The following is a 114,571-nucleotide window of genomic DNA, read 5'->3' as shown; positions in this document are numbered from 1 at the left end:
GCCAGCGCGAGGCCGGCGTCGATGGAACGATAGTTCAGGTACTCCTGCATCCACTGCGGCAGCAGCACCAGGTTGCCGAAGAACACCGCGTAGGCCACCGAGATCGCGATCGTGCCGCCGCTGAAATTGCGCTGCGCGAACAGGCGCAGGTCCACGACGGGATTCGGCTCGGTCAGTTCCCATATGAGGAAAAAGCAGAAACTGACGACGGCCGTCACACCCAGCGCCACGATGACGGAAGAATCGAACCAGTCCAGGTCGCGGCCCTTGTCCAGCATGATCTGCAGGGCCGCCACCCAGGTCACCAGCAGGATCAACCCGACCAGGTCGATCGGCGCCTTGCGGATCGGCGTCTCGCGGCTGCGGTAGATGGCCCAGGTCACCGACGCCGCGAACAGGCCCACCGGGATATTGATATAGAAAATCCACGACCAGCTGAAACTGTCGGTGATCCAGCCACCCAGGGCCGGACCGGCGATGGGGCCGACCGTGGCGGTCATCGCCCACAGCGCCAGCGCCATCGAACTTCTCTCCTTGGGGTAGGAGCCCAGCAGGATGGCCTGCGACATCGGGATCAGCGGCCCCGCCACGGCCCCTTGCAGCACGCGCGCGAAAAGCAGGATCGGCAGGCTGGGCGCAATGCCGCACAGCCACGATGCCAGGGTGAACAGCACGATGGCGCCGACGAACAGGCGTATCTGGCCCAGCCGCTGGGTCAGCCACCCCGTCAACGGAATGGACACCGCATTGGACGCGGCGAATACCGTGATGACCCAGGTCCCCTCGTCCACCGATACGCCGAGATTGCCGGAAATCGTGGGAATCGCCACGTTGGCGATGGAGGTATCCAGGACATTCATGAAGGTGGCAAGCGCCACCGCCACGGTTGCCAGCACAAGCTGGCCGCCTTTCAGGGGCGGATGAGGGACAGGTTCGGTGGCCATGATGGGCAGTGCGATACGGTGAGCCGGGCGCGCCATGCCGCCCGGTGGGACACACCCGATCTTAGGGAAAAGTGTTGTCCCGCACCTGAACGCCGCGACCCTGCCGACGCCCGAGACAACCAATGGCCGCTCTTCAATCCGTGACGGGGACCGCCGAGACGACGCGGTTGCGGCCCATGGCCTTGGCCAGATAGAGCGCCGCGTCCGCCCGGGCCATCAGGCTGGCCAGGGTCTCGCCGCTCCGATACTGCTCCACGCCGGCACTGAAGGTGCACGCGATTTCGCCGCGCGCCAGCGGCAGGACGGAGCCGGCCACGCGCAGGCGCAAGCGGTTCACCAGCCTGACGGCCTCGGCCTTGGATGTCGCGGGCAACAGCACGGCGAATTCCTCGCCCCCCAGGCGGCCATAGGTATCACCCTGCCGGATTTCCCCCGACACGATGGAGGAAAAGTAGTGAAGAGCATGGTCTCCAGCGGCATGTCCGTGCATGTCGTTGATCGCCTTGAAGTTGTCGATGTCCAGGATCGCCATCGACAAGGGAGCGTTGGCGCCGTCCGCCCGCGCCAGCTGTGCCTGCGCCCGCGCCATGAACTCGCGGCGCACCAGCGCGCCGGTCAGCTCATCGATGGTCGCCAGGCGCTCCATGCGTTCGGCCATGCGGTCATAGGCCAGCATGACCGCACCTATCGACAGGCAGGGCAGCGTGATGATGCCCATCCCCAGGAAGGCGACGTTCATGGTCGTCGGCTCCAGGAAACGCGTGTGATGCTCCCACCCCAGGACGACGGCCAGCCCGCGTGCGACATGCACCATCCCGCCCAGCGCAGCCACGACGGCCACGAACTGATAGCTGTAGCGGGGCCGATGGGGCGGCCGCATCGTGTAGACGGTCCAGCCCACTTGCAAGCGGACGTAGGCCAGGAATGCCGACATCAGGACGATCCGGGCGTTTACATTGGGCGCCAGATACGTCCAGTAGACCAGCCCCGCCACGACGGCCCCGTAGGCCGCGACCTCATACAGCCGCGAGGGCGCCAGGCCGAAAAACAGCCGGCAACCCTGCACCACCGCGAAGCCCGCGCCCGCCGACAGGCAGCTCGCAGCCACGATGCTCGCGGCACCCGGCGCATCGCCGCTCACGGCCAATATCAGCATCGCCACCACGATGATGATGTTGGCCGCGATCCAGCGATACAGGCCCGCCACCTCCGAGCGCAACAACGAGCCGAGCACGACCACGCTCACCACGCCAGACATGATGCCGACTACGTAGAGCGCGACGGGACTGAACATGGGTTCTCAGGGGCGGGCGCACGGTGCAGGCATCTTGGTCACCGCCGGTTCCCACCGGTCCAGGGGCAAAGTGGTATTTTACGACTGGAAATATCTGAAACATATCTATTTCAGTATTATCCCGCGCCGCCTCGCAATGAACCCCCTGCCCGGCCCCTGTCCGAGGCCTGCGCCGGTGACAGGCGAGGGACCGCCCGCGATGCGGCCTGACTGGCGCCTAGCGCCGGTACAAGCCCTTCAGGATGGCGACGACGCCTGCGGTCAGGCGCGTGGCCGGCCTGGCCTTCGGCACGGCCAGCACCAGCCTGTTGCGGATGACGGGGGCGCCGATGGGTGCCCATTGCAGGCGGTCGGCGTGCTCCCACAGGGCCAGCGCGCCCTCGGGCAGGATGGTGTACCCCACGCCGCTGGCCACCAGCCCGAACACCGTATGCACATAGCCGGCCTCGGCCACGATCTGCAGCGCGATGCCGCGCGGCTTGAGCACCGATTCGACGCGGTCGCGCACGGCGTTCAGCGCGCTGGTCACCACCATGGGATAGGCGGCCAGCGCGACGAGATCGATCTGGCGCGGCAGCCTTGCGGCGCTGGCGGGCGCAACCAGCACCATCTTTTCGCTCGCGATGGGCAGGTAGGTCAGTTGCGGCGAAGGCAGCGGGTTGTGCACCAGGGCCAGATCCAGCCGGCCATCGATGGCCCATTCCGTCAGTTGGGGGCTGACGCCTTCCGACATGGACAGCACGGCGCGCGGGAACCGCTCTCGGAATTGCTGCACCAGCGCCACGCCGATGCGCAAGGCCACGACGGAGGGCAGGCCCAGCGTGATGCGGCCCGACGGACTGGCGTGCATATCGCGCAGTTCCTCGCCGGCCACCCGCGCCACGTGCAGCATGGTGCGCGCATGAGGCAGCAGGGCCGCGCCGGCCGCCGTGGGCACGGCGCCCCGGCCCGTGCGTACCAGCAAACGCTGGCCGGTCTGGTTTTCCAGCAGCGCGATCTGCCGGCTCAGCGTGGACTGGGCGACGTTGAGCGCCAGCGCCGCCCGGCTGAAGCTGGCGGTATCGACCACATGGACGAAGTATTCGAGTTGCTTGAGCTCCATCGAGAAACAGCATATCTGATATCCGCTCTATCCGTATTCAGAATGCCTGCGGCACACCCATAATCGAGCCGAACCTGCCATGGGACGCCCCGCCGCCCCGCCGACAAGACGCAGGACCAGGAGACAGGAATGCTTCATCGATGGATGCCGTTGCGCCAGGTGCTGGGCGCGGTGCTGGCCTGCGCGGTCGCGCTGTTGGCCGCCACGGCGCAGGCCCAGGCTTTTCCGGACAAGCCGATCCGCGTCATCGTGGGTTTTCCGCCGGGCGGCCCGACCGATGCGGTGGCGCGCATCGTCGGCGAGCACGTATCCCAGGCATTGGGCCAGCCCGTCATCGTCGAGAACCGGCCCGGCGCGTCCGGCAACATCGCCGCCGCCTACGTGGCCCGCTCCGCCGCGGACGGCTATACGCTTTTCTTCAGCACGGCCGGCGTGCTGTCGATGAATCCCTTCCTGTACGCCGACCCTGGCTTCGATGTGAAGCGCGACTTCGCGCCAATTACCCATGCGGTCAGCGTGCCCGCCCTGCTGGTGGTGCAGCCGGCCTTTCCCGCCAACGATGTGAACACCCTGGTGCAGATGGCGCGCCGCGAACCGGGGCGCATCTCCTTTGCCTCGGCGGGATTCGGCGGGCCGCCGCACATGGCGGTGGAACTGCTGAAAAGCGTCGCGCATATCGACTTGCTGCATGTGCCGTACAAGGGCGCCGCGCCCGCGATGACGGACCTGATCAGCGGACAGGTGCAAATGGGTATCCTGGACCTTCCCGTGCTGCTGCCCCAGGTCAGGGCCGGCAAGCTGAAGGCGCTGGCCATTACCAGCAAGGCCCGCTCGCCCCTGCTGCCCGATCTGCAGACCATGACCGAAGCCGGCTATCCGGGCGCGACCTTCGACAACTGGTATGGCGTGGTCGCGCCGGCGGCCACGCCGGCGCCGGTGCGCGACCGATTGGCCAAGGCCTTCATCGCGGCGCTCGACGACCCCGGCGTCAAGCGCAAGCTGACCGACATGGGCGCCATCGTCGTCGCCAGCACGCCGGCCGAATTCGGCGCCATGATCCAGGCCGAAACGCAGCGCTGGGGAGAAGTCATCCGGCACGCCGGCATCAAGCCCGAGTAATCGGGACGCGCGCGCCCATCCCGTTCCCCGGCGGCCATCCGCGCGGCCGCAGATGCAGACGCAGACCCAGACGCATGAAAATCACTTCGATCAAGTCCTATTCCATCGATCCGGGATTCCGCAACCGGACCTGGCTGTTCGTGAAGGTGGAGACCGACGCCGGCCTGCACGGCTGGGGCGAGGCCTATACCCTGCGCGGCCGCGACCTGGCCATCGAAGGCGCGGTCGCGGAACTGGGCGCCGCCACGGTGGGCCGCAGTCCCTTCGACATCAAGCATTTCACGCAGGGCGTCAATGACGATTTCGCGCAGCGCCGCCATTCCTTCGAGCTGTATTGCGCGCAAAGCGCCATCGAGCACGCGATGTGGGACATCGTGGGCAAGGCCTGCGGGCAACCGGTCTATAACCTGCTGGGCGGCGCCTACCGCCGCCGCATACGCGTCTACGCCAATGGCTGGAGCGACGATTGCAAGACGCCGGCCGACTATGCGGACGCGGCGCGACGCGTGGTGGACCGGGGCTATGCGGCGATCAAGCTGTCGCCCATTCCCGGCCCCTGGCGCACGCACGTCCCGCGCGCGCACGAAGATCACGTCATCGCGGTGGTGGCCGCCGTGCGCGAGGCGGTCGGGCCCAATGTGGAGATCCTGTTCGATGCCTTGCGCCGCCTGGCGCCTTATAGCGCCATCCGCATGGGGAAAGCGATGGAGCCGTTCCGCTTGTACTGGTACGAGGAACCCTGCCCCGCGGACCACATCGGCGCGCTGGCCGAGGTTCGCGACGCGGTGGCCATCCCCATCGTTTCGGGTGAAACGCTGTATGGCAAGCCGGCGTTCCGCGAACTGTTCGAGCGCCGCGCCGTGGATATCATCAACCCGGATGTGTGCAACGTCGGCGGCATCCTCGAAATGAAGGAAATCGCGGCCATGGCGGAAGCGCACGCGGTCGGCGTGTCGCCGCACAACTTCAATTCCACCACCCTGGCGCTGGCCGCCACGGTGCACGCCTCGGCCACGATGCCGAATTTCCTGTTGACCGAGTACTACCTGCCCTTCGTCGAATTCGGCGACCGCATCTGCCCGGCGCAATTGCGGCCCGTGGACGGCTATATCGAACTGCCCGATACGCCCGGACTGGGCCTGGACCTCGACGAGCAGGCGCTGGCGCGCTACGCCGGACGTGCCGCGGGTGCACCCGCGCTTCGGCAGCCCATACATGAATCGTGAACCGCGGCATGACTGCCGGCCCTGCGCGCTGCCCGGCTCGCCCGCTACGCCTGCCTGCATCAATGAAAAGAGGGCGGCTTCATCCGCCGACCAACAAGGAGAATTCCATGCGGTTCTGGCCCACCATACTTGCCCTGCTTTGCGCACTGCCCACCGCCGGCGCCCGCGCCCAGTCTGACTACCCGACGCGGCCCGTCACCATCGTCGTGCCCTATACCGCCGGCGGCGGCGTGGATACCGTCACCCGAATCATCGCGCCCCTGCTGGCCAAGCGCCTGGGCCAGGCGGTGCTGATCGACAATCGCCCGGGTGTTTCCGGCATGGTGGGATCGCAACTGGTGGCGCGCGCCAAGCCGGACGGCTACACGCTGCTGGCCGGCAACACGACGACCAATGTGTCGAATCTGTTCGTCTACAAGACCCTGCCTTACGATCCGCGCAAGGATTTCGAGCCGATCACCATGGTGGACAGCGGTCCCTGCGTGCTGGTGGTGGCGGCGGACAGCCGATTCAACTCGGTGCAGGACATCATCGATGAACTGAAGGCGCACCCGGATGCGCTGACCTACGGCACCAGCGGCAATGGCAGTTTCCACCATATGTCCGCTTCGCTTTTCCAGAGCATGACGCATACGAAGATGCGGCAGATCGCCTACAAGGGCAGTCCGAACGTCATGACGGATCTCATGGGCGGGCGCATCGATATGGCCTTCGAGGTGATTCCGGTGGCCGAGCCGCTGATCAAGGCCGGCCGGCTGAAGGCGCTGGCGGTCACCAGCAAGCACGAAATGGCGGCGCTGCCGGGCGTACGGCCGGTAGCCGATCTCGGCATTCCCGGCTTCGAAATGGTGGCGTGGAAGGGCATCTTCGCGCCGGCCGGCACGCCGGACCCCATTGCACAGAAATTGGGCAAGGACATATCGGAGATCGTCAGGATGCCGGAGGTGCGCAAGCGCCTGGAGGCGCTGGGCGTGAATGCGGACGGCCGGCATAACGCGGACTTCGGCAAGGTCGTGCAGTCCGACATCGCCTATTGGGGGCCCATCCTGCACGGCGCCGGCGTCGTGCCCGAATGACCGCCCGCATTCTTTCGAGATCCACACCATGAAAATCACCAGGCTGACTTTGAAGGTCGTGAGCGTTCCGCTGCCCACGCCGATCCCCAGCGCGCGCATCGTCATCAAGAGCGCCGACTGCATACTGGCCATGCTGGAGACCGACGAAGGGCCGGTCGGCGAAGGCATGGTGTTCACCCTGAACGGCCATCGCCTGTCCGTGCTGCACGAAACCCTGCGCAGCCTGGAACCGCTGGTGGTCGGCCTGGAGCCGGGCATGAGCGGCGCCTTCTGGTCGCGCGCCTGGGCCGATATCGCGTTCCTCGGCCATCGCGGCGCCACGGTGGTGGGCTTGTCCGCCATCGACATGGCCCTGTGGGACCTGCGCGGCAAGCAGGCCGGCCTGAATGTAAGCCGGCTTATCGGGGCATGCCGCGACAGGGTGCCGATCTACCGCAGCGGCAGCCTGCGCCTGTCCTCCTCCATCGACCAGTTGCAAAAGGAAGCTGCCGGCTTCGTCAAGGACGGCTACCGCGCCATGAAGATGTCCCTGGGCAAGCCGTCCGCGCGCGAAGACGTGGCGCGGGTGCGCGCGGTGCGCGAGGCGCTGGGCCCGGACGTCCGGCTGATGGCCGATTGCAACCAGCAGTTCACCGCCGACCGTGCGATCCGGCTGGGACGGCAACTGGAGGAATTCGACCTGGCCTGGATCGAAGAGCCGGTGCCGTATCACGACCACGCGGCGGAAGCCGTCGTCGCCGCGGCCCTGGATACTCCCATCGCCAGCGGTGAAAGCGAGTATGCGCGTTTCGGCATGCTGGACATGCTGCGGCACCGATCCGCCGACATACTGATGCCGGACCTGCAACGCATGGGCGGCCCAACGGAATTCCTGAAGGTGGCGCATCTGGCCGAGGTGCACAACACGCCGATCTCGCCGCACCTGTTCACCGAAATGAGCCTGTCCCTGGCCGCGGCGCTGCCCAATGCCATCTATGCGGAGCACATGCCCTGGTTCGCGCCGCTGTACGGCGCGCCCATCGAACTGGACGCCGATGGCAACGCGGTCGTGCCCACCGCGCCGGGATGGGGGTACGCCTTCGATCCGCAGGCGGTGGCGCGGTTCGCCGTTCAGGGCTGAAGCAGGGCATAAGCCAGACCGAAGCAACGCAGCGAAAGCGTCTGACCTTTTGCCACCGTATTGACCTTGCCCCGGCGACGACACATAATCTGCGGCTTGGCACACAGCCATCCGTTTCTTTCCAACTTCATCCCAGGGAGGCGCATGATGATCAAGACCACGCCCATCGCCATCCCGCGCGTACCTCGACGACCGCATTAGGTCGTCTTCCGCGTGGGCCTGTCGCCTGACTACTGTCCGGCGACCGGCCCGCCACGCCCCTTCCCGCGTACCGATAAACCGATAACGTCATTCGACGGCATCGCCCTGCGCCTTCGCGCGGGCGCTGCCGCTTCCGGTTCTTCCTATCGAGAATGCCGGCGCTCCACCATGCGCCGGCGAACACCATGGCCATGACACAAACCCATCATGAACAACGTCAAGGGACGGCCCAACGGACGTTCCCCAAGGTATTGAGTTTCGCGGCGCGGTATTGGCGGCAGCAGCCCTGGCGCATGCTCGCCATCATGCTGTTCGCGCTGCTGTCCGCACTGGCCGACGTGCTGACCCCGCTCTTCGCCGGCCGGCTGATCGACGCGGTGGCCGCCGACGCATCGGACACCGAGGGCCGCTGGCGCACGGCGCTCGCGGCGTTCTGGCAACTGGTGGCGCTGGGCGTCTCCGGCATCCTGTTCCGCCAGGCCGCCTATCACGCCATCATCCCATTCACGCTGGGCATGATGCGCGGCATGGTTACGCAGGCGTTTTCCCACGTCCAGCGCCTTTCCTCGGAATGGCATGCCAACAGCTTCGCCGGCTCCACGGTACGCAGGATCACGCGCGGCATATGGGCCGCCGACGACCTGAACGACACGCTGCTGGGCGCGCTGCTGCCTTCCTGCGTCATGCTGGTGGGCGCGACCGCGCTGCTGGCGTTCTATTGGCCGGTCATGGGCCTGGTCGTGGGAGTGGGCTCGGCGCTCTACATCGCGGTAACGGTGCTGATGACGCTGAACTATGTAGCGCCGGCCGCCACGCTCAGCAACGCCTGGGATACCCGCATGGGCGGCGCCATGGCCGACGCCGTCAGCTGCAATGCGGTGGTCAAGGCATTCGGCGCGGAAAAACGCGAGGAGGCGCGGCTGGGCCAGGTGGTGGAGAAGTGGCGCAGGCGTACCCGGCGCACGTGGATACGCTCCACGTTCAGCAATGGCGCGCAGGGCGCGATGCTGACCGCCATGCAGGCCGCGATGCTGGGCACGTCGCTGTATCTGTGGGTGCGCGGGCAAGCGACGGTCGGCGACATCACCTTCGCGTTGACCATGTTCTTCATGCTGCAGGGCTATCTGCGCGAAGTCGGCATGGACCTGCGCGACCTGCAGCGCGCCGTCAATGACATGGAAGAACTCGCCACCCTGCATGACCAGCCGCTGGGCGTACGGGACGCGCCACGGCCGGCGGAGTTCACGGTCAGCGCCGGACGCATCCGCTTCGATAACGTGTCGTTCGGCTATGGCCGCCATGCCGCCCCGCTGTTCCAGGGCTTCACGCTGGACATCGCGCCCGGGGAACGCCTGGGCCTGGTCGGCCCTTCGGGATCCGGCAAGACCACCTTGGTCAAGCTGATCCAGCGCCTTTACGACGTGGATGGCGGACGCATCACCATCGACGGCCAGGACATCGCCCAGGTCGGCCAGGCCTCGCTGCGCCGGCGGATCGCCATCGTGCAACAGGAGCCGTTGCTGTTCCACCGCACGCTGGCGGAAAACATCGCCTATGCGCGGCCCGGCGCCACGCGCGCGGAGATCGAGCAGGCGGCGCGGCTGGCCAGCGCCCACGACTTCATCATGGCGCTGCCCAAAGGCTACGACACGCCGGTGGGCGAACGCGGCGTGAAGCTGTCCGGCGGCGAACGGCAACGGGTGGCCATCGCGCGGGCTTTCCTGGCCGATGCGCCCATCCTGATCCTGGACGAGGCCACATCCAGCCTGGACAGCGAAAGCGAAGCGCTGATACAGCAGGCGATGGGCCGCCTGATGGAAGGCCGCACCACGCTGGTCGTGGCGCACCGCCTGTCCACGGTGCGGGCGCTGGACCGGCTGCTGGTGATGGACCGCGGCCGCATCGTCGAGGAAGGCAGCCACGACGCGCTGGCCCGGCTCGATGGTGGACGCTACCGCCGCCTGCTGGAACACCAGACCCCTGGGGCGGCCGTGCTGGCGTGATTGCACGCCGCGAAGACTCGTCCCGCGCCATCGTTCCGCACCCGCGGGCGGCGCGCCCCCCCGCGGAACCGGATGTCCACGGCGCGCGCCATAGCCGATGGCGTGCGCCGCCTCCGTCAGCGATGGCGCGCGCCGCAATCCGTCAGAAGTGGTACGCGAACCGCGCGCTTGCCGTCTGGCTCAGGAAGGAATGGCCGAAGTCGGCGGTGTAGCCTGCCTTCAGCTCGAAACCGCCGGCCCGGAAGACCTGTACGCCCAGGTCGACCTTGCCCAGGACCTCCGGCGACTTGATGTAGTCGGTGAAGGTGCCATTGGCCGACGATGCGCCAACGAAGCTGGAATTCAGCGTCCAGGTGCTGTCGGGGCGATAGCTGAAGCCCAGCGCGGCGTAGGTGCGCAGCGTCGTCTTCGCATCGACGTCGAAGCGATGGCCCACCTCCACCATCGGCGACAGCACCACATTGAACTGGTCGCTGCCGCGCACCTTCAGCGCATAGCCCGGCGCGCCCGATTCCTCGAAGCCGGGCAGGTGCGTATAGATGAAGTCCAGGTCGCCGTACGGGCGCACATACCAGTCGTCGTAGGCGAACTCGTAGCCTGCTCGCAGCCGGGTTCCCGCCAGGAAAATACTGGGCTCGCTGGTCAGCGTCTGGGTGCCACCGAAGGCATTGACCTTGCGGTTGCTGTCGAAGGAGCCGCTGGCCATGGCCAGGGACCCCGCGAAATACCACGGCCCCATGGTGTGCTTCAGCGTGATGGAGCCATCATAGGTATCGCCGTCGCCGTTGGAGCCGCCGCTCATGCGCGCCCAGGTCTGGCCGGCCGCGACGGACGCCCCCAGGTACCAGTCCGGAGCGATCCGGTGCTGGCCACCGAAGCGGTAGGTGGTGCCCGACACGTGATAACCCTGCGTATCGCCGTTGCTGGATTGATCGCTCCACCGGCCGTTCACCTGGCCCCACACGCAATTGTCCTCGTCCAGCATCACACCCTTGCCCTCGAAGACCGGGCAGCTCATCGAGGACCCCAGGATCGTGCCGGCCGAATTGGCCAGCGCGATCGACTGCGCCTGCGTGGCCTTGCTGGAGAACCGGTCCAGCGTACCCTTGTATTCGCCGGCGTCATTGATCTGCGACAGTCCCGCGAACACGTACGCGAAGGTCGGGTCCGCGTTGTTCCACGCACGGGTGTAGTAGTTGGCCAGCGAGGAGCGGCTGGAAGTCAGCGGTACGCCGGCGGGGGTGAAGTTGGAGTTCGGCGTCAGCGTAATGGTGTTGCCCGCCGTCCTGGCATCCCAGTCGAACACCAGCGTATCCTGCGCCTGCGCCGTCGTGCCCAGGTTGGACGCGCTGAGGACGGAGAAGGTGCCTGGCAGCAGCGTGACGGCATTGGGAACGATGGTGCCGTCCACGGAGGCATTGCCGTCGACCTGGAAGCGGCTCGATGTCCTGTTCAGCGCGTCGATCATGATGCTCATGCTGCCACTGCGGTTCTGCACGAAATTGCCCGTGACCCGCGTGACCATCGTGGGATTGTCGAACGCGATGATGCCGTTGTTGGTTGTAAGGACGGCATCGGCCAGCGGGCCGGGTGTCCAGCTCCCTTCGAGCAGCATCGAGCCGCCGTTCAGCTTGTAGCCGCCGGTCAGATGGCCCATGCCGTACACGTTCAGCGGCCCACCCGTGCCCAGTATGGCGATCGCCTGCGAGCCGCCGGCCGTCGCCACGCTGCCGCCGCTGTTGATGTTCAACACGCCCGCCTGGTTCGGTACCGTGTCGACCCAGATGCCGGTGCCCTGCGCGCCCGTACCGCCCATCACCGGCCCGTTGACATTCAGCGTGGGACCGCCCGCCGGGCTGAAGCCGTAACCAGCGCTCTGGGCGAACACGCCGATCGCGTTCTGTCCGGTGGCCGCCACCGCGCCGTTCACGGTTACCGATACAGCGCCCGGCACACCGCCGCAGGCCTTGTCGGTGCAATTCTTCTCGTACTGCAACGGCGCGCCGGCGTAGACCGACGTTCCGTTCACAATCAATCCGCCGCCACCGCCGACGCTTTGCGCGAAGATACCGATCGCCCCCGCCCCGGTGAGCGTGATGTTGCCGTCCGAGACGACCGTGATGGCGCCCCCATCGCCGCCCGCCGGGTTCTTGCCGTTCGAGATCCCCGACACATAGCCCGTATTGAGGGTCGGCACATCGGACGTCGTGCCGGTGACGCGGATGATGCCCCCGCCGCCGCCCACCGACTGCGCGACCACGCCGTGCGCACCGACGCCGGACGTCGCGATAGTGGTCTGGCTGCCCAGATACACATTGACCGGGCCGCCCGTGGCGCTGCCGCTGCCGGTCCAGCCTTCGATATAGGTGCCGGGCGTGCTGCTGCCGGTGGGCCGGGCGACGATGGCGCCGCCACCGCCGCCGATACTTTGCGCCACGATGCCGTAGGCGCTATAGCCCGAAGTCGTGATCGACAGCGGATTATCGTTCTGGCCGGGATTGAAGTTGACGGTGCCGCCGCTGCCGCCCGAAGACGTACCGCCGCCGGCCGTCAGCTTGAGCGAGCCGGTGGTTTGCGACCACACCGTGGCGCCGGCACCGCCCAGGCCGCCCCCGCCGCCTATCGATTGCAGCATCACGCCGTCGGCGACATCGCCGGTGGTGGTGATGGGCGCCGTGCCGCCGTTGGCCGGATAGAAATTGACGGTGCCCCCGTTGCCGCCGCTGCCGCCCTTGCCGTCGACGCCGGCGCCGACCGAAATATTGCCGTTGGCGCCGTCCGAGCCGTCCGCGCCTATGCCGCCGCCGCCGCCGATGCTCTGGGCGAGCACCGCGGAAGCGGCAAAGCCGGCCGTGGTGATGGAGGGACTGCCGTTCGGTTCCAGGTAGACGTCGACCGTATTGCCGTCGCCGCCGGGGCCGCCGCCACCGCCTATGGCGAAGTCCAGGTTGATCTGGACTTCGGCCGGCAGGCCGCCACCGCCCGTTGCGATGGCCGTACCGCCCTTGCCGCCGCCACCGCCGATGGATTGGGCGACGATGCCATGCGCCCAGTCGCCCGAAGTCGCGATGGGCGCTTCCAGATACGTCGTCACCGTACCGGCGTTGCCGGCGGTGCCCCCGGTTGCCCCTATGCTCATGGTGAACATCGGGTCATAGGTGGTGCTGCCGTTCTTGATGTTGCCGTATGCGTTGCTCAACCATTCGCGGCCGGCCAGCGCCGATACGATGGGATTGTCCTGCGAAGCATCGGAACCCGATCCGCCCGCCAGCCCGCCGCCGCCGCCGATGGACTGCGCCAGGATCGCCGTCGCATCGCCGCCGTGCGTGATGATCGGCGCCTGCGCGAGGACCGTCACGGCGCCCGCCGTGCCGCCCGGGGCGCCGGTCGTACCGAGCTGCAAGGTCACGCCCGGCTGGTCGGTTTCCTTGGTGTCGCTGTTCGTGAAGGAGCCCTGCAGGCTGAACGAGGAAGCCTGCGACGTGCCCCCGCCACCCGCGATGGATTGCGCGACGATGCCGAGCGCGCCCGAACCCCAGGTGGTAATGCCGTTGCCGCTGTACATGGCGACGTAGACATTGCCGCCATTGCCCCCGTTGCCGCCTGTCGCGCCCAGGGTCATCTTGAAACTCTGGTTGTTCCCCGTCCCGAAGCCCTGCGTGTTGCCGCTGCCCAGGCCGGCATCGCCGCCACCGCCGCCTATCGATTGCGCCTTTACGCCGTTGGCGAAGTCGCCCCAGGTCGTGATCGAGGTGGGCGCGCTTCCCCCAGGGTCCGCCGATGGCGCACTCTGGCTGTCGGTGGGCACCGTTCCGCCGATGGCGATCTGCACCGGCCCGCCGTAGCCACCGCCGCCGCCCTTGCCGCCGCCCAGCGAAACCGAAACGGTCGCGGACTTGGCCGTACCGCTCTCGGGCACCGAGGCGCCGGTATAGCCGATCGCCGCCGCGGACGCGGAAGAATCGCCGCCCTTGCCGCCGCCGCCGCCGATACTCTGCACCAGCACGCCGTTGGCGCCCTGGCCCGAGGTGGTGATGGAAGCGCCATTCGAAAGCGAGAACTGCGCCGGGCCGCCATTGCCGCCCTGGCCGCCTTTGCCGCCATGCGTAATGGAAACCGCCAGCGACGCCTGGCTGCCCGCCTCGGATACCGGCACGGACACCGCGATCGCCTGGGCCATGGCGGAGCCGCCGTAGCCGCCGCCACCGCCTATGCTCTGGACGACCACGCCATCGCTGTCCACGGGCAGCGTGTTGCAGGGGCCGCCGGCCGGCGCCGTGGGCGAGCAGGGAATCGAACTGGAGCCCAGCCCCTGCGTCAGGCGCACATCCTGGCCGGTCATGATGGAACCGCCTACCAGGGTCACGGCGGCCTGCTGGCCGTTGCCGCCGCCGCTGCCCGCGCCGCCGAGCGCCACGCTGGCGTCGAAGCCGGCGCCGATGCTGCCGGACAGCGCATTGCCGCCCGAGCCCCCGCCGCCGCCGATCGATTGCGCCAGGATCCCGGGCGACTTGGTGCCGGCGGTGGAAATATTGGTGCCGTTCGTGGTCACCGTGACCGTTCCGCCATCGCTTCCGCCGCCGCCGTTGCCGCCGATGGACACGGATGCGAACAACCCTTCGGTGCTCGCGCTGCCGCCATTGCCGCCGCCCCCGCCTATCGACTGCATGACCAGGCCGGCGGAATTTTCGGCGTTCGTATTGATGCTGCCGCCCACCAGCGTTCCGGTGACGGCGCCGCCCGGCGCGCTGGTGCCGGAATTGCCCCCGATGGTGACCAATAGGCCGGCGGCGTTGCCGCCATCGCCGCCGCCGCCGCCGATCGACTGGGCAAGCATGCCGATCGAGCTCACGCCATTGGTCGTGATGGAGCCATTGGTCGAATTGAACGTGACCGTATTGCCGGCCTGCCCGGCGCCGCCTGGACCGCCGACGCTGTAGGCGGTGCCGGATTGCGATCCGCCTACCCCGCCGCCGCCGCCGATGGACTGCGCCACGATGCCGTCGGCGCTCGCGCCGCTGGTGATGACGTTGCCGTTATTGGTCACGGTCACCGTGCCGGTGGTACCGCCCGAGCCGCCCGAGCTGGGATTGCCGTGGAATAGGTCCCAGCCGGCGCCGCCCGTGCCGCCGGAGCCGGCGATCGACTGGGCCAGTATGCCTTGCGCGGTAGCGCTGATCGTGCCGTTGTTGGTCACCGTGACCGATTGCGCGCTGCCGGCCGAACCCGCGCTGCCCGCCGTCCCGGTAAACCGCCCGTTGTCGCCGGAATTGTCGCCGCCGGCGCCGCCCAGGCTCTGCGCCAGGATGCCGATGGAATTGGACCCTTGCGCGTTGATGCCGGAAGCGCTGTCCAGGGAAATCGTCACATTGCCCGAGTTCCCGCCATTGCCGCCGTTCCCGCCGGTGGCCGAAGTCGCATTGGCATACCCGCTCCAGCCGCCTGTCGCGCCTTCGCTGCGCGCGACGATGCCGGGCGAGTTCTGCCCGTTGGTCGAGATACCGGTACCGGCCAGCCAGATGTTGACGTCATTGCCCGACCCGCCGATGCCGCCATCGCCACCGTCGGCGCTGCCGGCGATGCCCGTATCCGCGTAACCGCCATTGCCGCCCACCGCGCCCAGGCTGGCCGCGTAGATACCTGGCGATGTCTGCCCTGTGGTGCCCACGGTGATGGGCAGCGACGAGCTGCCGGACAGCGTGATCCCGATCGCGCCATTGACGCTGCCGCCATTCCCGCCCTGGCCGCCATGCGAGGTCGAAGCGCCGGTATCGTGGCTCCATCCTCCGTCGCCGCCCGCGCCCCCTAGAAGCACCGCCGCGATGGCGGGTGAATTGCCCACGTTCGGCGCCGCGGTGGAGATCGCGATGGGCGCGGTCTGGGCCGTCACGTTGATCGTGGCCGCATTCTGCCCGGCGGCGCCGACGCTACCGCCGGCGCCGCCGTTTTCAGAGGGATCGTTGCCGACGTCCGGAAAGCCCCCCACGCCGCCGGCGCCGCCCTGGCCAAAGGCCAGGATGCCCGATACCGCGTCACCCGTCGCGGCCACGCTGGCATCGGTCACATAGATCGATGCCGCGCCGCTGACCGCCCCGCCATTGGCGCCGCTGGCGCCGTTCTGGCCCTGCCCGTAGCCGCCCGCCCCGCCCGTTACCTGCGCCGCGACGGCGGCATTCGGTACGGACGGCGCATTGGCCGGCGGGGTTCCGCTGATCTGCAGGCTGACATTCGCCCCCGCAGTCAGCGTTACCGTGGCCGAGCCGCCATTGCCGCCCACGCCGCCGTTGCCGTTGCCGTTGTTCGCGCCCACACCGCCCGCGGAATAGGCCTGGACGCCCCACATGCCATTGCTGCTGCTGCCGGCGTTCTGCCAAGTCCAGTCGACATCGACCGCCGCGGAACTCGACACGCTGGCACTGCCGGCGGCGCCTCCGGCCGCCGTGCCATTGTTGCCGTTGCCGCCGAAGGAAAAGCCCTGGATGCCGGCGAAGCCCCCCCAGCCGGACAGGGTTGCGTCGATCGCGCCGCTATTGTTGATCGCGACACCGGCAGAACTGCCCGCGGTGTAGCCGGATGACGCGCTGCCGCCCTGGTCGTCCGCCCATATGCCGGCCCCGCCGATCGCGGCGACGCCGGACAGGCTCAGGGAAATCGGACTGCTGTTGTTGATCGTCAGGGCCGCGGTCGACGATCCGCCATTGCCGTTGCTGCTGGTCCCCGCCCACTGCTGCGCCCAGATGCCGAAGACATAGCCGTTGATGGTCTGCTGTCCCCCGGTCACCGTGATGGGGCCGGAACTCGTGATGGTCAGCCCCTGCGTATTGGTTCCCGCGCCACTGCCGGCATTCTGGCCATAGGACGAAAACTGCAGCGCGCCGTTTGCCGTGGAGGGCGCGACATAGCTCACGCCGCCGGGCGAAGTCACCGACATGGGCAAGGCATTGCCGCCGGTGTCCCCGCCGGTATTGCTCAGTGTGATGGAAGACCCGCTGGGTGAAGACGGCAGGTTGCAGGTGTAGACGCCGTTTTGCGTGGAGCAGTATTGGCTTTGCGCCACCGCCACCGACGGCAGGGCGAATACGGCGCCCGCGCCGAGCACGGCGGCCACAATCGCCGGGTGCTTGAACAAGGCCAGGTGAGGTCGGGGCCGGCGGCCCGGTTCAGACTGCAAATCGTTGCTGGAACGGTTGGCGTAGCACAGCCTTGCCTTCATCGCGAGTCCCCTGAACCCCTGCGCCCGACCCCCATGGCATGGCTTGCAGGGCTACTGTCCCCCCCGGGACCTTGGCAACCCGCTATGCGGGGAGCGGTAATACGCTTTGCAACTGTTTGAGGTGCGGCATGTCTGAATCGGCAGCGAGATTATCAAACTATGTCTGCGCCAGCGAAATATTTTCACAAATTGTCGTATTTGCGCCAGTGAGCGCAACGAGAAGCTTCTACGGTCGCCGTGCCGGTAGTACGCACACGGGGATTCCCTGGAGCAGCGTCGCACCGAGCTGACAGAAAGCTGTCGCATTTCGGGCGCAATATCCGGTGCATTCATACCTTCCACCAAGGAAAAGCCGTGTCCCGTTCCACCGACGATGCAAAAGCCCGTTCCGCGACGATGGTCAGCCCGGTGTCCCCGCGACCCGGCCAGACGCTGGCCGAAGTGCTGGCCGTCAATCCCGCGCGCCGCACACTGCTGAAGTCCGGCTTCGGCATGGCGGCGCTCTCCGTATTCGGTGGCGAAACCATCGCCGCCACGCTGGCCCAGGCCGGCGTGCCGGGCGATGGCGGTACGCGCGGCGGCTCGGGCGCGGCCGCATCGCGCCCGGCCAACGGCCTCGATCCCGAGAAGGACTATTCCATCAGGTTCCAGCCCGTGGCCCGTTCCACGGCCGACCAGGTCGTGGTGCCGCCGGGCTATGAGGTGCAAGTGCTGTTTTCCGCCGGGGATCCGGTCGAAGCCGGCGCGCCCGCGTGGACCCAGGGCAGCTTTCCCGCCTGGGATATCGCCGGCAAGCGCGCGGGCGGCGACCACGACGGAATGCATTACTTTCCCCTTGCGGGGGTGGACCCGCAGAAAGGCGGGCTACTGGCGATCAACCACGAGCAGCTCGACATGCAGGTGCTTTTTCCGGAAGGCACCTTCCCGAAGAACACCTTCGACGAGAAGACCGCCACGCCGGACCAGAAGCGTCTCGCCCTGTCGGCCGTCGGCGTCTCCGTGATCGAGGTCGAATACGCCGGCGGCGCGTGGCGCGTGAAGCAGGACTCGCCCTACAACCGCCGCTATACCGGCAACACCGTCTATGCCGTCAGCGGACCGGCGCGCGAGAAGATCGGCGACAAGGTGGTTGGCACGCTGAACAACTGTTCCAGCGGCGCCACGCCTTGGGGCACTTACCTGACCTGCGAAGAAGTCACGCACAACTACTTCGACGGCAGCCAGCCCAAGGCCGGCTACGGCTGGGTGGTGGAACTCGACCCCCAGCGGCAGATCCTGGAGACCGGCGTCAAGCGCACCGCGCTGGGCCGCTTCAACCACGAGAACGTGGCGTGGCTGGCCGACGACGCCCGCCGCGTGGCCTTCTACATGGGCGACGACAGCACGCCGGGCTGCATCTACAAATTCGTTCCCGATCGCCCCTTCGACGCAAGCGCCCGCTCGGCCAACCTGGGCCTGCTGGACCAGGGCACGCTGTACGTGGCGCAGTTCAACCCTTCGGGCGAAGGCAAGTGGATCGCCCTGTCGCACGGCAGCAAGGGGCTGACCGCGGCGGAGGGCTTCCACTCCCAGGCCGACATACTGGTGGAGTGCCAGCAAGCCGCCGTCTCGGCGGGCGGCACCGTCATGGACCGCCCGGAATGGATCACCGTCGGCCCGGCCAAGGACATTTACGTCACGCTGACCAACTACACCGGCCGCGGCGGCAAGGCGCCCGTGGACGAGGCCAATCCGCGCGCCGAGAACCACCACGGCCATATCATCCGCTGGAAGGAGACGGACGACTCGCCCCTGGCCACCACCTTCAAGTGGAACATCTTCCTGCTCGCGGGCGACCCCGAACAGGCGGCCGCGCAGGACAAGCCGGCGCTGGCCGGCAATATCGACGGCGATGACTTCAGCAGCCCGGACGGCCTGCGCCAGGATGCGGCGGGCAGGCTGTGGGTGCAGACCGACATGAACCTCGGGGCCGTGGCCACGCCCAAGGTGTTCGGCAACAACGGCATGTACTGCATCGATCCGGCGACCGGCGTGTCCAAGCGCTTCCTGGTGGGGCCGGTAGGCTGCGAGCTGACCGGCATCGCGTACACACCGGACCTGACCACCTTCTTCGTCAATATCCAGCACCCCACCCAGGCCTGGCCGGTGCCGGGGCAGGTCGCGCGGTCCTCCACGCTCGCCATACGCCGCAAGGACGGCGCGCCGATCGGCAGTTGAAGGGCGGCAGCCATCGCGCCGTTCGCCCGCTAGCGGGCAAAGGGCGCGAAATCCACGGCCGGGCTGTCGAACAGCGCGTGGACGTGCGCCAGCAAGCCTTGCGTATCGTCCTTCGCCAGTCCGCCATACGCGCAGTTCGCCTGGAACTTGCGCGTCAGGTCCTCGTCGCTGAGCGGGTGGTCGACCCCGCCCTTGAAGTAGCCCTGGCGGAATTCGTGCACCTTGCCGTCGACCAGCCGCACGCGCACATGCCCCGTGAATTGGCGGGGATAAGGATTGTGCGGATCGACGACGTACGAGACCTTCGACGCCACCGCCAGGATCGTCGGGTCCTCGACGATAACGTCGTCGTATTCGCGCAGCCCCGCATCCCCGCGCACGATCGCCACCGCGATCGCATACGGGACGCTGAACTTGGCCGCGTAGCCGTTCGGCGGCGAACGTTTCTGGTCGAGCGGTTCCCACAGGCGATGCAGCACGCCTTCGGCGGCCTCGCATTCGATGCCGGCGATGGCGGCCGGATCGATGCCCAGCTTGCCAAACTCGCGCGCGCAGTCGATGTAGGGATGGCACATGGTGCCGCAGGCATAGGGCTTGAACGCGATGGTGGGCCAGATCCAGGTTGCGCCGAAGCCCGCCATCATGGCGTCGAAGTCGCCCGCCGCGGTATTGGCGAAGCCGTGGAACAGGCCATGCGATCCTTCGAACACGGTGCGCGGGCCCTTGAACCCTTCCCGGGCCAGGCGCACCGCGCGGTAGCCGGATTGCGCCGCCCAGCCCGGATGCATGCGTTTGGTCCAGGATCCGTCGGCCAGGTATTCGATGATGCCGGAGGCCATGCTGCCGGCGATGCCGAAGGCGTCCACCAGTTGCCCTTCCGTCAGGCGCAGGGCCGCGCCTACGCCCGCGACGGCGCCCATCACGCCGAACACCGCCGTCGGATGAAAGCCCGCCTTGTGCACCTTGGTGGGCGCCACGCTGCACAACCGGCACATGACTTCCGTGCCGATCGCCAGTCCGCGCAGGAAATCCTCGCCGGAAAAGCCATGCCGCTCCGCCGCGGCCAGCAGCGCCGGCACGATGACGACGCCGGCGTGCACCGGCCCCCCTTCGTAGGTATCGTCAAAGTCCTCGCCATGGGCGGCGATGCCGTTGATGAAGGCGGCGCCCTCGACGCCAAGCTTGCGCGCGTGGCCGAGCACCGTGCAGGGACCGTCCGGGTCTATCGCGGCGAGCGCCGCGTGCACATACGGTTGCGCGCGGGCCGCGATGCAGATGCCTGCGATATCCAGCACCATGCGCAGGCCGGCGGCGCGCGCCCCCGCTTCATGCTGCGGGTTGGCCGCGACGATGCCGCGGGCCAGGCGCTGCGATACGGAAGCTTCGTTGTTGTTGCGATCTTGGGACATGGTTGATCCTGTGTAGTGTCCGTGCCTCAGTCCAGTTGGATATGGCCGATGCGTGCCACGTCGGTCCAGGTCTGGACCTCCCTGGCGATGTAGTCGCCGAACTGCGGCGGGGCCATGGGCATGGGCTCGATGCCCAGTTGCCGGAGCTTGTCCGCGAAGTCCGGCGTCGCCAGGATGGCGTTGACGGTCGTATTGAGTTTTTCGGTGATGGCGGGCGGCAGCCTGGCGGGGCCGACGACGCCGTACCAGGTCAGCGCCTGCATGGCGGGAAAGCCCAGTTCCTTGAAGGTGGGCACCTCGGGCAGCACCGCCTGCCGCTGCTCGCCGGTGACGGCCAGCGGGATCACCCTGCCCGCGCGCACCATGGGCAAGCCGGCCGCGACGCCGGGAAAGACCGTCTCCACGCGTCCACCCAGCACATCGGTCAGGGCTTCGCTCATGCTCTTGTACGGCACGGGGAGGTCCTCGAATCCGGCTTCATGCTTGAACTGCTCCATCGCCAGGTGATTCAGGGTGCCGTTGCCCGAAGTGCCATAACTCATCTTGTCGGCATTCCGGTTGGCGTATGCGATGAAATCCTTGAGCGTCTTCACGCCCAGCGTGGGGCTGACCAGCAGCATGTTGGCGGTACCGCCGATCATGGCGATCGGCGTAAAGCTCTTCACCGGGTCGTAGGGCGTCTTGCGCACCGCCGGGTTGGTGCCGTGTGTGCCCACATAGGCAATCATCAGCGTGTAGCCGTCGGGCGCGGCGCGGGCGGTGTCCGCGGCGCCGATGATGCCGCCCGCCCCGCCCTGGTTCTCGATATAGAACGATTGCCCCAGGCGCTTGGACAGCGCCTCGGCCAGCAGGCGGCCCACCACATCGACGCCGCCGCCCGCGCCCTGCGGCGCGATCACGCGCACCTTGTGGTCGGGGTAGTCGCCCTGCGCAAGCACGGCACGCACGCCCATGCATAAGGACAGCGCGAGCGCCGCATGCGCCAGCCTGCGCGCGGATGTACCCATTGTCTTCATGTCCACTCCTGGAGAATTCCGCCCGGGCTAGCCGAGATAAGCCCCGCCATTGGCGTGCAGCGTCTGTCCGGTCAGGTACCGGGCCTTGGGCCCGCACAGGAAAACCACCAGGTCGGCGACTTCCTCCGACGCGCCCCGGCGTCCCAGCAGGGTGCGATGGCTGGCGTGATGCGCCGGCGTCCCCTGCGCGGAACGTCCGCGGGCCGTGTCGATCAGGCCCGGCACCACGCAGTTGACGGTGACGCCGCTGTCGCTCAGGTCGTGGGCCAGCGCGCGCGTCAGGCCGACCAGGCCCATCTTCGCGGCGATCACATGCGCGCGGCCCGCGGAGCCCCCATGGGCCGACATGCCGCCCATATTGACGATCGCGCCAGCCGGCGAGCGCCGCAACCAGGGCGTGGCCGCATGCGCGCACAGATAGGCGCCGTCCAGGATGACTCCCGTGACTTCGCGCCACTGCCGCCAGTCCAGGTCGTCGAAGCGCGACTCGCGGCGCACGGCGGCATTGTTCACCAGGATATCGATGCGGCCGAAGCGCGCCACGGCCGCATCGACCAGCCCTTGCGCGCCGGCGGGGTTCGACACGTCGGCAAGATGCACCAGGGCCTGTCCGCCGGACCGTGCGACCAAGGCGGCCGTCTGGGCCGCCTCATCGGCGGCGCTGTGCGCGTTCACCACCACGTTCGCCCCCTCGCGGGCGAGCCCGATCGCGATCGCCCGGCCGATGTTGCGGGCGGCGCCCGTCACGATCGCGACACGTCCGGCCATGGCCGGGCTTCCTGCTTCACTCATGCGCACTGCTCCTTAATTCCATGATGGGCGGTCCGGATGCGGCGACCTTGTCCGGCCTGCGCGTCGTGGCTTGCAGCGGCTTGTCGGGCCTCATCCAGAAGGACATCACGATGCCCACCAGCAACACGGCGATCGACACGGCGAAAGGCGAGGTATAGCTGCCGGTCACATCGACGATGTAGCCGAAGGTAATGGGCGAGACGACCGCGGCCAGCCCCGCCGCCGTACTGACGAAACCGGTGGCCACGCCCGCATGGGCCGGCGCCACATCCATGGGCGTGGCGAATACCGGTCCGGCGCTCAGTTCCAGGAAGAACAGCGCGGCCGCCAGGCACACCGTCACCACGGTGTCGCCATGCACGGACAGGACGCCCGCCATGCACAGGATGGAGCCGGCGAAGCCCAGGATGACCACATTGCGGCGCGAGGCGTTCAGCTTGCCGCTGCGCGTGTACAGCCAGTCGGTCAGCATGCCTCCGGCGGTATTGCCGACCACGGCGGCCAGGAAGACGGCGGCGGTATAGAAGGCCGAATGCTTCAGGTCGATGTGGAAGTGCGACACGAAGAAGCTGGGCAACCAGCTCAGGTACATCCACAGCACCCATGCGTGGGCGAAGAAGACGATCGTCACCGGCAGGATGCGCAGCAGCAGCGCCAGCCAGGGCACGGGCTCGCGCCGCCCGTCGCGGTCGCGCGCGGCATCCGCATAGGGCGGCAGCGCGGCCAGTTCTTCCAGCGTCATGCCGCGATGGTCGCGCGGGTCGTCGCGAAAATAGCTGTACCACAGCGCCACCCACAGCAGGCTCACGACGCCCATCACCACGAAGGAGCCGCGCCATCCCACGAAAGGAATCATGAAGACGACGAGCGGCGGCGTCAGCGCCGCCGCCGCGCGCGAGGCGGAGTGGGTGAACCCCTGCGCGAAGCCGCGCCGCTCGCGCGGAATCCAGTTGCTCATGGCACGGGTGGCGACCGGGATGGTCCCGCCTTCGCCTGTACCGACCAGCAGCCGTGCCAGGATCAGGCCGCCGAGGCCCGTGGCGAGGCCGGTCACCAGGGTCCCCAGCGCCCAGAGGATCCCGGACACAGCCAGCATCCGGCGCGGGCCGTAACGATCGCCCAGGTAACCGCAGACGATCTGGAAAACGGCATAGCAATAGCCGAAAGCGGCCAGCGCCACACCCAGCCGGGTATTGCTCAAACCGAATTCCTGTTTGATCAGCGGGGCTGCGACCGACAGGTTCACGCGGTCCACATACTCGATGAAATACATGGCGCACAACAGGATGAACACCCTGCCCGCCGTGCCGCGGAACATCCTTGCCTTGATCGCCGCCATTGTCTCGACTCCACGTGTAGCGATGCGCCGGGCCGCGCCACGCCTTTCTTGTTCATCGCCTTGTCGTGGAGGTCCCCAGGCTGGCGCGGACATGCGGCGATCCGCGCGGAGGGCATGAGAAGATTGTCGACGATCAGACGATATGCCATTACTTTAGTTTTGTTATCCTTACCCTCCGCTGAAGTCGGCGCCCCCTGCGGGGTGCCCGCCGCGAACCGTTTTGAGCCGTATCCGTCATGCCTTCCGCTTCCGCCACGCCATTCGATCTGTTGCGCTCCATGACCCTGTCCGGCCTGGTGCAGGAGGAGATCCTGCGCGGCATCAAGTCCGGCGAATTGACGGTGGGCGCCCGGCTGAACGAAAGCGAGCTGTCGCAGCGGCTCGGCGTCAGCCGCAGCCCCTTGCGCGAGGCGTTCCGCGCGCTGGAAGAAGCCGGGCTGGTGCGCCTGGAAAAGAATCGCGGCGTCTTTATCCGCGACCTGTCGGATGACGAGGCGGCGGAGCTCTATGACGTCCGCGCCGGCCTGGACGAAATGGTCGGCCGCCGCCTGGCGCCCCGCATTACCGACGACCAGTTGGCGGAGCTTGGCGAGATGCTGACGGAACTGGAAACCTCGTCGGCACGCGATGGCTTCAACCGCCATTTCGAACTGAATGTGGCGTTCCACGACCGGATCGTCGAAATGGTCGGCAACGCCACGCTGCTCGGGATATATCGCCAGGTGGTGAACCGCATGCACCTGCTGCGGCGGCGCGGTTTTTCCCTGGTGGGCAGTTCATCGGCCTCGCATGCGGAGCACCGCGCCATCCTGCAGGCCCTCGCCACCCGGGACGCCGACGTGGCCGCCCGCGCGATGCGGCAACATGTGCAGAATGGCCTGCAGCGCGCCGTGGCGGCGCATCACCTCGAGGAAGATCCGGCGCCCGCGCCGTAATACCGGAACCCCATGGGTGCCCGCGGCACTCACCGCTCCGTTTGGACCGCCGCATCGCGGCGGTTATCCCGCCACAAACGGATCGAGAGACGCATGGACTTCCGCAAGCGCGAGTGGGCCGCCGTCATGCTCATGGCAACCCTGGCCTGCACGAGCGCGTCTGCCGCCGAATCGGAATCGCCCTATCCAGCACGTCCCATTACCATCGTCGCGGCTATCCCCCTGGAGCGGGCCTGGATACCCTGGCCCGGTTGATAGCCACGCACATGTCCGGGCACATCGGACAGCAGGTGCTCATCGAGTACCGTCCGGGCGCCGCGAGCAATATCGCGGCGCAGTCCGTGGCCCGCGCGAAGCCCGACGGATACACCGTCTTCATCGGCGGACGGCCGAACACCATCCATAAGGTCATGTACGAGCGTCTGGACTACGACTTCGCGCGTGACCTGGTTCCCATGGGCCTGTTGGCGACCGTACCGTACGTGGTCCTGGTCGCGGCGTATTCGCCCATCGCGGATCTCGAAGACATCATGACCCTCGCGGGTGCGACCCGTCGCGGCCCTCTCGGGACGCAGGCTCGCCATCGTCAAGGACGTCCCGACCATAGAGGAAGCGGGCCTGCCCGGCCTGGACCTGGATTCCTGGTACGGCCTGATGGTACCTGCCGGCACACCCGCGCATGTCGTCGCAAAGTTGGGGGGATGCCCTCAATGCGGTGCTCATGAATCCCGTCTTGCAGCAAGCCTACATGGAGCTCGCCTATGTGCCGCCGCTGCATCCGAACACGCCCCAGGCGCTGCGGGAGCTCATTTCGCAGGAAACCGAAAGGTGGACGACGATCATCGGGCAGCGGGGACTGAAGCCGGCGCGCTAAAGGCGGCGCGGCTCAGGGCGTATCAGCAACAGGCGCCAAGGTCGCCGACACGCTGTTATTCCGCCTTGATCTGGTTCTCTTCGATCACCTGCTTCCATTTGGCGCTATCGCGAGCGGCCAGGGCCTGCATTTCGGCGGGTGTAGTGGCCTGGGGATCGACGCCCAGCTCGACCAGCTTCTTCCGCACCTCGGGGTCGGCCAGCGTTTGATGGATCGCACGGTTCAGCTTGTCGATTAGCGCCGGTGGGGTCTTCGCGGAAACATACAGGCCGCTCCAGTTGTTCAGCTCCACGCCCTGTATGCCTTGCTCCGCGAAGGTCGGCACGTTGGGAAACAGCTCGCTGCGCTTGGGCGCCGCGATCGCCAGCGGCTTGAGCCCGCCCGACTTGACCTGGCCGACCAGCCCGGGGATGTCGCCGATGAAGGCCTCGACGTGGCCGCCCAGCAGATCGCTGATGGCCGGCGCGGCGCCTTTTTCGGGCACGTGCAGGAATGCAACCCCGGTGGCCTTGGACAGCAGCGCAATGCCCATATGCGGCATGCTGCCGATCCCCGACGACGCGAAGTTGACCTGCTTGGCCTTGGACGCATTCGCGACGAAGGACTTGGCGTCGGTGGCCGGGTTCTTCGGATTCACGACCAGCATTTCGGGCGTGTTAACCACCAGCGACACGGGTGCGAAATCCTTCACCGAGTACGACAGCCTGGGATAGAGAAAGGGATTCACCGTAATGGCGCCGGCCGTCGTCAGCCACAGCGTCTTGCCGTCGGCAGGCTCGTGCAGGATGTACTGCGCCGCCACCGCGCCGTTGCCGCCGGGGCGGTTCTCCACCACCACATTCTGTTCGAGCGCCTTGCCCAGCGTATCGCTGATGACGCGGGCCATAAGGTCCGATGGCCCGCCGGGCGGGAACGCGACGACCAGGCGGGTATAGGCCTGGGCCTGCGCAGGGCCCGAAGGCGCGAGGGCGCCGGCCAGGACCGCACCGGCGAACAGCGCGGCGGACACGAGTGCGCGGGCATGAGCGCCACGCCGGATGGAAGGTTTCATGGGTGTCTCCAGGTCATTGTTATGGACTGATGGCTTGCCGGGGAAAGCTATGCGATGCGGCTGCGCTCGATCAAGGCCGGATCGGGATCGCGGCCCAGGCCCGGCCCTGTCGGCACATCGACAAAACCGCCGGATGCCACGACCGAATCGCCCAAGGGGTTGCCATCCAGCTCGCAATAGCAATATTCGAGGGGAATGTCTTCTTCCAGCGCGGCCAGTATGTGCACGGTGGCCAGCAAGCCCGGGCCCACATACGGAGAATGCGGCGCCAGCGCCACGTTCCATGTGCGCGCCAGCTGCGCGATGCGCATCATCTCGCCGATGCCACCGATCTTGGTCACGCTGGGCTGCGCATAATCCACCGCGCCGGCGGCGAACATGGATTGGAAATCCAGGTAGCCCGAGGCGTTTTCGCCGGCCGCCGTCGCCACGGGGCTTTCGCGCCGCACGCGGGCCAGGCCGGCATAGTCTTCCGGCGGCCAGATCGGCTCCTCCAGCCAGAAAAGCTGCTCCGGCTCCAGGGCGCGCGCCATGGACATCGCCTGCTCCACTGACCAGGGGCAATTGGCATCCACCGTCAGCTTCACATCGGGGCCAATGGCGGCACGGGCGCTCCTGACCGGTTCCTCCGTGATCTCGTGCAGCTTGATCATCCCGAAGCCCTCGCTGACGGCCTTCGCCGAATTGCGCCCTGCCAGTTCCGCGTTGCCGTAGCGCATCAGGCTGGCATAGGCGCGGACCTTGTCGCGTCGCCGGCCGCCCAGCAGTTCGGCCACCGGCTTGCCGGCGGTCTTGCCGGCCAGGTCCCACAGGGCGATATCCAGACCGGACAGGGCATAGACCACCGGTCCGGACCGGCCCAGCAGATGGAACTTGCGCGCCAGGTCCGACATGATGCCGTCGATGTCCGCTTCATCCCGGCCCACCGTCATCGGTTCTATCAAGGCTTCGATGGCCGAACGCGTCGCCGGCCATACCGCGAAACCGAATGCCTCGCCCCAGCCAACCATGCCCTGGTCCGTCTCGACCCGGACAAGCAACATTTCCATCTGGCGCGGCTTGCCCGCCAGCATGGGCGGCGGACCCCAGATATTGAAAGGCAGGGTCAGCGGGATGGCGGAGACAGAGCGGATGGTCATGCTGGCGGCACCGGTTCAACGCGAAGGCACCAGTCTAAAGGTGTGGCGGCCAGAAGCAAGCCGGCGGTGGCGTACCCGGAGGCGGCACGCGGAACTCCCCCGCCACGTCACCCACTAAGTCCGCCGTTCCATAGATACCCGTGTTGCTTCCCCTGGACCAGGCGGGGGCATCCCGGTCCGGCGCCGATGCCAGCGCCAGCGCATACGCGCATCGCCAGGAGAATCCCCATGTCCATCAATTTTCCTGCCGGCAGCTACAACTGGCCGACGTCGGAGCCGACGCTTGCGCTGGAACCAGCGACGCGGGACGACGTGGTCCTTATCGCGGACATCGCCGCTGGCGAGTCCCTCACCTACCACGAAGCCAGCAACTCGGCGACGTTGCGCTTCCCGTGGGAGAGCGGCGACCCGGAGAACGGCGGACGAGTCCTCACGGGCCGCTTGCTGTCGACGGGATACGCCGTGGCCGTGGCGGCAGGAGGACCGGTTCTTTCGACGCTGCTGAGCATCCAGGCGGGTGCGGGCTACTCCTACGCGATCGACCCTCCCCGCCAGGACGGCGATCGCTGAATCCGCGCGCCGCGGGCGCCAGGGCCGCGGGCCTAACCGCCGTCGCGCAGCCGCAGTACGCCGTCCAGCGCGGTCTTGACCATGCGGTGCAGCAAGGGTTGCACGCGCGCGGCGGTTGCCGGCAGATAGTCGAACGGCAGCGCCTCCTGCATGTAGCTCGACTGCGTCATCTCCAACTGGATGGCGTGGATGCCCTGCTCCGGCTTGCCATAGTGGCGGGTGATGTAGCCGCCCGTGAAGCGGCCGTTCAGCACACTGGTGTAGCCCATGGCCTCGCCCTCGCGCGCGGCGGCGTAGACCGCTTCCGCGACCGCCGGGTCGCAGCTGATGCCCTTGCCCGTGCCCAGGTTCAGGTCCGGAAGCTTGCCCTCGAAAAAACGCGGCAGCACGGAGCGGATCGAATGGGCGTCCCACAGCAGCACCACGCCGTGCTCGGCGCGCAGGCGCGCCAGCTCGCGGGCCAGTTGATCGTGATACGGCTGCCAGACCTGGGCGCGGCGCGCGGCGACCTCGGCATCGCCCGGCACATCGGCCGCATCGCGATAGACGGGCGTGTCGTCGAATGTGTCGACGGGGCACAGCCCCGTTACGCTCTGCCCCGGGTACAGGCTGCTGCCGTCGGGCGGACGGTTCAGGTCGGCAACATAGCGCGAATGCGTGGCGACCAGCACCGACGCGCCCATGCCCACCACGAAATCGTACAGGCGCTCCAGGTGCCAGTCGGTGTCGGGCACATGGCGGGCGTCGTCGGTCCAGCGCGCGGCGATCGCCGGCGGCGCATACGTGCCGACATGCGGCATGGACACCAGCAGCGGCGCGGTGCCTTGCCGAAAGGTGAAGGCGGGGCGGTCGGTCAGGGGTTGGGACATGTCAATATCTCCGGCTGATGATGAATCCTAGAACGGCGCGGCCTCAGGCCTCGGCCACGAGGGTGCGGCGGACCTCGGCGAAAGCCGCCGCGGCGGCGTCGTGCAGGGGATGCCGTCCCGCCTGCACCCGCGCCTGGCCACCCGCCCACACCGTGCGTATCGCCGAGGTGCGATGGCTGCCGAATACGTGGGCCGAAAGCATATCGCGTGCGCCAAGGCCCGCCAGCGCGACATGCCCGGGATCCAGCTCCAGGAAATCGGCCTGCTGGCCCGGCGCCAGCCCGGCCACCGCGCGGCCGCTCGCCTGCGCGCCGCCCGCCACGGCGGACAGCGTCATGGCGGTCGCGACGTGCGGCTGGCCGGGTTCGGCCATCACATTGCGCTGCCGTGTGCTCAGGCGCAGGCCGTACTCCAGCCATTGCAATTCTTCGGCGGCGTTGACGGTGGAATGGCTATCCGAACCGATGCCCCAGCGGCCGGCGCCCTCACGCCAGTGCGCCATGTCGAACAGGCCGTCGCCCAGATTGGCTTCCGTGGTCGGGCACAAGCCGGCCACCGCACCGGTGCCGGCGGCGTCGCGCGCTTCGTCCGGCGTCATGTGGGTGGCGTGGACCAGGCACCAGCGCGGTCCCAGGGGCGCATGCTCCAACAGCCAGCGCACGGGCGGCAGGCCGCTCCAGGCGATGCAGTCTTCCACCTCCTTCACCTGTTCGGCGACGTGGATGTGGATGGGCGCGGTCGGGTCCAGCGCGTCCAGGCCGGCCAGCACCTCGGCCAGCGCCGCGGGTCCTACGGCGCGCAGCGAATGGGGCGCCAGTCCCAGGCGCGCGGCCTGTGCGTCGCAAGCGGGCTTGAGCGTCTCCAGCAAGCGCAGCATCGCGGCGGTGTCGTGCAGGAACCGGCGCTGGCCCGCGTGCGGCGCCGCGCCGCCGAAGCCGCCGGCCTGGTACAGCACCGGCAGGAGCGTCATGCCGATACCGGCCCTGGCCGCGCCGCGCATCACGGCCAAGGCCATCTCCGGCGCGGGCGCATAGGGCTGTCCCTCGCGATCGTGGTGCAAATAATGGAATTCGCACACGCTGGTGTAGCCGGCTTCCAGCATCTCGATATACAGCCATGTGGCGATGGCCTCGGCCTGCGCCGGCTCGAGGCGCGCGGCACAGCGGTACATCAGCTCGCGCCAGCTCCAGAAGCTGTCCGCGGCCTGGCCGCGATATTCCGTCAGGCCGCAGAACCCGCGCTGGAAGGCATGCGAGTGCAGATTGGGCATTCCGGGCACCAGCGGGCCCGTGGCGCGCGCCTGGCCCGGCTCGGGCGACGTGCCGGCGGCCACCTGCGTCAACCGGCCCTGCGCATCCCAGGCCAGCGTTACATCGCGCGCCCAGCCCTCCGGAAGCAGGGCGTCCGCCGCCCACAGACTGCTTGCTTGTGTCATGTCGCATCCCGCATGTGTGCGCCGTCGCTTGACGGCAGTATCTCGATGGCCACGGCGACGAGACCTGCGCCGTCGGCGACGGGCCCCGTCCCTTCGGGCCGCACATCCCACCCTCGCGGCGCCTGCGCCCACCATAGCCCCGCCGACGGCGACAACACGTGGTCCCCGCCCTCGTCCGACGCCACCCGCCATGTGCTCTCGACCGCGAGCAACATCCCGCAGGACGCCGTGGGCAAGGCCGCGCCGTCACGCAGCACGGTCAGGCTGGCGCGCGTACGGCGGCGCCGGCTCATCACATTGAGATCCTGCGACATGCCGCCTTGCAAGATGCAGTCGATGCCTACGTCGCCGGGGAAGGCATACGGTGCGAGCGGTTGCGTCAATGCATGCATGCCGGTCGCGATGTCGCCGCGCAGCACCACGCCGGGACCGTCCAGCAGCATGATGACGCGGTCCACGTCCGGGAAGCGCGAGAACGGACCGCCCGCGTCGATGCGCGCCACGCTGATGCGCCACAGGAAGTCGTCCAGGCCGGCCCCGGGAGGCCAGCAGGCGATCTCGCGGGTGACGCCGCCGCCGTTCTTCCATGGCTGCGGCGGCACATCGGCAAGCCGGAAACCGCGCGGCGCCACGCCGCCCAACGGCCGGCCGTTCTGCGATTCATCAGCCACGTTTCAGCACCGCCTGCAGGAATTCCCGGGTACGGGGTTGCGTAGGCGCGGAGAAGATCCGCGCGGGCGGCCCCGCTTCGATGATGCCGCCGCCGTCCATCACGACCACGACGTCGCCGACTTCCTCGGCGAAACCCATCTCGTGCGTGACCACCATCATGGTCATGCCTTCGGCGGCCAGCACCTTCATCACCTTCAGGACTTCGCCCACGAGTTCGGGATCCAGCGCCGAAGTCGGTTCATCGAACAGCATGACGCGCGGCCGCATGGCCAGCGCGCGGGCGATCGCCACGCGCTGCTTCTGCCCGCCCGACAAGCTTGCCGGCATGGCGTCCGCCTTGTGCGCCAGCCCGACCTTGTCGAGCAGCGCGCGCGCCTCTTCCTTGGCCTGCCGCCGCGGCAGGCCGCGCAGCTTGCGCGGGCCGAGGGCGATGTTGTCCAGCACGCTCAGGTGCGCGAACAGGTTGAAGGACTGGAACACCATGCCCACCTCTTCCCGCAGCTTGTTCAGCCGGGCATCGGGCAGCATGCGGCCGTCCGCAAGCAGCGGCTGTCCGCAGACCTCGATGTCGCCGCCCTGCGCAAGCTCCAGGCCATTGCAGCAGCGCAGCAGCGTGCTCTTGCCGGATCCGCTGGGTCCGATCACCACCACGACCTGCGATGGCATGACGTCCAGGTCCACGGCGCGCAGCACGACGTTGTCGCCGTAGGCCTTGGTCAGGCCACGGATACGGACCATGGGGCGCTGATCGATTGCGTTCATTGCACCATCCCTCCCGCGCGCAGGCGCAGCTCGATACGCCGCAGCAGGAATGTCGTCGCGCCGGTCAATATGAAATAGATGACGGCGATGGCCAGATACACCTCCAGCGAACGGTACGACACCGAAATAATCTTCTGGCCCTCGTGCATCACGTCGTGGATGGTCAGCAGCGACACCAGCGCGGAGTTCTTGATGAGGGCGATGAACTCATTGCCCAGCGGCGGAATCATGCGCACAAAGGCCTGCGGCAGCACCACGCTGGTCATGGCCATGTGCGCCGGCATGCCCAGCGAACGCGCGGCTTCCACCTGGCCGCGGTCGATGGACTGGATCGCACCCCGCACGATTTCCGACACATAGGCGCCCGAATAGACGGACAGCCCGATCGTGCCGCATACGAAGGCCGGCAACATAATCCCGAACTGCGGCAGGCCGAAGAACAGGATGAACAGTTGCACCAGCAGCGGCGTGCCGCGTATGGCCGCCACATAGGCAGAGCACACGCTGTAGACCACGCGCCGGCGGGGGTTCAACCGGCCGATGCCCACCATCAGCCCGATCAGGCAGCCGCACAGCAGGGACACCGAGACGATCTCCACCGTCACCAGTGCGCCGCGGACGAGGTCGGGCCAATTTGCCCAGACCGGCGAGAAATCCAGATCCATTCAGGGCCTCAGTTGCTGAACCACTTCTTGACGATGGCGTCGTAGGTGCCGTCGGCCTTGAGCTGGGCCAGCGCCTTGTTCAGGCTGGCGGTCACCTCCGGCAGGTCCTTGCGCACGGCCATGCCGTAGGCCTCGGTCGTGAGCTGCTCCGGCAGCACGCGCAGGCCGCCCCGGGTACGCACGTACTGGTAGGCGGCGGGCAGGCCCGTGACGGCTGCGTCGGCCCGGCCGATCGCCACCAGGTTGAACATCTGGTCGTTTTTCTCCACCTCGACCAGCTTCACATCGGGAAAGTGCTCCTTCAGGAAACTCACCGACTTGGTCCCGACCTGCACGGTCACCTGCTTGCCGTTCAAATCCTTGGGCGTCTTGATGGCGGTGTTGTCGGCCTTCACCATGGCGACCAGGCCGCCGGCGTAGTACGAGTCGCCGAAGTCGACGACCTTGCGGCGTTCGTCGGTGATGTAGATCGCCGAGACCGCCATGTCATAGCGTCGCGCCACCAGCCCCGGGATCAGGCCCTTGAAGTCGATCTGGGTCCATTCGACCTTCTTGCCCATGGCCTTGGCCAGCGCCTCGACCAGTTCGATGTCGAAGCCGGTGAGCTTGCCGTTCTCCACGTACTCCATGGGCGGGAAGGTAGCGTCGGTGACCACGCGCAGCACGTCCTGCTGGGCATGGGCGGGCAAGGGGGCGGCGGCCCACAGCACGGGACAGAGGGCGAGTGCGGCCTGAAGGACGCGGCGACGGAGGGCTTTCATGTACAGCTCCTTGGAATTCAGGACACGTCGGTCCGGGATGATGGGTTCAACTCAGGCTCAGTAAACGGGACACCCGCGCGGCGGCCACGACGACCAGCTGGATCAATTCGGCTTCACGCGGCAGCGCGCGCGAAATCGGCGCCATCAAGGTCATGCAAGCCGCCAACCGCTGGCCGGGACCGAAAAGCGGTGCGCTCGTCCCCCACACGCCCTCGTCCACTTCATTCTGGCTGCTGGCGTACCCCGCCTTGCGGATGGCCGCCAGCGCGGCCCGGTCCGGACGCTGCGGGTCGGGATCCTCGCCTTTCCAGGCATCGAGCACGGCATCGCGCCGTGCAGGGGGCAGGTGCGCCAGCAGGCACTTGGCCGTGGCTCCCTTGCGCAGCGGCACGCTGCGGCCTTTTTCGAAGGAGCAGCGCAAGGCCTGCGGGCTCTCCAGCATGTCCAGGCAAATGGCCCGGTCGTTCACCGCGACAATCAAGCCCACGCTTTCGTGCGACTGCGCCACCAGGCGTTGCATGTCCGTACGGGCCATGTTGACCAGTTGCGAACTGGCGTCGAAACCTTGCGCGAGTTGCAATCCCATGGGACCGGGCGCGTAGCTGCCTTCTTCTTCCTGCACAAACCCCCAGTGCTTCAGGCGCGCCAATTGGCGATACAGGGAGCTGCGCGGCAAGCCCGTCAGGCGTGCGAGCTCCTGCGCCGTCACGGGCCCACCGCACTGAGCCAGCGTTGCGAGGACGAGCAGGACGCGGTCTTGGGAGACGGGATACGACGTGGGGGATGACATTGCGATGGAGTATCCGGGCAGACGCGGCGGCAAGCAAAGGCCATATTCCCACGGAGTGGGACAAGGCGCACGTTTTTGAGGCGCGACGGTGGGAGCCACGGCACGCGTAAGCCCTTGCTGGCCAAGGACAATACGCGAAATACGGGAAAACCCCATACGGTCCGGCATTGCCCCCGTCCCGGCATATGGGAAACGCAGGCACCCGCAGCTGTGCGGCGGGGGCGCGTCGCGACGGTTCGAGCGGACAGGGCCGGCGCAGAAATATCCGGTTATGTAATGGCCGTCCCAGACATTGACGCCCAGGGTGCCGCCCCTTATTTTTACCAAGCCCCCAGGCGTCGTGCGCCCACGGCCAGGGCCCCGCACCGTCAAAAGGAAAAGCCCCATGCAACACCGTCCCACTCCCTCGACCGAGCGCTGACCATGGGCAGCCTCGTCTTGTTGCTGCTGGGTGTCGGTTATCTGCGCGAGCGCGCCCGGGCCCTCCTCATCACCGGGTCGTTGTTCCTGCTGGCCGGCATCGTGGTATTCATCGATGCGCTGGACAACGCGCTGTATTTCCCCCTCAATCTGTTCGCTCTCCTGTTTGTCGTCGACGGGCTGGCGACGCTGGTGATCGCGCAGTCCGGTGTGGGCGGGCAGCGCGTGCTTCGCTATGCCAAGGGGGTATTCGTACTGCTGGCGGGCGCCTTGATACTGGCCGGCCATCATCACGGCCATTTCGCGCTATCGATGATTTTCGGCAGCCTGTTCCTGGTCGACGGACTGATCCAGTGCATCGCCGCCTATGTCGTCCGCTATGAGCGCTGGCGCTACGTCTTCGCTTCCGGCGTGGCCGAGGTATTGCTGGCCATCTTTTTTTTCCAGCCCTATCCCACGCACTATGTGGGCACCGTGCCGTATTGCCTGGGGCTGTTCCTGGCGATTTCGGGGCTCAAGCTGCTGTGGCTGGCGCGACGCGTCCGCAACCTGGACACCAATCCTGCCCTCGCCGCGAATCCGTCGCCAGGGTTCATGCCGACGCGCGCAGAAGGCCCCGTGCAGACGGTGTTCGACGGCCCGCCCCTGGAATCGGAACGTGCCCTGACAGTGCATGTCTGGACACCATCCGGCTCGGCCAAGGCCCAGACGCGCCACTACCCGGTGGTGGACCGCTACATCGCGGCAGTCGACGTCAACGGCGTGGTATCGACGGGCCATGCCGCACTGGAATCGCCCGAAGGCGTGTACGTCAGCCTGTATCCGGCCCAGGAGATCGACCACTCCCCGGACCAGTTCGGCGCGCTGCTGCGCGCCACCGCGGATAACAATGTGCCGGGGGTATTCCAGCCGGACTATCCGACGGAGTCCAAGGCCTGGTGCCCATCTACGGTGCAGGTGCGCATTCGCAATTACGACGCGGCCAGGCTGCAGGCATTCTGGGATGAGTATCGCCGCGACACGACCTACAACCTGACCCACCGCAACTGCTCCAGCTCGGTATCCCGCGCGCTGGAAGCGGCGCTCGACGGCGTGGTGGGTCGCTTGCACGGAGATGCCGCCGGCTGGCGCGTCCTGCTGCGCCTGCTGCTCACGCCCGAGCTGTGGGTGGCGGCGCAGATCCGCAAGCGCGCCCTGACCATGGCGTGGACTCCCGGCCTGACGCTGGACTACGCCCGCGCGCTGAGCATGCTGGCCGATCCCCGCCCCTTCGGCTGGTGGAAGATGACACAAGCCGCCCTGCGGCAGATCACCGCGCGACGCGCCGGTTGGCGCAGCGAGGACCGCGAAGCCAGCGCGCGCAACGCGCGTGGGCAGTCCTCCAACGGAGTCCGATAATGCGTATTGCTTTTTCCTGCCTGCTCTTCCTTGCCGTGGCGTCCGCGGCGCATGCCGCGTCTTCATGCGAGCAGGCGGCGAACCAGGCCGCCCTGAACCAGTGCGTCGGCCAGGCCTACAAGGACTCGGATGCGGAACTCAACAAGGTCTACACGACGGTCATGGGACGCCTGAAGGACGACAAGGCGCTGTCGCGCAGGCTGGTGGCGGCGCAGCGTGCCTGGGTCGCCTTTCGGGATGCCGAATGCGGCTTCCAGACCGCCGGTACGGAAGGCGGCAGCGCGCATTCGATGGCGGTCGCCATGTGCCTGGACGGCCAGACCCGCGCGCGCACGGACACGCTGCGTACCTACCTGGAGTGCGAAGAGGGTTCGCTCAATTGTCCCGTGCCGGCGCAGTAGTCCTCCCCGGGGCCGCAGGGCTATCGCGGCTCCAGCGCATGCCTGCCACGCCATGATCCTGCAGACGGCGATCATCCTCGCCATACTGGCCGGCGCCGCCTGGGGAGCGTTCGCCCTTTGGTTTCGTCCGCCCTGGGCAGGCCGACCGCGCGCCATCCTGCCGGCGGCGTGGCTTGCGCTCGCCATGGCCGCGCTGTCGGGCCTGGCCTACGGCCATTCACTGCCTGCGTGGCTGTCCGCCGCTGCGCTGTTGGTCCTTCTGGCATGGTGGTGGCTGGGTGTGCGCCCTTCCAACGAGCGCCCATGGATGCCCGAGGTCGCCCGCCAGACGCATGGCTCGGTGCACGGCGACCTGGTCAGCTTGCACAACGTCCGCAACTTCGAATGGCGCTCGGCGACCGATTACGACGCCCGCTGGGAAACTAGGGTCTACGACCTCTCCCAGCTCCACTCCGTGGACCTTGCGCTCTCATACTGGGGCCGGCCCGCTATCGCCCACGCCATGGTGTCGTTCGGCTTCGGGGATGGGCAGTACGTCGTATTCTCGGTCGAAATCCGCCGCAAGCGGGGCGACAAGTTCTCCGAGATCGGCGGCTTTTTTCGCCAGTATGAGTTGGCGGTACTGGCCTCCACCGAAGAGGACAGCCTGAGGGTACGCACCAATGTGCGCGCCGAAGACGGCTACCTGTACCGGGTGCAAATGCCGGAGGACGCCGCGCGGGCGTTGTTTCTGTCGTATGTGCAGACGGCCAGCCAACTCGTCCGCGAGCCGCGTTTCTACAACACCCTGACCGCCAATTGCACGACCATCGTCTATCAGTTGGCCAGGCAGATCGTGCCCGGCCTGCCCATGGACTACCGGCTGCTGCTGTCGGGCTACCTGCCTGAATATCTTTACCGCCTGGGCGCACTCGAAGGCGCGAACAGCCCGGCGGCATACCGGCGCGCCGGCCGTTACACAGACCGGGCGCGTGCCACCTTGCGGGCGGAGGAGTATTCGCGCAACATCCGCCGTGGCGTTCCGGGCGTGACGGCGACATAGCTGAATGCCGTGCCACTACGCGCCCGCCATGCGGGCAGGCGGGCATGCTGACATGCGGGTCCGGTTCGCTATCCCTGGCAGCGCTTCAAATCCACTGGTCGTTCAAAACGGTGCGTTCAGTCGCCGCGCCGTCGCCGGTATTCACCACGCCGCGCGGCTCGATCAGCAGGAGCCTGACTTCCGTCTGCGCGACGGGCTTGTGGTCGACGCCCTTGGGCACGACCGCCATCTGACCGGCGCGCAGCACCATCGAGCCGTCGCCGGCAGGCCCTCCCCGAAAGTCGATACGCAAGTCGCCGTCCAGCACGATGAAGGTTTCGTCGGTATCGGCATGGCTATGCCAGACGAACTCGCCCGCGAGCTTCACCACCTTGAACTGGTAGTCGTTCATTTCCGCGACCACGCGGGGCTGCCAGTGGTCCTCGATCAGCGCGATCTTGCCGACCAGGTCGATGACCTGGCATTGCCCGCGCGCGGCGGGTCCAGTGTGGGGATTCGTAAGCCTGGGCATCGTTCTCTCCGTTTGGTCTGCGATGCGCGCAGCATACGTCGCCAACCCGAAGCGGTATTGAACGATCGTGGGTGCGGTCTCAATCCCGCGAAACGTTACCCGCAATCCGCAGCCAGCGCCCGGGCGTAAGCCCGAACGTCTTCAGGAAGTGACGGGTCATATGGCTTTGATCGGCGAAGCCGGCGTCCACGGCGGCATCCGCCAGCGAAGTACCCGCGAGCAGCATACGGCGCACCGCGTCGAGGCGACGCATCGTCAGATAGCGATACGGGCTCGTGCCGTAAAAGGTGCGGAAATCGTGCGCAAGACTCCACCGGTCGCGACCCGTGGCGGCCTCCACTTCCTGCAGCGTGACCCCATGCGCGCAGTTTGCGTGGAGAAAATCGCGCGCCCGGCACGCCGCCAGATAATCGCCTTTGCCCCGCGCGCGCGGCACGCCGGCCGCCGCGGCAAGCGCGTGCGCCAGCTCGGCCAGCGCATCGCCTTGTTCGAGCGGCTCCAGGGTATGGCCGACATGCTGCAGCAGGGTCTCGGTCGCCTCCGCCAGGCGGGGATCGGTCGTCACGCCGCCTTCGAGAAAGGGCAGCGGACAACCGCCCAGGACCTCCTGGAACAGCGCGGGCTGCACGTAGACCATGCGATAGCGGAAGCCCTCGGCCGTACCGGCCTGGCCGTCATGCGCCTCGTCCGGATGCAACACCATCGTGTTGCCCGGCAGGCTGTCGCGCCGGCCGCGCCGATAATTGAAGCTCTGCACGCCCGCCAGCGTACGTCCGATGGCATACGTATCGTGGCGATGCATGGCATACGCCTTGTCCTGGAACCAGGCTTCGATGCGCTCGACGCCCTCCATCGGGTAGGCGCGCATTACCCAGTCCGAAGACGCGGATGCGGGTTTCCGGGACATGATCAGTCGCAATGGCAAACGGAAAGAAGGTGGGGTTCGCGCAGGCGCGACCAGGAATGCGATTGTCGCATCCCTGGCCCCGCATCATGGGACCGCCCGGGCATCCTTGCGCGGGCCGCCAGCCACGATCCGAGTCAAGCCGCGCCATCCGCCGTACCCGCCTTCCCTTGCAACCGCGTCCGGCCCTCACGCCGTGCGACTGAACAGCGCGCGGATCTTGTTCCAGAAATCTCCGCCCAGCACGAAGAAGCTGGCTACAAGCATGAGATCGGCCAGGAGCTGGAGCTGCCACAGGTTGGGCCGGAGCCCCGGCCAGATATTGTCCACGTAAGGCTCGAGCATCGCGGATATGAGGGGCAGGCAGAACATCACCATGCCGATGGCGTGCCGGGTCGGCCCCACCTTTTGCACCGGCGCCAATCGTCTTGCATGGCCGGACAGGATCGCCTTGAGTTGCTGGAACCCGTCCTTGCCCATGACCGCGATGCAGGTGAGCAGCAGGACCTTGTTGGCGACGAACAGGGCGCCCGTCAGCGCCGCCAGGCGCGGCCCCGACATTCCGGCGGCGGCGGCCAGCGGGATGGCGAGCCACAAGGCGAATGCGAATATGAAAATGCCTATCCCGGCCTTGAAACGCCACGTGGTCTCCTTGCGAACCGCCGGGTCGATGTTCGACGTTGTCATGGCCTTACTCCTCTAGGGCGAATTGAAAGCCGCGGACCGCGGCTCCCGACGTCGTTGCTCCAGCAGGACCAACATCAGCCAGGCATATAGCGAAACAGCGATGAAAAGGCCCATGCGCACCGCGAACGCGGTGTACACGTCCTTGCCTGCAAGGCTGTCCTGAACGGATTGACCCAGCAGGATGATCATGGTCACGAGGGTGTTCAACCAGAAGCTTGGGGGCTGTCGCGTCGGGCTCGATCCATAGAGCTTGCGCCCGATCGACAAACCGAATAGCAGCGTCCATACGAAAAACATCCACAGGTTCACGACCAGCCCGAGCACGCCCCAGAACAGGATGGCCAGCAGGCCGGCGAGCAGGGTCGAGCCCAGCAATTCGCGCACGGCGCCGCGAACGGTGGTGGTGCAGCTTTGGCGTCCCAGGCTTACCGACTTCATGATGACCGGCAGGTAAGCCATGGGATCGCTCAAGGCGAGCAGGTAGGCGGGCAGCACGACCAGGACCGCGCGCCAGGCCATCCACCCGGTCTCGCGGTCGGTCGGGACAGGCGGCGCAGGCAAGGCCGGCGCCCCCGGCGGCTCTGGAAACAGCCAATGGCAGAAGGCGAACGCCAGCAGGGCGACGGATAAGCCCTTTACCAGCGCGCCGACAACCAGAAGCGCAAGCTCGAAAGCCACGGTGCCCGCCGCGGAAATCATGGTCAGCCCGATCACGAGGAACAGGGAAACCAGGTTGTTGCCGCCGCGCAGGCCATAGCGGAACGCCAGGAAGAGGCACAAGGCGATCACCAGCACGCCACTGAAGGCGTAATGGCGCAACAGCGGTATCAGCAGCAGGCCGCTACCCGTAGTGAACAGGACCATGAGCAAGAGACCCAGCGTCGCCTTGAACGACAGGGGTCGGTTCAACATGGCAAGCACGAACGCGGCGAGTACGGGGGCGATCATCGGCACCGGCAGGTCCAGGCCGAAGCTGACGGCCATGGACAGCGCGGTGCCGGTGCCCAGGCGCAACGCGCGCTGGCCGCGCCGCCGCTCTTCCAGGCCAAGTCCGCTGTCAGTAGACATAGGAGAACCAGCTCATCACCCGCAGGTAGAGCCGTCCAAGGAAATTGAGCGGATTACCCGAGATGGGAAAGGCCATGACCTCGGCCTGCCCGCCCGCGCGAACGCCCCGGAACGTCGCCAGTTCGCCCGGCTTGATCTCCACGATGACAGGAAAGCGTTGCGCGGGGCGCAGCCAATCGCGGCTGTTCTGCACCATGGGCAGGTTGCCGGGCGCGGTGTTCAGGCCGACGCTGACGCCATAACCGACGCTGCGCACGTGGCCCGCGAGTATCCGTCCGGGCAAGGCGTCCAGGACAATGCCCACCGGCGTGCCGGGCTCGACATATCCGAGGTTGTTCTCGGTCATGTCCGCATTGATCCACACGTCATGGATGGCGATCAGCGTCATGACGGGGGCACCGGCCGCGGCGAACTGGCCCGTATCGGTACGTAGATCGGTGATCAGGCCGGCGGAACGCGCACGTACCTGCGTGTTCGCCAGGTCCAGTTCGGCCTTCTCCAGGGCCGCGGCGGCGCTGCGGAGCTTGGCGTTGTCCTCGTCGCGGCCTCCTTCCTGCTCGCGGGCGCGCTGCACCTCGGCACGCGCCGCGGAGACCTGGCTCGTGGCCTGTTCCAGGCCGGCACGCGCCATTTCCAGGCGACGCAGGGAAACCGTTCCCCGGTCGTCGCGGTACAGGCGCTCCAGCCGCCCGCTATCCTGGCGGGCCCGCGTTTCATTCGCCAGGGCGGCTCGCAGCGAGGCCTGCGCGGCGTCCACGCCGGCGGTGCCCGCGCCGATCTGACGGCGCGTGGACTCCAGCTCGGCGCGGGCACGGTCGACTGCGATCCTGTAGTGCTCCGGGTCGACATCGAACAGCGGCGCGCCGGCCTGGACGTCCTGGTTATTGCGCACATACACCCGGGTCACCCGACCCGAGACTTCCGCGGCCACGGGGATGACGAAAGCCTGCACGCGCGCCTGCTGCGTGTAGGGGGTGAAGCGGTCGGCCAACAGGTACCAGGCCAGGCTGAGAAGGATGAGCAGTACGACCCACCGGACTGCCTTCCTGGCCGGATCGGCGGATACCGCGGGCGCGGCCGCCTGAGCGGGGGCTGGCGACGCCGCGGGGCCGGCAGTGGATTGACCGGAGGGATCATTCATTGGAAACCGCCCTGCCGGCGGGCATCGCGGCGCTGCCGGGTGAACGTCCCGTCTCGTTCAACAATTCACCCCAATCGGTGCGCTGCTCCATCTGCCGGCGCATTGCCTGGCTCACCACCGGTTGGCCGCTATACCAGCCGCCGCCGAGCGCCTTGTACAAGGCGATCACATCGCTCACGGCATTGCCGCGGTTCACCACATAGGCGTCCTGCTGGTTGGCCAGGGCGCGCTGCGCGTCCAGTACGCGCTGGAAATCCGAGTAGCCTTCCCGGTAAAGCGCATTCGCCAGCGTCAGCGAGCGCTGGGCCGCCACCGACGCATCGCGCAGGATGCCATCGCGCTCCAGTGCGTGGATCAGTCCACTGGCCGCGTCGTCCGCTTCGCGCGCCGCCGCAAGCACGTCGTTCTGGTAAGCCACGATCAACTGCTGCAGCCGGGCGTCCTGCACTCGCACATTGTTCGTCAGGCGTCCGTGGTCGAACACGTTCCAGCTCAGGCTGGGGCCGCCGACCAGCGCCACGACATTGCTGCTTCCCGGCAGCGAGGTGGCCGACCAGGCGATGCTGCCGAGCAGGCTGAGCGATGGGTAGAGATCGGCTTCGGCCACACCGACCAGCGCCGACTGGGCGGCGATCTGCATTTCCGCGGCGCGTATATCGGGACGGCGCAGCAGCAGTTTCGCGGGCACGTCCTGCAGGATGGCGCGATCGACCAGGGGGATCACCCCTTCTTTGTGGGCCAGCTCCGGCATGGGCCCGGGCGGCCGGCCGATCAATACCGCGAGGGCGTTGCGGGTCCGCGCGATCTGGCTTTCGAACTGCGGGATGCTGCCCAGGGTGCCCAGGTACTGGGTCTTCGCTTGCTGCAGGTCGAGTTCGTCGGTCTCTCCGCTCTTGAACAGCCGATCGGTAATCTCATAACTGCGGTGCTGGAGCACGGCGTTGTCGCGCGCGATGCGCAGGCGCGCCTCCGCGGTGCGCAGCGCGAAGTAGGTCTCCGCCACTTGCGCATGCACCAGAACCAGCACATCCTCGCGGTTGGCTTCGGACGCGAAGAAAGAGGCATCGGCCGATTCGATGGCGCGGCTGAAACGTCCCCAGAAGTCCAGTTCCCAGCCGATGTCGAAGCCGGCGCTGTAATCCCAGAAACTGCGCGGCAGGGGGTTCGCCTGGTTGGATTGCCGGCGCGCCTGGTACAGCGCGTCGGCCCTGGCGACCTGCACCTGAGGGTAGCGACCGCTCCTGGCGATGCCCAGCTGCGCACGCGCTTCCATGATTTGCAGGCCGGCAATCTGCACGCTGCCATTGTAGGCGTCGGCCTCGGCCATCATGCGGTCGAGGACCGGGTCGCCCAGGACCTTCCACCATTGTCCGGCGTCGGGTTGCGCGCCCTGCTCGCTGGCCCGCTCAAGCGCCGGCGTCGCCCAGTGTCCGGCCCAGGGTGGGCGTTGTTGCTGGAAATCGGGCCCCACGCGCATGCAACCGCTGATGCAGAGGATGCCGGCAAGCAGTAACCCGATCCGCGGCTGTTCCATACGCAGCGCTCATGCGTCAAGGTCGTTGTGTCGCGCGTATCGCACGCGTAATGTCCGCGCTGACAACGCCGAGTGCGCGGCTGTGCGCATCCACCAGGGCGTCATAGCCCGGCCCGCCCGTCGGCTCGCGCGCGACCGTGCGCCCGCTTACCGGATGACCTCGATCGGACGGTTGCACCGTCCACACCGCCACGATTGCCGCCGTGTCGCCCAGCGCCGACTCGAAGCTCTGCACATCCACCGACACGCGATAAGCCTTCGTCTCCCCCGACCATGTCGGATACCCTGACACCAGCGCACCGGGAAACGCCCGGGACAGGTCGGAAGCCAGCACACGGGTCACTTGCGACTTCAGCGGCTCTGCCCAGCGCGCGAACTCGTTGATGTCGACTTGCGCCGCGTCGACGCGCACCACGATCTGCGGGCGGTCCACCAGGTCGGGCACGGTGACCGACTCGATTGCGATCCTGAGGGACCCCGTGGCCTGTACAGGATCCTGCGGCGCCTGCACGCCGAGGGTATAGAACTTCGCCTGCGGCGAATCCGCACATCCGCCCGCCAGGAGGGCAAGGACAATTGTCACGAACAGGGATCGCATCACTATCTATACTCCGGCTTGCCACGAAGCAGCGCCTCGGGGTGGCGTTCGAGATAATCGGCCAGTGCGCGGAACGACGCCGCGGTGCGCGATAGTTCCCGCATGGTGTCGCTGGTGCTCTGGGCGACGGACGACATGGGCTGCAGCGCCTTGTTGGCCGACTCCAATGCCGTGCGCGCCGCCGCCAGCGCTCCACGCGCCTCGGGCGCCACGCTGGTGCGCAGCGTCGTCATCAGTGCATTGGCATCCTGCAGCGTCTTGCGCAAGTCCTTGCCGATCCCTTCGATGGGAACCTTATTCAGCTTGTCTACCACGCTAGTGATCGAATCCTGGAGCGATTGCAGTCCCCCCGGCACGGTCGGCAGTTCGGGCGGGGTCTTGTCCCAATCCATCGTCGCCTTTGCGGCATTCGGAAAGAAGTCCATCGCGATATAAAGCTGGCCCGTCAGCAGGTTGCCGGTCTTGAGCTGACCCCGCAGCCCGTTCGCCACCAGCCACTGCGCCATCTGGTGAGGCTGGTCGCTAAGCCGCCCTCCCTTCGCCGTTGCAGAGTAGCGGGAGGTGAAGCGCTCCGGATAGATGCGCACCTCGACCGGAATGCTGAATTCCTTTTTGTCCGGGTCGTAGCGCGTATAGATGCCCGTCACCTCGCCAATCACGATGCCGCGGAAATCGACCGGTGCGCCCACCGCGAGCCCACGGACCGATTCCTTGAAATTGAACACATAGGTGTCGGCGATGCGATCCCGCCGTTTCATCGCCTCGGCGCGATCGCTGTAGACACGGAACTCGGCGCCGGACTTCGCTTCGGTGGTATCGGTGGAATCCGGTGGATGCTGGAATGCAAGCCCGCCCGTCAGGATGGCCACCAGCGACTCCGTGTTGATTTTCACGCCGCCGGCATCGAACGATATATCGACGCCGCTCGCCTGCCAGAAACGCGTGTCCACCGTCACGTACCGGTCGTACGGCGCATTGATGAAGACGCGCAGGGTCACGCCCGATCCGTCCGGGTCCAGCGCGTAGGACGCCACCTGTCCCACCTGCAGCCGCCGGAAGAACACAGGGGCGCCTACATCGATCGACCCCATCGTGTCGCTCTTCAGGACGAACTCCCGACCTGGCACCCCGCTCGCAAACACGGGCGGCGTCTCCAGCCCGACAAAATCACGCCGCGTCCCGGCCTGGACACCCGCATCCATGCCGATATACGAGCCGGACAGCAGCGTACCCAGCCCGGATACCGTACCGCCCGAGATGCGCGGGCTTACCACCCAGAACCGGGTGTCCTCCACCAGCAGATTGGTCGCGCTCTTCGCCAACTCGGCCGTGGCGATCACGTTCTTGTAGTCGGGCGCCAGGTCGACGGTGTGGATCACGCCGATGTCGACATTCTTGAATTTGATCTTGGTCTTGCCGGCCTCCAGGCCCTCGCCCGTCGCAAAGGCGATGGTGATCGTGGGGCCTTTCTCCAAGGCCGATCTCACCATGAGCCAGCCGCCGATCAGCACCGCGACGAGGGGAACCAGCCAGACGAGCTGCATGCTCCAACGAGAGCGCGTCGTGGCGACCGCCTCGGGGAAAACTGCGCTGCCGGCCGCGTCGCGGTTCTCCGGTGGGCTAACCATGACGCTTCTCCGTGGAATCCCAGATCAGCCGGGGGTCGAACGACTTCGCGGCGGCCATCGTCAAGACCACCACCGCGCCGAATGCGATCGCCGCCGGTCCGGCCTTGATTGTCGCCAGCGCGCTGAATTGCACCAGCGCGACCAGCACCGTGATCACGTAGATATCCAGCATGGACCAGCGCCCGACGAGTTCGACGATTCGATAGATGCGTGCCCGGTGTGCGGGAATCCGTCGCGAGCGGCGTTGGGCCGCGGCAACCAGGAACACGAGGGCGAGTATCTTCAGCAGCGGCACCGCGATACTCGCGATGAAGACCAGGACCGCGAGCGGCCACGAGCCCGAGGTCCAGAGGTAAACCACGCCGCTCATGATGGTGTCCTCCTGGGCGCCGAAGAGCGAGCTCGTATCCATCACGGGCAATACGTTGGCGGGGACATAGAGAACGATCGCGGCCACCAGTAACGCCCAGGTTCGACCCACGCTGTTGGGCTTGCGGAAGTGCAGACGTGTTCCGCAACGCGGGCAATTTCCCTCGTGGGCGTGCGGCGCCGGCTTCGACAGCAGGCCGCAGGCGTGGCACACGAACAGGCCGGCGCCGGCGGCCGTCGTCGCCGAGGACAAGGCGGCGCCCCGCCCGCCGCCATGACCGTGAGCGGCGCCTTCGCGCGCGCCAATGCGTGCCCAGAGCTCCCGTGGATCGAATGCGGCGGCCATGGCGGCGATGGCGACCATCGCGGCGCCGAACGCCCACAGCGCGACACCCGGCACCACGGTGGCGATATGCACCAGCTTGACCAGCGCGACGAGTATGCCGAGGATGAGCACTTCGGTCATGCCCCAGGGCCGCGCAAGGTGCAGGACGCGGAATGCCACATCGGGCCTGCGTGGCGCGCCGCCCATACGCAACGGCAACAACAGGTAGACGACCGCGTAGATTTCGAGCAGCGGCGTCAGTATGGTCGTGAAGAAGACCAGCGCCGCGATCGGCCACATGCCATCGCGGTACAGGATGCGTACGGCGCCGAACAAGGTGGTCTGGACGAGATTGCCGTTCACGCTGAGCCCGAGTATCGGGAAGGTGTTGGCTATCGCCAGCAGCACGATGGCCGTGAGCGCGAACGAAAGCGCCCGGTTGATGCCGTCCGGGCGGTGCCGGTACAGCTCCGCATTGCAACGCCGGCAGCGCGCAATGCCCCCATCCCGCAGCACCGTCTCGTACTGCAGCAGGTCGCATTCATGGCAGGCGATCAACTCCGCGCGCGTCATCGCGCCCTCCCCCGCATTGGTGTCCCGCCAGCGCCGCATCGTGGGCGGGCCAACCTTGGATACGCAGGTCCGGCCGGATCATGCGTGCGGCTTTCCCGGCACGGGATCATGCGCATACGCTAGTCGAGCTTGACTATCCTCTGGCCTTGCACGCCCAGGCCGGCCATCAGGCCTTCCTGCCCGAAGATAAAGGCGTAGACATCCGATTTCAGTGTGGTGGTGGTCATCGACTTGGCCATGCCCTCATCGACCACCACGACGCTGGGCCCGACGCCCACGGACAATCCGGCGTCACTCGTAAGCTCGGTGATCGCGGCGTCGGTCATCAGGAACATCGCTTCGGAGAAAGTCTGCGCGCCTGCCTGCAGGCCGTAGGATAGGCCGCGCGCCCGGTAATGCCCGATCACCTTTCCATCGGGGGAAAACATCACCCCCTTTCCACCTTGGGCACCCACGATCAAGCCAGCCTTGACGATGCTGGGAAACACCAGCACCGCCTTGGCCTGGGACCGCAGGTCCATCGCCTTCGGCGTACTGTCGAACAACTGCTGTAGCGCCTGGCGCGCTTCCGCGTCGAGTTGGGGGTCGCCCCGATCCGCAACCGTCGAGTTCGTGGAACAGGCCATCGCGGCCAGCAACAGCGGAATAGCGAAACCAAGCCGTAGGTACTTGATCATGATGTGTCTCCATCCTGGAAATGACGTCACATGCAAAACGCTGCGCCACCGGCAGTTCGTCCGGGCCGCCTCAATATTCGAATATGGGGCTCGTCGACACTATTGGACTTTGGTCCCATCATCCCTTCATAGCGATCCGCGCTATCACGTCGCCGCGTCTCCAGCCCTTGGCGCCGGATCGATCGCGCTGCGCACCGCCTCGATGAGGACCTCATCATTGAACGGTTTACGCAGAAAGGCCGCCGCACCGGCTGCGAGGGCCCGCTCGCGTACCTCCGTCTCGTCATGCGCAGTTATGAAGATCACCGGGATACCGCTCCCCGCAAGCCTTCCCTGGACCTCCAGTCCGTTCAGTCCGGGCATCTGCACGTCGAGCACCACGCAGGCGGGGCGATATGACGGCGTCGATGCACACCTTGCAAGGAAGTCATTTCCGGTTTCGTAGATATCCGCCGCCAGCCCGGCGGAACGCAACAGGCGTTTTATGGCCCGACCCACGGATTCGTCGTCGTCGATCACTGCGACCAGCGGGCTGGCTTTATCCATGGCGCATGTTCCCCACACGGGCACCGCAGCCCGAAACGTGAATCGACGCTCGGAGGAAACTATGACGGCTGTGCCGGAGCGTAGATATAGGACCTTGGTCCTATGCCGGCACGCCGAGGCGGGGGTTCAGCGCCGCGGCACGCGCCTCAGCGTCCGGGCCGGCTGGGCGAATATGGAAGACCTGCCTTGTCGGCGGCACGCGCCAGCTCGACCAGGGACTGCGCCTCCATCTTTTCCATCACCCGGGCCCGGTGCACTTTTATGGTTTTTTCCGCGATGCCCAGTTCGTACGCCGCTTGCTTGTTCAGGCGGCCTCCCAGGAGCAGCCCCAGTACTTCGCGCTCACGCGGCGTGAGGCGGGCAAGCCGCTTCCTGATCGAATCGAGTTCGGCGCGCGCCGCCTCCGCGCGCGCAGCCTGTCGCACCGCCGTCTCCACGGCTTGCAACAGGTCCACGTCGTCCACCGGCTTCGCGAGGAAGTCGATGGCCCCGGCCTTCATGGCGCGGACCGTCATGGCGATGTCGCCATGTCCCGTCAGGAAAATGATCGGCAGCGACGCGTTTGCCGCGCTCAGTTCCCGCTGCAACTCCAGGCCGCCGAGTTCCGGCATCTGCACATCCAGAACCAGGCAGGCCGCGCCGTCCAGGGAAGGACGATCGCGGAGAAACTCTGCCGCCGATCCGAACGCCTGGACACGGTAGCCGGCTGCGCCGATAAGACGGCACAGCGCCCGGCGCACGGCGTCCTCATCGTCGACAACGAAGACAACCGGACCTGGCGCGCTCATGACCCACCCCGGGATTGCACGCACCGTTCGTCCGCCACGGCCGGCAGGGTGAAATAGAACGTCGCGCCCTGTTCCTCGTTGTTTTCCGCCCAGATACGCCCGCCGTGCATCTGCACGATGGAGCGGCTGATCGACAACCCCAGGCCGAGTCCGTCGCGCTTGGACGTGAAGTACGGCGAAAACAGTTTTCCGAGTTTCTCCGCCGTCAGGCCCGGCCCATGGTCGCGCACCGCGATACGGATCTCCCTGGACCCATCGAGCGCCGCGCCGATCATGACCACCCGATCCTGGGCGGGACAGCCGTCCAAGGCCTGGAAAGAATTGAGCAGTACATTCAAAAGCACCTGCTGGAGCTGCACCCTGTCGCCAAGGACACAGGGCAAGTCGGCGGGGATGTCGAGGGTCATCCTGATGCCGCGCCGGATCGCATCGCTTTGCACCAATAGCGCCACGTCGGCCACGACGCTGTCCATTCGGAGCAGTGCGGCCTCCGATTCCCCTTTCTTCACCAGCAGCCGGATTTTTCGGAGAACCTCGCTGGCGCGGCGATTGTCCTTGACGAGGTCCTCCAGTATCTCCCGCACTTCGTCAAGGTTGCTCGGGCGCGCTGCCATGAAGCGTTGCGCCGCCTGTGCGTTGCTCAGGATCGCGGTGAGAGGCTGGTTCAATTCATGCGCGAGGGAGCCCGCGAGCTCGCCCAGCGTGGAGACACGCGACAGGTGCACGAGCTCTTGCCGGTTGCGCAGGAGTTCATATCGATCCGTCCGGTCCATGACGATGGTCAAGGTATCGGAGCCCCCGGCAGCGCAGAAGGGGACCACTGTGATCTCGGCCGGAAATTCTCCGCCGTCCTTGCACCGGGCGAAACGGTCGCATGAATGATCCGCCGGATACGGCGGCCACCCCGTCGTGACATTGCCGGACAGGGATGGATGGGAGTCGCCGCGGGACGCCGAAACCAGCATGCCTACTGGAGCGCCGATAAGCTCGTGGCGGGAATAGCCGAATAATTTCACCGCGGCGGCATTGGCAACAATGATCCGGCCATGCCGATCCGCCACGAGGGCGGCGACCGGAAACAGCTCCAATACCCCATGGAACAGCGCGTCGCTTTCGAGTTTCCGCACAGGCGCAAGCGAGGCCCGAACCCTGCCAGCCCCGGCCTGCTTGCCGCCGCGCCGGACCCTGCGCCGCCACGGGGCGTCCCCCTGGGCCCCAGGCACGGGCGCCGGCATGGGAGCGTGCCCGGGATCCAGCGCATGCGGCAACGAAAGCAACAGCGGAGGCATCCGGCCCGCGCGCCCCCGCCTGAAGTACCGGGAAATGGCAAGAAAGGTGATCAGGGCAGCTGCGACAACGACATCGTCCACAAGGATCATCACGCCACCCCACTCAGGAGCCCGCCCGTCCGCGGAAAAATCGGTGCTGCCGGATCAGAAAAGCCGCGGAGGCCGGGCGCCAGCCCGACATCGATCGGACAGGCGCGGCTGGCTACCGGGTGACGCAATATGACGACCTGATCACGTTAGCTGAACGCGAGCTTATACCTGGGCACGGGCCGGGGTAAAGCAAAAAACGGCGCGGCGGCGGCGCATCGATCCGAGCCCGCCACCGAGGCCCTCATTAGCTGCACTAATGAGGGCATGAAATATCGTCGCTATAAAAAGCCGAGGGGCGTCGCTACCATAAGCGCATGCCTCACGGGAGCACGGCGGCAATGGCGGGTCCAAGCCGGACCGACATGAGAAATCCCAATAATCACCATGCCGCAGGACGGGAGTCCCTGCGCTCCCTGCCTCGCTTGCGTCAACACAATGGTAGGAGACAACCATGCTATTCCTCGTCATCAGCACGCCCCGCCCGGAGCGCCCCACCTCCCTGATCGACTCCCGCAGCCGTTACTGGGATTGGATGCGCCCCTTGCTGGATTCCGGCCTGGCGCGTTCGGTGCACGCCCGCGTCGGCCGCGGCGCCGTTGCCCTGTTCGATGTCGATTCCAATGCCACCCTGCATCGCCTGATGAACGAATGGTCGGACATCATCCCGGCGCATTTCGAGGTCTTCCCCCTGCTTGACGAGGACACGGCCAAGGCCTACCTGGCGACCCAGACACCGAGCGGCGGGGACGCGCGATGAGACCGGCCCGGCGACGTTGCCTCGACGTATTCCGCCGGGCGGCGCTGGTGCTGGCCGCGGTCGCCTGTTCCGTGGGCGTCGCGCAGGCCGAGACCTTTCCCGACAAGCCCGTGCGTATGGTGGTGGCCTTTCCTGCAGGCGGGGGCACGGATATCGTGGCGCGTCTGATCGCCGAGCGCTTGACGGCCCGCTGGGGCCAGCAGGTCATCGTCGATAACCGGGGCGGCGCGGGCGGCGTGATCGGCACCGAAATCGCGGCGCGCTCGGCGCCGGATGGCTACACCATCTTCATGGCGACGCTGGGCAATCTATCGATCAACCCGCACCTGTACAAAATGAATGTCGATCCGATCAAGGACCTGGCACCCATCTCCAACGTGGTGGATGTGAACTTTGTGCTGGTGGCCAACCCGTCGTTTCCGGCGAAAACCGTGAAGGACCTGATCGAATCGGCCAGGAAGCAGCCGGGCCAGATCAACTTTTCGTCCTCCGGCGTGGGCGGCGCGCCGCACCTGGCCGGCGAGCTGTTCAACGAGATGGCCGGCGTCAAGCTGACCCACGTCCCGTACAAGGGAAGCGCGCCCAGCTTCACGGACCTGATCGGCGGCCAGGTCGCCGTCACCTTCGACAGCCTGGTGCAGGCGCTGCCGTACATCCAGGCCGGCAAGCTGCGGCCGTTGGCGGTGCTGGCATCCAGGCGCTCGGCGCTGCTGCCGGACGTACCCACCCTCGCCGAAGCGGGCGTCCCGGGCTACGACTTCGCGAACTGGTTCGGACTGGTGGCGCCGGCCGGCGTGCCCGCCGATCGCATCAGGAAACTCAATACCGATGTCCGCGCGGTGCTGTCCCAGCCGGCCGTGCAGGAACAATTGGCCAGGATGGGCGCCGTCCCGGCGGGCGACACGCCGGAGCAGTTCGGCAAGCTGATCCGCGACGAAAGCGCCAAGTGGGCGCGCATCATCCGGGAACAGGATATCCGCGCCCAGTAGGCCGCGGCGCGGCATGGGGGGCAGCCATGGGAATGCGGCAGGGCCGGCAAGCTCGCTGCATCCCCGCGGCGCGGCGCCACGGCATTGATGGGGCAAGACGACCCCCGCAAAGGAGTATGCAGATGAATATGCGCTACAGCACGGATTTCCCCAGCCTCGAAGGCGATGTGGATCCGGCCGAATGGCAGGCCCGCAAGGACCTGGCCGCGTGCTACCGGCTGATGGATCGCTACGGCATGACGGACATGATCTACAACCACATCACCGCGCAGATTCCCGGCAAGCCCGGTCGGCTGCTGATCAACCTGTACGGGCTGCTGTACAAGGAGATCACCGCCTCCAACCTGGTGGAGATCGACCTGGACGGCAATGTGCTGCGCAAGCAGGACACCGACTACGGCATCAACAAATCCGGCTATGTCATCCACGGCTGCATCCACCGTGCGCGGCCGGACGTGCATTGCGTGATCCACACGCACACGCGCGCCGGCATGGCAGTGTCGGCCATGCGTTGCGGACTGCTGCCGATCACGCAGACGGCCTCGCGATTCCATGGCCACATCGGCTATCACGATTTCGAGGGCCCCGCGGTGGACATCGCCGAGCAGGAGCGGCTGGTGCGCGACCTGGGTCCGCACAACGCGATGATCCTGCGCAATCACGGGCTGCTGGTATGCGGCGCCTCGGTGCCGCAGGCCTTCAACCTGATGTACCAGCTGGAAATGGCCTGCCGCGCCCAGGTGGATGCGATGGCCGGCGGACTGGAAAACGTCGCCGTGCCGGACGCGCAGACCCTGGAGCGTTCGGCGCACCTGTACCAGCCCGGTACGCGGCGGCCCTACGGGGAGCTGGAATGGCACGCCATGCTGCGACTGCTCGATGCCGTGCCGGACGGCTACCGGCATTACGCCAGCTGACCAGCGCTCGCTTCCAACCCACGAAGGCCGCCTCCGGGACGGCCCGATCCTCCTTGGAGAACCAGCCATGACCGCTGCCATCGCCAGGCCGCCCGCGGGCGCGTGCGATTGCCATGTGCACGTGTTCGGCCCTGCGTCGGACTTTCCCTTCGACCCGGCGCGCAGCTATACGCCCGGCGACGCCACGCTGGCGGACCTGGTCCGGATGCATCGCGGCGTGGGCATCGCGCGCACCGTCATCGTGCAGCCCAGCCCATACGGCACGGACAACACCTGCCTGCTGCATGCGCTGGAGCAACTCGCCGGCGCAGGCCGGGGCGTCGCGGTCATCGATGACGCGACCTCCGATGTCCAGTTCCAGGCGATGCACCGCGCCGGCGTGCGCGGGGTGCGCGTGAACCTGGAAACCGCCGGCCAGCACGACCCCGAGGTAGCGTGGCGCAATCTGGCGCGGGCGGCCGAACGGGTCGCGCCGCTGGGTTGGCATGTTCAGACCTACACCAACCTGGCGACGATCGCCGCGCTGGCAGGCGCATTGGAACAGATCCCCGTCACCCTGGTGGTCGACCACTTCGGCCGCGCGCAGGCGGCCGCGGGCGTGTCGCAGCCCGGCTTCGATGCGCTGCTTGCGGCGGTGGCCTCCGGCCGCGCCTATGTGAAGCTGTCCGCGGCGTATCGCATCTCGACGGCGCCCGACTACCGCGACGCGGAACCGATTGCGCGGGCTCTCATCGACGCCAACCCGGACCGCGTCCTGTGGGGCAGCGATTGGCCCCACCCCGGCTCGGCCGCCGGCGCGCCGCGGCCGGTCGGTGATATCACGCCGTTCCGGCAGGAGGACAATGCACGCGCGCTGCAGCGCGCGATGCAATGGGCCGGCACGGCCGAGCGCATCGACAAGCTGCTGGTCGAGAATCCGGCGCGACTCTACGACTTCTGATCCGCGACGGCGCGTTGGCCGTCAAGCTGGAACGCCGGCCGGCGGCGCGACCCCGCCGCGACGCGGACTGCTTCGCGCATCGCGCAGCAGGTCGCGCGGCGGGCGGCCCAGCGTGCGGAGGAAGGCGCGGCGCATGCGTTCCTCCTCGCCGAAGCCCGTCAAGCTAGCCACTCTTGCGATGGAGCTTTCGCCTTCGTCGATCAGGGCGCGCGCCGCTTCGAGCCGCAGTTTCTCCACGGCCTTGGCCGGCGACAGGCCGGTCTGCGCCTGGAAGGCACGGCTGAAATGCCGCGGGCTCCAATGTACTTGCGCAGCCAATTGCTCGACGCTCAGCGGTTCGCGCAGGTTTTCGCGGGCGTAGTCCAGCGCGGCGCGGATGCGGTCGGAGTCCGGTTCCAGTTCCGCCAGCGTGGAGAACTGCGATTGACCGCCGGTGCGGCGGTAATGGATGACCATCTTGCGCGATACGGTGCGCGCGACGTCCGGCCCCAGGTCTTCGGCAAGCAAGGCCAGTGCGAGGTCGATGCAGGCCGTCATGCCGGCCGACGTCCAGAACACGCCATCGCAGACGAAGATCTTGTCTTCATCCAGGCATACGCCGGGATGACGCCGCTGCAGTTCGTGGGCCAGCGCCCAGTGCGTGGTGGCGCGCCGCCCCTCCAGCAGCCCGGCTTCGGCCAGCAGGAAGGCGCCGGTGCAGATGCTGGCGACGCGGCGCGCGCGAGGTGCGACGCGCCGCAGCGTGGATAACAGCGCCGGCGTGCTGGCCGGGATCTCCACGGCGCCGGCGATCATCAGCGTGTCGTAACGCCTGGCACCGATGGCCTGAGTCTGGATGGCGATGCCGGATGAAGACAGCACCAGACCGCCCTCCTGCGACACGACCTCGATGGCGTAGAAGGCATCATGGCCTTGGCGGCGACGGGCGGAGGCGCCGCGCCGGCCCGTCGCACCGACCGACGAAGCGACAGCGCCGGGCGCGACGCCCGGGGAGCCGTCCGCCGCGGGGCCACCCTGCCCGCGCACGGCAAGATTTGCCAGCTCGAATACGGTGAGGGCGCTCAGGTCCAGCATCTGGAAGCCGGGAAATACCATCAGGGCAATGCGCGCGGGCATGATGTGCGGTCCATGCGGGAGTCGGAGGCCGATTGTACGGTCGTAAGGGCCGCCGAGCGCCGTTTCCGGCTTGTCCTGAAAAGTGGGAATTATGTCATTTGTGCCTCCGCCGCCGCGCCCCACAATGGCGGCATCGCAACGCTTACAGGACCGACACCCATGAACACCCCCGCATCCAAAGGCACCGCCCTGGTCACCGGCGCGTCATCCGGCATTGGCGCCGTCTACGCCGACCGCCTGGCGCGCCGTGGCCACGACCTGATTCTCGTTGCCCGCAACGAGGAACGGCTGCGTGCGCTGGCCGCGCACCTCGAAGCCGCCCATGGCCGCAAGGCCACGGTGGTGGTGGCCGACCTGGGCCAACGCGCCGGCCGGCAACGCGTCGAAGCGCTCCTGCGGGACGATGCCGCCATCGACACGCTCGTGAACAACGCCGGGTTCGGGCTGGCGGCGCGCTTCCTGCAATCCGACCTCGACCGCATGGAGGCGATGATCGATATCAACGTCACGGCCCTGACCCGGCTGACCCATGCCGCCGCCTCCGCCTTCGTGGCGCGTGGCAAGGGCACCATCATCAATATCTCCTCCATCTCCGCGATCAATATAGACGTGTTGAACGGCGTGTACAGCGGCACCAAGGCCTATGTACTGGCGCTGACGCAGTCCATGCAGCAAGAGCTGGCCGGCAAGGGCGTGCGCGTGCAGGCGGTGCTGCCCGGGCCGACCGCAACGGGCTTCTGGAGCGTCGCGGGCGTGGAGCACAAGGATCTTCCACAAGGCTGGGTGATGAGCGCCGAAGACATGGTGGCGGCTTCCCTGGCGGGACTGGACCAGGGCGAGTCCGTGACCATACCGTCGCTGCAGGATGGCGAGCAATGGCTTCGCTTCGACGCACAGCGCCGCGCACTCACGCAATTGCTGGCCAACGAGAAGCCGAGCCCGCGCTACGGTCTCGACCGCGCCTGAGCCGCACGGCGTGCGGTCCGTCCAGGCGAGGCGTATCGCGCGGCGCCTGCATTCCGGCGGCGTGACCGAGCGGTTCCGTGGCCCCCAGGCCGGCGGCCGCATCGGGCGCATGCCGAACCTGGATGACGCACGTGCCGGCGGCGTCACCCTGCGCCGAACGGCCCCCCCGTTTTGGCAGGAATTGAAGGTTTGTTGTCCTACGCACGGCGGAGCGGCCGGATAATCTTCCCGCGTGTGGGCGCCATACCGGCGCCCGGCATGAAAGGGACGGCTCCACGATGTCCACCACCTCGGTCCAGGGCAGGCGCAACGCGCGGGTCCTGGCGCTTTGCCAGGGGCTCTATACCTGCGCGATATCCATCGACCTGACCCTGACCGGCCTGACCGGCTATCAATTGGCGCCCGACAAGGCGCTGGCGACCCTGCCCTTCGCCCTGATCACGGTGGCCGGCGCGGTGACGACGTGGTTCGCCTCGTTCCTGTTGCAGCGATGGGGGCGGCGCGCGGGCTTCGTGCTGGGCGCACTGACCGGGGCAGCCGGCGGCCTGGTGTCCGTCTGGGCGGTGTTCCATGCCGACTTCTGGGCCTTCTGCGCGGGCACCGCGGCGGTCGGCGTGTTCCAGGCGTTCGCGCAGTATTACCGGCTGGCGGCCGCCGATGCCGTCGGCGACGCCGCCAAAAGCCGTGCCATTTCCATGGTGCTGGCGGGCGGCGTGTTGGCGGCGGTACTGGGCCCCGCGCTGGCGGCCTGGGCCAAGGACCTGTTTCCCGCGGTACTGTTCGCGGGCGCGTACCTGATGGTGGCGCTGCTGGGCGTGGCAACGGCCGTGATCCTGCTGCTGGGATATCGCGACGCGCCGGCCGCGGATGCCGCGGGCGACGCCGATGCGCAAGCCGCGGCGCTGCCTGCGCGCCCACTCGCGGAAATCGCGCGGCAGCCGGTGTTCGTGGCGGCCGTCGCCAACAACGTGGTGGGCTCGGTCTCCATGATGGCCATCATGACGGCGGCGCCGCTGGCGGCCGTGGCCTGTTCTCATACGATGGACCAGGGGGCGGGCATCATCCAGTGGCACCTGGTCGGCATGTACGCGCCCTCTTTTTTCGCGGGCGCGCTGATCGCGCGCGCCGGATTGGCGCCGGTGCTTTACGCGGGCATGGCGCTGAACATCATCAGCGCGCTGGCGGCCATGGCCTCGACCAGTTTGACCGCGTTCCATGTCTCGCTTTTCACCCTGGGGGTGGGCTGGAATTTCATGTTCGTCGGCGGGACCACGCTGCTGGCACGCTGTTATCGTCCGAGCGAGCGCGCCGCCACGCAGGGTTGTGCCGAGCTGCTGCGCTATGTCGCGACGGCGCTCGCCACGCTGGCCGCGGGGCCGGCCCTGGAGTACTTCGGTTGGTTCACGCTGAACGCCGCTATGCTGCCGGTGGTTGCGCTGGCCGCCGGCATGACCCTATGGTGGCATCTGGCGACGCGGCGAAGCCGTGTGGCCGGCGCGGCGGCGTGATCCGGTGCGTACGAGGGGCATGACGGCCGGATGGCGCGATTGACTCCGCCCCGCATGGCAAGCTGCGCGACCCGCGCCGGAAGGATGCGCAGGCCGGCCCACTCGCCATGGATTTGAATGGAAGCGACGACCCGATGACAAGCGACAGGCAGGCCCCAGGTGGGGATACATGGCCGGTGGGGCGCCGGCCTGTGGTGATGCTGAGCTACCGCGGCGCGAACCTGCTGGACATCACCGGCCCGGTGCAGGCCTTCGAGACGGCCAACCGCCAGGCGGTGGCGTCCGGCGAATGGGCCGCCCCGCCTTACGAGACGATCATCGCCTCGGAAGCCGGCGGCCCGGTCGTGACTGGCGCCGGGGTGGCGATCGCCACCGTACCGTTGGCGGCCCTGGACGGGCTCGCCATCGATACGCTGATCGCGCCGGGCGGCAGCCCGGATGGCGAGCCGCCCGTGGCGCAGCCGGCGCTGGTCGACTGGATCGCCACGCGCGCCGGGCAGGCGCGGCGGGTGTGTTCGGTGTGCACCGGCGCGTTCCTGCTGGCCGAGGCCGGACTGCTGCGCGGGCTGCGCGTGACCACGCACTGGCGCTGGGCGCAGCGCCTGCAGGCGATGTATCCGACCCTGCGCGTCGATGCCGAACCCATATTCATCCGGCAAGGCGACATCTGGACCTCGGCGGGCGTGACATCGGGCATCGACCTGGCGCTGGCCCTGGCCGAGGCCGACCTGGGGCATCGCATCGCGCTCGCCGCCGCCCGCGACATGGTCATGTTCATCAAGCGGCCGGGAGGTCAATCGCAGTTCAGCGTGCCGCTGCTTGCGCAGCGGGGTTCGGAGCAGGCCCAGTTCGCCGAGCTGCACGCCTGGATGGCCGCGCACCTGCACGAAGACCTGCGGGTGGAACGCCTGGCCGAACAGGTGGGCATGACGCCCCGCACATTCGCCCGGGCGTATGCGGCGGCGGTGGGCCGGACGCCGGCCAAGACAGTGGAATGCATGCGTTTCGAGGCGGCCTGCAGGGCGCTGGAAGCCAGTCCGGCGCCCTTGAAGCGGATCGCCGCCGATACCGGGCACGGCACCGAACAAAACTTGCGGCGTCTCTTCCTGCGCCGGCTGCGTGTCACGCCGCAGCAGTACCGCACGCGCTTCGCGCCCAATCACCCCATGCACGCATGAAGACGTGGCCCGGGCGGGGCCGGGCAGCCGGCATTGCCGGCGCCCTGGCAAGGGGCAAGGCGTCGTTCACCGGCCCACGCTCACGGGATAAGAAGGATCTTTCCCGGCTTGTGCTCGAGGCCCTCCAGCATCTCGTGCGCCAGCCGGGCTTCCCTCAGGGGCAGAATGTCGCCCAGATGCGGCCGCAAATGACCCTGCACCATGAGCGCGGCGAGCTTTTCCAGTATCCCGGTCCTGACAGCGACCAGCAGGAAGTCGGAACGTACGTCCTGCGCAGCCAGCCTGGCCGCATCGGGCTTCTCGACCGCGGAGACGACCACGCCACCCTTGCGTACCAGCGGATAGGCGTGCTCCAGGGGCTTGCCGCCCACGGTGTCGACGATCACATCGAAGCTGCCGTGCCGGGATTCCAGGCCGCTCATGCCGCGGTCGATGATCTCCCCAGCGCCCAGCGCGGCAACGAAACCAGCCTGTGCAGCGGACGCCGTGGCGGCCACGTGCGCGCCGGCCAGACTGGCCAGTCGTACCGCATGGCTGCCCACATTGCCGGCACCGCCCAGCACCAGCACCCGCTGTCCGGCTCGAACCGCCGCGAAATCGTGCAACATCTGCCACGCAGTGACGGCGATCACCGGCATCGACGCCGCCTCCTGGAAGGACACGCCGTCGGGCTTGGCGGCGATCATGTCCAACTGTGCACGCGCGTACTCGGCATAACCGTCGGTAAAGCGGCGGTTCGTTACCCCGAATACGGCGTCGCCGGGCCGGAATGCGTGCACCCCGGCGCCGGCCTGAACCACGACGCCCGCTATATCGGAACCCGGGGTCAATGGCAGGGGCTGCGGCAGGACGCTTTTGCCCGCGCGTATCCAGGCGTCCCATGGGCCCACCCCGGCCGCCGCGACCTTGACGACCACTTCGCCCTCTGCCGGCTCCGGCCTGGGCAGCCGGCGAAGTTGCAGAACCTCTGGGCCCCCATACTGATCGATTTGTATCGCATGCATCGAATCGGCCATTTTCCACTCCTGGTGATTGAGGCTGATGTGTCCGGCGGGAGGCCCGCATTGTTCAAGTGGCCCGGGCGCTGCCCGCGATGGGACCGCCATCCGCCGGCCCTGGCCCCACGATGCGTCGATGCGCGGCGACGGCCAGGATGAAAGCGATGGCGATCAACGCCGCGCCGAACATGCTCAAGTAGTGCGGATCGATGAACAGTAGCGCCAAACCCCCGAGGACGCCCGCGCAGGCGAGTCCGGTGTAGGTTGCGGTGTTGTTCAGCGCCAGCAGAAGCGGCGCCACGTGCGGCGCGATTTTGACCAGCCGGTGCTGCTGCGGCACCAGCAGCCCCCAACCGCATACGCCCCAGATTGTCAGGGCAATGGCCGTGGTCGCGATATGGGCGGAAGTCCAGGGCAGCAGGCAGAAGTTGACCACGGCCACGGACAGCATCACATTGATAATCCGGTGGCTTTCGAAGCGATCGACCAGGCGACCGGCGATGACGTTGCCGACCGTGCCCGATACCCCCCAGAAGAGAAACAAGCCGGCCAGCATGCCTTCGTCGCCGCCTGTCACGCGATCCAGCACGATGCCGGCGTAGGTATAGACCATCAGGAAACCGCCGAAGGCGAACAGCGAGGTCAGCAGCGTCAGTGCGATGCGGACATCGCGCATGGGGGCCAGCCGGTCGCGCAGCGAGACGGGCGCGGGCTGCGGTACGGCTCGCAGCATGGCCCACACACCCAGCATGGCGGCCAGTCCCAGCAGCGCGACAAACCATAGGGAAGTCCGCCAGCTTCCGAACCCGCCGACAAACGTACCAACAGGCGAGCCGAGCGCCGTGGCGGCCGTCAGTCCCGCGGTGACCGTGGCGAGCGCGCGGCCCCTGCGCGCCGGTTCGGCCAGCGCGGAAGCGACGCCGAGCGCCGTCGGCGAAAACAACGCCGCCCCAAAGCCGGCCAGCGCGCGGCTCCACAGCACTGTATTCAGGTCGGTCGCCAGCGCAGTGACGACATTGCCGGCGACGAATATCCCCAGCGCCACGACCAGCAGCAACTTGCGCGGCCAGCCGCCGGCCACGGCCGCCATTACGGGCGCCATGACCGCGTAGGTAAGGGCGTAAACGGTCACCATCTGCCCGGCCAGGCTTACGGATGTATTCAGCGACCGGGCGACACTCGGAAGGATGCCGGCAACCACGAAGTTGTCCGTTCCCATCGCGAACATCCCCAGCGCAAGCATGAGCAGTCGACGGTCCATATCGAGTCCTGTGCGGTTGGGTAAGGCGGCCTCTCCGTGGACCGGATGTCCACGAGGCACGGCATGCCCCTACGTTCGAGCCGGCGAAGCCTGTGGCACGACGGCATGGCTGCAAGGATATGGTTTGTTGACGGCGTCTCAAATGTCATATACACCATCGTTTTCGGACATGACGGCGCCAGGAGTCTTCCATGCACAGAATCGGCTTTGTCGTATTTCCCGACTTCTATCTCATGGGCTTCGCCGCCGTCACTGCCTTCGAGCTGGCCAATGTCGCGCTCGGTGAACCGGCCTACGAAGTGACGGTCCTGTCCGAAACCGGCGGACTGGTGCGGGCCTCCGCGGGCATGCGGATCGAAACGCAGCCCTTCGGCACGGACGCCTTCGATACCGTCATCTTCGCCTCGGGTCTCGAAACCCATATGGCCTCGCCTGCGTTGGGCGCCTTCGTCCAGCGTTCGCTGGCATCTTCCAGGCGTATCGCCGCGCCATGTACCGGCGCATTCGTCCTGGCCGAAGCCGGTGTGCTGGACGGACGACGCGCGACCACCCATTGGCGTTTTGCGCGCGACCTGCAGCGCCGTTTTCCCAAGGTGTCCGTGGAGGAAGACCAGATCTTTATCGTTGATGGATCGGTCTGGACGTCGGCGGGCATGACGGCCACGGTCGATATGGCGCTGGCGATGATCGAGAAGGACCACGGCGAGGACGTGGCCCGTACCGTGGCCCGCAAGCTGGTCGTCTACCACCGGCGCGCCGGCGGCCAGTCGCAGTTCTCCGCCGTGCTGGAGCTCGAACCGAAATCCGACCGAATCCAGAAAGCCATCGAATATGCCAGCGCCCATCTGCGCAACGCCTTGTCCGTCGAGGAACTCGCCGAGGTGGCCAGCCTGAGTCCCCGCCAGTTCAGCCGGGCCTTCAACATGGAGACCGGCCAATCGCCCGCCAAGGCCGTGGAGCGGCTGCGCGTGGAGGCAGCGCGCCTGATGCTGGAACAAGGCCGTCTTTCCCTGGACGTGATATCGGCTGAAGCAGGCTTCGGGGACCGTGAAAGGATGCGGCGCGCCTTCTTGCGCGTTCTGGGCCAACCGCCGCAGCTCATACGCCGGCTCGGCAGGGAAAACCGCGCGCACCGTAACGATGACATGGATCCGGAAACAAACGCGGCGCGATACGACCACGCGGCGCAACCCGAGGCCTCCGGTGCCGCGCCGATATCGCGGTCTACGGCCGGCGTCGCCGCTTCACCTCCCGCGACGGCCACTTGAAAAGGGGGTGGCGAATATGGTCTGGTTGCGGCCGGGATCGTCCCTCCGAGCCCCGACCGCCGCGCACTGCTCTGCCGTTGGCGCTGCCTTGCGAGCCCTGCTGCCTTGCGTACAATGCTGTATATCCATACAGTTTTCGGATGGCAATGGAACTGCTCAAAAAGCTCGAGGTCCTGGCGGACGCGGCCAAGTACGACGCGTCGTGCGCCAGCAGCGGCGCGCCCAGGAGAGACTCGCAGGCGCGTCCCGGGCTGGGCGCCAGTACCGGCGCCGGCATCTGCCACAGTTTCACGCCCGATGGCCGCTGCGTCTCCCTGCTGAAAATCCTGCTGACCAACTTCTGCCAGTACGACTGCCAGTACTGCGTGAATCGGCGTTCCAGCAATGTCCCGCGTGCGCGGTTCCTGCCGCGCGAAGTGGTCGACCTGACCCTGGATTTCTATCGCCGCAACTATATCGACGGGCTATTCCTCAGCTCCGGAATCATACGAAGCGCGGACTACACGATGGAGCAACTGGTGCACGTGGCGCGGTCGCTGCGCGAGGACCATCAGTTTCGCGGCTATATCCACCTGAAGACCATCCCGGACGCCGATCCCCGGCTTATCACGGAGGCCGGGCTTTATGCGGATCGCCTCAGCGTAAACATCGAACTGCCTACCGACGGCGCCCTGCAACGGCTGGCGCCGGAGAAAAACGCCCACACCATCAAACGGGCCATGGGTTCGATCCGGCTGGCCCAGGAAGAAGCGGAGAGCGATAAACGCGCGCCGCGCAGCTCGCCGGCCGGCCAGAGCACGCAGATGATCGTGGGCGCCGACGATGCGGATGACCGTACCATCCTGCAGACAGCGCAGACGCTGTACGGCTCGTACAAGCTGAAGCGCGTCTATTACTCCGCCTTCAGCCCGATTCCGGACAGCCCTTCCAGCCTGCCCTCCCAGGCCCCCCCACTGCTGCGCGAGCACCGCCTGTACCAGGCCGACTTTCTCTTGCGCGGCTATGGTTTTCGCGCCGAGGAGTTGTTCCAAGGGGCTGGCGACCTGCCGCTGGACATCGACCCCAAGCTGGCGTGGGCGCTGGCGCACCGCGAATCCTTTCCGGTCGACATCAACCGCGCGCCCGAACGACTGATCGCCCGCGTGCCCGGCATAGGCGTGCGCAACGCGAAGCGGCTGGTGGAACTGCGCCGCGTGCGTGCCGTCCGCTATCAGGATCTGATACGCCTGCGCTGTCCCATGGACACCGTGCGCCCTTTTATCGTGGTGCGCGACTACCGGCCGGCGCTGGCGGAGCCGCCGTCGGAACAATTGCGGCGCGCGCTGTCGCCGCGGCCCCGGCAATTGGCGCTGCTATGAGCCGTGCCGGGCGGCCCACACTCATGGTCGTCAGGCTGCGCGCGGGCTGACGCGTGCCCGCCCAGGTGCCATGGGGACTGGCGAACATACCGCGCTGATTACGATCCCGTCCGCGCGACGTCCGCACGACTCGTGTCGGCCTTTAACCAGCGTTCGTTGCCCGCGGACGGGTTCCAGGCAGGCGGGCGGTTCGGCATCGGAAAACGCGTGGACAGATACTCGTCCTCTGCGTCGACGTATCGATGCAGCCTTTCTATCTCGTTCTTCATGAGGGTGATGGGTATGCCATCTTCATCGACGGTGTTCATATACATCAGTCGACGCGGTTCCGCGATGCCGGCTTCCTTGAGAACGCGCTGCGTCAAATATTCGATTGCCCCGCGGGCCGGGGTGTCATGCGGATCATCCTTGAGCGCAAGGAAATGCATGAACTCATGAGTGATCGTGGTGGCGGAGGAAAAATGTTGGTATTTTCCACCGTCGACGAGCACCCCCGTCATAACGGTTATCTCGTCGCAGGAGCTACGGCACATGATCGGCGGCGACTTGATATCCGGCACGACGATTTTCTTCACGTCGGCGATTCTCGTTCCGGGAATCAGGGAACCGGCCGTCCTGGGAACGCCTGCAAGGGTCGCTTTTCCGCCCTTCAGCGTATCGGGCAAGAGAATCTGGATCACCCATGCCCGGTCTTTCCTGAGGGTGCCTTTGGCCCTCGCATTGTTCACCAGGCCGCGGAATGTTTCGGAGCGGGCATAAAGCTCCGTCAGGAAGGTACGCATGTCATTCTCTATCGTCCTCCTGACGCGCGCCTCATTCGCGGGATCGATCAGGCTCGGATCGAGCTTTACGTAAGCGGAGGTCTCCAGGTCCAGCACCACGAGGTCGAAGAAATCGTCGAACTCTTCTTTCCACCATGGGTAGTGGGTGAGATCCGTCGCCGCCGCGAGAACCTCTTCCGATACCTTGACGGTCTCGGTGTTCTTCAGGCGTATCGGCGTTACCAACCCGCTCTGCGGCTGCATCACGATTCTCTCGGCCATCTCCTTCGTGGCATCGACATTGATGACCCGGGTGATCCTGGGCGTGGTGTCCACCGGCACCGGCGTGCTGTGGCGTCCGCCCCCTCCCTTGACCGTGGGAATGGCCTCCGGTTCGCGCCATGCGCCCAGGCTCCTGTCCCAGGCGAGCCGTGGCGCGCCATCCCGTGTTCCCGGCAACGACGCGCCGGCAATCCGCCATATCGGCTTCTCCGATGTGCTGGCCGCATGGTCCGCCACCAGTTCCAGATAGTCGCCGTTCACCCGGGCGTACCGCTTGGCGCCGAGCATGATGGTGCCATCCCCGGAAACCTGCGCATCTTCCAGCGTCTTGCGCAGGCCCGCGTCCACGATCCGGTAGCGTTCCACGACCTCGGCGGGCACGCCGGGCCTGCCGCCTGCAAGTCCGACGGCGTTATGGATTTCCCAGCCACCGCCGCGGCGCCGCACCGGCATGCCGGGTTGGGCGGCCTGGCCGGGATGGAGCATACGCCAGGTGTCGTTGTCCGGGTCCCAACGCACCTGGAACCAATCGTTCCCCTGGCGGATGAAGAACCGGCCTGTGCGTTTTTCGAGGAACAGGGGCAGGTCACCGGCCAACGCCACGACGTTCGTCGGCCGCGCGACGCGGTACCTCGACGCCGCGGCCCGGTCCAAGCCGGCAAGCGGCGCGGCCGATGTCGGCCGCGCCGCGCCCGGGTTTGGAAACAGATGGCGGGCCATGTCGTCGGCTTCGATGCCGTACTTGCCTGCCAGGCCTGCGAACGACTGTCCGTTCACGGACATCACCCTGTTCTCCAACAGCGCCCGATACAACAGGCGGGCATCTTCGGCATTCGCCGGGCGAAGCTTGCGCAGCGTTTCATCCAGGCGTGCCAGCACCGTCGTCCGCGCAATATCCAGTTGCTCGCGGATCTGGCTTTCCGCCAGCGCGTCGACCTGCGCTACGGCATTGTCGAACGCCGTGTCGGCCTGCTGCAGCGCCGTGGACATTTCGTCCAGCGTGGCCTGCGGGATGGGCCGGGGCGCGAGGCCCAGGTTTTCCAGGACAAGATATTCGTTCGTTGTGAGCGGCGCCGCGGACGGCCCCGGCAGGAGACTGGCCGCGCCGTCCAGGACGCCGCTCCCCCCGGGTTCCAACCGGGCAACGACGGCCTGGCGCAGAATGTCGACCATTTCGGCGATTTCATCCGCGCGGCGCTGCTGCGCGGCGTTGCCGGTCCGGGCATGCCGCAGCAGGGCGGTGGCGCGGTCGCCATGGGCGGCTAGCACCTCGCGCAGTTGCCGCAGTTCGCCAGCGCCGAGATCCTTGAGGGCGCCGTCGAAATAGCCTGCGATCCTCGACCGTACCTGGGACATCGACGCGAGTCCGCCGCGCCCCGCCATCGGATATTGCCTGAGCCTGTCGAGCACGAGGACGACACGCTCGGCCGGTACGGCGTCAAGCGCCAGCATGGCATGCAGAAAACGGCCATGGCCGAGCAAGGCGACAGCCGCGTCCACGGGCGTATCCGCGGCGGCCAGATCGTCCTGCAGGTTCACACCCCTGGCACGCAGGAAACCGGCGTAGTCGTCTCCATAGCGCTTCAGCGCCTGTTCGCGGATAAGCGCGATCGCATCGGCCTTGGGCGGCGGCGCGGATCGACCCGCGATGGCCCACCGATCGAGTGTCGCAACCAGCGCGTCGTCGCCATCCGATGGCCGGACCAGGCTGATCCAGCCTCCCTCACCTGGCTTGTAGGTCAGCAGCGTCGGCATATCGCCGGTGGCGGCCGGCGTATGCCAGGCGATGGGTTCCCCGGCCACCCCCGGCGCGCGCGGCACGATTTCGACATAGGATCCGGCGATCGCTGCGAAAGTCTTGCCGTTCACCGCGATGGTGCCGTCGGCGGATACCGGCGTGCGCCGCAGTATGGCGAGCACGGTGGAATCCACGACGGCATGGCGGGAGAACTCTGCGACCTGCAACGAGGGCGCAAGGGCGCCGTCGCTACCCCGGACGAATATGGGGCCGACAGGCGCGAGCCGATGCGTGTCGAACATCGTATAGCCGTTGCCGAAGCGGCGCAGCCATCGTGTGCCGCCGTCGTCAGCCACCGTCCTGACGAACGGCGCTTGCATGCTTCCGATCGTGGGCACATCTGGCGCGATGGCGGGCCGCGTCCCGGACCTCGGAGAAAGCTTGAACTTCATGCCGGACGCCTTGGGCCGGGCAATATGCATCCGAAGCCGGGCGGCCAGGCGCGGAAACTTGTCACGCAGGGTCGCGGCGGTTTTGCTTAGCGCGGACGGCTGCAGGTATTTATAAGATTGGGCGAACAACTCGCCGAATGAGCGGGTGCCGATCGGCACGGGCACCACGGCATCGAGCAGGGTCCCCGCGGTGTGCAGCGCATGGCCCCCTATCGATGGCAGATGGGCGCCGGCGTGCCTGATGCCCAGCATCGTTCCTTTAACGACACCACGCCGCGTGATCGAGGCGATGGTCATCTGGATACTCATCATGAGGGCGCGCTTGCTGACCGCCGCCAGCTTGCTGGCGGCAATGGCGGTCGGGACGAGTACCAGCATCCCGGTCAGGAAGGACAGGTACGCTGAAACATAGTCGCCTCTTTTTATGCCGGTATAAGTGCCGTAAAACGGCACCACCATCTCCAGGACACGATCGACCTTGGTGACGCCGTCCTGGACCGGCTCGCTCTGTTTCTTGACTTGCAGCAGCCTGGGCCGGAAATACTCGTCGATGACCTCGCCGATTCGAGCGGCCGCACCGGACAGCGTCGACTCCAGGGAACAGGTAAAGCTCGTGTCAGACCCGGAAGCGGCCTGGATCTTCTTGAGGCTGTCCTGCGTCAGCGCCGCATGGCGGTTCTGTACCAGCCATTCCTGCCACCCCATGCCGGAAGGTACTTTCTCGATGATCCCGGCCGGCGAGAAAAAGTATCGATGCAATCCCTGCCGGTCCTTGCAGCAGACAAAGAAACCATGCGCCTGGACATCCCGATGCGAGGTGACCTGGATGCGTTCGATACTGACGGATGACCCGTTGCCGCTTTCGAGGAAGCCATCTTTCGCGGCCATATCGACCACCAACCTGACGATCCGCTTATGGGCGTCTATATAGTCGGAGATATAGGTGTCGAACACGCGGTTGTAGACGTCCCTGTACCGCGGAGCGTTCTTGTCCCGCTTCGCGATCAGATCGCCATTGAACTGATTGGACTCTATCTCGGACAAGTCATTGAACTTGACGTAGAAGTCATGCAGCTTATAGCCCAGCCGCTTTCCCTTGGATGTAACCGGCTCTTCAATGACGACAGCCATGGGATCGAGGCCCTGGGCTTTCAGCGCGTCCTCGGCGATGCGGCGCGCGGTGGGCGGTTCGCTGAGCGCGAGCACGCGCTCGATCGCTTCGGACAGCGCGATCTCGGCCTTGAATTCCTCGGCGGCGAAGGCCTGGATTTTCCGTGTGAATTCCGCCTGGTTATTTTCCCGCAACTGCGTCAGGTCCACCTTCCCGCCGGCATGCGCCATGAGAAGGAGGCCGTTTTCAGGAGGCAGCCGGCCGGTCATGTCGATTGCCTGGCCGAACGCCATGACCTCCGCGATCGACAGCGTCGCGGCATCCAGGCCGGCGGCGATGCAGCTGTGAATGCCGGTCCAGAGCTTCATCCAATCGCGGCTGCCATAGCGCACGGTGTGCGGCAGCGGCTCGAAAGAGAGCGTTGGATCGCCGACGAGGGCGGCCCTTAGCTGCGGGATGAGGCCGGCGAGCCCCTGGGTGGCTGCGGAGGCTGCCAGCACGCGGCCGATGCGGGCATCGATCGCGGCGGCCGCCTCCTTGATCGTCAGGTGGGCGGCATTGCGCAGGGTGATGCCGTCGTAGCACACCGCGCTGCGATCGGCCGTATCGGCATTCAGCGCCGTATTCCAGTCGATAGGATGGGTCAGCGCAAGCGCAAGTGCGTTGGCCAGTAGACGGCGATGGCCGGGACCAAGGTCGGCCTGGCCAGGTTCGCCCGCAAAAAGCCCGGACGCCCTGGCCAGGCGCAGCATCAGGCGCGTGTCTTTTTCGAGCCACCGGTCGGCGGTGTCCGCGCCTGCGTATGGGCGCGATGCGAAGAACGCCGCGACGACGCGGTCCGGATCGGTGCCGGCCAGCCCAAGGTCCGCGCGCGCGTGCTCCACGAAAGCCGCGACCAGTCGCTGCGCCGTTTCCGTGTGCTCTGCCACGCCGGTGCGCGCGGCGTCTTGCGTGTCGCCGGCCTTGAGCTCCCCAACCTTCGCGATACGCGCCGCGATATCTTCTGCAGGGATGTGTTCCGCCCCCGACGGATGTTTCGCCGAGTTTGCGCGGCCGGGCGCCGGTGCCAGGGGGGATATTTCGGATGATCGTGCGCGGGCGGAATGGGGCAAAAAACCGTCTTTGGCGACGGGCACGGCAGCGACAGTAGACACGGCAGGACTCCAAATACACGGTCCGTGCATGGGGCACGGACAGAGCTTGTGTCTGAAACAGCTGTTGCATGCCGGTTCCTGCGGCAAGTCCGAAACGGCTGGGTGAAAACGGTACTATTCCAGGGTCACAGACCGGCATTTCCTGCTCGCGCATGCTCGATTCCACAACCTCTCCGCTGCCCGGCCATGCTCCGTTGCGGATTTCGCATACGGAAGCGTTGCGGCGGACGCGGCCTTCCTGTTTCCTCCACGTGGCGCCGCGATGAACGGCCACGGCGCCGGCTCGCCAACGCTTGTGGTCGACGGCGGCTACGCGGGCTGGCGGCAGCAGGCCTTGCGCGCGCTTGCGGCGGGATGGCCGCCGGAATCGGTGACGTGGACCGAGCGTGTCGCGGCGCCGACGGCCGCCGCGGAGCAAATGGCGCTCGACTATGCGCAACCCGCGGCGCCGCCGGACCACCAGGGCTCCCCGGCAGGGGGCGACGCGAACGTCCGCGTTTCTAAGGCCCTGGCATCCCTGCTGCAGGACGCCGCGCTGTACCGCTCCCCGCAACGTTGGGCCTTTATGTACCGGGTCCTGTGGCGATGGCACCGCGGCGATCGCGCGGTCGCCTCACCGGCGGACGAGGATGGCGGCCGCCTGAACGCCATGGCGAAGGCGGTACGGCGCGCCAAGCATGACATGATCGCCTACGTGCGTTTCCATCGCCGCGACGCGCCCGGCATACCGGAATACCTGGCGTGGTACGAGCCCGAGCACGACGTCCTGGCGTACGCCGCCGAACACTTCGCGCGCCGCATGGGCGCCACGTCGTGGTGGATCGGGACACCGCAAGGCGCCGCGCTATGGGACGGCCATGCCGTGCAACTATCCGAGGCACCCGCCGATGCCTCGGCGATACGGGCGGACGCCCCGGCCGACGAGATAGAGCCGCTGTGGCTGGCGTATTACAAAAGTACGTTCAATCCGGCGCGCCTGAACGAAGCCGCGCTGCATCAGCACATGCCGGTGCGCTTCTGGAAAGGCCTGCCGGAAGCGCCGTTGATACCCGGCATGATCGCCGAAGCCCGCAACGGCGCGCGCCGCGTGGCGCAGGCCAACGCGGTCGGCACCATGGCCGGCAAGCAGGTCGCCGTCGACGCGCAGCGCGCGCAACCGCAACGTGAGGCGCCGTCTTCGCTGGACGAATGCCGGCGCTGCGATCTGTGGCGCCACGCCACGCAGGCCGTGCCGGGTTGCGGCCCGGATACGGCGCGCATCATGCTGGTCGGCGAGCAGCCGGGCGACCAGGAAGACCTGGCCGGGCGCGCATTCGTCGGCCCAGCCGGCCAGGTACTGGACGACGCGCTGCGGCGCGCAGGCGTGGCGCGCGACCATGTGTTCCTGACCAATGCCGTCAAGCACTTCAAATGGATTCCGCGCGGCAAGCGGCGCTTGCACAAGACGCCCGCGCAGCAGGAGGTCGATGCCTGCCTGCACTGGCTGGAACAGGAGCTGGCGCGAGTGCGTCCCGCGGTGATCGTCACCCTGGGCGCCACCGCGCTGGGCGCCATCCTGCGTCGCAAGGCCCGCATGCGCGATTACATGGAAGCGCCCGTGCGCCTGGGTGATACCTGGCTGGTGGCCACATGGCACCCCTCCTATGCCTTGCGCGTGGATAACGAGACCCGGCGCGAAGAAATCGTGGACGCCATTGCCCAAGCCATCGAGCAGGGCCAGGAACTGGCGCGCCGCTCCGCTTGATATCACAGCCCCAGGCAGACCGCGCCGGCCGCGACGGTCACACATGCGAACCACCGTCCCGGCGTGACGGTCTCGCGCAGGAACAGCCGGCCGATCAGCACCGCGAATACCACGCTGGTTTCCCGCAAGGCGGATACCGCGCCCATTGCGCCCGCCTGCAACGCCCATATCACGATGCCATACGCCGCCAGCGACACGCAGCCCCCGGCCAGTGATGAAGCCACCGCTACCGGAGTCTGCCGTACCGGTGCCCAGAGCGTGTCCCATCCGCGCACGAGGACGTACAGAATGGGCATCAACCAATAGAACAGGAACATCCAGGCGGTATAGGCCAGGGCCTGTCCTTCGGTCGAGCGCACCCCTATCCCGTCGATAACGGTATAGAGCGCGATCAAGGCGCCGGTCGTCAGGGCCGCCCCCAGGCCCGCGCGTCCCGGGCGGTTCCCGTGCAAGGCAAGCGCGATGATCCCGCCCGATATCATCGCGATGCCGGCCAGTTGCACCGCACGGATGGACTCGTGGGCAAACAGGGCCGCGCCCAGCGCAACCAGCAGCGGCGAAGACCCGCGCGCGATCGGGTACGCCTGCGTCAGGTCGCCACGCCGATAGGAGCGCACGAGGCTGACGTTGTACGCGACATGCAGCAGGCCCGATGCAAGGATGTACGGCCACGCCGCCACGGCCGGCAGCGGCACGAACAGCACCACGCCGGTGGCGACCGCCGCGATGGCGACACTCATCCACGTCATGGACAGGAAGCGATCGCGGTTGCCATGCAACATCGCGTTCCAGCCGGCGTGGAGCAAGGCGGCGAAAAGGACGGCACCGCCGGTGTAAGTCAGCATGGGTGATCTGCGAGGTGAAAGCCGTGGAAAGACGCCCCGAGGCGGGGGGCACTGGCGAACAGAATATCTATCTTGTCCACCGCCAACAAACCAGATAAATTGGCGCCTCAAGATAGGAAAACTATTCCAAATGAAGCGTGTACTGCCCCCGCTCAACGCATTGCGTGCTTTCGAGGCCGCGGGACGGCTCGGCAGTTTCAAGGACGCGGCCGCCGAACTGCATGTGACGCATGGCGCGGTCAGCCAGCAGATACGCCTGCTGGAAACGTGGCTGGGCGCATCGCTATTCGAAAGGCACAACCGCCGTGTCGTGCTGACGCCCGCCGCCCGGGCCTATCTGGCGCACGTCACGCCCCTGTTCGAACAACTTGCGCGCGCGACCGCCGGATACGGGATAGCCGAGCCGATGGCCCGCACTCTGTCCGTCAATGCGCCCGCCACGTTCACCTTGCGCTGGCTGGTGCCCAGGCTGGCGGAATTCCGCGCCCGGCATCCCGACGTAGACGTCAGGGTGGAGACATCCAACGAGCCGGTGGAGAGCCTGAAGGACAGCCATGACGTGATCATCCGCGGCGGGCCGGATACCTTCTATGGCTATTCGATGCGACCTTTCCTGACCGAGGAAAGAGTTCCGGTCGGCAGTCCCGCGCTGTTGCGGCGCGTGCCGCTCCGGAACCCCGTGGACCTGGGGCAACACACCCTGCTCCACACCTCCAGCCTTCCACGGCTCTGGCCGGACTGGCTTGCGCAGGCGCAGATCCCTGCGCTGCGCCCCGTCGCCACGCTGACTTTCGACCACTTCTACCTGACCGTCCAGGCCGCCATCGACGGCATAGGCATCGCCATGGGGCCGACGGCGCTGGTTTCGGATGATCTTGCCGCGGGTCGCCTGGTCGCGCCATTCGCCGCGCCGCGTTTGCCATCGCGCAGCTATTGCACCTATGTTCCCGAAGGCCAGTCCGCGAACGAGATGGTGGGCCTGTTCCGCGCGTGGCTGGAGGAGGAAGGAAGCGCCGCGCTATCACAGGCCCACGGCATGGCGTGACGGCCTGCCGGGAAAACCGCGAAGCGTTTCGCGCGGGAATGCGCCGGATTGTCGATACGGATCTTGTGCGAGCCGGACAGCGGCGGCGCCCCATGGCCGCTCGCGGTCCGCGTCCTCCCATTCAGTTCGCCGTCGCGCCGGATGCCCTCACGATCTTGCGCCACTGTTCGAACTCGGCTTCCTGCCGCCGCGCAAGCTGGGCCGGACCATCGTGCAGCGCAGTCACGCCCAACTGCTGGAAACGCTCCTGTACCGCCGGCGAGGCGAGCGCCGATTCGACCGACCGATACAACCTTTCGACGATGGCCGGCGGTGTGCCGGCCGGCGCGTAGAAGGCCACCCACAAGTCGCCGGAGAAGCCGGGCAACGCTTCGGCGATCGCCGGGACGTCGGGCAACAAGGCTGCGCGCGTGGGGCTGCTGACGCCAATGGCCCGCAGCTTGCCGCTCTTGACGGACTTCTCCGCCGACGGCCCCGCGCCGCGCCAGGTTGGTGCCGTGCCATGCCTCACCAGCCTCAGGTTATTGACTAACCAGTCACCTTGAAATGGACCAACCCACTGCCCATGCCGCCGCCGCATAGCGTATACGCCTCTTATCACCTAGGGTAATCCCTTCCGTGTATTGACATTGTTGACCAGTTGGTTAACTATTGAAGCGGTCTGGCGGTGCCATCGTGAGGCTACCGCGCGCATCGGCAAGGGGATGGAGTGGCAAAGATCCAGAGTTTTATCCATGGCGCGAACGTGGACCATGCGGGCAACGCCCTATCCTTCGTCTCACCGGTCGACCTCACCCACACCGGCGAACTCATCGATGCGCCGGGCGATATCGTCACGCGGGCCGTGCAGGACGCCGCGCAGGCGTACCACGCCACCCGCAAGCTGCCCGTGGCCGACCGTATCGGATGGCTCGCAAAAACGGCCGACGCTATCGACGCCCACGCGGCCGGGCTCGTCGACCTGATCATCCGCGACATCGGCAAGCCGCGCCGCGCGGCGACGTTCGAGGTGGGCCGGGCAGCGCAATTCCTGCGCGCCACCGCCGCGCAAGCCCAGACTTTCGGCGGCGAGTCGTTGCCGCTGGACGTGACGCAGGCGGGCAGCGGCCGGATCGGCATCACCCGGCGCGTACCCTATGGCGTTGTCGCCGCGATCACGCCCTTCAACGCGCCGATCAATCTATTGATTCAGAAAGTCGCGCCTGCCTTGGCGGTCGGCAATGCCGTCGTGGTCAAGCCGCACCCGGCGGCGACACGCGTGACCTTGATGGTTGCCGAACTGTTCGTGCGGGCGGGGCTGCCGGCCGGCCTTTTCAACGTCGTCACCGGCGACCGCGGGCCCGCGCAGGCGCTGGCTGGCGCCCCGCAGGTGGACGTGGTCACTTTCACGGGCGGCACCAAGGCCGGCGAAGCGCTGATACGCGCCGCCGGCGCCCGCAAATTCGTGGCGGAGCTGGGCTCCAACGCCGCCAACATCGTGCTGGACGATGCAGACCTGGCCGACGCCGCCACCCGTATCGCGGCCGCCGGCTTCGAAGCCAGCGGCCAGCAATGCGTATCGGCGCAGCGGGTGATCGTCGCCACGAAGGTCTACGATGAATTCCTGGACCACTTCGTCACGGCCGCAAGCGCCCTGCGCGCCGGCGACCCCAACGACGCCGGGACCGATCTCGGCCCCATGGTGTCGCTGGCGCAGGCCGAACGAGTCATGGCAATGGCGCGCGACGCCATTGCCAGAGGCGGTCGCTACGCGCTGGAACCGCGCCAGGAGCAATGCATCGTCAGTCCCGGCATCCTCGTGGACGTGCCGCGCAGCGCAGGTTTGTGGTGCGACGAAGTTTTCGGCCCCCTGGTGGTGGTCGAACGCGCCGGCGATGTCGACGAGGCGCTGCGCCTGGCCAACGATTCCCCGTTCGGTTTGCAAGGCGCGGTCTTCACCCGCGACATTGCACGCGCCCTGCGATTTGCCGACGAATTCGAAGTGGGCTCGATGTGGGTGAATGAAGCCAGCCGCTTCCGCCTCGATACCTACCCCTTCGGCGGTGTAAAGCAATCCGGTTTCGGCCGCGAAGGCGTGCGCTATGCCATGGAAGAGCTCTCGCAATTGAAGTTCATTGGCATCCGGCCGGTAGCCTGAGCATGCCAGGCGCCCCTCATATCCCGGATTCGCTGCGCCAATTGTTGGCGGAACTCGGCCCTCGGTGGGGCCAGGACGTCGCCAATAATGTGCGACGCATCGTTCAGGCATATTCCCCCATCCTGGCGCAAGCGCCGAAGTCTGGCGTCGAGGTCCTGCGCGATCTGCCTTACGGCAGCGACGCGCGCCAGCAGTTGGATATCTACACGCCGGGCGGAAGCGGCGCCGATACCGGCGGCGCGCGTCCGGTCGTGGTGTTCGTGCACGGCGGGGCCTTCGTCGACGGTCATCGCGACCGCAGCCCGGAGGTCTATGCCAACGTGCTGTATTACTTCGCCCGGCAAGGTTGCGTGGGCGTCAACATGGAATACCGCCTGGCGCCCGCGAATACCTACCCCAGCGGCACGCAGGACGTTGCGGGCGTGGTGGCGTGGGTCCGCGAGCACATCGCGGAACACGGCGGCGACCCCGACCGGATATTCCTGATGGGACATTCCGCGGGCGCGGCGCACGCCGCCTCGTATGCCTATGACGCCCGGCATCAGCCGTCGTCGGGCCACGGCGTGGCGGGCCTTATCGTCGTGAGCGGCCGGGTGCGTGCCGAGAACATCCCGGAAAATCCCAACGCCCGCAAGGTGGAAGCCTATTACGGCTCGGACCCCTCGGTCTATGACGATGTATCGCCCGTGACCCACGTCGGCCCCGAAAGCGTCCCTACCTTCATCGCCTTCGCCGAATACGAAAACCCGCTGATCGATTTATATTGCCTGGAGCTGGCGCACCGGCTCGCGGTGGCCAAGCGCCAGGCGCCGCGCATGGCCTATGCCCGCGGCCACAACCATACGTCGATCATCGCCCACTTCAACACCGCCGAGGACGAACTCGGCAGGGAAATCATGGCTTTCATGCGCGACTGCGCGACTCAGGCGGTCCGCTAGCCGCCGCACGGCGCATTCATCATCAACCAAGCAGCTGGAGAAATCGTGGCTAAATTGCAGTTGAGTCTGGGCGTGTGCGACTACGACCGCACGCGCGCCGTGCTGGACGGACGTGCGCCGGTGGAAGGTTGCGACATCATCGGCGTGGCCGTGGAACCGGAAGAGGCATTTCATCGTGCCTTCCGCTTCCAGGAATTCGACATCACCGAGATGTCCCTGAGCAGCCACACCATGATGACGTCGCGCGGCCAAAACGAATATGTGGCGATCCCGGCCTTTGTCTCACGCCTGTTCCGTCATTCCGGCGTGTACATCCGCACCGATCGCGGCATCCGCAGCGGCGCGGACCTGGCTGGCAAGAAGATAGGCTTGCCGGAATACCAGATCACCGCCAACGTGTGGATACGCGGCATCCTGCAGGACGACTTCGGTCTCAAGCCCGCTTCGGTGCACTGGCGCCGGGGCGGCCTGGAAGATGCCGGCCGCGGCGAACGCGCGCCCATCAAGCTTCCCGACGATATCGACCTCCAGCAGATCCCGGACGACAAGACGCTGTCCGGCATGCTGGAGGCCGGCGAACTCGACGGGCTCATCAGCGCTCGAGCGCCTTCGTGTTTCCTGAAGGGAGCGCCCCATGTCGACCGCCTCTTCCCCAATTACCGCGAGACCGAGGCCGACTACTTCCGCCGCACCGGGATTTTTCCCACCATGCACGTCATCGGCATCCGCAAGTCGCTGGTCGACCAGCATCCCTGGCTGCCTGTGAGCGTCTTCAAGGCCTTCATCAAGGCCAAGGAGTTCGCCATGTACGAACTGGGACAAATCGGCCACCTCTTCAACAGCCTGCCCTGGGGCGTGGCGGAGTTCGAGGAAGCGCGCAAGCTCATGGGCGAGGACTACTGGAGCTACGGTTACGAGCACAACAGGCACGTGCTGGAAACCTTCACCCGGTATCACTACGAGCAGGGTCTGTCGGCGCGTAAGGTGGCGCCCGAAGAACTATTCGTCCAGTCCTCGCTGGACCTGACGAAAATCTAGCGATACGCCGCGCACGACACCGGGGACCGATGTGAAACCCGCGCCATTCAACCTGCACCAGCCACGCACATTGCAGGAAACCTTGCACCTGCTCGCCGGGGCGTCCAATGCCCGCGTGATCGCCGGCGGACAGTCGCTCATGCCCATGCTCAACATGCGGCTGGCCATGCCGGACGATGTGATCGACCTCAACGGAGTCGAAGACCTGTCCCATATCCGCGAGGAAGGCGATGAGATCGTCATCGGCGCCATGGCGCGCCAGCGCGATCTGGAGTTCTCCCCGCTGATCGCGGACCGCGTACCCGTCATGCACCAGGCTGTCCTGAACGTGGGCCACCGCCAGACACGCAACCGCGGCACCATAGGCGGCAGCGTCTGCCATATGGATCCGTCGGCGGAGCTGCCCGCCATGTGCGTGCTACTGGACGCGCGCATGGTTATCCAGAGCGCGCGCGGACGGCGGGTGGTGCCCGCGCGCGAGTTCGGCGTGGGGCTCATGTCGACCTGCCTGGCGCCGGACGAACTGCTGGTCGAGATCCGCCTGCGGCCATGGCGGCGCGGACATGGCTGGCATTTCGTCGAGTATGCGCGACGCCACGGCGATTTCGCGGTGGCCTCGGCCTGTGCGCTGCTGGAACGGGATGACGCCGGCAAGCTGGCACGGGCAGCGCTGGCCTTGGGAGGCGTCTGCGCCGCGCCGCTGCGCCTGCCTCAGGCGGAACGGCTGCTGGTCGAGGGCAATGGCGAGCCCGAGGCCTTGCATGCCGCCGCAGCGGTGGCCGGCCACTGCGACGCCCTGGAGGACCCGGCCTATCCTGCCTGGTATCGCCAGCGCCTGGCGACCCGGCTGCTGCAGCAGGCAATGGAGCAGGCCTTAGCGCGCGCCCTCGGCGCGCACGGGAGAGCGTGATGAACAGGGACAAAGGCGCACTGCACGGCATCGTGCTCATGGTCAACGGAGAAAAGCGGCCGGCCATTGTCGAGTCTCGCACCACGCTGGCCGATTGCCTGCGCAACGAACTCGGCCTGACAGGCACCCACCTGGGCTGCGAACATGGCGTGTGCGGCGCCTGCACCGTGCTGGTAGACGGACACAGCGCTCGCAGTTGCCTCATGTTGGCGCGCCAGGCCGAACGCCACGAAGTGCAGACCGTCGAAGCGCTCGAGAAGCAGGGCGAACTCAACACCCTACAGCAGGCATTTCGCGAGCTGCACGGCCTGCAATGCGGTTTCTGTACGCCCGGTATCCTGATGACGCTGACCGAACTGCTGCGCGACCAGCCGGATGCCGATGAAGCCGCTGTTCGCGACGCCTTGTCAGGACATCTATGCCGTTGCACCGGCTACCAGAATATCGTCGCGGCGGCCATGGAAGCATTGCGCCGCCAGCGCAACCAGCGGAGCCAGGCAGCATGAACCCCAGCTATCGCCACGACCAGGACATCGGCGGGGCTGGCGCCCCCGCGCCAGCCCCGGTGCGCGCCGCCAGGGACGCCCCGGGCACGCCGGCGGCGACGCAAGCCGAAGGACATATCGGCCGCCGCACGCAACGCATCGAAGACGGGCCCTTGTTGCGGGGCCAGGGCCGCTACGTGGCCGACGTGGATGTGCCGGGCGCGCTGTACGCGGCCTTCGTTCGCAGCCCGCATGCGCACGCGATGATCCGCCATATCGACACGGCCCAGGCCATGCGCCGCGAAGGGGTGGTGGCCGTGGTCACCGCCGCAGAAATGGCGGGCTATCTCAGCAATCTGCGGATGCCGCTGGGCTTCCCGACAACGGCGCTGCCCTCCGGCATCACTCCTTTCGTGCTTACCCCCCGCGAGGCGTGTTTCGTCGGAGAAGCGGTAGCCATGGTGCTTGCTACCACCCGCTACGCCGCCGAGGATGGCGCGGGCGATGTGCAGATCGACTACGAGCCGCTGCCCGCCATTTCCGATTGCCGGCAGGCGCTCGATCCGCAGGCCCCGCGCGTGCGCACCGAGTTCCCGGATAATATCCTTACCCGCTTCACCGTCGCCTATGGCGACTGCGACCAGGCCTTCGCGCAGGCGGCGCATGTATTCAGCGAATCCCTGCACCAGCATCGCGGCGGCGCCCACCCCATGGAAGGTCGCGGCGTGGTCGCCGAATACGACGAACTGCGGGACACGCTCACGGTATGGTCGTCCACGCAGATGGCCCACGAGCTGCAGTTCACGCTGGCTGAGCTGCTCGGGCTGGCCGAGTCGCGCATCCGCGTCATCACGCCCGACGTGGGCGGCGGCTTCGGCGCCAAGTTCCTGATCTATCCCGAGGAGATCGCGGTGGCAGCGGTGGCGTTCAATATGCGCCAGCCTGTCAAGTGGATCGAGGACCGCGCCGAACACTTCGTCGCGTCGATCCAGGAACGCGACCAGTACTGGGACGTCGAAATCGCGGTGGACGACCAGGCCCGGGTACTCGGCATCCGCGGACGCCTGGTGCATGACCAGGGCGCGTACACGCCGCAGGGCATCAATTGCGCGTACAACGCCGCGACGGGCGTCACCGGGCCGTATGTGGTGCCCAGTTTTTCCATCGACGCCGCGGTGGCGCAGACCAACAAGGTCTACACCATCCCCGTGCGCGGGGCCGGCTATCCGGAAGGCGCTTTCGTCATGGAGCGTTTGCTGGACCGCGTGGCCTACGGCATGGGCCTGGACCGCGCGGAGGTACGCCGCCGCAACCTCGTGGCCGCGGACAAGCTGCCCTACGTCAAACCGCTCAAGCAACGCTCCGGAAAACCGATCACGCTCGACACCGGCGACTACCTGGCAAGCCAGGAAGCCGTACTGCGCACCATCGACTATGCCGGCTTCGCCGAACGCAAGGCGGCGGCGCGGGCCCAGGGTCGCTACATCGGCATCGGCTTCGCCCACGCCGTGAAGGGAACGGGGCGCGGCCCGTTTGAATCGGCGTCCGTGAAGGTATCCGCGACGGGCCGCATCAGCGCTGCAACCGGCGCCATGGCGATGGGCCAGGGTCTGCGCACCGCCATGGCGCAGATCGTCGCCGACGTCCTCGGCGTGCCCGTGCACGATGTGCAGGTTGTTTCGGGCGATACCGCCGCCATCTCCATGGGCATCGGCGGTTTCGCCAGCCGCCAGACGGTCACGGGCGGCTCATCGATGCTGCTGGCGGCCCGCCAGGTACAAGCCAAGGCCCGCAAGGTGGCCGCATACCTGCTGAAGGTCGATGAGCAGTCACTGCAAGTGCGTGATGGCAAGGTCTACGTTCCAGGCCAGGCCGACAAGGCTGTGACGCTCGCGGAAATCGCCCGCACGCTGCGTGGCATCCCGGGCTACGACCTGCCGCCGGGCGCCGGCGCGGGCCTGGAGGCCACGGTGTGCTGGGAACCTGACGCGATGACCTATGCGAATGCCTTTCATGCCTGCGAGGTCGAAGTGGACGTGAATAGCGGCAACGTGGCACTGCTTCGCTATGTCGCGCTGCACGACTGCGGCCGCCTGATCAATCCCCTGGTTGTCGAAGGACAGATCCACGGGGGTATCGTGCACGGCATCGGCAACGCCTTGTTCGAGTTCATGCGTTACGACGAGAACGCGCAGCCGTTGAGCACGACGTTTGCCGACTACCTGTTGCCGACGTCGACCGAGATTCCGCACCTGGAACTTATCTTCACCCAGACGACGACCGACGCGAACCCATTGGGCGTAAAGGGCGTGGGCGAGGTCGGTACCATACCGGTCACCTCCACGATATGCTCGGCCATCGACGACGCGCTATCGGAGTTCGGGCTGCATGTGAACGCGATACCGGTGGATCCGGTGAAACTGGTGTGGCAGCTGGATCAGGCGTCGAAGTGATTCGCCGCGTCCGGTCCTGTCGGGGCGGCGCCGGAGGAGGTGCCGCCCTGATCCGGGTTCCGGGCTTCCGTCGCGCGCGTCAATGCGCGCCGATGATATAGCCGATTGCCAGGCAGGCGACGGCGATGGCGACGACAGCGACGGTCTGCCATAGCCGCAATTCTTTCTCGATACTCCGGTCAGGCATGGCACCGGGATGCAAGCCCGCGCGCGTGCCGGCCAACGAACCCGGACCAGTCTCCGGAGCGGCGGATGCAGGGCCGCCGACGGCGCCTCGCGAGAAGGAAGCCGCGTCCGGGGCTGCCGGGACGGGGATAGCCGAGCTCCCGGGCGGCTGCCCGCCGCCCGGCGTAAACGTCGCCTTGAACCGCGCGAAGAACTCCGCCGCCATCCTTTTGGCCACGCCGTCGATGAGCCTGGACCCGACCTGGGCCAGCTTGCCGCTGAGCTCGGCGGTGGCGACGTAGCGGAGGTCCGTACCGTCATCCGCTGGCGCCAGCGCAACCGTGGCGCCCCCCTTGCCAAACCCCGCCGCGCCACCCGACCCTTCGAAGGCCAGCGCGTAGCCGTGCGGCGCATTGACGTCCCGTATGCAGAGCTTGCCATTGAAGCGCGCCTTGACCGGCCCGACCGCCGCGAGCATGCTGATGCGGTATTCGTCATCCGCCTGCTTCTCGATCGATTCGCACCCCGGAATACAAGCCTTCAATACATCGGGGTCGTTCAGCGCAGCCCAAACAGCATCCTGCAAGGCGGGGATGCGCTGTTCGCCGGTCATTTCCATTGCCGCGGTCTCCGGGTCATCGAAGCCTGTAACTCTAGATTAACTTGACCATACAGTCAATAATTCGCCTGAAAATCCCAAAGGTAGTGCAGGTAGCGATGCATTGGTGCGCCGTGCGTCGCGGCGGTGCATGGCGACTCGCCTCGGTCGTATGCCGGCCCCCGCTCCCGCCTCACCCATATCGGATTATTCCCTTAAAATTCATGATGTTCAACGTGTGTTCCGCCTGACTTTCTCTGCCTTGAACGTCGATATTGCGGCGCCCCATACGCCCTCAAGACGTTCGCTAAACAGCGCGTGGTCAGGGTAAACACTGCATCGAAGAACCGCTTTTGATCTTGTGTTACTTAACCATGTAGTCAATAATTTTCCGACCGCCCACACATATCGGCGGCGCATGGATCATTCGACATCGCGAGGGCATATGAAATCCGCAACCTTCCTGCAGCGCGCCGTCATGGGCGCGGCCATCTGTCTGGGCATTGTCTCGGGCGGGATCGCGTCCGCTGCCGATAAGCTCAAGCTCGTCTTCCCCACCTCGTCCGCGACCCTCGCCTTGCCGTACCTCGTTGCGCAGAAGAAGGGCTGGCTGGACGCCGAGGCCATACAGGTCAGCGGCGACTCGAACGCCGTACGGGCACTGCTCGCCGGCACGGGAGACGTCGCCATCGTGGGTGCCTTCAACGCCTTCGCCGCCGCCGGGGAAGGCGCAAAGTTCAAGGCCATCGGCACTTGGCAGGGAGTCAACGACTACGAACTGGTGGTCGCCAGCGACATCGCCACCATGAAGGAAATCGAAGGCAGGATATTCGCGGGCACGGGACCGGGCGGGCCGCCGGAAGAGTTCAGCAAGCTGCTATTCCGCAAGAACGGCGTCGACATCTCCAAGATCCGCTTCATCGCCGTGTCCGGCGGGCATGCCAACATCGTGCAGGCGCTGTTGGCCGGACGTGCTGGCGCTGGCATGGTCAACACCCTGAGCGCCGTGACGGGTGTGCGTACCGGCAAGATAAAGATACTGGTCAGCATGGGCAGCGCCTACCCGCAGATCGGCTATGTCTACAACCTGGTGCGCAACGACCGCATCGACGACCCCGGCCTCAAGCCCAAGCTGCAGGCGCTCACCACCGCCGGCATCAAGGCCTCGCGTTTCATCATGGACCATCCGGACGAGGCCGTGCAGATCCTGCTGGAACGCTATCCGGATATCGACAAGGGCCTGGCCACCGATGTAGTGGCCGAACTGAATCGCAACAAGGTCTGGGGCGTGAACGGGGGGATTTCCAAAGAGCAGGTCAACGCCACCCTGGACATTTTCAAGAGCACCGGCATGCTCAAGACCGATGTAGACACCAACCAGATCTTCGACTACCGCTTCATCGACGCGGCGATGAAGGACCTGGGCGGGAGCAAATGACATGGGGAGCCTTTCAGTGCTAAGAGCCGACACCTTCGCCATGCCGGAAACCAGCGCAGCAGCGGCCCTGCCGATGGTCGATATCCGCGGCGTGAGCAAGTACTACTACGGCCGTGATACCGCGAATGGCGACATGCCACAACGCATCGTCGCCCTGGACAATGTCAGCGCCACCATTGCGCGCGGCGAATTCATTTCCCTGCTGGGCCCCAGCGGATGCGGCAAGACCACCTTGCTGCGCATCGCCGCGGGCCTGACGCAATGGGCTGAAGGTTCCATCACGATCGGCGGCCAGCTGGTCAATGGCCCGCGCAAGGACGCCTGCATGGTGTTCCAGCACTTCGGCTTGCTGCCATGGCGCAGCGTAATCGACAACGTCGGGTTTCCGCTGGAACTCGACGGCGTGGCTACCGGAGAACGCAAGGAGCGCGGCCTGGAACTGCTGGACCTGGTGGGGCTGCGCAAGTATGCGACCCATTATCCGCACGAATTGTCTGGCGGCATGCAGCAGCGTGTCGCCATCGCGCGCGCCTTGATGCGGCAGCCCAAGGTACTGTTCATGGACGAGCCTTTCGGCGCCCTGGATGCGCAGACGCGTGAAAAACTTCAAGAGGACTTCCTCAAGATCTGGGCGAACATCGGCACCACCGTGCTGTTCGTCACGCACAGCATCGACGAAGCCCTGGTCCTGTCGGACCGCATCTTCGTATTTACACCCAGCCCCGGGCGCCTCAAGGCCATCGTCGACTCGCCGTTGAAGGACGAGCGGATGGGCGGGGACCCGCGCGCGCACCGCGCCTACGGCGAAGCCCGCAACGACCTGCGCGCCATGCTGATGGAGACCGCCCAATGAGCAGTTCCGCCGCCACCGTATCGAAGCAGGGCGCCATCGATGCCGGCCGCCCGACCCCCAAGTGGTGGGTCGCCCACCCGAATATCGTCCGCACGCTGTCCGTCGTGGCATTCCTGCTGCTATGGGAGTATTTCGGACGCAAGATCGACCCCCTGTTCCTGGCCCCGCCCACGCGGATCTTCGACGCTGCGGTCGAACTGACCGCCAGCGGCGAGCTGGGCAAGGCGCTGATGGCCACCCTGTACCCGTTCGCCATCGGCATGGTGATCAGCATCATCGCCGGTGTGGCGCTGGGAATCGCCATGGCCCAGTGGCGCCTGTTCGAATACATCATCGATCCCTTCGTCAACGCTTTCTACGCGATCCCGCGTATCGCGCTGGTGCCGCTCATCATGCTCTGGGCTGGCCTGGACACGACCGGCAAAATCGTCATCCTGGTTTCCAACGCCATCTTTCCGGTCATCATCAACACCTATGCGGGCATACGTGACGTTCGAGGGTCCATCCTCGAAGTAGGCAAGGCGTATGGCGCGACGCGGCCGCAGATCTTTTTCAAGATACTCCTGCCCTCGGCCGTACCGTTCATCATGACCGGCATCCGGCTGACGGTGGGGCAGGCGATTATCGGCATCATCGTGGCCGAATTCCTGACCGCCCAGACCGGGCTGGGCGGCATGATCGTCTACTACGCCAACCTGTTCGCCACGGCCAAGCTTTTCGTACCCATCATCGTGATCGGGGTCCTGGGCGTCGTATTGACAGAACTGGTGCAACTGGTGGAGCGGCGCTTCTCCCGCTGGCGCAAGCTGGAGCAGGATCGTGGTTGAGGCGCGGCGAAGCGGACCGCAATCCATAGTGCTCATCGGCTATGGCGCGATGGGCAGCTACGTCCATCGTGCCCTGGCTGGAGACGGCCGCCTGCGTATCACGCATGTCGTGGTGCCGGCGGAATTCGTCGCCGATGCACAGGCGCAACTGCAAGACGCCGCGGTCGTCGTCGGCGACGTCGACCAGCTCGACGCCACGCCGGACTTCGCGCTGGAGTGCGCCGGCCACAGCGCGGTGACTGGCGCCGTACCCAGGCTCTTGCGCCGTGGCGTAGACGTGATCATCGCCTCGGTCGGGGCGCTGAGCGAGCGTGGCTTGCCGGAATCGCTGGAAACGGCGGCGCGGGCCGGCGGTGCGCAGCTTACGCTCGTGCCGGGCGCTGTCGCGGGCATCGACGCGCTTGCCGCCGCCCGCCAGCAAGGCCTGGAATCGGTCGAGTACGTCGGCCGCAAGCCGCCCGCCGGTTGGCGGGGCACAGCGGCCGAAGCACATGTCGACCTGGAAAGATTGACCGAGCCGACGGTGTTCTTCGAAGGTACGGCGCGCGAAGCGGCCTCGCTGTTTCCGAAGAACGCCAACGTGGCCGCCATGGTGGGCCTGGCCGGTATCGGCATGGACCGCACCCGGGTAACCTTGATCGCCGACCCTGGCGTGACGCGCAACAACCATCAGATTGTCGCGCGCGGCGCCTTCGGCGAGCTGGATATTCGGACCGCCGGCGAAACCTTGCCTGACAATCCCAAGACTTCGATGCTTGCGGCGCTGTCCATCGTGCGCGCCGTGCGGAACCGCGTGGCCGCAGTCGCGATCTGAACGACGGCGGTGGCCGGGCCTGCACGGGGCTGGTCACCGCCGCCCCCAGAGGGATTCCCGTCCGTCAGATATGCGATGCCCGCAGAGGGCGGCCCACGCCGCCGCAGGCCGATTGCGCCTGCCGGCTAGGGCTTCAGATACCTGAGCACCATGTCGGCGGCATGTTCCAGGCGTTGCTTGATACGCTGGGCGGTCATCAGGCGCTGGCCGAAGATGGCTTCGAAGGTGTAGCGGTTGCTGACGTAATGCGCCGTCAGCGACGTAATGGAAATATACAGGTCGACCGCGTCGATGTTCTCGCGGAACAGCCCCTCGTTCTGGCCGCGCTCCAGCAGGCTGCGTATCGTGTCGAGCAGCGGGTTGTACATCTCGCGGATGGTGGCCGAACCGACAATATGCTTGCCCTGGTTCAGGTTTTCGCTCGACAGGATGCGCTGGAATTCCGGGAAGCGCACCCAGACCTGCCCGGTAAACACCACCAGCCGCCGCATGCCATCGACGGGATCCATGCCGCGGATCTGCAAGTCCTTCTGGCGCGAGCGGATGGAATCGTAGGTGTACTCCAGCACGGCGGTGAACAGGTCATCCTTGTTGCCGAAATGGTGGTACAGCACGTTCTTGTTGATGCCAGCCCGCAAGGCGATCTCGTCGACACGGCCACCGTCATATCCCTTACTGGAAAACTCGTCCAGGGCTGCCTGGATGATGGTTTCACGCGTCTTGCGGGAACTTTCGCGACGCACCACGGGCCGTGCTTTGTCGCGCTGGGGGCGTGCCTCGGTGGGAGCGTCTGGGGAGGTCATGTGGGCGTTTTTCTGGTCTTCCTCGATGGCCCGGCGACATGCGGCCGGTAGGCGGCAGCGCCTGCGCAGGCACACTGCCGCCATTCTAGACGAGTTTGCGCGGACAAGCCGCGCACCTGCTACAGGTGCTTGGCGTCCAGATGGGCAGAACGGCGCTTGTAAAGGTCCTCGTCGGCGTAGCCCATGGTTTCGGGCTTGGCGCGTCCCAGCATTACTTGAAAATACACGGGTTCAAGGCTGCGGTTTTCGTAGCCATGGATGACCCCCGGCGGGCAGGCGATGCATTCCCACGGCCCCAGCCGCGTCCAGCGCGGTTCACCGCCTTCGTCCTGGATGAATACGTCCAGGAAACCCTTCAACACGAAGAAGACTTCCTCGACTTCATGCGTGTGCGCTGCGTTCCCCTGGCCCGGGTTGACGTACATGATGCTCAGCGTGAAACCACGTGCCGGGATGACGGCGGTGTCGCCCACCTTGCCCGAACCGCCGGCACCAATGAACCGGTGCTGGGCGCGCTTGAAACCTTCGATCTTGGCATCCTCGAAAGCATTCCAGTCCGGCACGCGGTTGGAGAACCGTGCGATGTACTTCTGTTCGATCTCTTCCAACGTGGCATTGGCCAGTTCGGGGGGCCGCGGATGACGGGCGATAGCCATTACATGCACTCCAAAGTGTAGTTTCCGGTACGTCGCTCAGCGGTTCCGGCATGGAGTCCAGATTAATAAAACTTGACTAAATAGTCAATTACTACGGAACCACGGCCGGGAAGAATATTAGAGATTGCTAAGGGAAATTCCCTAGATTTGCCTGATGACCAGCTTGTCAATCCTGATGGAAATAGACTGCCTGGACAGGTAGGGCATCTTCACTGGACGCTGGCCCGTCCGGCTCTCGCTAGCCATTTAGGTGATGGGGAAAACCGCCCTAGCTGCGTCGCCCGGCTGCGCGTATAACGGCATGGGTCCAACAGCCGGGCAAACCAGATATGGTGATCGCGACAGACGTCCTTGTGGTGGGTGCGGGACCTACGGGCCTGCTCATGGCGGCCGAATTGCAACGGCGCGGCGTGGATTGCCTGCTTATCGACGCGCATGAACAACCCATGGAGTGGGACCGCGCAACGGTGGTGCATCCTCGATCGCTGGAAATCCTGGACGCCCTGGGGCTTTCGGAGCCGCTACTCGCGGCAGGCGTCAAACAGCGACGCGCCCGCATCCATGCCGGCGGCGCAGTTCTCGGGGAAATCGACCTGGCGCTATGCGGAAGCCGCTATCCGTTCAATATCGGCATATCGGAAGAGGTCACGGAAGCCATACTGACCGATTACCTTGCCAGCCACGGCGGCGAAGTGACACGGGCCACCACGCTTATCGGGCTTGAAGAAAGCGGCGACGGCATGCAGGCCACCGTACGACACCACGATGTCGAGTCGCAGATTCGCGCCCGCTGGGTGGTAGGGTGCGACGGTCACCACAGCACCGTCCGCGCCCTGGCCGGCATCGAGCAGGATGGCCACGATATCAGCCAGCCCTGGGCGGTGTTCGACGCGGCCATACGCGACTGGCCCGAACCTTTCGAAGCGAATTACGCCTATCTCGACGAGATACCGGTCATCCTCACCGCATTGCCGGACAAGCGCTGGCGGGTGTACCTGAGGCCGAGCGCCAGCGACTCCGACCTGATCGCGGACGCGCTTTCCACCTTGCAGCGCTATCTGCCCCACGCCAGCTTCGACGACATCTCCCATCCGACCCGGTTCCATTGCCATACCAAAGTGGCGCAGCGCTTCCGCGCGGGCCGCGTCCTGCTGGCCGGGGACGCCGCGCATACCTGCAGCCCCGCGCAAGGCCACGGCATGAACAGCGGCTTGCAGGACGCATACAACCTCGGCTGGAAACTGGCCCTGGTATGCCACGCACATTGCCCGGATGCGCTGCTCGACAGCTATCACGCCGAACGGCGTCCCGTGGCCGACATGGTGATGGCCGAGGGCGACGCCGCCGAAGCCATGCAATTGATACGCACCGCCGAAGAACGGCGGCAGCGCGACGCAGCGATACGCGCGGCTTTCTCGGATTCCGCCCAGCGGCACCACGAGGCGGTGGCGGAAGCCGAGCTGGACGTCGACTACGCCGGCTCGCCCCTGGTGATGGGCGACGTGCACACCGCGCTCTGGCCCGGCGCCCGGCTGCCTGACCAGATCGACGTACGCCGCGCCGACGGCGGCGCGGACCGGCTGCACCGGTACACGCATCGCCCGGGGCATACGGCCCTGCTGATCGGCGATGCATCGACGTCGCCGCCGGAATTGGCGCGGATGCGCCGCGACATGGCGGCGCTTGCCGACGGGCACCTGATCGAGCGCATGATCGCCGTCACGGCAAACTTGAGCGTGCCGGACGCGGATGCCTACCTGGAGCCCGCGGCGGCCGATAGCCTGGGCGTCACGAATATCGTGCTGGTGGTCGTCCGCCCGGATGGCCATGTCGGCCTGCGCGCCGAACAAGGCCATGCGCAGGCCTTGTCCGGCTACATCGGCCGGCTGCGGGCGCAAGGCCCCGCCGCCTGACGCCGCATCGCGGCGCGGACTCCAGCGCGTCGCGCCCCGGGGCGCGACGCGCTGCGCCGCATCCATTGCCGCCGTCAGTCCGAACCCGTTTGCGGATACGATTCAACCGGGATGCACCCAGCTCTCTCAACCCAGGAGAACGAACATGGTCAGCAAGAACACAATCTGTCTCTGGTACGACGGCACCGCGCTGGACGCGGCGAACTTCTACGCCGCGACCTTTCCGGACAGCGCGGTCAAGGCCGTTCATCACGCCCCCGGCGATTATCCGGCCGGCAAGCAAGGCGATGTTCTGACGGTCGAATTCACGGTGATGGGCATTCCCTGCCTGGGCTTGAACGGCGGGCCCGGGATCAAGCACAACGAGGCGTTCTCCTTCCAGGTCGCTACCGACGACCAGGCCGAAACCGACCGCTTGTGGAACGCGATCATCGAGAACGGCGGACGCGCGAACGTATGCGGCTGGTGCCAGGACAAATGGGGGATCTCGTGGCAGATCACGCCCCGCGTCCTGACGGCCGCGGTTACCGATCCCGACCAGGCGGCGGCCAAGCGCGCCTTCGAAGCCATGATGAAGATGACCAAGATCGACATCGCGGCGATCGAAGCGGCGCGGCGCGGCTGACACCTTGCCGCAGCGAGGACCGCTGCATCGGCCCGCTTCGGTTGCGTCGCGCGGAGCCGCATACGGTGTGCTTCAGCCGGAAGCCTTATGTCATCGCACCCCTTGGTGGACGATATCCTGCGCCGGGTTGCGCGCCGCTATCGCCTGGCGCCGCTGCCCCGGGAATGTGCGGACCTGCAAACCGGCAATGCCGCGACGGCGCTCGCACTGGCCATCGACCAGGCGCGCCGGACCACGGAACGCGGTGAAGTGCCGGCAACGGCTCTGAAGCGGGATTTCACGGAAGCGCTGGCGCGCCTGATCCATGAGGCGCTGCGCGAGGAATCCGGAGACCAGGCGTTCAAGGCCATGGCGCTTCGGCACCGGGTCCCCACGGTGCGGGAATACGCATCGCTTTCCGCGCACGCCGGCCAGGATCGCCGTACGGTTCGCGCGGCCATCAACGCGATGGCCCATCCGGCGAAGCAGCAGCGGACCGCCCCTGGTCCACGGCGGGACATACTGGCGCAACTGCATGCGGCCGGCGCCCGGGACGCGTGGTCGAGCGTGCACGAGGCCGCGCAGCGTTTCCTGCGCGTTCCGGGGATGGCGGACGAATCGCCCCTGGGACCGGCCGTCAACCGGCTGCTAGGCAGCCCCGCATTGGAACGCCTGCGGCGTCTGCAGGCGCTGGCGTCGGATGACGCCGTGCATCAGTACCTGAGCCTATGGGAACGGCATGGACCCCGCTCCGGCAGCCGTGCGGCAGCGGCGCAGGGCATGGCCTCGCAGCGGCGCGGCGTCGCCGTGGAAGCTGCCGCGACACGGGCGCTCGAAGCCCTGGCCCGCCGGCTCGACGAGGTGGACGGGCGCCAAGCCTCATACCGGGTCGTCACGTCGATGCGCGTACCGCCTTCGATACCCGCCGACCCGGACCGCGCCAAGACGGAGTGGGACGTTGTCCTGCTAAGACGGCCCACAGCCCGCGATGCCGCCACGGGCTGGGACGTGTGCCTGCTGGTCGAAGCCAAGGCATCCGTGGACGCCGCGACAACCGACCTTCCGCGCCTGCTGCGCGGACTGCGGTTGCTTGCGCAGGCGGACGAAACCGCCGTCTATCCGTTCGAGACGCGACAAGGGGTAATAAACCTGAACGGCGCATCGCTGGCTGCGCTGCCGATGGACCCGGCCGGCCTGGCTGGAACGATTCTTTACTGCTGCGACGCGCCCGCGGAGACGCCCCCTCGCCTGCTCGGCGCCGCCAGCCGGATGCAACTCCTATCCGCGGACGCCAGCCTGGAATTCGCCGCGGCCCTCGCGCGGAAACAACCAGCGGGAGCCGCGAACCTGGAGCCGGTCTGGCATCGGTTGCTGCAGTCGCCACGTTGGCGGGCGGTGCTTGACCAGTATCCGAGGCTGTACCGGGTACGTGAATTGATGGTCCACACGGACGACTTGCTGGCCGCGGTCGGCGGCACGGCGCAAGCGGCGGACGGGCCGGCGGATCATGCGCGCCAGGACGGCGGCCGGCAACTTGCGGACCTGAGCCCTCGGAGGAACGACGATGCAATGGACCAGCCCTAATCCTTTCCTGACAGGGGCCTACCAGCCCGTGTTCGACGAGCGCAATGACGTGGACCTGCGGGTGCGCGGGAAGATTCCCGACGGCCTCGACGGCGTCTTCATGCGCAATGGACCCAACCCGCAGTTCGAGCCGGACCCGCACTATGCCTACCCCTTCGATGGCACCGGCATGGTCCATGCCGTCTACCTCGACAACGGCGCGGCGCGCTACCGCAACCGCTGGGTCCTCACCGACGAACTGGCCCGGGAGCGGGCAGCGGGCCGCCGCCTGTTCAATTCGACGTTTTCGGCGCCGCCGCATGCCAACCTGGCCAACACGAACATCGTCCACCATGGCGGGCGCTATCTCGCCCTGTACGAGGGCGGCGCGCCCTACGAAATGGACCGCGAACTGGCCACAGTGGGCCGGTACGACTATCAGGGGGCGCTGCCGGACGTGATGTCGGCCCATCCCAAGGCCGATCCGGTCACCGGCGAGCTGTTATCGGTGCAGTACGACCTCGACACCGGCATGCTGCACTATCTGCGCGCCTGCCGTAACGGTACCCTGGACCGCCGCGTCGCCTTTCCGGCGCCGTGGCCGGCCATGGTGCACGACATCGCCATCACGCAACGCTACGTCGTCGCCATACTGGGTCCCTTCGTGTTCGACTTCTCCGGCAAGGGCCCGCCCGCCAGTTGGCAACCCGGACGCGGCGCCCGGGTCGCGCTGATACCCCGCGACGCCCATGAGGCGTCGCAGGTGAAATGGATATCGGCCCCGCCGTTCTTCAATTGGCATATCGTGAACGCATATGAAGAAGACGGCCGCATCGAACTCGTGCTGCCGTGGTACGAGTCGTTTTCCCTGGGCGCCCCCGCCAAGCGCCTGGAACTGCATCGCTTGACCGTCCATATCGACCAGGGGCGCGTGGAAGACCGCGTGCTGGACGACCGGCCTTGCGAGTTCGGGCGGATCAACGATGCGTATCTGGGCCGCAACGCCCGCTATGGCTACGTGGGCCTGCGCGATCCCTATCCCCAGCAGCCCGCCCAGCCCGGCGCCTTCGAGGCCATCGCCCGCTATGACCTGGCGTCGGGGCAGAAGGTCGTGCACCGGTTCGCACCCGGCATGACCGCATGCGAACCGGTGTTCGCGGCCGATCCGCAAGGCAGCCGCGAGGAGGACGGATATATCCTGACCTTCGTGCACGACGCCGGCAGCGAGACCGGCCTGTTTCTTATCCTGGATGCGCGCAACCTTTCGGGAGAGCCGGTCGCCACCATCGCGTTGCCGCGCCGCGTACCCGCCGGATTGCACGGCTCCTGGATTGCCGACTGAAGCGAATCCGGCACGACAGCCGGTCCGTCGATTTCAGTCCAGTTGCTGGATCCGGATCATGTTCCCGGCCGGGTCCCGCACGCCGAGATCGCGCACGCCGTAGGGCTGGTCGGTCGGCTCCTGGACGATTTCGGCATTCCGTTCCCGCAGGCGGCGGAAGGTGGCGTCCAGGTCTGTCGCGCCCAGCAGCAGCGTCGCGAAAGTGCCCTTGGCCATCATCTCGGCGATGCTGCGCTTCTCCTGGTCGGTCAGGCCGGGCGTGGCGTTGGGCGGATACAGGACGATGGATGTGCCGGCCTGGCCCCTGGGCCCGACGGTGATCCAGCGATAGTCCGCGTAGGCGACGTCCTTGCGGACCTCGAAGTCCAGCGCGTCGCGATAGAAGGCCAGCGAAACCTCCGGATCGGTGTGAGGCAGGAAAGTCGAATGGATCGTGACGCCCATGACGGGTCTCCATGGTGTGTTGAGCGGCGCGGACCGCGGTTGTCGCGGCCCTGGCCTGGAACCAGGAAGACAGTCTAAGCGCCAGCCGTTTCGAGCGCTTCTCGATTCCTGACCGGCTGATTGCGGATGCGCCGCGTCACCTGCCTGGCGATGCAGGACGGAATACCTTCCGCCTCGCCCGCGTAATCGCGCCGGTAGACACGGGGCGGCACGCCGACCAGTTCGGTGAACCGCGTACTGAAGGTGCCCAGCGACGCGCAGCCGACCTCCAGGCAAACCTGGGTAACGCTCAGGTCGCCCCGGCGCAACAAGGCCATCGCCCGTTCGATGCGGCGAGTCATCAGGTATGAATAGACCGACTCCCCATAGGCCAGGCGGAACTGCCGGCTGAGGTGTCCCGCCGACATATGGATACCCTGGGCGAGCGCCTCGACATTCAGCGCCTGGGCGTAGTCGCGGTCGATGCGGTCGCGCACGCGGCGCAGGCGCGCCAGGTCGCGCAGGGAAGTATCGGGCGGGGAGGCGGGCATCGCCGTATGCTGCCATGCCCGCCCGGATTGCTCAAGCCTCAGTCCGCCGACGCGCCGGAAGACTGCACCAGCCCTTTCCACAACACCACCTCCCGGTCCAGGAATGCCTTGAATTCCTGGGGCGTGCTGCCCACCGCTTCCGACCCCTGGGTTTCGATCGATTCACGCATTTCGGCGCTGCGGGTTACCTCCACGATGTTGCGCGACAGCGCATCGACCACCGCCGGCGGTGTCCCGGCCGGTACGAACACCGCGTTCCAGGTGGCGATTTCAAAGCCCGGCAAGGTCTTGGCGATGGGCGGCACGTCCGGAATCTGCGGCGCCGCCTTGCTGGTCGTGATGCCCAGCGCCTTGACCTTGCCGCCACGGATGAAGGCGAGCGCGTCGATCAGCGGCGCGAACATCACCTGGATGTTCCCGCCGATGAGATCCGACATGGCCGGCGCGGCGCCTTTGTAGGGCACGTGGGTCATCTGGACCTTCGCCATGCTGGAGAACATCACGCCGCCCAGGTGCTGGGACGTTCCCGGCCCACCGGAGCCATAGTTGAGCTGTCCGGGCTTTTCCTTGGCCAATCTGATCAGCCCGGCCACATCGTTGACCGGGAGGCTGTTGTTGGCGACCAAAACCAGCGGCGTGTGGGCGATCTGGGAGACGGGGATGAAGTCGGCCAGGATATCGAAGGGCAGCTTCTTGAAGAGTGCGATGTTGGCGATCGACGTGCTCGTTCCCATGAACAGCGTATAGCCGTCGGGGGCGGACCGCGCCACATAGTCGCCGGCGATATTCCCGCTGGCGCCCGGCTTGTTCTCGACGACGACGGGCTGGCCCATGGCCTTGGTCAAGCCGCGGGCCAGGATACGCGCCACGATATCGGTGCTGCCGCCGGCGGAAAACGGCACGACGATGTTGACGGCGTGGTCCGGGTAGGCGGCGCTTGCGCCGCCCGCGTACAGGGTCAATACCGCCGCGCAGGCGGCCGCAAGGCCATTTTTCAAGCTACGCATGTCTTCCTCCTTTATGGGCCTTGACGGCCTTATCTGCTTTCCTGGTGGGACGGCCGCCTGTCTATGACAGGACCGCCACCTGTTTCCGCTTGATCAGCTCGAAGTCGATCTCCGCGCCCAGCCCGGGTTCGGTCGGGGCGTACACATAGCCATCCGCGTCGGCCTGGATGTCCTGCACCAGGCCATACTTCTGGGCGCCATCGGGCAGCAGCACCTCGAAGAATTCCGTGTTCTTCAAGGCCATGATGACGTGCAGGCCGGCCACGTTGTTCAGGGAATTCCCGCCATGGTGGACCTCGTAATTCATGCGGAAGGACTCGGCCAGGTGCGCGGTCTTCATCATGGTGGTGATGCCGCCCTTCAGGGCCACGTCGCCACGCAGGAAATCGGTGGCCTGCTGCAGCACCCAGGGGGCATAGGAGTCCAGCCCCGCCGCCGGGAACTCGGTGGCCATGACGGGAATATGCAGTTGCTGCTTCAGCTTCACATAGTTGTAGACGTCCGCGTCGTGCAGGGGATCCTCGTACCAGTAGTAATTCAGGTCCTGCAATGCGCGCCCCACCCGCACGGCCTCCGGATACTGGTAGCTCCATGCCGCATCGAGCATGACCAGGTAATCGTCGCCGACCGCTTCGCGCACGGCCTGGCAAACCTTGATGTCCTCCTGCCAGGGGTGCGGCGGATGGATCTTGTACGCGGCCCAGTTGAGCGATTTGTAGTGCAGGGCCTCTTCCGCATAGGCCTGGGGACTGTCCAGGATCATGGAGCTGGCGTAGGCCTTGACCCGATCGCGGTAGGAACCGAGCAGGCGATGGATGGGCATGCCCGCCGCCTTGCCGCAAATGTCCCACAAGGCGACGTCGCAGGCGCCGACGGTGCGCACCGTGGTCGTGCGCGCACGGCGCCAGAGGGCCTGGTGCAGGCGTTCGCGATCCAGCGGGTTCTGCCCCATCAGGATGGGCTTCAGGTACTTGATGAGGTTGGGTCCGTCCAGGTCGCCGCCGTAGTAGGCGGAGCCCAGGAAGGCGTGTCCGCTGATGCCCTCGTCGGTTTCGATCTTCAGCAGGCCGATCTTGCTGGAACCCGCGAACTTGCCGGTGTGGGCGGCATAGCTGGTGGGCGGAATATCGTCCCAGGCGAACAGCGTGAGGGTGACGTCGACAATCTTCATGGGTTCCCCGTGCGTGGTGAAAAGATGACAGTGCTATAGTCCTGTATAGGACTTAGTGTCTGGCAAACACCGGCCGCTGTCAACAGCCGGGGCACGGTCCAGCCGATTGCTTGGGGATAAACTGTCGCGATGCCGAAGACCGCTTCCCACCCGCTGCCTCAGGTTCGCCTTGCCGGCCCGGACGGCCTGCCCAAATACCTCCAGTTGAAGAATGCGCTCGCCCAGGAAATCGCCGCCGGGCGATGGGAACCCGGGCACAAGCTGCCGGCGGAAGACCAGTTGGTGGATGCGACGGGGCTCAGCCTGGGAACGGTGCAGCGAGCCCTGAGGATGCTGGTCGACGAAGGTGTCCTGATCCGACGCCATGGCGCGGGCACCTATGTGGCCAAGCGCAAGTACCCGATGGGCGGCCCGTTCCAGCATTTCCGCTTCGTGGACGACACGGGCGAGGGCATCCTGCCCATATACACCAGCGTGCTGCGCCGCTATGAGGTCGACCAGGCGGGGCCTTGGGACGATCTGCTGAAGAGCGAGAAAATCGTCTGTATCGACCGCGACTTCTCCATCAATAACGAGTTCTCGCTGTACGTGCAGATCTATTTCTGCAGCATCCGTTTCCCCGAACTCGCGTCGGTGCCGCCGGCCGAACTCAACGGCGTCAGCTTCAAGGACCTGCTGTCGCGCAAGTACGGCCAGCCCACCGCCTCGTATACCGAGCGCATGAGCGTCCACAAGCTGCCGCCCATGGTGGTGCAGGCCCTGAAGCTGCCCCGCAACACGGTAGGCGTGCGGCTGGATATCGTCGCGGCAGACCAGAACGGCGACGCCATCTATTTCCAGCATGCCTATATCCCGCCGAACGGCCGGCAATTGCTGATGCAGGACCATTGAAGCGCGGTCATCCATCCGGATGACCCCAGCGGCGACGCGCATACCGCGTCGGCGCCGCCGGCAGGACGAGGTGCGCCCGCGGCAACGTGCCGGCCGCGGGCGCCCAGCACAAATTTGGCTCAAGTTAAGGCCCCGCTCAATTCATGCTCTATCGCATATAAAGCGAGGTTGTCCTCTATGCCTCATACCGTCCGGAGTTCCCCATGTCCCTGCTTCTGCCCACCACGCTCGTCGGCTCCTACGCCCAACCCGATTGGCTGATCGACCGCAAGCGCCTCGGCGATCGCTTTCCGCCGCGCGTACGCGCCCAGGAACTGTGGCGCGTGGCGCCGGAATGGCTGGAGCAGGCGCAGGATGACGCCACGCTCCTGGCCATCCGCGACCAGGAGACGGCGGGACTGGACATCGTCACCGACGGCGAGATGCGGCGCGAGAGCTATTCCAACCGCTTCGCCACCGCACTCGAAGGCGTCGACATCGACAATCCGGGTACCGCGCTGGACCGCAGCGGCCATCCCAATCCCGTTCCCCGCGTCGTTGGCAAGATCCGGCGCAAGCATCCGGTCCAGGTGCGGGATGTGGAATTCCTGCGGGCGCACACCGATCGGCAGATCAAGATCACGGTGCCGGGGCCCTTTACCATGTCCCAGCAGGCCCAGAACGATTTCTACGGCAACGAAGCGGACATGGCATATGACTACGCCGACGCGGTCAACGCCGAGATCCGCGACCTCTTCGCGGCCGGCGCCGACGTCGTGCAGATCGACGAACCCTATATGCAGGCCCGTCCGGAAAAGGCGCGCGAGTACGGCGTCCAGGTGCTGAACCGGGCGCTGGAAGGCATCCAGGGCCGCACCGCCGTGCATATCTGCTTCGGCTATGCCGCCGTGATCCATGCCCGGCCGGCGGGCTACTCCTTCCTGCCCGAGCTGTGTGCGTGCTCGGCACACCAGATCTCGATCGAAACGGCACAGTCGAACCTGGACTGCGCGGTGCTGGAATCGCTGCCGAACAAGCAGATCATGCTGGGCGTGCTGGACCTGTCGACCAACGAGATCGAGCAGGCCGAGACCGTGGCGGCACGCATCCGGCGCGCCCTGCCCCACGTGCCCGCCGAACGGCTGATCATCGCGCCGGATTGCGGCCTGAAGTACTTGCCACGCGAAGTGGCCTTCGGCAAGATGAAAGCCATGGTGGAGGGCGCGAGGATCGTGCGGGCCGAACTGGCCGCCGCCAGCTGAGCCCAAACTACTCATCACCGGCTCCGGAGCCGGCCCCGCCGAACCGGTCACCGCCGGCTCCGGACGCGGGCTTCCGGCCTATCCGGCCACCCGCACAATAACCCTAACGCAGCATGGCCAAGGTGCCCTCGCAATGATCCGCAAACTGATTGCGCTGTCCCTCGCGCTCCTGGCGCCGCTCGCCGCGGCCCAGGATTTCCCCACCCATCCCATCACCATCATCGTGCCGGTTCCGCCGGGCGGCATCGTCGACCTGGCGGCGCGGCTGACCAGCGAGCCGCTGACGAGCGCCCTGGGCCAGTCCGTCGTCATCGACAACCGCGCGGGCGCCAGCGGCAACATCGCCTACGCATTGGTGGCCGCGGCCCCGCCCGACGGCTATACCCTGCTGGCGTCGTACTCCATGTACCACGTTGGCAATCCGTCCATGTTCACCGGACTGCGCTGGAGCGCCGAATCGTTCAAGCCGGTCGGCATGGTCGCGGTGGCGCCGCACGTGGTGACTGTCCATCCGTCGTTGCCCGTGCACAACCTGAAGGAGCTGGTCGCCTATGCGAAGGCGCATCCTGGCGAAATCAACTATGCCTCGCAGGGCAGCGGGTCGGTCCCCCATGTAGGCACCGAAATGTTCAAGCAGATGACGGGCACGGACATGGTCCATGTACCGTACAAGGGCTCCGGCCCGGCCATCCAGGACGTCCTGTCCGGACGTGTGCAGTTGTTCGTGACGACGCCGCCTTCGGTGATCGGCCATGTCCAGACGGGCAGGCTACGCGCCATCGCCGTCGCGGGCGCGGCGCGCCATCCCATGATTCCCGACGTGCCGACGGCGGCCGAACAGGGCTATCCGGGTTTCGAGCTGGACGCGTGGGTAGCCCTGTTCGCCCCGGCCAACACGCCCGACGCCGTCGTGCAGAAGATCAGCGCGGCGCTGGAGACGGGCTTGCAAAAGCCCGAGGTCATCAAGACCGCTGAAGAAGCCGGCGTGCGCGTGAGCTACCAGAACCCGGCGCAGCTTGGCGAGACCGTGTCGAAGGACACCGCGCACTGGTCGCAGGTTATCAAGTCGGCGAACATCACGGTGAACTGAACGTTGTCGGGATCCGGATCGGCATCGGAGCGCGCGCAGGCGCGCGCGTCGGTCGAGACCACCGCCGGGCTACCCGGCATCCCGCCTTCAACGCGCCTGCGGGAATTCCGCTGAGCCCTGCCGCGCACCGCCGACGCTGCCGGCGAGCAGGGCGATCGCGATTGGCGCGCCCATGTTCAGGATCTGGATCGCCGCCAGCGGCATGGCGCCGATCCATCCGTGCAGAAAGGCCAGCAGCGATCCCATAAGTACCGCGTGCGTAAGCACCCCACCCGCCAGGATCGCGGCGACGCCGGACCGGCCGATACCCGCCCGCAGGCCCACCCGCAAGGCCCACAGGCCGGCGGGCACGAACAAAAGCACGGCCGTCAGCAGTCCGGGGTTATAGGCTTGCGCCTTCAGGGCGCCGGCCACATGCATGACGGCGTTGACCAGCGGAATGCCGTAGGCGCTCAGGGCGATGAGGGGTTTTCGGAGCCCGAAGACGGCGGCCAGCACCGATGCGCCCCACACCGAGCCGACATTGACCGTCGTGATGAAGGACAGCGGGATGGGACAGCCCGCCACATCGGCATACCCCATCGCGTCGCACAACCCGCCGCGGAAAGCGTAGTGCACGCCCGCCATATCGATGCCGTGTTCCTCGAACTGATGAACCATGTATAGCGGCAGCCCGAATACCGCCAGCCACGCCGGGTCATGCCACCGGGACGCGACGCCGGGGGTGCGGAACCGGTCCGTGAGCAAAAGCAGCGCGAGGAATATCGCGGCGAGCGCGATTCCCATCCATGGCCAATCAAGAGCGAATGACATCGGTTCGGCTGGGGTCGTTTGAACCGTCGCATTCTAGAACAGGATGCGTCCGGGCGACGATGGCTTCGCCGCGACGCAACGGCATGCCGCCGGCACCAGCGGGGCAGCCTTCAATGGGCGCGGGCTGGGCGCCGCCGCCGGGGCGCAGCGCCGTCCGGACAGCACGCCAGGAACGCCCGCAGTATCGGCGAGCTATCGCCCTTGCGCCACGCGATCGCGATATCGGCCGCGGCGTAGTCTTCCCTGATCGGGCGATACGCAACCTTGCGCCCATGCAGGTTCTCCATGGTTTCCGGCACCAGCGCAACACCCGCCCCCGCGGCGACCATGCCCAGCACGGATTCCATGGGTTCCGCCTCCTGCACGACGTTGGGAGCGAAGCCCGCGCGCCGGCAAACTTGCAACGCCAGGCGTCCGAAGCCACGGCCCTTGGCCCACGGCACCATGATGAAGTCCTGGTCCGCGAGATCGAGCAGCGACAACCTGCGGCGTGCCGCCAGGGCGTGGTCCGCGGGCAAGGCCGCCAGAAGCCGCATGCGGGTCAGCTGGCGGGTTTCCAGGTCGTCGTCGCTGACGGGCAGCACGACCAGGCCTACGTCGATCCTGCCCTCGATGAGCGCCGCCTGGTGATACGCCAGGTTGAGCGGGTTGAGGACCAGCTCCACTTCGGGATGACGGCGACGAAACAAGGCCAGCGCATCGGGAAACAGATAGGCGGCGGTGCCGCCCAGGCCGAGGGAAATCTTGCCGACCTGGCCCGCCGCCACGCGCCGCGTGGAGGCCACGGCCGCCTGCGCCGCCGCCACCAGCGCGCGCGCCTGCTCGTAGAAATGCTGGCCGGCAGCGGTTAGCCGGACGTACTGCTTGGAACGCTCGAACAAAGGTGTGCCGATCTCGGCCTCCAGCAGCATGATCTGGCGGCTGACGGGCGGTTGCGAAACATGCAGCAATGCCGCGGCGCGCGTGAAGCTGAGTTCTTCCGCAACGGCCAGGAAATACCGCAGTTGCCGCAGTTCCATGTAATACCTTTTCCGCATTACGGCAGTGCCAATTATATATTGGACGACTTACGGCTACGTTCTTAATCTGGCCTGGCCTCGACTCAGGATCGACGACATGAGACAGCCCGTCCCGCCGCCCGCCAGTGAGAACCCGCGCCATGCCTTGCCGGAAGGACGCTGGGTGGACGTGGCCGGTGTGCCCACCCGCTACTTCGAAGCCGGCACGGGCCAGCCGGTCGTTTTCATCTACGGCGGCAATTTCGGCATGGCCGACGGCGCGTCGAGCGCCTACACCTGGAACCTGAATCTGGGGCCATTGGCCGGGGCCGGCTATCGCGCCATCGCCTTCGACAAGCTCGGCCAGGGCGAAACCGGCAATCCGACGCGCGACGAGGACTACACCATGCAGGCGGTGGTCGACCATGCCGCCGGCTTCCTGCGCGCGCTGGACCTGCCGCCGGTGCACCTGGTCGGCCATTCGCGCGGAGGCTACGCGGCGACCCGCCTGACCTTGGAGCACCCGCACGCGGTGCGCACGCTGACCATCGTCAACAGCGGCACGCTGAGCCCCGGCGTAGGCACCAACGAAGTGGTGCTGTGCAACCCGCCGCATGCGCGCGGCAGCCGCGAGGCGGTGCGCTGGGTCTACGAAAACTACAGCCACGACCCCGGCGTGGTAACCGAGGAATGGGTGGACGCCGTCATGCGGATTCTGTCGCTGGAGAAGTATCGCCACACCGTCCAGAAGATGGTGGGCGAAGGGCTGGCCGAACGCGTGTTCCTGCCCGAACTGGCCCGGCAAAAGGGGCAGACGCTGCGCTGGCTGGACGAAGGCCGGCTGCAGCGCCCGGTGCAGGTCGTATGGGGCTACAACGACCGCACGGCGGTGCTGGAACGCGGCATGGAGCTATTCCGCATGGTGTCCCGTCACCAGCGCGACGCGCATTTCCATGTCATCAATGAGTCCGGACATTTCCCGTTCCGCGAACATCCGGCGCAGTTCAACGCCCTGCTCGCGCGCTTCTTCGCCCTGCAGGCGTGAGGGGGACTCCATGAACACTGCATCCAGGACCGCCGCCACCTTGCATTCCCACACGCTGCAAATCGGGGGCCTGGCCGCCCGCGTCGTACGCAACGGCGACGCCAATGCCGGGACCGGCGCCGTCACCCTTTTCGTGCACGGCGGCGCGCCCGGCTTGACCCCCTACAGCAGCGGCGCCCACATCTGGGGGCCGGCGCTGGATCGCTTCGCCCGGGATGGCGCGGTGCTGGCGCTGGACCTGCCCGGTTTCGGGGGCAGCGAGGCATCCGCCGCGCCGTACGGTATCGAAGCCATGGCCGATCACGTCGACGCCGTCGTGCGCGCCACGGGCGTGCGCCGCTGCCACCTGGTGGCGCACGACACCGGCGGCCTGGCCGCGCTGCTGCTGGCCTGCCGTCGACCCGGCTACATCGACGCAGTGACCGTGGTGTCATCGGTGGCCGCGGCGCCCACCGGCGACGGCGTGGAAAACGTCGCGCTGGCTCATCCGCCGCGGCCCCTGGGTTCGCCGGAATCGCAGCGCTGGGCGCTGGAGCGACTGTCCTATTCGCACCATCACGTACCCCAGGTGCTGGACGAATGCGTGCGCGCCGCGCAACAGGCCCCGCAGCAGACAGCGGTCGCCCGCATGGCCGACCCCGCCACCCGGCGAGCCTGGAATAGCTCCGTGTCGCGCGCCAAGGCGCGCTTGTTCGAGCTGTGCCGCGAGGCAGGCGTGCCAGCGCCGGTGCAGGTGGTCTGGGGCACGAACGACCCGACCGCCACCGTGGATCAAGGCGTATGGCTGTACCGCATCCTGGCGCAACGGCAGCCCGTGGCGCATTTCCATCTGGTCAACCGGGCGGGCGCCCTGCCCTTCCGGGATGAGCCCGGCGCCTTCCACGCCATCGTTTCCGCGTTCGCGGACGCCGTGCGCTGAACTGGCGGCCCAAGCCCGCCTGCAAGGGGAATACACCATGAAGCGATTACTGGGAACCTGCTTTGCGCTGATGGCCGCGCTTCTCGCCATGCCGGTCGCGGCGGCCGATTTTCCGGACCGTCCGATACGGCTGATCATGCCCTTCAGTCCGGGCGGCCCCACCGACATGGTCGCGCGCGTCCTGGCGCAGCACGCGGGCCAACGCCTGGGCCAGCCCATCGTGGTGGAAAACCGCGCGGGGGCCAACGGCATCATCGGCACCGGCGCGGTGGCCACGGCGGCGCCGGACGGCTACATGCTGCTGCTCGCGCCGACATCCCATACCATCAATCCCAGCCTGTACAAGAAGCTGCCCTATGACACCGTGCGCGATTTCACCTCGGTGATCTACATCGGCAACTCAGCCGGCCTGGTACTGGTCGTCGGCAACCAGGTGCCCGCCAGGTCGGTGCAGGAGCTGGTCGATCTGTCGCGCAAACCCGGCGCCTCGGTTGCCTATGGGTCGGCGGGCAACGGCAATCTGCTGCACCTGGCCGGGGAATACTTCAATCGCGCGACCGGCGCGCGCATGCTGCATGTGCCGTACAAGGGCGCGGGCGCCATCATCGCCGGCTTGTATTCGGGCGAGATCCAGGCCGCTTTCCTCGGCCCGCCGCAGGCCGCCGAGCTGATCCAGGGCGGCAAGCTGCGCGGCCTGGCGGTCACCAGCCCGAAGCGCATTCCTCAGTTGCCCGAGCTTCCCACCATCGCCGAATCCGGCTACCCGGGATACGACTTCGACGGCGGCATCCAGGCCGCCATCTATGCGCCCACGAACACGCCCCGCGCGGTGATCGCCACGCTGAACGAGGCCTTCAACGCGGTGCTGAAGGAGCCCGAGATCCGCGACCGCTTTGCCACGCTGGCGCTGGATATCGCCGGTGGTCCGCCCTCCGTACTGGACAAGCAGGTGGCCAACCGCATGGCGCTGTACTCGGACCTGCTGCGGCAGGCGGGTATCCAGCCGGAATGAAAGTAAAGGAAATCACGATGACCAAACCCGCTTCCCGCTATCCCCGCGCATGGCAATGGCCGGGCGGCGAACACGTGGCGGTCTCCGTCAGCCTGGCCTTCGAATCGTTTGTGAACCACAGCCAGATCACGCTGGAGAAGACCGCCAACAAGACCGACCATTTTTCGCTCAGCTATGCGGACTATGGCGCCAAGGCCGGGATCTGGCGCCTGATGGACCTGCTGGACGAGTTCGGCATCAGGAGCAATGTCTCCACCAATGGCCTGGCGGCCGAGCGCCACCCGCATGTCATCCGCGCGCTGGTCGAGGCCGGCCATGAGATCGCGGGACATGCCTGGGCCAACGACGTGCTGATGCGCGACGACGACCCCGCGGCGGAATTGGAAGAGATCCGCCGCTGCACCCGCGTGCTGACGGAAACGGCCGGCCGCGCACCGCTGGGATGGACCAGCCCCGGCAGTGCCGGTTCGGTCAACACCCTGGACTTCCTCAAGCAGGAAGGCTATCTGTGGAACGCCGACGATGCCAGCGACGACCTGCCCTTCATCCGGCAGACCGCGCACGGTCCCATCGTCATCATGCCGCGCACCAACCTCCCCCACAACGACCTGTGGATGTGGGTATGGGGCCGCAATCCGCCCGGCATCATCTGGGACGGGTTCAAGGACACCTTCGACGAGCTGTACCGTGAAGGCAGGTCGGGCCGGCCCAAGTGGACGGAGATCACGCTGCACGCCCACATGGCGGGCCGTCCCACGCTGATCCCCACGCTGCGGCGCTGCCTGGAATATGCGCGCGGGCACCAGGGCGTATGGTGGGCGACGAAGTCGGAAATCGCGGCGTGGACGCAGCAGCGCGAGGGAGCGGCGGCGTAAGGCGGACCGGCTGCGCCGATGCCCGTCCGCGTACCGCTTACCGCTTACCGCTTCGCTTCCAGGCTGTCCTCGGCGTGCAGCTGGGCCTTGATATCCCCGGTTGCCTTGGTGAGCACGGCAACCTTCTGGCGCAGGTCATTGCCGGACAGCCGCTTCTTCAACGCCGACACGCTCAGCGCGCCAACAGGCGCGCCGTGCGGACCGAAGATGGGCATGGCGACCGCGCGTATGCCGGGCACTTCCAGGACCTCGTTGATCAGATACCCTTCGCTGCGCACATGTTCGATGCGCGCCCACATGTGCTTCACATCGAACGTCGGGTAGTCGCGCGCGATGCGTTTCCTGTTGACCTGGTAGATGCGCTCGATCTCGTCGTCCTGCAGGCCGCTCAGGAAAGCCACTGACCCCGCGCCGATGTTCAGCGGCCGGTGCCGCCCCACGTCCAGCACGAAGGCCTTGATGGGATAAGCGCCTTCCGCCCGGCCGGCACAGACGCCATCGAAGCCGGACCGTATCGTCAGGAACACGGTGTCGCCCGTCTCCGCCGCGACCCGTTGCAGGAAGGGTTGGCAAACGTCGCGCAGGTCGAACGACGAGGCCGCCGCCAGCCCCATTTCGTAGACCAGAGAGCCCAGGTGATACTTCTTGGACCGCTCATCCTGGCGCACGATGCGCTCGGTGACCAGGGCTTGCAGGATACGGTGCGTGGTAGGCCGCGTCAGGCCGGAGGCCTGGTACAGGTCCACCAGGCGCATGCCCCGACGGTTCTCCGCCGTGATGAGCTTGAGCAGCGCGGCACAGCGGTGAACCATCTGCGTGCCGGTGCGGCCATCCTCCGTAACTTCCTCGCTCTTCATCGAATCTCACTTTGTGGACAACCTGAAGCCTCGGATCGCGATCCGCCGGCCCATAATAAAGCCGAGCTTAATTCGCTTCGGCAAAAAGAGTCCACATTAAGGGAGACCGATGAGGTGACGACTGCAACCTTGGACACCAGTACAGCGCGGATTTCCGCGGTGGTCGGCATCGGCCACACGGACTGGGTGGAAGACTACCGGCGCGTGCGCAATGGCGAAAAACCGCACGACTCCTATGGCTATGCCGCCGCCGCCTTCCGGCGCGCGCTGGAGGACGCGGGGCTTGAACGCGACGACGTGGACGGCCTGATCGTCGGCCCCACCACGGCCTACGAACGCATGGGCGAGATCCTCAATATCGACCCGCGGTGGGGCGGGCAGGCGGACGCCGTGCAGGCCGTTTTCCAGGCCGTCATGGCGATCAAGTCCGGCATGGCCGAGGTCGTGGCCCTGGTGTACGGCAACGACCAGCGCTCGGCCGCGGTGCAGTACGGCGGCCCCGAAGCCATGGGCGGCGGCGCCTTCCTGTCGTACGTGTATCACAGCCCCTGGGGGCTAACCTCGCAGGGCGCCCTGTATGCCCTCATGTTCCAGCGCTACAAGGAACTGCACGGCATCACCGACCGCGACCTGGGCCAGGTCGCGGTCGGCCAGCGCCAATGGGCCAACCTGAATCCCAACGCCATCATGCGCGGCAAGACGCTGAGCCTGGACGAGTACCTGGCGGTCAAGTACATCGCCGAGCCCTTGCGCATGAACGACTACTGCCTGATCAACGACGGCGGCGTCGCACTCATCATCATGGAAGCCGGCCGCGCGCGCCGGGCCTCGGACAAGGCAGTCATGATCCAGGGCCTGGGCCGCAGCGACCTGAACCACCACGCCACCAGCCTGGGACCGCGGTTGATGGACTTCTACCTGCCCGCCCAGCGCCGCGCCGCCGAACAGGTGTACGCGCAGGCCGGCATCGGCCCGGACGAGATCGACGCCCTGCTGGTCTACGACAGTTTCAGCCCGCACATTTTCTTCGCGCTGGAAGGCTTCGGCTACTGCGCGCCCGGCGAGGCGGCGCGCTTCATCGCGGACAATGGGATCGGGGTGGGCGGCGCGCTGCCCGTCAACACCCACGGCGGCCATCTGTCCGAATCCTATATGCAGGGTTGGAGCCACCAGGTCGAGGCCGTGCGGCAAGTGCGCGGCGGGCTCGGCGAGCGGCAGGTGCCCAATTGCCGGGCCGTGCAGTATGTATCGGACGTCGCCGGCAAGGCCATGTCCATCATCTATGGACGTTGAAGGAGGCCACGACCATGAGCAAGACGCCCCGTCTCTATTCGCCCTACGATGCCCCCATGTGGGAAAGCATTGCAGAAGGCCAAATGAAGCTGCAACGCTGCCCGGAGTCGGGCGTGTTCCGCTATCCGCCCGGCCCGATGTGCCCGGTCAGCCTGAGCATGGACTATGAATGGGTGCCGATCTCCGGCAACGCGAAAATCATTTCCTGGACCGTGTTCCACCGGCAATACCTGCCCGCCTACCCGGCGCCGCATCTGGTCATTGCCGTGCAACTGGAAGAAGGCCCCATCATGGTGTCATACATGGACCACGGCGAACTCGGCGACATCGGCCTGGATGCGCCGGTGCGCCTGGTCTATGCCGATCATCCCGATGGGTATCGGGTGCCGAAGTTCACCCTCAAGCCAGAGCAGGCAGCCGCCGCATAAGGTCCCGCACCGGCAGGGATGCCAGGTCGAAGGCGGCCTCGAAGAAGGCATCCCCGTCCTCCGCGGCGCCGGCGAAGCGCAGGCAATCGCGCCATTTTGCGCACAGTTCCTCGTCGGTCAAGGGGCAGGCGCTGGAGCCCCGAAGCTGGCGGATTTCCTTGTGCAGGACCGCGCCGGACGCCAGGGTAATGTCGAGCCTGTTCCAGCGCGGCGTCGGCGCGCCGTTTGCCTCCGCGCGCGTCACCTTGCGCATCAGGCTTTGCACGGCCGGACGCCGCACCGCTTCGTCGGTAAAACTCGACAGGCGCACGTGGCCGTCCAGCAGTGCGGCCGCCATGGCGTATTGCATGCTGAACTTGCCCTCCAGCCCGGTTTGCGGGTGGTCATGGATGAGCGGCACCATGCCGCGATGATTGGATGTCACATGGACGGCGCTTACGGCGTCCGCATGCAGGCCCTGCTCGTCGCGCAGGTCCAGCATGCCGTCGATGCAGCGGTGGGCGGCATAGCACATCGGATATTTCTTGACCTCGATGCCGCTGCGGTCCAGTTCCAGTTCCGGCTGTCCCAGGTCGGACAATACCGGGGTAAGGTCCTCGCCCTTGCCGTATAGGTGGCTGAAACCCTCCGCACCGTCCAGCGCGTCGGGCGCGCCATCCGCGCCCAGCTCGGCCAGCACGGCCGCGCGCACGGCGCCCGCCCCGCAGTGCCCGGCCTGGAAGGACTTCGCCATGGAGCCGAAATTGATGCGCGACCCGGACGCCTGCGCGACCGCGAGCCCGATGGCATTGACCGTCTTCGCCTCCGTAAGCCCCAGCAGATGGCAGCACGCCACCGCGGCGCCGATTCCCCCGAGCGTCGTGGTGGCGTGCCAGCCCTTGGCGTAGTGGTCCTGGACCATCGCGCGCGCGAGCCTGACCATGACTTCGAAACCGACCACATAGGCGCTGGCCAGCCGGCTGCCGTGCAGGCCGCGCGCCTGCGCGAGCGCCAGCAGCGGCGGCAGCAGGGCGATGCTGGGATGGCCGCGCAGCGGGCTGTTGACGTCATCGAAGTCCAGCACATGGCCGGCCACGCCGTTGTACAGCGCCGCGTCCTCTACCGGCAGTGCGGCGCCGCGTCCCCACGCCAAGGCGCCGCTGGCGCCACCGCTACGGCCAGCGACATAGCGCCACACCACCTCCGATACCGGTTCCGCGCGGCCCGCCAGGGCAACGCCCACGGTGTCCACCACGGCGCGGCCAACCTGCCGCACCTGCGCCGGGCTCAGCCGTTCCGGGGCAAAGCCGCATGAGAACCGCGCGATCCGCGCCGCTGCATTCGAAGTCCTGGCTTCAGGCATGCGACCTCCCGCCCATCCCGTTCCTGACGAAGAGCTCGCCCCGGGCGATGCGGCGGGCGGTTCGCTGCAGGGTGGCCCTGGTAATGACGGTATCCGCCGCGTCCTGCCCGGCGCGCGCGCCGGCTTCGACCGTGATGGTGCCGCATGGGTGGCCCAGCCGTATCCTGCCCTGACCGCCGCCGCGCACATAACGCGCCGCCAACGTGCCCGGCACGCTGCAGGCCATGCCCACGGCTGCGCTGACCGTCGCGGCCAGCGCCTTGCTGGTCGCCGACGTGGAGTACTGCCGGCAGATCAGGTCGACATCCCGGCCATCCACGAGTTCGCCCGTGGTGTAGGCGCGGTAGGACCGTGGCGCCTGCACCGCGATAAGCATGGGCGTCGAGGGAGCCGCGCGCGCGTACCAGTAGTCGCCCAGTCCGGTAAGAAGGGCGACGGTCTCGCGTATGGCCTGCATCAGCCGCGTCAATCCCGGATTGCCGTCGATCTCGTCGGGCGTTTCGACCCCCGTCATGCCCAGGTCCTCGGCGGCCACCAGGACGATGAGATTGGGACCGTCGACGACGGACACCTGCAAGGGCCCGTGCCCCGGCACCTCGATGCGGCTCAGCGGTGCGCCGAGCGGCAAGAGCCTGCCCGTGATGGCGCCCGTGGCGCAATGGAAATCCAGGTCGATGGGCGCGCCCGTGCCGGGTACGCCGCCGATGGCGAAGTCGCCTTCCTCCAGGACGGCGCCATCGTGCATCGGCACGGTGGCGACGATGATGCGTCCGGTGTTGACGTTATGGATGCGCACCGTCGCGCGGTCGCCCTGGGTCCGGACATAGCCTTCGTGGATGGCATACGCGGCGGCGGCCGCCGTCAGGTTTCCGCAGTTCAGGTTGAAATCGACCTCGGGATGGCGGATGCCGACCTGGCCGAACAGATAATCGATGTCGGCGTCCGGCACGGTCGGCGCGCCCATGATCGCTGCCTTGCTGGTCAGCTTGTCACCGCCGCCCATGCCGTCGATCTGCCGCGCATCGGGGCTGCCGAAGATCTCCAGCAGCAAGGGCACGAGTGCGGCGCGCTCCGCAGGCAGATGCGTTCTGGGCAGGAATACCCCCTTGCTGGTGCCGCCCCTATACACGCTGAAGGGGATCGTGGTCTTGCTGCTTTGCATGGCTAGGTCACCTCATCCAGGATGGCACGCAGTCGGTCGCGGTGGCCGGCCAACTCGCGCGCGCGGTCGGCATTGAAATTGAACAGCGAGGCGTCCAGCGCCTGTTCGCGATCCAGCTCGGAAACGCCCTGCAGCTTGTGCGGAACGCCAAGCGGTTCGAAGATCCGGCCAACACCGTCGATCAGCGCCTGGGGCGATGCGGCGGCTGCGCCGGCCAGCCCGAGGGCCTGCCCCATCTGCTCGATGGCGTCCGGACACAAGGCCGCGAACTGGCGGATGGCGGGCGCCGTCATCACGGCATGGGCCGTACCCTGGTCCAGGCGCGGCACGCGGTTGAACAAGGCGGCGCCCAGCGCATAGACAGCGCGCGCGATCCAGTGCGCGTCGAAGGGACGCCCGCCGTCGTCCTCGTCGCGGTTCTGCAGCAGGGCGGCCGCGCACATGTCCAGGCGCGGCTGCGCGTCCAGCGGATCCGCCAGGCACGGCAAGGCATGCCGCGACAAGGTATAGGCATGCAGGCGCGCGGCCTGCACCAGGGGGTTGGCCTGCCGGATGGCGCCGGCGTTCATCAGCGCGCGCCAGTACACCCCCAGCCCGGTCGACACGGCCAACGCCGGCGGCGCGGTCAACAGAGCGGCCGAGTCCCAGAAGATCGTGACGGGCCGTGTCTTGGGGTCGAAGAACTCCAGGCGCGCGCCGCCATCGGCGCGGCGTAGGGCCGCTCCGCCCCGATCCTGCGCGGACGTGGGCGCCGTCAGTACATTGAAGATCGGCGGTTTCGGCTTCAGCAGCCGTGGGCTGACCGGCGGTGCATTGCTGGAATAACGTGTCGCCAAGTCCTCCAGCGGACGGTCCTCGCCCAACGCGATCGCGACGACGCGCGTCGCCTTCAGGACGCTGCCGGCCCCGATGGCGATGAGCAGGTCCGCCCCCAGCGCCCGCGCCTCGGCCGCGGCCTGCCGCACATCGTCCAAGGGCGCGTCCTTGCGCATGCCGGTATAGGCGCCCGCGTAGCGGCTGCCCAGCACGCCGCGGACCCTGTCGAGCAAGGGCGTGCGGGTGGCCACGCTGTGGCCACAGACCACGAAGGCGCGCCGCGCATCCAGCCGGTCCGCTTCGCGTGGCAGCATGTCCAGCACATCGTCCCCGGCGTGCAGGCGCACGCCGGAAGACAGGGAGGAAAAGCGGCCCACGGGCGCCATCCGCTTCAGGCCGACGGCAAGCCGCCGCGCAGGAGTTCGCGCGCGACCACCCAGCGGTGTACCTCGCTGGGGCCCTCCACGATGCGCATGACCCGGCACATGCGCGAGATGTATTCCAGCGGCAATTCCTTCGACACCCCCATGCCGCCGAACAACTGGATGGCCCGGTCCACCACGCGGGTAATCATCTCCGTGCCCTGCACCTTGACGATGGAGCCATCCAGCCGCACGTCCTGGCGGCCTTCATCCATTTTCCAGGCCATCTGGTATACGAGCAGCCGCACCATTTCGATTTCCTGATAGCTGTCGGCGATCCACCACTGCACGGCCTGGCGGTCGGCCAGGGGCGCGCCGAAGGTGACGCGGGTGTTGGCCTGTTCGATCATCATGTTCAGGCAGCGCGTGGCCAGGCCCAGGCAGCGGGAAGCGATTTCCAGGCGGCGCACGCCCAGCCGCTGCGACAGCGGGCCGAAGCCCGCCCCCACTTCGCCCAGCACCTGGCTGTCGTCCAGCGTCACGTTGTCGAGCACTACCTCGTACGGGTGGTACTCGCCGATCATGGGGAAGGAGGTCGGAATGGTCAGGCCCGGCGTACCCTGGTCCACCAGGAACGCCGTGAATGCGGATCGCTTGTCCGCCTTCGGGTCGGTAACCGCCATCACGATCATGAAATCCGCGCGGCGCGCATTGCTGATCCACAGCTTGGTGCCGTTCAGCACCCACTTGCCGTCCTTGCGTTCGGCACGGGTCTTGATGGCCGCCGCGTCCGACCCGGCACCCGGTTCGGACAGGGCCAGGCAGCTTTTCTTTTCGCCGCGCGCATAAGGCAGCAGGTAGCGGTCGATCTGCGCCCCCTTGCACAAGGCCTTCAGCATGAAGAGGTTGGGGCTCTCCGGCGGCAGGACGAAGGGCACGATGCTGTGCTTCAACTGCTCGATGACCAGGCATTTGGTCAGCATGCCGAGGTCCTGTCCGCCGAACTCTTCCGGGACGTCGATGCCCCACAGTCCGATCTCGCGCGCCTTGGCTTGCAGGGTGGCATCCAGCTCGGGCGGGATGAGCGGCGTGTCGGTGAAGCCGCGCTCGGCTTCCCGCCGGATGATCAGGCCCTCGTGCGGGACGAGCTCCTCGCTGACGAAGCGCGCCACGGTATCGCGCACCATGCGCGACGAGTCGGGCAATTCGAAGTCCATATATGCTCCTGTATTCGGCTTCAACGGCCCTTGTAGACCGGCGGACGTTTTTCCTGGAACGCCAGGCGGCCTTCGATGCGATCTTCGGTGTCGCGCAGCAGGCCAAAGACATAGCGCTCATGGTCCAGCGCAGCCGGCAGCGGCATGTCCATGCCCTGGTGCACCAGGCGCTTGATGGCGCGGACCGACAGCGGCGCGTTCTTGGCGATGCGCCGCGCGATCGCGCGCGCGGCGGGCAGCAGCTCGTCGCTGGGCACTACCTTGCTGACCAGGCCGATGCGCAAGGCCTCGGCGGCATCGATGCGGTCGCCCGTCAGCAACATCAGCATGGCGTTGGAGCCACCGACGGCGCGCGGCAGGCGCTGGGTTCCCCCGGCGCCGGGAATGCTGCCTATGCGGACTTCCGACAAGGCGAATACCGCGTTCGGCGACGCGATGCGGATATCGCACGCCAGCGCAATCTCCATCCCGCCGCCCATGGCATAGCCGTTCACCGCGCAGATCAGCGGCTTGTCCGTGTCCAGGCCTTCCAGCAGGTGGTCCGAATGCGGCCGGCCGAAGGCCAGTTCCGCGAAGCTTTCCTTCGGCGGCATCGTCTTTTTCAGATCGGAGCCGGTGCAGAACGCCTTGTCGCCGGCGCCCGTCAGCACGGCGACGCGGATGCTGTCGTCCTCGTTGATGCGCCGCCACGCCGCATGGAGTTCCGCGCGCATCTCGGGATCGATGCTGTTCATGGCTTCAGGGCGATTCAGCGTCAGCGTGGCGACATGGTCTTCCACGGTGATATCCAAGGGCATGGCAAGGCTCCTCATGGTTCTGTCGTCAAGCGCGGTGTCGTTCAGGACAGCACGCCGTCCGCGCCCAGCCGCTCGATCTCCGCCGTATCCAGGCCGAGGACCTCACGGCAAATCTCGACCGTGTGCTGTCCCAGCAAGGGCGCGGGCAAGGTCGGCGCCGAGCGGGCGTTGGAGAAGCGATACGGCGCGGAGTTATAGGTGCTGGCGCCCATTTCCGGGTGATCCAGCGTGACCCAATGGCCGCGCTCGGCCAACTGGGCGTCGCGCATCACGTCGCGTGCGTCCTGCACCGCGCCCGCCGGCACGCCGGCGTCCTGCAGGGCGTGCATCAGGGCCATCATGTCGTGCGCCGGGGTCAGCCTGGCGACCTCCGCATCGACCTCCCCGCGCTGCGCCAGGCGCCCCGCAGCCGTCGCCCACGCCGGCGGCGCGGCCAGGGCCAGCACGCGCGTCAGCGCGTTCCACTGCGCATCGTTGCAGACCTCGATGGCGATCCAGCGGTCATCGCCGGCGCAGGGATAGACGCCGCTGGGCGCATGGCCGGGGCGCGCATTGCCATGGCGGCCATCGATGGCGCCGTTCACCATGTAGTTCATCAGGCTGGGGGCCACCATCGCGAGCGTCGATTCCATCTGCGCCAGGTCGATGAACTGCCCCTCGCCGGTGCGCCGCTGGTGCCTCAGCGCGGCCAGGATGGCGAAGGCCGCATGGCCGGGATTGGGGATGTGGTCCGGATAATTGGTGCCCGTCCCGGCCGGTTGCCGGTCGGGCAGGCCCGTCATGTGTTGCAGGCCCGTCAGGGCGGCGATAGTCAGGCCGTAGCCCAGGTCATCCTTGTCGGGCCCTCCGGCCCCCTGCATGGACATCGACGCGAAGACGATGCGCGGCGACAAGTCTCGTACGATGCCGTAGCCCAGGCCCAGCTTGTCCATGACGCCCGGGGTGAAGTTGTTGGTGACCAGGTCGGCGCCGGCTATCAGCCGCTTGGCCAGGTCCAGTCCGCGGGGGTCCTTGACGTTCACCGTCATGCTGCGCTTGCTGGCGTTGCGGTCGGCGAAGTAGCCGCTGCGGTTGACCCCCGGCTTGCCGTCCTTGAACGGCTTGGTTACCCGCAGGGTGTCGAGCCGCTGCGAGCTTTCGATCTTGATGACGTCGGCGCCCAGGTCCGCCAGGATCTTCGTGGTGTACGAGCCCGCCCCGATCCAGGAGAAATCGACGACGCGCACGCCGGCAAGCAGGCTTCTCATTGCACGACTCCCTGCCGGATCAGCGCTTCCTGGCCCGCCGGCGTGTATCCGGCCCAAGCCAGGATATCGCGGGTCTGTTCACCCAGGCGTGGGGCGCGGCGGCGCAATTGCCAAGGGGTGGCGGATAGCTGGTACGGCGCGCCCGGCATCCGCAGCGGCGTGCCGTGGGCATCGGCTACGTCCACGAAGTAGCCCCGGTAGGCGCGCTGCGGATCGCGCGCGATGTCGCGCGCGTCGCAGATGGGCGCCAGCGGTATGCGGCGGGCGCGGCCCTTGGCATGCAGCGCCTCCTTGGTCAGCGTCGCGGCGAAGGGCATGAAGACCTCGCCGAAGATGCGCTTGGCTTCGTCGCTCGCCAGGAAGGCCTGGTCGTTCCAGCGCGGCTCCTTGAACTGCGACGCGCCGGCCACGCCCTCCTCCAGCAGCCACTCGGTGGTCGTGGCCCAGAAGCGATTGCTGCCGATGCCGCCCGCCATCAAGTAGATATAGCCGTCGGCGCACGCGAA

Annotated in this window: 100 protein-coding genes and 2 pseudogenes (2 of these 102 running past the window's edge); 49 read left to right on the top strand and 53 right to left on the bottom strand. The window is 66.8% G+C overall.

Annotated features, from left to right (window positions below; genetic code table 11):
- From BAU07_RS04265 to BAU07_RS04255, 3 genes are all read right to left on the bottom strand, one after another.
- Nucleotides 1-944 carry the 5' portion of a DHA2 family efflux MFS transporter permease subunit gene (locus BAU07_RS04265; protein ID WP_198168868.1) on the bottom strand. It extends 610 nt beyond the left edge of the window, so 944 of the gene's 1,554 nt are visible here — the first part of the coding sequence; it begins with the start codon at nt 942-944; the stop codon falls past the left edge of the window.
- Nucleotides 945-1,077: 133 nt separating this feature from the next.
- Nucleotides 1,078-2,238, bottom strand: a complete 1,161-nt coding sequence (locus tag BAU07_RS04260; protein WP_066654438.1) for a GGDEF domain-containing protein — start codon at nt 2,236-2,238, stop codon at nt 1,078-1,080.
- Between the two features lie 217 nt (nt 2,239-2,455).
- Nucleotides 2,456-3,340 carry a LysR family transcriptional regulator gene (locus BAU07_RS04255; RefSeq protein WP_066654436.1) on the bottom strand — a complete coding sequence of 295 codons (885 nt, stop codon included), beginning with the start codon at nt 3,338-3,340 and terminating at the stop codon, nt 2,456-2,458.
- A gap of 129 nt (nt 3,341-3,469) precedes the next feature.
- On the opposite strand from BAU07_RS04255, the gene BAU07_RS04250 reads away from it, so the two are divergent.
- The 5 genes from BAU07_RS04250 to BAU07_RS04225 all read left to right on the top strand — a co-directional run bounded on the left by BAU07_RS04250 (nt 3,470) and on the right by BAU07_RS04225 (nt 10,085).
- Nucleotides 3,470-4,459, top strand: coding sequence for a Bug family tripartite tricarboxylate transporter substrate binding protein (locus BAU07_RS04250; RefSeq protein WP_066654435.1), 990 nt, complete (start codon nt 3,470-3,472; stop codon nt 4,457-4,459).
- Nucleotides 4,460-4,533: 74 nt separating this feature from the next.
- Nucleotides 4,534-5,685, top strand: a complete 1,152-nt coding sequence (locus BAU07_RS04245) for a mandelate racemase/muconate lactonizing enzyme family protein (protein ID WP_066654434.1) — start codon at nt 4,534-4,536, stop codon at nt 5,683-5,685.
- A 107-nt stretch (nt 5,686-5,792) separates the two neighbouring features.
- Complete coding sequence (locus BAU07_RS04240; protein WP_066654433.1) at nt 5,793-6,761, top strand: Bug family tripartite tricarboxylate transporter substrate binding protein; 969 nt, start codon at nt 5,793-5,795, stop codon at nt 6,759-6,761.
- A 28-nt stretch (nt 6,762-6,789) separates the two neighbouring features.
- Nucleotides 6,790-7,881 carry a mandelate racemase/muconate lactonizing enzyme family protein gene (locus BAU07_RS04235; protein WP_066654432.1) on the top strand — a complete coding sequence of 364 codons (1,092 nt, stop codon included), beginning with the start codon at nt 6,790-6,792 and terminating at the stop codon, nt 7,879-7,881.
- A gap of 386 nt (nt 7,882-8,267) precedes the next feature.
- Complete coding sequence (locus BAU07_RS04225) at nt 8,268-10,085, top strand: ABC transporter ATP-binding protein (RefSeq protein WP_084025310.1); 1,818 nt, start codon at nt 8,268-8,270, stop codon at nt 10,083-10,085.
- A 142-nt stretch (nt 10,086-10,227) separates the two neighbouring features.
- On the opposite strand, the gene BAU07_RS27660 is transcribed toward BAU07_RS04225, so the two are convergent.
- Nucleotides 10,228-17,298: an autotransporter outer membrane beta-barrel domain-containing protein gene (locus tag BAU07_RS27660; RefSeq protein ID WP_066654430.1), complete on the bottom strand. Its 7,071-nt coding sequence runs from the start codon at nt 17,296-17,298 to the stop codon at nt 10,228-10,230.
- Nucleotides 17,299-17,652: 354 nt separating this feature from the next.
- Between BAU07_RS27660 and BAU07_RS04215 the strand changes: the two genes are divergently transcribed.
- The gene (locus BAU07_RS04215; RefSeq protein ID WP_066654428.1) at nt 17,653-19,515 is read left to right on the top strand and encodes a PhoX family protein; all 1,863 of its coding nucleotides are present in this window, start codon (nt 17,653-17,655) and stop codon (nt 19,513-19,515) included.
- A gap of 29 nt (nt 19,516-19,544) precedes the next feature.
- Here the strand turns inward: BAU07_RS04215 and BAU07_RS04210 are convergent, their stop codons facing one another.
- From BAU07_RS04210 to BAU07_RS04195, 4 genes are read right to left on the bottom strand one after another with little or no spacing between them, the layout of a single operon-like run.
- Entirely contained in the window at nt 19,545-20,924 is a 1,380-nt protein-coding gene (locus tag BAU07_RS04210) for an MmgE/PrpD family protein (protein WP_084025308.1), read from the bottom strand.
- Between the two features lie 26 nt (nt 20,925-20,950).
- Entirely contained in the window at nt 20,951-21,940 is a 990-nt protein-coding gene (locus tag BAU07_RS04205) for a Bug family tripartite tricarboxylate transporter substrate binding protein (RefSeq protein WP_084025306.1), read from the bottom strand.
- Between the two features lie 27 nt (nt 21,941-21,967).
- Entirely contained in the window at nt 21,968-22,732 is a 765-nt protein-coding gene (locus BAU07_RS04200) for an SDR family NAD(P)-dependent oxidoreductase (RefSeq protein ID WP_157121977.1), read from the bottom strand.
- Nucleotides 22,725-24,071 carry an MFS transporter gene (locus BAU07_RS04195; protein ID WP_066654422.1) on the bottom strand — a complete coding sequence of 449 codons (1,347 nt, stop codon included), beginning with the start codon at nt 24,069-24,071 and terminating at the stop codon, nt 22,725-22,727. Before BAU07_RS04195 ends, BAU07_RS04200 begins: the two co-directional genes overlap by 8 nt.
- Before the next feature lie 236 nt (nt 24,072-24,307).
- Here BAU07_RS04195 and BAU07_RS04190 point away from each other — a divergent pair, with 236 nt between their 5' ends.
- From BAU07_RS04190 to BAU07_RS27345, 5 genes and pseudogenes are all read left to right on the top strand, one after another.
- A complete protein-coding gene (locus tag BAU07_RS04190; protein WP_066654420.1) occupies nt 24,308-25,006 on the top strand; it encodes a GntR family transcriptional regulator in 699 nt (232 codons plus the stop codon).
- Between the two features lie 93 nt (nt 25,007-25,099).
- The gene (locus BAU07_RS27350) at nt 25,100-25,261 is read left to right on the top strand and encodes a hypothetical protein (protein ID WP_198168867.1); all 162 of its coding nucleotides are present in this window, start codon (nt 25,100-25,102) and stop codon (nt 25,259-25,261) included.
- A gap of 11 nt (nt 25,262-25,272) precedes the next feature.
- A pseudogene (locus BAU07_RS27775) lies at nt 25,273-25,488 on the top strand (tripartite tricarboxylate transporter substrate-binding protein); the annotation flags it as partial.
- A 61-nt stretch (nt 25,489-25,549) separates the two neighbouring features.
- A pseudogene (locus BAU07_RS27770) lies at nt 25,550-25,663 on the top strand (tripartite tricarboxylate transporter substrate binding protein); the annotation flags it as partial.
- Nucleotides 25,664-25,727: 64 nt separating this feature from the next.
- A complete protein-coding gene (locus BAU07_RS27345; RefSeq protein WP_198168866.1) occupies nt 25,728-25,880 on the top strand; it encodes a hypothetical protein in 153 nt (50 codons plus the stop codon).
- A 55-nt stretch (nt 25,881-25,935) separates the two neighbouring features.
- Here the strand turns inward: BAU07_RS27345 and BAU07_RS04180 are convergent, their stop codons facing one another.
- Both BAU07_RS04180 and BAU07_RS04175 read right to left on the bottom strand, forming a co-directional pair.
- The gene (locus BAU07_RS04180) at nt 25,936-26,931 is read right to left on the bottom strand and encodes a Bug family tripartite tricarboxylate transporter substrate binding protein (protein ID WP_066654416.1); all 996 of its coding nucleotides are present in this window, start codon (nt 26,929-26,931) and stop codon (nt 25,936-25,938) included.
- A 47-nt stretch (nt 26,932-26,978) separates the two neighbouring features.
- Entirely contained in the window at nt 26,979-28,070 is a 1,092-nt protein-coding gene (locus BAU07_RS04175; protein WP_066654414.1) for a mandelate racemase/muconate lactonizing enzyme family protein, read from the bottom strand.
- 228 nt (nt 28,071-28,298) lie between these two features.
- Between BAU07_RS04175 and BAU07_RS04170 the strand changes: the two genes are divergently transcribed.
- Complete coding sequence (locus BAU07_RS04170) at nt 28,299-28,640, top strand: hypothetical protein (RefSeq protein ID WP_066654413.1); 342 nt, start codon at nt 28,299-28,301, stop codon at nt 28,638-28,640.
- Nucleotides 28,641-28,672: 32 nt separating this feature from the next.
- Here BAU07_RS04170 and hutG read toward each other — a convergent pair whose 3' ends face one another.
- The 7 genes from hutG to BAU07_RS04135 are packed head-to-tail and all read right to left on the bottom strand — an operon-like array spanning nt 28,673 to nt 34,594.
- Nucleotides 28,673-29,509 (bottom strand): N-formylglutamate deformylase, encoded by an 837-nt coding sequence (gene hutG / locus BAU07_RS04165; protein WP_066654412.1) that lies wholly within the window; start codon nt 29,507-29,509, stop codon nt 28,673-28,675.
- 43 nt (nt 29,510-29,552) lie between these two features.
- Nucleotides 29,553-30,944: a formimidoylglutamate deiminase gene (locus BAU07_RS04160; protein WP_066654409.1), complete on the bottom strand. Its 1,392-nt coding sequence runs from the start codon at nt 30,942-30,944 to the stop codon at nt 29,553-29,555.
- The gene (locus BAU07_RS04155) at nt 30,941-31,615 is read right to left on the bottom strand and encodes a HutD/Ves family protein (RefSeq protein ID WP_232338246.1); all 675 of its coding nucleotides are present in this window, start codon (nt 31,613-31,615) and stop codon (nt 30,941-30,943) included. Before BAU07_RS04155 ends, BAU07_RS04160 begins: the two co-directional genes overlap by 4 nt.
- The gene (locus BAU07_RS04150) at nt 31,608-32,378 is read right to left on the bottom strand and encodes an amino acid ABC transporter ATP-binding protein (RefSeq protein WP_066654407.1); all 771 of its coding nucleotides are present in this window, start codon (nt 32,376-32,378) and stop codon (nt 31,608-31,610) included. The genes BAU07_RS04155 and BAU07_RS04150 overlap by 8 nt, the downstream gene beginning before the upstream one ends.
- Nucleotides 32,375-33,043: an amino acid ABC transporter permease gene (locus tag BAU07_RS04145; RefSeq protein ID WP_066654405.1), complete on the bottom strand. Its 669-nt coding sequence runs from the start codon at nt 33,041-33,043 to the stop codon at nt 32,375-32,377. Before BAU07_RS04145 ends, BAU07_RS04150 begins: the two co-directional genes overlap by 4 nt.
- 8 nt (nt 33,044-33,051) lie before the next feature.
- Complete coding sequence (locus BAU07_RS04140) at nt 33,052-33,804, bottom strand: glutamine ABC transporter substrate-binding protein (protein ID WP_066654403.1); 753 nt, start codon at nt 33,802-33,804, stop codon at nt 33,052-33,054.
- Nucleotides 33,805-33,850: 46 nt separating this feature from the next.
- A complete protein-coding gene (locus tag BAU07_RS04135; protein WP_066654401.1) occupies nt 33,851-34,594 on the bottom strand; it encodes an IclR family transcriptional regulator in 744 nt (247 codons plus the stop codon).
- 423 nt (nt 34,595-35,017) lie between these two features.
- Here BAU07_RS04135 and BAU07_RS04130 point away from each other — a divergent pair, with 423 nt between their 5' ends.
- The 3 genes from BAU07_RS04130 to BAU07_RS04120 are packed head-to-tail and all read left to right on the top strand — an operon-like array spanning nt 35,018 to nt 37,855.
- On the top strand, nt 35,018-36,412 hold the full coding sequence (locus BAU07_RS04130; protein ID WP_066654396.1) for an HdeD family acid-resistance protein: 1,395 nt from the start codon (nt 35,018-35,020) through the stop codon (nt 36,410-36,412).
- Nucleotides 36,412-36,813, top strand: a complete 402-nt coding sequence (locus tag BAU07_RS04125; protein WP_066654394.1) for a lysozyme inhibitor LprI family protein — start codon at nt 36,412-36,414, stop codon at nt 36,811-36,813. Before BAU07_RS04130 ends, BAU07_RS04125 begins: the two co-directional genes overlap by 1 nt.
- A 52-nt stretch (nt 36,814-36,865) precedes the next feature.
- Complete coding sequence (locus BAU07_RS04120) at nt 36,866-37,855, top strand: Lnb N-terminal periplasmic domain-containing protein (RefSeq protein WP_066654392.1); 990 nt, start codon at nt 36,866-36,868, stop codon at nt 37,853-37,855.
- Between the two features lie 85 nt (nt 37,856-37,940).
- Here BAU07_RS04120 and BAU07_RS04115 read toward each other — a convergent pair whose 3' ends face one another.
- From BAU07_RS04115 to BAU07_RS04055, 13 genes are all read right to left on the bottom strand, one after another.
- Nucleotides 37,941-38,366, bottom strand: coding sequence for a cupin domain-containing protein (locus BAU07_RS04115; protein WP_066654390.1), 426 nt, complete (start codon nt 38,364-38,366; stop codon nt 37,941-37,943).
- Nucleotides 38,367-38,445: 79 nt separating this feature from the next.
- Nucleotides 38,446-39,273, bottom strand: a complete 828-nt coding sequence (locus BAU07_RS04110; RefSeq protein ID WP_066654387.1) for an AraC family transcriptional regulator — start codon at nt 39,271-39,273, stop codon at nt 38,446-38,448.
- A gap of 186 nt (nt 39,274-39,459) precedes the next feature.
- Nucleotides 39,460-39,957 carry a transporter suffix domain-containing protein gene (locus tag BAU07_RS04105; RefSeq protein ID WP_066654385.1) on the bottom strand — a complete coding sequence of 166 codons (498 nt, stop codon included), beginning with the start codon at nt 39,955-39,957 and terminating at the stop codon, nt 39,460-39,462.
- Nucleotides 39,958-39,969: 12 nt separating this feature from the next.
- Nucleotides 39,970-41,025, bottom strand: a complete 1,056-nt coding sequence (locus tag BAU07_RS04100; protein ID WP_066654384.1) for a DUF2955 domain-containing protein — start codon at nt 41,023-41,025, stop codon at nt 39,970-39,972.
- Entirely contained in the window at nt 41,015-42,166 is a 1,152-nt protein-coding gene (locus BAU07_RS04095; RefSeq protein WP_066654383.1) for an HlyD family secretion protein, read from the bottom strand. The genes BAU07_RS04100 and BAU07_RS04095 overlap by 11 nt, the downstream gene beginning before the upstream one ends.
- Entirely contained in the window at nt 42,159-43,700 is a 1,542-nt protein-coding gene (locus tag BAU07_RS04090; RefSeq protein WP_066654376.1) for an efflux transporter outer membrane subunit, read from the bottom strand. Before BAU07_RS04090 ends, BAU07_RS04095 begins: the two co-directional genes overlap by 8 nt.
- 16 nt (nt 43,701-43,716) lie before the next feature.
- The gene (locus tag BAU07_RS04085) at nt 43,717-44,298 is read right to left on the bottom strand and encodes a PqiC family protein (RefSeq protein ID WP_066654374.1); all 582 of its coding nucleotides are present in this window, start codon (nt 44,296-44,298) and stop codon (nt 43,717-43,719) included.
- A gap of 2 nt (nt 44,299-44,300) precedes the next feature.
- Entirely contained in the window at nt 44,301-45,926 is a 1,626-nt protein-coding gene (locus BAU07_RS04080; protein WP_066654367.1) for a PqiB family protein, read from the bottom strand.
- Complete coding sequence (locus tag BAU07_RS04075; protein WP_066654365.1) at nt 45,919-47,193, bottom strand: paraquat-inducible protein A; 1,275 nt, start codon at nt 47,191-47,193, stop codon at nt 45,919-45,921. The genes BAU07_RS04080 and BAU07_RS04075 overlap by 8 nt, the downstream gene beginning before the upstream one ends.
- Nucleotides 47,194-47,312: 119 nt before the next feature.
- Nucleotides 47,313-47,870: a lipid-binding SYLF domain-containing protein gene (locus tag BAU07_RS04070; RefSeq protein WP_066654363.1), complete on the bottom strand. Its 558-nt coding sequence runs from the start codon at nt 47,868-47,870 to the stop codon at nt 47,313-47,315.
- A gap of 144 nt (nt 47,871-48,014) precedes the next feature.
- On the bottom strand, nt 48,015-48,416 hold the full coding sequence (locus tag BAU07_RS04065) for a response regulator (RefSeq protein ID WP_066654361.1): 402 nt from the start codon (nt 48,414-48,416) through the stop codon (nt 48,015-48,017).
- Between the two features lie 146 nt (nt 48,417-48,562).
- Nucleotides 48,563-49,204 (bottom strand): response regulator transcription factor, encoded by a 642-nt coding sequence (locus BAU07_RS04060; protein WP_066654359.1) that lies wholly within the window; start codon nt 49,202-49,204, stop codon nt 48,563-48,565.
- Nucleotides 49,201-50,331, bottom strand: a complete 1,131-nt coding sequence (locus BAU07_RS04055; protein WP_198168865.1) for a two-component system sensor histidine kinase NtrB — start codon at nt 50,329-50,331, stop codon at nt 49,201-49,203. Before BAU07_RS04055 ends, BAU07_RS04060 begins: the two co-directional genes overlap by 4 nt.
- Before the next feature lie 703 nt (nt 50,332-51,034).
- Between BAU07_RS04055 and BAU07_RS04050 the strand changes: the two genes are divergently transcribed.
- The 4 genes from BAU07_RS04050 (at nt 51,035) to BAU07_RS04035 (ending at nt 54,186) form a co-directional block, all read left to right on the top strand.
- Nucleotides 51,035-51,340: a DUF3303 domain-containing protein gene (locus tag BAU07_RS04050; protein ID WP_066654357.1), complete on the top strand. Its 306-nt coding sequence runs from the start codon at nt 51,035-51,037 to the stop codon at nt 51,338-51,340.
- On the top strand, nt 51,337-52,329 hold the full coding sequence (locus BAU07_RS04045) for a Bug family tripartite tricarboxylate transporter substrate binding protein (RefSeq protein ID WP_066654355.1): 993 nt from the start codon (nt 51,337-51,339) through the stop codon (nt 52,327-52,329). The genes BAU07_RS04050 and BAU07_RS04045 overlap by 4 nt, the downstream gene beginning before the upstream one ends.
- A 122-nt stretch (nt 52,330-52,451) precedes the next feature.
- Entirely contained in the window at nt 52,452-53,246 is a 795-nt protein-coding gene (locus tag BAU07_RS04040; RefSeq protein WP_232338245.1) for a class II aldolase/adducin family protein, read from the top strand.
- 67 nt (nt 53,247-53,313) lie between these two features.
- A complete protein-coding gene (locus BAU07_RS04035) occupies nt 53,314-54,186 on the top strand; it encodes an amidohydrolase family protein (protein WP_066654354.1) in 873 nt (290 codons plus the stop codon).
- Between the two features lie 21 nt (nt 54,187-54,207).
- Here BAU07_RS04035 and BAU07_RS04030 read toward each other — a convergent pair whose 3' ends face one another.
- On the bottom strand, nt 54,208-55,302 hold the full coding sequence (locus BAU07_RS04030) for a GlxA family transcriptional regulator (RefSeq protein ID WP_066654353.1): 1,095 nt from the start codon (nt 55,300-55,302) through the stop codon (nt 54,208-54,210).
- Nucleotides 55,303-55,461: 159 nt separating this feature from the next.
- Between BAU07_RS04030 and BAU07_RS04025 the strand changes: the two genes are divergently transcribed.
- The 3 genes from BAU07_RS04025 to BAU07_RS04015 all read left to right on the top strand — a co-directional run bounded on the left by BAU07_RS04025 (nt 55,462) and on the right by BAU07_RS04015 (nt 58,954).
- Nucleotides 55,462-56,268, top strand: a complete 807-nt coding sequence (locus BAU07_RS04025; RefSeq protein WP_066654352.1) for an SDR family NAD(P)-dependent oxidoreductase — start codon at nt 55,462-55,464, stop codon at nt 56,266-56,268.
- Nucleotides 56,269-56,546: 278 nt separating this feature from the next.
- Nucleotides 56,547-57,776, top strand: a complete 1,230-nt coding sequence (locus BAU07_RS04020; RefSeq protein ID WP_066654350.1) for an MFS transporter — start codon at nt 56,547-56,549, stop codon at nt 57,774-57,776.
- Between the two features lie 197 nt (nt 57,777-57,973).
- The gene (locus tag BAU07_RS04015) at nt 57,974-58,954 is read left to right on the top strand and encodes a GlxA family transcriptional regulator (protein ID WP_232338244.1); all 981 of its coding nucleotides are present in this window, start codon (nt 57,974-57,976) and stop codon (nt 58,952-58,954) included.
- Between the two features lie 80 nt (nt 58,955-59,034).
- Here BAU07_RS04015 and BAU07_RS04010 read toward each other — a convergent pair whose 3' ends face one another.
- Both BAU07_RS04010 and BAU07_RS04005 read right to left on the bottom strand, forming a co-directional pair.
- Nucleotides 59,035-59,970 carry an NADP-dependent oxidoreductase gene (locus tag BAU07_RS04010; RefSeq protein WP_066654349.1) on the bottom strand — a complete coding sequence of 312 codons (936 nt, stop codon included), beginning with the start codon at nt 59,968-59,970 and terminating at the stop codon, nt 59,035-59,037.
- Between the two features lie 52 nt (nt 59,971-60,022).
- Entirely contained in the window at nt 60,023-61,213 is a 1,191-nt protein-coding gene (locus BAU07_RS04005; RefSeq protein ID WP_066654348.1) for an MFS transporter, read from the bottom strand.
- Nucleotides 61,214-61,404: 191 nt separating this feature from the next.
- Between BAU07_RS04005 and BAU07_RS04000 the strand changes: the two genes are divergently transcribed.
- Nucleotides 61,405-62,481 (top strand): GlxA family transcriptional regulator, encoded by a 1,077-nt coding sequence (locus BAU07_RS04000; RefSeq protein WP_084025298.1) that lies wholly within the window; start codon nt 61,405-61,407, stop codon nt 62,479-62,481.
- A gap of 146 nt (nt 62,482-62,627) precedes the next feature.
- Nucleotides 62,628-63,839 (top strand): putative DNA modification/repair radical SAM protein, encoded by a 1,212-nt coding sequence (locus BAU07_RS03995; protein WP_066654347.1) that lies wholly within the window; start codon nt 62,628-62,630, stop codon nt 63,837-63,839.
- A 98-nt stretch (nt 63,840-63,937) separates the two neighbouring features.
- Here the strand turns inward: BAU07_RS03995 and BAU07_RS03990 are convergent, their stop codons facing one another.
- A complete protein-coding gene (locus tag BAU07_RS03990) occupies nt 63,938-69,112 on the bottom strand; it encodes an ATP-binding protein (protein WP_157121965.1) in 5,175 nt (1,724 codons plus the stop codon).
- 487 nt (nt 69,113-69,599) lie between these two features.
- Here BAU07_RS03990 and BAU07_RS03985 point away from each other — a divergent pair, with 487 nt between their 5' ends.
- Nucleotides 69,600-71,081: a UdgX family uracil-DNA binding protein gene (locus BAU07_RS03985; protein WP_066654343.1), complete on the top strand. Its 1,482-nt coding sequence runs from the start codon at nt 69,600-69,602 to the stop codon at nt 71,079-71,081.
- A gap of 2 nt (nt 71,082-71,083) precedes the next feature.
- Here BAU07_RS03985 and BAU07_RS03980 read toward each other — a convergent pair whose 3' ends face one another.
- Nucleotides 71,084-71,926, bottom strand: coding sequence for an EamA family transporter (locus BAU07_RS03980; RefSeq protein WP_066654341.1), 843 nt, complete (start codon nt 71,924-71,926; stop codon nt 71,084-71,086).
- A gap of 130 nt (nt 71,927-72,056) precedes the next feature.
- On the opposite strand from BAU07_RS03980, the gene gcvA reads away from it, so the two are divergent.
- A complete protein-coding gene (gene gcvA, locus BAU07_RS03975) occupies nt 72,057-72,971 on the top strand; it encodes a transcriptional regulator GcvA (RefSeq protein WP_066654339.1) in 915 nt (304 codons plus the stop codon).
- 121 nt (nt 72,972-73,092) lie between these two features.
- On the opposite strand, the gene BAU07_RS03970 is transcribed toward gcvA, so the two are convergent.
- Entirely contained in the window at nt 73,093-73,482 is a 390-nt protein-coding gene (locus tag BAU07_RS03970; protein WP_066654337.1) for a Bug family tripartite tricarboxylate transporter substrate binding protein, read from the bottom strand.
- Between the two features lie 198 nt (nt 73,483-73,680).
- On the opposite strand from BAU07_RS03970, the gene BAU07_RS03965 reads away from it, so the two are divergent.
- From BAU07_RS03965 to BAU07_RS03940, 6 genes are read left to right on the top strand one after another with little or no spacing between them, the layout of a single operon-like run.
- Nucleotides 73,681-75,108, top strand: coding sequence for an aldehyde dehydrogenase family protein (locus tag BAU07_RS03965; RefSeq protein ID WP_084025294.1), 1,428 nt, complete (start codon nt 73,681-73,683; stop codon nt 75,106-75,108).
- A 2-nt stretch (nt 75,109-75,110) separates the two neighbouring features.
- Nucleotides 75,111-76,046, top strand: a complete 936-nt coding sequence (locus BAU07_RS03960) for an alpha/beta hydrolase (RefSeq protein WP_066654335.1) — start codon at nt 75,111-75,113, stop codon at nt 76,044-76,046.
- 42 nt (nt 76,047-76,088) lie between these two features.
- Entirely contained in the window at nt 76,089-77,084 is a 996-nt protein-coding gene (locus tag BAU07_RS03955; RefSeq protein ID WP_066654333.1) for a type 2 periplasmic-binding domain-containing protein, read from the top strand.
- 31 nt (nt 77,085-77,115) lie between these two features.
- Complete coding sequence (locus BAU07_RS03950) at nt 77,116-77,994, top strand: FAD binding domain-containing protein (protein ID WP_066654331.1); 879 nt, start codon at nt 77,116-77,118, stop codon at nt 77,992-77,994.
- A complete protein-coding gene (locus BAU07_RS03945) occupies nt 77,994-78,500 on the top strand; it encodes a (2Fe-2S)-binding protein (RefSeq protein ID WP_066654330.1) in 507 nt (168 codons plus the stop codon). The genes BAU07_RS03950 and BAU07_RS03945 overlap by 1 nt, the downstream gene beginning before the upstream one ends.
- Nucleotides 78,497-80,932, top strand: a complete 2,436-nt coding sequence (locus tag BAU07_RS03940) for a xanthine dehydrogenase family protein molybdopterin-binding subunit (RefSeq protein ID WP_084025292.1) — start codon at nt 78,497-78,499, stop codon at nt 80,930-80,932. The genes BAU07_RS03945 and BAU07_RS03940 overlap by 4 nt, the downstream gene beginning before the upstream one ends.
- Before the next feature lie 79 nt (nt 80,933-81,011).
- Here BAU07_RS03940 and BAU07_RS03935 read toward each other — a convergent pair whose 3' ends face one another.
- A complete protein-coding gene (locus BAU07_RS03935) occupies nt 81,012-81,716 on the bottom strand; it encodes a CoxG family protein (protein WP_066654329.1) in 705 nt (234 codons plus the stop codon).
- Nucleotides 81,717-82,140: 424 nt separating this feature from the next.
- Here BAU07_RS03935 and BAU07_RS03930 point away from each other — a divergent pair, with 424 nt between their 5' ends.
- From BAU07_RS03930 to BAU07_RS03915, 4 genes are read left to right on the top strand one after another with little or no spacing between them, the layout of a single operon-like run.
- Complete coding sequence (locus tag BAU07_RS03930) at nt 82,141-83,133, top strand: ABC transporter substrate-binding protein (RefSeq protein WP_066654327.1); 993 nt, start codon at nt 82,141-82,143, stop codon at nt 83,131-83,133.
- 1 nt (nt 83,134) lies between these two features.
- Complete coding sequence (locus BAU07_RS03925; RefSeq protein WP_084025288.1) at nt 83,135-83,986, top strand: ABC transporter ATP-binding protein; 852 nt, start codon at nt 83,135-83,137, stop codon at nt 83,984-83,986.
- Nucleotides 83,983-84,813, top strand: a complete 831-nt coding sequence (locus BAU07_RS03920) for an ABC transporter permease (RefSeq protein ID WP_066654324.1) — start codon at nt 83,983-83,985, stop codon at nt 84,811-84,813. Before BAU07_RS03925 ends, BAU07_RS03920 begins: the two co-directional genes overlap by 4 nt.
- Before the next feature lie 49 nt (nt 84,814-84,862).
- Entirely contained in the window at nt 84,863-85,627 is a 765-nt protein-coding gene (locus BAU07_RS03915; RefSeq protein ID WP_066664740.1) for an aspartate dehydrogenase, read from the top strand.
- Between the two features lie 125 nt (nt 85,628-85,752).
- Here BAU07_RS03915 and BAU07_RS03910 read toward each other — a convergent pair whose 3' ends face one another.
- Nucleotides 85,753-86,430 (bottom strand): TetR/AcrR family transcriptional regulator, encoded by a 678-nt coding sequence (locus BAU07_RS03910; protein WP_066654322.1) that lies wholly within the window; start codon nt 86,428-86,430, stop codon nt 85,753-85,755.
- Nucleotides 86,431-86,549: 119 nt separating this feature from the next.
- Nucleotides 86,550-87,086, bottom strand: coding sequence for a cupin domain-containing protein (locus tag BAU07_RS03905; RefSeq protein ID WP_066654320.1), 537 nt, complete (start codon nt 87,084-87,086; stop codon nt 86,550-86,552).
- 329 nt (nt 87,087-87,415) lie between these two features.
- Between BAU07_RS03905 and BAU07_RS03900 the strand changes: the two genes are divergently transcribed.
- The 4 genes from BAU07_RS03900 to BAU07_RS03885 all read left to right on the top strand — a co-directional run bounded on the left by BAU07_RS03900 (nt 87,416) and on the right by BAU07_RS03885 (nt 92,508).
- A complete protein-coding gene (locus BAU07_RS03900; protein WP_066654318.1) occupies nt 87,416-88,999 on the top strand; it encodes an FAD-dependent monooxygenase in 1,584 nt (527 codons plus the stop codon).
- A 145-nt stretch (nt 89,000-89,144) separates the two neighbouring features.
- Nucleotides 89,145-89,624: a VOC family protein gene (locus BAU07_RS03895; RefSeq protein ID WP_066654315.1), complete on the top strand. Its 480-nt coding sequence runs from the start codon at nt 89,145-89,147 to the stop codon at nt 89,622-89,624.
- Between the two features lie 87 nt (nt 89,625-89,711).
- Nucleotides 89,712-91,187: a 3-deoxy-D-arabino-heptulosonate 7-phosphate synthase gene (locus BAU07_RS03890; protein WP_066654313.1), complete on the top strand. Its 1,476-nt coding sequence runs from the start codon at nt 89,712-89,714 to the stop codon at nt 91,185-91,187.
- Nucleotides 91,168-92,508 (top strand): carotenoid oxygenase family protein, encoded by a 1,341-nt coding sequence (locus BAU07_RS03885; protein ID WP_066654307.1) that lies wholly within the window; start codon nt 91,168-91,170, stop codon nt 92,506-92,508. Before BAU07_RS03890 ends, BAU07_RS03885 begins: the two co-directional genes overlap by 20 nt.
- A gap of 33 nt (nt 92,509-92,541) precedes the next feature.
- Here BAU07_RS03885 and BAU07_RS03880 read toward each other — a convergent pair whose 3' ends face one another.
- The 4 genes from BAU07_RS03880 to BAU07_RS03865 all read right to left on the bottom strand — a co-directional run bounded on the left by BAU07_RS03880 (nt 92,542) and on the right by BAU07_RS03865 (nt 95,660).
- The gene (locus BAU07_RS03880) at nt 92,542-92,952 is read right to left on the bottom strand and encodes a VOC family protein (protein ID WP_066654305.1); all 411 of its coding nucleotides are present in this window, start codon (nt 92,950-92,952) and stop codon (nt 92,542-92,544) included.
- 74 nt (nt 92,953-93,026) lie between these two features.
- Nucleotides 93,027-93,482 (bottom strand): helix-turn-helix transcriptional regulator, encoded by a 456-nt coding sequence (locus BAU07_RS03875; protein ID WP_066654303.1) that lies wholly within the window; start codon nt 93,480-93,482, stop codon nt 93,027-93,029.
- A gap of 38 nt (nt 93,483-93,520) precedes the next feature.
- On the bottom strand, nt 93,521-94,489 hold the full coding sequence (locus tag BAU07_RS03870; protein ID WP_066654301.1) for a Bug family tripartite tricarboxylate transporter substrate binding protein: 969 nt from the start codon (nt 94,487-94,489) through the stop codon (nt 93,521-93,523).
- 61 nt (nt 94,490-94,550) lie between these two features.
- Nucleotides 94,551-95,660: an enolase C-terminal domain-like protein gene (locus BAU07_RS03865; protein ID WP_066654300.1), complete on the bottom strand. Its 1,110-nt coding sequence runs from the start codon at nt 95,658-95,660 to the stop codon at nt 94,551-94,553.
- Nucleotides 95,661-95,789: 129 nt separating this feature from the next.
- On the opposite strand from BAU07_RS03865, the gene BAU07_RS03860 reads away from it, so the two are divergent.
- The 3 genes from BAU07_RS03860 (at nt 95,790) to BAU07_RS03850 (ending at nt 98,882) form a co-directional block, all read left to right on the top strand.
- Entirely contained in the window at nt 95,790-96,551 is a 762-nt protein-coding gene (locus tag BAU07_RS03860; protein WP_066654299.1) for a GntR family transcriptional regulator, read from the top strand.
- Between the two features lie 203 nt (nt 96,552-96,754).
- Nucleotides 96,755-97,792 carry a uroporphyrinogen decarboxylase family protein gene (locus BAU07_RS03855; RefSeq protein ID WP_066654298.1) on the top strand — a complete coding sequence of 346 codons (1,038 nt, stop codon included), beginning with the start codon at nt 96,755-96,757 and terminating at the stop codon, nt 97,790-97,792.
- Between the two features lie 133 nt (nt 97,793-97,925).
- A complete protein-coding gene (locus tag BAU07_RS03850) occupies nt 97,926-98,882 on the top strand; it encodes a Bug family tripartite tricarboxylate transporter substrate binding protein (protein ID WP_066654297.1) in 957 nt (318 codons plus the stop codon).
- Nucleotides 98,883-98,969: 87 nt separating this feature from the next.
- Here the strand turns inward: BAU07_RS03850 and BAU07_RS03845 are convergent, their stop codons facing one another.
- Together BAU07_RS03845 and BAU07_RS03840 are read right to left on the bottom strand one after the other, a co-directional pair.
- Nucleotides 98,970-99,695, bottom strand: a complete 726-nt coding sequence (locus tag BAU07_RS03845; protein ID WP_084025284.1) for an HXXEE domain-containing protein — start codon at nt 99,693-99,695, stop codon at nt 98,970-98,972.
- A 110-nt stretch (nt 99,696-99,805) separates the two neighbouring features.
- Complete coding sequence (locus BAU07_RS03840) at nt 99,806-100,714, bottom strand: LysR family transcriptional regulator (protein ID WP_066654293.1); 909 nt, start codon at nt 100,712-100,714, stop codon at nt 99,806-99,808.
- Nucleotides 100,715-100,811: 97 nt separating this feature from the next.
- Here BAU07_RS03840 and BAU07_RS03835 point away from each other — a divergent pair, with 97 nt between their 5' ends.
- Genes BAU07_RS03835 through BAU07_RS03820 form a run of 4 tightly spaced genes read left to right on the top strand, consistent with a single transcriptional unit; the run spans nt 100,812 to nt 104,544 of the window.
- Entirely contained in the window at nt 100,812-101,738 is a 927-nt protein-coding gene (locus tag BAU07_RS03835) for an alpha/beta fold hydrolase (RefSeq protein ID WP_066654291.1), read from the top strand.
- Nucleotides 101,739-101,748: 10 nt separating this feature from the next.
- Complete coding sequence (locus BAU07_RS03830) at nt 101,749-102,657, top strand: alpha/beta fold hydrolase (RefSeq protein ID WP_066654287.1); 909 nt, start codon at nt 101,749-101,751, stop codon at nt 102,655-102,657.
- A gap of 37 nt (nt 102,658-102,694) precedes the next feature.
- Nucleotides 102,695-103,669, top strand: coding sequence for a Bug family tripartite tricarboxylate transporter substrate binding protein (locus tag BAU07_RS03825; RefSeq protein ID WP_066654285.1), 975 nt, complete (start codon nt 102,695-102,697; stop codon nt 103,667-103,669).
- A 17-nt stretch (nt 103,670-103,686) separates the two neighbouring features.
- Nucleotides 103,687-104,544, top strand: a complete 858-nt coding sequence (locus BAU07_RS03820; protein ID WP_066654282.1) for a polysaccharide deacetylase family protein — start codon at nt 103,687-103,689, stop codon at nt 104,542-104,544.
- Nucleotides 104,545-104,588: 44 nt separating this feature from the next.
- Here BAU07_RS03820 and BAU07_RS03815 read toward each other — a convergent pair whose 3' ends face one another.
- Nucleotides 104,589-105,401 (bottom strand): IclR family transcriptional regulator, encoded by an 813-nt coding sequence (locus tag BAU07_RS03815; protein ID WP_066654280.1) that lies wholly within the window; start codon nt 105,399-105,401, stop codon nt 104,589-104,591.
- Nucleotides 105,402-105,530: 129 nt separating this feature from the next.
- Here BAU07_RS03815 and BAU07_RS03810 point away from each other — a divergent pair, with 129 nt between their 5' ends.
- Together BAU07_RS03810 and BAU07_RS03805 are read left to right on the top strand one after the other, a co-directional pair.
- Nucleotides 105,531-106,694: a thiolase family protein gene (locus tag BAU07_RS03810; RefSeq protein WP_084025273.1), complete on the top strand. Its 1,164-nt coding sequence runs from the start codon at nt 105,531-105,533 to the stop codon at nt 106,692-106,694.
- A gap of 14 nt (nt 106,695-106,708) precedes the next feature.
- A complete protein-coding gene (locus BAU07_RS03805) occupies nt 106,709-107,122 on the top strand; it encodes a Zn-ribbon domain-containing OB-fold protein (protein WP_066654276.1) in 414 nt (137 codons plus the stop codon).
- Here the strand turns inward: BAU07_RS03805 and BAU07_RS03800 are convergent.
- The 7 genes in view from BAU07_RS03800 to BAU07_RS03770 are tightly spaced (at most 41 nt apart) and all read right to left on the bottom strand, a layout consistent with a single transcriptional unit that may run on beyond the window.
- A complete protein-coding gene (locus BAU07_RS03800) occupies nt 107,094-108,464 on the bottom strand; it encodes an MmgE/PrpD family protein (RefSeq protein ID WP_066654274.1) in 1,371 nt (456 codons plus the stop codon). The two genes, BAU07_RS03805 and BAU07_RS03800, sit on opposite strands and share 29 nt — an antisense overlap.
- The gene (locus BAU07_RS03795) at nt 108,457-109,626 is read right to left on the bottom strand and encodes a PrpF domain-containing protein (protein ID WP_066654273.1); all 1,170 of its coding nucleotides are present in this window, start codon (nt 109,624-109,626) and stop codon (nt 108,457-108,459) included. The genes BAU07_RS03800 and BAU07_RS03795 overlap by 8 nt, the downstream gene beginning before the upstream one ends.
- Nucleotides 109,627-109,628: 2 nt before the next feature.
- Complete coding sequence (locus BAU07_RS03790; RefSeq protein WP_198168864.1) at nt 109,629-110,819, bottom strand: iron-containing alcohol dehydrogenase; 1,191 nt, start codon at nt 110,817-110,819, stop codon at nt 109,629-109,631.
- Between the two features lie 14 nt (nt 110,820-110,833).
- Complete coding sequence (locus BAU07_RS03785) at nt 110,834-112,021, bottom strand: acyl-CoA dehydrogenase family protein (protein ID WP_066654270.1); 1,188 nt, start codon at nt 112,019-112,021, stop codon at nt 110,834-110,836.
- A 20-nt stretch (nt 112,022-112,041) separates the two neighbouring features.
- Nucleotides 112,042-112,818 carry an enoyl-CoA hydratase/isomerase family protein gene (locus tag BAU07_RS03780; RefSeq protein WP_066654268.1) on the bottom strand — a complete coding sequence of 259 codons (777 nt, stop codon included), beginning with the start codon at nt 112,816-112,818 and terminating at the stop codon, nt 112,042-112,044.
- Between the two features lie 41 nt (nt 112,819-112,859).
- Nucleotides 112,860-114,065 carry a CaiB/BaiF CoA transferase family protein gene (locus BAU07_RS03775; protein ID WP_066654266.1) on the bottom strand — a complete coding sequence of 402 codons (1,206 nt, stop codon included), beginning with the start codon at nt 114,063-114,065 and terminating at the stop codon, nt 112,860-112,862.
- Nucleotides 114,062-114,571 carry the 3' end of a CaiB/BaiF CoA transferase family protein gene (locus tag BAU07_RS03770; RefSeq protein WP_066654265.1) on the bottom strand. It continues 735 nt past the right edge of the window, so the window shows 510 of its 1,245 coding nt (coding positions 736-1,245); its start codon lies off the right edge, out of view; it ends in the stop codon at nt 114,062-114,064. The genes BAU07_RS03775 and BAU07_RS03770 overlap by 4 nt, the downstream gene beginning before the upstream one ends.

Origin of the sequence: Bordetella flabilis (assembly GCF_001676725.1) — a bacterium.
Lineage (GTDB): Bacteria > Pseudomonadota > Gammaproteobacteria > Burkholderiales > Burkholderiaceae_B > Bordetella_C > Bordetella_C flabilis.
This window is presented reverse-complemented; position numbering and strand designations above follow the sequence as displayed.

Excerpts from the sequence above, each read along its gene's own strand:
- BAU07_RS04260 (WP_066654438.1), bottom strand. The coding sequence starts at position 2,238 with ATGTTCAGTCCCGTCGCGCTCTACGTAGTCGGCATCATGTCTGGCGTG.
- BAU07_RS04255 (WP_066654436.1), bottom strand. The coding sequence starts at position 3,340 with ATGGAGCTCAAGCAACTCGAATACTTCGTCCATGTGGTCGATACCGCC.
- BAU07_RS04250 (WP_066654435.1), top strand. The coding sequence starts at position 3,470 with ATGCTTCATCGATGGATGCCGTTGCGCCAGGTGCTGGGCGCGGTGCTG.
- BAU07_RS04245 (WP_066654434.1), top strand. The coding sequence starts at position 4,534 with ATGAAAATCACTTCGATCAAGTCCTATTCCATCGATCCGGGATTCCGC.
- BAU07_RS04240 (WP_066654433.1), top strand. The coding sequence starts at position 5,793 with ATGCGGTTCTGGCCCACCATACTTGCCCTGCTTTGCGCACTGCCCACC.
- BAU07_RS04235 (WP_066654432.1), top strand. The coding sequence starts at position 6,790 with ATGAAAATCACCAGGCTGACTTTGAAGGTCGTGAGCGTTCCGCTGCCC.
- BAU07_RS04225 (WP_084025310.1), top strand. The coding sequence starts at position 8,268 with ATGGCCATGACACAAACCCATCATGAACAACGTCAAGGGACGGCCCAA.
- BAU07_RS27660 (WP_066654430.1), bottom strand. The coding sequence starts at position 17,298 with ATGAAGGCAAGGCTGTGCTACGCCAACCGTTCCAGCAACGATTTGCAG.
- BAU07_RS04210 (WP_084025308.1), bottom strand. The coding sequence starts at position 20,924 with ATGTCCCAAGATCGCAACAACAACGAAGCTTCCGTATCGCAGCGCCTG.
- BAU07_RS04205 (WP_084025306.1), bottom strand. The coding sequence starts at position 21,940 with ATGAAGACAATGGGTACATCCGCGCGCAGGCTGGCGCATGCGGCGCTC.
- BAU07_RS04200 (WP_157121977.1), bottom strand. The coding sequence starts at position 22,732 with ATGAGTGAAGCAGGAAGCCCGGCCATGGCCGGACGTGTCGCGATCGTG.
- BAU07_RS04195 (WP_066654422.1), bottom strand. The coding sequence starts at position 24,071 with ATGGCGGCGATCAAGGCAAGGATGTTCCGCGGCACGGCGGGCAGGGTG.
- BAU07_RS04190 (WP_066654420.1), top strand. The coding sequence starts at position 24,308 with ATGCCTTCCGCTTCCGCCACGCCATTCGATCTGTTGCGCTCCATGACC.
- BAU07_RS27350 (WP_198168867.1), top strand. The coding sequence starts at position 25,100 with ATGGACTTCCGCAAGCGCGAGTGGGCCGCCGTCATGCTCATGGCAACC.
- BAU07_RS27345 (WP_198168866.1), top strand. The coding sequence starts at position 25,728 with ATGAATCCCGTCTTGCAGCAAGCCTACATGGAGCTCGCCTATGTGCCG.
- BAU07_RS04180 (WP_066654416.1), bottom strand. The coding sequence starts at position 26,931 with ATGAAACCTTCCATCCGGCGTGGCGCTCATGCCCGCGCACTCGTGTCC.
- BAU07_RS04175 (WP_066654414.1), bottom strand. The coding sequence starts at position 28,070 with ATGACCATCCGCTCTGTCTCCGCCATCCCGCTGACCCTGCCTTTCAAT.
- BAU07_RS04170 (WP_066654413.1), top strand. The coding sequence starts at position 28,299 with ATGTCCATCAATTTTCCTGCCGGCAGCTACAACTGGCCGACGTCGGAG.
- hutG (WP_066654412.1), bottom strand. The coding sequence starts at position 29,509 with ATGTCCCAACCCCTGACCGACCGCCCCGCCTTCACCTTTCGGCAAGGC.
- BAU07_RS04160 (WP_066654409.1), bottom strand. The coding sequence starts at position 30,944 with ATGACACAAGCAAGCAGTCTGTGGGCGGCGGACGCCCTGCTTCCGGAG.
- BAU07_RS04150 (WP_066654407.1), bottom strand. The coding sequence starts at position 32,378 with ATGAACGCAATCGATCAGCGCCCCATGGTCCGTATCCGTGGCCTGACC.
- BAU07_RS04145 (WP_066654405.1), bottom strand. The coding sequence starts at position 33,043 with ATGGATCTGGATTTCTCGCCGGTCTGGGCAAATTGGCCCGACCTCGTC.
- BAU07_RS04140 (WP_066654403.1), bottom strand. The coding sequence starts at position 33,804 with ATGAAAGCCCTCCGTCGCCGCGTCCTTCAGGCCGCACTCGCCCTCTGT.
- BAU07_RS04135 (WP_066654401.1), bottom strand. The coding sequence starts at position 34,594 with ATGTCATCCCCCACGTCGTATCCCGTCTCCCAAGACCGCGTCCTGCTC.
- BAU07_RS04130 (WP_066654396.1), top strand. The coding sequence starts at position 35,018 with ATGGGCAGCCTCGTCTTGTTGCTGCTGGGTGTCGGTTATCTGCGCGAG.
- BAU07_RS04125 (WP_066654394.1), top strand. The coding sequence starts at position 36,412 with ATGCGTATTGCTTTTTCCTGCCTGCTCTTCCTTGCCGTGGCGTCCGCG.
- BAU07_RS04120 (WP_066654392.1), top strand. The coding sequence starts at position 36,866 with ATGATCCTGCAGACGGCGATCATCCTCGCCATACTGGCCGGCGCCGCC.
- BAU07_RS04115 (WP_066654390.1), bottom strand. The coding sequence starts at position 38,366 with ATGCCCAGGCTTACGAATCCCCACACTGGACCCGCCGCGCGCGGGCAA.
- BAU07_RS04110 (WP_066654387.1), bottom strand. The coding sequence starts at position 39,273 with ATGTCCCGGAAACCCGCATCCGCGTCTTCGGACTGGGTAATGCGCGCC.
- BAU07_RS04105 (WP_066654385.1), bottom strand. The coding sequence starts at position 39,957 with ATGACAACGTCGAACATCGACCCGGCGGTTCGCAAGGAGACCACGTGG.
- BAU07_RS04100 (WP_066654384.1), bottom strand. The coding sequence starts at position 41,025 with ATGTCTACTGACAGCGGACTTGGCCTGGAAGAGCGGCGGCGCGGCCAG.
- BAU07_RS04095 (WP_066654383.1), bottom strand. The coding sequence starts at position 42,166 with ATGAATGATCCCTCCGGTCAATCCACTGCCGGCCCCGCGGCGTCGCCA.
- BAU07_RS04090 (WP_066654376.1), bottom strand. The coding sequence starts at position 43,700 with ATGGAACAGCCGCGGATCGGGTTACTGCTTGCCGGCATCCTCTGCATC.
- BAU07_RS04085 (WP_066654374.1), bottom strand. The coding sequence starts at position 44,298 with ATGCGATCCCTGTTCGTGACAATTGTCCTTGCCCTCCTGGCGGGCGGA.
- BAU07_RS04080 (WP_066654367.1), bottom strand. The coding sequence starts at position 45,926 with ATGGTTAGCCCACCGGAGAACCGCGACGCGGCCGGCAGCGCAGTTTTC.
- BAU07_RS04075 (WP_066654365.1), bottom strand. The coding sequence starts at position 47,193 with ATGACGCGCGCGGAGTTGATCGCCTGCCATGAATGCGACCTGCTGCAG.
- BAU07_RS04070 (WP_066654363.1), bottom strand. The coding sequence starts at position 47,870 with ATGATCAAGTACCTACGGCTTGGTTTCGCTATTCCGCTGTTGCTGGCC.
- BAU07_RS04065 (WP_066654361.1), bottom strand. The coding sequence starts at position 48,416 with ATGGATAAAGCCAGCCCGCTGGTCGCAGTGATCGACGACGACGAATCC.
- BAU07_RS04060 (WP_066654359.1), bottom strand. The coding sequence starts at position 49,204 with ATGAGCGCGCCAGGTCCGGTTGTCTTCGTTGTCGACGATGAGGACGCC.
- BAU07_RS04050 (WP_066654357.1), top strand. The coding sequence starts at position 51,035 with ATGCTATTCCTCGTCATCAGCACGCCCCGCCCGGAGCGCCCCACCTCC.
- BAU07_RS04045 (WP_066654355.1), top strand. The coding sequence starts at position 51,337 with ATGAGACCGGCCCGGCGACGTTGCCTCGACGTATTCCGCCGGGCGGCG.
- BAU07_RS04040 (WP_232338245.1), top strand. The coding sequence starts at position 52,452 with ATGAATATGCGCTACAGCACGGATTTCCCCAGCCTCGAAGGCGATGTG.
- BAU07_RS04035 (WP_066654354.1), top strand. The coding sequence starts at position 53,314 with ATGACCGCTGCCATCGCCAGGCCGCCCGCGGGCGCGTGCGATTGCCAT.
- BAU07_RS04030 (WP_066654353.1), bottom strand. The coding sequence starts at position 55,302 with ATGCCCGCGCGCATTGCCCTGATGGTATTTCCCGGCTTCCAGATGCTG.
- BAU07_RS04025 (WP_066654352.1), top strand. The coding sequence starts at position 55,462 with ATGAACACCCCCGCATCCAAAGGCACCGCCCTGGTCACCGGCGCGTCA.
- BAU07_RS04020 (WP_066654350.1), top strand. The coding sequence starts at position 56,547 with ATGTCCACCACCTCGGTCCAGGGCAGGCGCAACGCGCGGGTCCTGGCG.
- BAU07_RS04015 (WP_232338244.1), top strand. The coding sequence starts at position 57,974 with ATGCTGAGCTACCGCGGCGCGAACCTGCTGGACATCACCGGCCCGGTG.
- BAU07_RS04010 (WP_066654349.1), bottom strand. The coding sequence starts at position 59,970 with ATGGCCGATTCGATGCATGCGATACAAATCGATCAGTATGGGGGCCCA.
- BAU07_RS04005 (WP_066654348.1), bottom strand. The coding sequence starts at position 61,213 with ATGGACCGTCGACTGCTCATGCTTGCGCTGGGGATGTTCGCGATGGGA.
- BAU07_RS04000 (WP_084025298.1), top strand. The coding sequence starts at position 61,405 with ATGCACAGAATCGGCTTTGTCGTATTTCCCGACTTCTATCTCATGGGC.
- BAU07_RS03995 (WP_066654347.1), top strand. The coding sequence starts at position 62,628 with ATGGAACTGCTCAAAAAGCTCGAGGTCCTGGCGGACGCGGCCAAGTAC.
- BAU07_RS03985 (WP_066654343.1), top strand. The coding sequence starts at position 69,600 with ATGAACGGCCACGGCGCCGGCTCGCCAACGCTTGTGGTCGACGGCGGC.
- BAU07_RS03980 (WP_066654341.1), bottom strand. The coding sequence starts at position 71,926 with ATGCTGACTTACACCGGCGGTGCCGTCCTTTTCGCCGCCTTGCTCCAC.
- gcvA (WP_066654339.1), top strand. The coding sequence starts at position 72,057 with ATGAAGCGTGTACTGCCCCCGCTCAACGCATTGCGTGCTTTCGAGGCC.
- BAU07_RS03960 (WP_066654335.1), top strand. The coding sequence starts at position 75,111 with ATGCCAGGCGCCCCTCATATCCCGGATTCGCTGCGCCAATTGTTGGCG.
- BAU07_RS03945 (WP_066654330.1), top strand. The coding sequence starts at position 77,994 with ATGAACAGGGACAAAGGCGCACTGCACGGCATCGTGCTCATGGTCAAC.
- BAU07_RS03940 (WP_084025292.1), top strand. The coding sequence starts at position 78,497 with ATGAACCCCAGCTATCGCCACGACCAGGACATCGGCGGGGCTGGCGCC.
- BAU07_RS03935 (WP_066654329.1), bottom strand. The coding sequence starts at position 81,716 with ATGGAAATGACCGGCGAACAGCGCATCCCCGCCTTGCAGGATGCTGTT.
- BAU07_RS03930 (WP_066654327.1), top strand. The coding sequence starts at position 82,141 with ATGAAATCCGCAACCTTCCTGCAGCGCGCCGTCATGGGCGCGGCCATC.
- BAU07_RS03925 (WP_084025288.1), top strand. The coding sequence starts at position 83,135 with ATGGGGAGCCTTTCAGTGCTAAGAGCCGACACCTTCGCCATGCCGGAA.
- BAU07_RS03920 (WP_066654324.1), top strand. The coding sequence starts at position 83,983 with ATGAGCAGTTCCGCCGCCACCGTATCGAAGCAGGGCGCCATCGATGCC.
- BAU07_RS03915 (WP_066664740.1), top strand. The coding sequence starts at position 84,863 with ATGGGCAGCTACGTCCATCGTGCCCTGGCTGGAGACGGCCGCCTGCGT.
- BAU07_RS03910 (WP_066654322.1), bottom strand. The coding sequence starts at position 86,430 with ATGACCTCCCCAGACGCTCCCACCGAGGCACGCCCCCAGCGCGACAAA.
- BAU07_RS03905 (WP_066654320.1), bottom strand. The coding sequence starts at position 87,086 with ATGGCTATCGCCCGTCATCCGCGGCCCCCCGAACTGGCCAATGCCACG.
- BAU07_RS03900 (WP_066654318.1), top strand. The coding sequence starts at position 87,416 with ATGGTGATCGCGACAGACGTCCTTGTGGTGGGTGCGGGACCTACGGGC.
- BAU07_RS03895 (WP_066654315.1), top strand. The coding sequence starts at position 89,145 with ATGGTCAGCAAGAACACAATCTGTCTCTGGTACGACGGCACCGCGCTG.
- BAU07_RS03890 (WP_066654313.1), top strand. The coding sequence starts at position 89,712 with ATGTCATCGCACCCCTTGGTGGACGATATCCTGCGCCGGGTTGCGCGC.
- BAU07_RS03885 (WP_066654307.1), top strand. The coding sequence starts at position 91,168 with ATGCAATGGACCAGCCCTAATCCTTTCCTGACAGGGGCCTACCAGCCC.
- BAU07_RS03880 (WP_066654305.1), bottom strand. The coding sequence starts at position 92,952 with ATGGGCGTCACGATCCATTCGACTTTCCTGCCTCACACCGATCCGGAG.
- BAU07_RS03875 (WP_066654303.1), bottom strand. The coding sequence starts at position 93,482 with ATGCCCGCCTCCCCGCCCGATACTTCCCTGCGCGACCTGGCGCGCCTG.
- BAU07_RS03870 (WP_066654301.1), bottom strand. The coding sequence starts at position 94,489 with ATGCGTAGCTTGAAAAATGGCCTTGCGGCCGCCTGCGCGGCGGTATTG.
- BAU07_RS03865 (WP_066654300.1), bottom strand. The coding sequence starts at position 95,660 with ATGAAGATTGTCGACGTCACCCTCACGCTGTTCGCCTGGGACGATATT.
- BAU07_RS03860 (WP_066654299.1), top strand. The coding sequence starts at position 95,790 with ATGCCGAAGACCGCTTCCCACCCGCTGCCTCAGGTTCGCCTTGCCGGC.
- BAU07_RS03855 (WP_066654298.1), top strand. The coding sequence starts at position 96,755 with ATGTCCCTGCTTCTGCCCACCACGCTCGTCGGCTCCTACGCCCAACCC.
- BAU07_RS03850 (WP_066654297.1), top strand. The coding sequence starts at position 97,926 with ATGATCCGCAAACTGATTGCGCTGTCCCTCGCGCTCCTGGCGCCGCTC.
- BAU07_RS03845 (WP_084025284.1), bottom strand. The coding sequence starts at position 99,695 with ATGTCATTCGCTCTTGATTGGCCATGGATGGGAATCGCGCTCGCCGCG.
- BAU07_RS03840 (WP_066654293.1), bottom strand. The coding sequence starts at position 100,714 with ATGGAACTGCGGCAACTGCGGTATTTCCTGGCCGTTGCGGAAGAACTC.
- BAU07_RS03835 (WP_066654291.1), top strand. The coding sequence starts at position 100,812 with ATGAGACAGCCCGTCCCGCCGCCCGCCAGTGAGAACCCGCGCCATGCC.
- BAU07_RS03830 (WP_066654287.1), top strand. The coding sequence starts at position 101,749 with ATGAACACTGCATCCAGGACCGCCGCCACCTTGCATTCCCACACGCTG.
- BAU07_RS03825 (WP_066654285.1), top strand. The coding sequence starts at position 102,695 with ATGAAGCGATTACTGGGAACCTGCTTTGCGCTGATGGCCGCGCTTCTC.
- BAU07_RS03820 (WP_066654282.1), top strand. The coding sequence starts at position 103,687 with ATGACCAAACCCGCTTCCCGCTATCCCCGCGCATGGCAATGGCCGGGC.
- BAU07_RS03815 (WP_066654280.1), bottom strand. The coding sequence starts at position 105,401 with ATGAAGAGCGAGGAAGTTACGGAGGATGGCCGCACCGGCACGCAGATG.
- BAU07_RS03805 (WP_066654276.1), top strand. The coding sequence starts at position 106,709 with ATGAGCAAGACGCCCCGTCTCTATTCGCCCTACGATGCCCCCATGTGG.
- BAU07_RS03800 (WP_066654274.1), bottom strand. The coding sequence starts at position 108,464 with ATGCCTGAAGCCAGGACTTCGAATGCAGCGGCGCGGATCGCGCGGTTC.
- BAU07_RS03795 (WP_066654273.1), bottom strand. The coding sequence starts at position 109,626 with ATGCAAAGCAGCAAGACCACGATCCCCTTCAGCGTGTATAGGGGCGGC.
- BAU07_RS03785 (WP_066654270.1), bottom strand. The coding sequence starts at position 112,021 with ATGGACTTCGAATTGCCCGACTCGTCGCGCATGGTGCGCGATACCGTG.
- BAU07_RS03780 (WP_066654268.1), bottom strand. The coding sequence starts at position 112,818 with ATGCCCTTGGATATCACCGTGGAAGACCATGTCGCCACGCTGACGCTG.
- BAU07_RS03775 (WP_066654266.1), bottom strand. The coding sequence starts at position 114,065 with ATGAGAAGCCTGCTTGCCGGCGTGCGCGTCGTCGATTTCTCCTGGATC.